At 64.5% G+C, this 115,343-nt stretch carries 101 protein-coding genes and 3 pseudogenes (1 of these 104 running past the window's edge); 40 read left to right on the top strand and 64 right to left on the bottom strand.

The genetic code is table 11. The features are described 5' to 3' along the window. Positions 1-942, top strand: partial view of a lytic transglycosylase domain-containing protein gene (locus AX729_RS31715; RefSeq protein ID WP_061028111.1) — the 3' portion only. Its footprint begins 1,248 nt before the window's first position; 942 of the gene's 2,190 nt are visible here — the last part of the coding sequence; its start codon lies off the left edge, out of view; it ends in the stop codon at positions 940-942. Between the two features lie 75 nt (positions 943-1,017). On the opposite strand, the gene AX729_RS31710 is transcribed toward AX729_RS31715, so the two are convergent. The 3 genes from AX729_RS31710 to AX729_RS39135 form a co-directional block, all read right to left on the bottom strand. Continuing rightward, positions 1,018-1,380, bottom strand: coding sequence for a hypothetical protein (locus tag AX729_RS31710; protein WP_061028110.1), 363 nt, complete (start codon positions 1,378-1,380; stop codon positions 1,018-1,020). Beyond that, the gene (locus AX729_RS31705; protein ID WP_061028109.1) at positions 1,377-1,565 is read right to left on the bottom strand and encodes a hypothetical protein; all 189 of its coding nucleotides are present in this window, start codon (positions 1,563-1,565) and stop codon (positions 1,377-1,379) included. The genes AX729_RS31710 and AX729_RS31705 overlap by 4 nt, the downstream gene beginning before the upstream one ends. Positions 1,566-2,005: 440 nt before the next feature. After that, complete coding sequence (locus tag AX729_RS39135) at positions 2,006-2,302, bottom strand: hypothetical protein (protein WP_245325479.1); 297 nt, start codon at positions 2,300-2,302, stop codon at positions 2,006-2,008. A 365-nt stretch (positions 2,303-2,667) separates the two neighbouring features. Here AX729_RS39135 and AX729_RS31700 point away from each other — a divergent pair, with 365 nt between their 5' ends. The 3 genes from AX729_RS31700 (at position 2,668) to AX729_RS31690 (ending at position 5,806) form a co-directional block, all read left to right on the top strand. Further along, entirely contained in the window at positions 2,668-4,653 is a 1,986-nt protein-coding gene (locus tag AX729_RS31700; RefSeq protein WP_061028108.1) for a PAS domain S-box protein, read from the top strand. Further along, a complete protein-coding gene (locus AX729_RS31695) occupies positions 4,650-5,324 on the top strand; it encodes a response regulator transcription factor (protein WP_061028107.1) in 675 nt (224 codons plus the stop codon). Before AX729_RS31700 ends, AX729_RS31695 begins: the two co-directional genes overlap by 4 nt. Positions 5,325-5,419: 95 nt before the next feature. Next, positions 5,420-5,806 (top strand): response regulator transcription factor, encoded by a 387-nt coding sequence (locus AX729_RS31690; protein ID WP_061028106.1) that lies wholly within the window; start codon positions 5,420-5,422, stop codon positions 5,804-5,806. 131 nt (positions 5,807-5,937) lie between these two features. Here AX729_RS31690 and AX729_RS31685 read toward each other — a convergent pair whose 3' ends face one another. The 12 genes from AX729_RS31685 to AX729_RS31630 form a co-directional block, all read right to left on the bottom strand. Then, complete coding sequence (locus AX729_RS31685; RefSeq protein WP_061028105.1) at positions 5,938-6,909, bottom strand: tripartite tricarboxylate transporter substrate binding protein BugD; 972 nt, start codon at positions 6,907-6,909, stop codon at positions 5,938-5,940. 179 nt (positions 6,910-7,088) lie between these two features. Continuing rightward, positions 7,089-8,330 carry a threonine synthase gene (locus AX729_RS31680; RefSeq protein ID WP_061028104.1) on the bottom strand — a complete coding sequence of 414 codons (1,242 nt, stop codon included), beginning with the start codon at positions 8,328-8,330 and terminating at the stop codon, positions 7,089-7,091. A 51-nt stretch (positions 8,331-8,381) separates the two neighbouring features. Continuing rightward, a complete protein-coding gene (lpdA, locus tag AX729_RS31675) occupies positions 8,382-9,803 on the bottom strand; it encodes a dihydrolipoyl dehydrogenase (protein ID WP_061028103.1) in 1,422 nt (473 codons plus the stop codon). Positions 9,804-9,820: 17 nt separating this feature from the next. Further along, positions 9,821-10,054, bottom strand: a complete 234-nt coding sequence (locus AX729_RS31670; protein WP_061028102.1) for a hypothetical protein — start codon at positions 10,052-10,054, stop codon at positions 9,821-9,823. 22 nt (positions 10,055-10,076) lie between these two features. Continuing rightward, positions 10,077-11,423: a pyruvate dehydrogenase complex dihydrolipoamide acetyltransferase gene (locus AX729_RS31665; protein ID WP_061028101.1), complete on the bottom strand. Its 1,347-nt coding sequence runs from the start codon at positions 11,421-11,423 to the stop codon at positions 10,077-10,079. A 60-nt stretch (positions 11,424-11,483) separates the two neighbouring features. Next, positions 11,484-11,936, bottom strand: a complete 453-nt coding sequence (locus AX729_RS31660) for a nucleoside deaminase (RefSeq protein ID WP_061028100.1) — start codon at positions 11,934-11,936, stop codon at positions 11,484-11,486. 2 nt (positions 11,937-11,938) lie between these two features. After that, positions 11,939-12,241 (bottom strand): DUF5076 domain-containing protein, encoded by a 303-nt coding sequence (locus tag AX729_RS31655; protein ID WP_061028099.1) that lies wholly within the window; start codon positions 12,239-12,241, stop codon positions 11,939-11,941. Positions 12,242-12,244: 3 nt separating this feature from the next. Next, on the bottom strand, positions 12,245-13,633 hold the full coding sequence (locus AX729_RS31650) for a pyruvate dehydrogenase complex E1 component subunit beta (protein ID WP_061028098.1): 1,389 nt from the start codon (positions 13,631-13,633) through the stop codon (positions 12,245-12,247). Positions 13,634-13,662: 29 nt separating this feature from the next. Then, the gene (gene pdhA / locus AX729_RS31645; protein ID WP_061028097.1) at positions 13,663-14,685 is read right to left on the bottom strand and encodes a pyruvate dehydrogenase (acetyl-transferring) E1 component subunit alpha; all 1,023 of its coding nucleotides are present in this window, start codon (positions 14,683-14,685) and stop codon (positions 13,663-13,665) included. A gap of 230 nt (positions 14,686-14,915) precedes the next feature. After that, positions 14,916-16,433: an aldehyde dehydrogenase gene (gene adh / locus AX729_RS31640; protein ID WP_061028096.1), complete on the bottom strand. Its 1,518-nt coding sequence runs from the start codon at positions 16,431-16,433 to the stop codon at positions 14,916-14,918. Positions 16,434-16,711: 278 nt separating this feature from the next. Continuing rightward, positions 16,712-17,671: a GAF domain-containing protein gene (locus AX729_RS31635; RefSeq protein WP_061028095.1), complete on the bottom strand. Its 960-nt coding sequence runs from the start codon at positions 17,669-17,671 to the stop codon at positions 16,712-16,714. Between the two features lie 206 nt (positions 17,672-17,877). Then, the gene (locus AX729_RS31630; RefSeq protein ID WP_061028094.1) at positions 17,878-18,195 is read right to left on the bottom strand and encodes an FtsB family cell division protein; all 318 of its coding nucleotides are present in this window, start codon (positions 18,193-18,195) and stop codon (positions 17,878-17,880) included. Between the two features lie 289 nt (positions 18,196-18,484). On the opposite strand from AX729_RS31630, the gene AX729_RS31625 reads away from it, so the two are divergent. Together AX729_RS31625 and AX729_RS31620 are read left to right on the top strand one after the other, a co-directional pair. Continuing rightward, entirely contained in the window at positions 18,485-19,903 is a 1,419-nt protein-coding gene (locus tag AX729_RS31625; protein ID WP_061028093.1) for an NtaA/DmoA family FMN-dependent monooxygenase, read from the top strand. 8 nt (positions 19,904-19,911) lie between these two features. After that, positions 19,912-20,442, top strand: a complete 531-nt coding sequence (locus tag AX729_RS31620; protein ID WP_061028092.1) for a flavin reductase family protein — start codon at positions 19,912-19,914, stop codon at positions 20,440-20,442. Here the strand turns inward: AX729_RS31620 and AX729_RS31615 are convergent, their stop codons facing one another. Then, positions 20,443-21,441: a helix-turn-helix domain-containing protein gene (locus tag AX729_RS31615; RefSeq protein WP_061028091.1), complete on the bottom strand. Its 999-nt coding sequence runs from the start codon at positions 21,439-21,441 to the stop codon at positions 20,443-20,445. Between the two features lie 173 nt (positions 21,442-21,614). Beyond that, positions 21,615-22,613, bottom strand: coding sequence for a helix-turn-helix domain-containing protein (locus tag AX729_RS31610; protein WP_061028090.1), 999 nt, complete (start codon positions 22,611-22,613; stop codon positions 21,615-21,617). Between the two features lie 208 nt (positions 22,614-22,821). Here AX729_RS31610 and AX729_RS31605 point away from each other — a divergent pair, with 208 nt between their 5' ends. Then, positions 22,822-24,087, top strand: coding sequence for an acyl-CoA dehydrogenase family protein (locus tag AX729_RS31605; RefSeq protein ID WP_061028126.1), 1,266 nt, complete (start codon positions 22,822-22,824; stop codon positions 24,085-24,087). A gap of 317 nt (positions 24,088-24,404) precedes the next feature. Here the strand turns inward: AX729_RS31605 and AX729_RS31600 are convergent, their stop codons facing one another. The 3 genes from AX729_RS31600 to eno all read right to left on the bottom strand — a co-directional run bounded on the left by AX729_RS31600 (position 24,405) and on the right by eno (position 27,611). Continuing rightward, positions 24,405-24,956 (bottom strand): NADPH-dependent FMN reductase, encoded by a 552-nt coding sequence (locus tag AX729_RS31600; RefSeq protein ID WP_061028089.1) that lies wholly within the window; start codon positions 24,954-24,956, stop codon positions 24,405-24,407. Positions 24,957-25,144: 188 nt separating this feature from the next. Next, positions 25,145-26,284 carry a zinc-binding dehydrogenase gene (locus AX729_RS31595; RefSeq protein WP_061028088.1) on the bottom strand — a complete coding sequence of 380 codons (1,140 nt, stop codon included), beginning with the start codon at positions 26,282-26,284 and terminating at the stop codon, positions 25,145-25,147. Positions 26,285-26,327: 43 nt separating this feature from the next. Next, complete coding sequence (gene eno, locus AX729_RS31590) at positions 26,328-27,611, bottom strand: phosphopyruvate hydratase (protein WP_061028087.1); 1,284 nt, start codon at positions 27,609-27,611, stop codon at positions 26,328-26,330. Positions 27,612-27,737: 126 nt separating this feature from the next. Between eno and queF the strand changes: the two genes are divergently transcribed. Then, on the top strand, positions 27,738-28,226 hold the full coding sequence (gene queF, locus AX729_RS31585; RefSeq protein ID WP_061028086.1) for a preQ(1) synthase: 489 nt from the start codon (positions 27,738-27,740) through the stop codon (positions 28,224-28,226). 155 nt (positions 28,227-28,381) lie between these two features. Here queF and glsA read toward each other — a convergent pair whose 3' ends face one another. From glsA to tpiA, 7 genes are all read right to left on the bottom strand, one after another. Then, positions 28,382-30,226 (bottom strand): glutaminase A, encoded by a 1,845-nt coding sequence (gene glsA, locus AX729_RS31580; protein WP_061028085.1) that lies wholly within the window; start codon positions 30,224-30,226, stop codon positions 28,382-28,384. 90 nt (positions 30,227-30,316) lie between these two features. Beyond that, entirely contained in the window at positions 30,317-31,540 is a 1,224-nt protein-coding gene (locus AX729_RS31575) for an MFS transporter (RefSeq protein ID WP_061028084.1), read from the bottom strand. After that, positions 31,540-32,388, bottom strand: a complete 849-nt coding sequence (gene kdsA / locus AX729_RS31570; protein WP_061028083.1) for a 3-deoxy-8-phosphooctulonate synthase — start codon at positions 32,386-32,388, stop codon at positions 31,540-31,542. The genes AX729_RS31575 and kdsA overlap by 1 nt, the downstream gene beginning before the upstream one ends. Positions 32,389-32,505: 117 nt before the next feature. Next, a complete protein-coding gene (locus AX729_RS31565; RefSeq protein WP_061028082.1) occupies positions 32,506-32,832 on the bottom strand; it encodes an NIPSNAP family protein in 327 nt (108 codons plus the stop codon). An 86-nt stretch (positions 32,833-32,918) separates the two neighbouring features. Next, positions 32,919-34,550: a CTP synthase gene (gene pyrG, locus AX729_RS31560; protein ID WP_061028081.1), complete on the bottom strand. Its 1,632-nt coding sequence runs from the start codon at positions 34,548-34,550 to the stop codon at positions 32,919-32,921. Between the two features lie 166 nt (positions 34,551-34,716). After that, entirely contained in the window at positions 34,717-35,103 is a 387-nt protein-coding gene (secG, locus tag AX729_RS31555; protein ID WP_061028080.1) for a preprotein translocase subunit SecG, read from the bottom strand. A gap of 153 nt (positions 35,104-35,256) precedes the next feature. Continuing rightward, the gene (gene tpiA, locus AX729_RS31550; RefSeq protein WP_061028079.1) at positions 35,257-36,015 is read right to left on the bottom strand and encodes a triose-phosphate isomerase; all 759 of its coding nucleotides are present in this window, start codon (positions 36,013-36,015) and stop codon (positions 35,257-35,259) included. 223 nt (positions 36,016-36,238) lie between these two features. Between tpiA and AX729_RS31540 the strand changes: the two genes are divergently transcribed. From AX729_RS31540 to AX729_RS31520, 5 genes are all read left to right on the top strand, one after another. Then, positions 36,239-38,137, top strand: coding sequence for a SurA N-terminal domain-containing protein (locus tag AX729_RS31540; protein ID WP_061028077.1), 1,899 nt, complete (start codon positions 36,239-36,241; stop codon positions 38,135-38,137). Between the two features lie 14 nt (positions 38,138-38,151). Further along, positions 38,152-39,165, top strand: coding sequence for an anthranilate phosphoribosyltransferase (trpD, locus tag AX729_RS31535; protein WP_061028076.1), 1,014 nt, complete (start codon positions 38,152-38,154; stop codon positions 39,163-39,165). A gap of 7 nt (positions 39,166-39,172) precedes the next feature. Further along, complete coding sequence (gene trpC, locus AX729_RS31530; protein ID WP_061028075.1) at positions 39,173-39,994, top strand: indole-3-glycerol phosphate synthase TrpC; 822 nt, start codon at positions 39,173-39,175, stop codon at positions 39,992-39,994. A 1-nt stretch (position 39,995) separates the two neighbouring features. Further along, positions 39,996-40,514 (top strand): cyclic pyranopterin monophosphate synthase MoaC, encoded by a 519-nt coding sequence (gene moaC / locus AX729_RS31525; RefSeq protein WP_061028074.1) that lies wholly within the window; start codon positions 39,996-39,998, stop codon positions 40,512-40,514. 164 nt (positions 40,515-40,678) lie between these two features. After that, the gene (locus AX729_RS31520) at positions 40,679-43,399 is read left to right on the top strand and encodes a bifunctional diguanylate cyclase/phosphodiesterase (RefSeq protein WP_061028073.1); all 2,721 of its coding nucleotides are present in this window, start codon (positions 40,679-40,681) and stop codon (positions 43,397-43,399) included. 113 nt (positions 43,400-43,512) lie between these two features. Here the strand turns inward: AX729_RS31520 and AX729_RS31515 are convergent, their stop codons facing one another. After that, a complete protein-coding gene (locus AX729_RS31515; protein WP_061028072.1) occupies positions 43,513-44,850 on the bottom strand; it encodes a S41 family peptidase in 1,338 nt (445 codons plus the stop codon). Between the two features lie 306 nt (positions 44,851-45,156). Here AX729_RS31515 and AX729_RS31510 point away from each other — a divergent pair, with 306 nt between their 5' ends. The 6 genes from AX729_RS31510 (at position 45,157) to AX729_RS40765 (ending at position 50,490) form a co-directional block, all read left to right on the top strand. Next, positions 45,157-46,290 (top strand): alpha-hydroxy acid oxidase, encoded by a 1,134-nt coding sequence (locus tag AX729_RS31510; protein ID WP_061028071.1) that lies wholly within the window; start codon positions 45,157-45,159, stop codon positions 46,288-46,290. A gap of 15 nt (positions 46,291-46,305) precedes the next feature. After that, positions 46,306-46,929 (top strand): HAD family hydrolase, encoded by a 624-nt coding sequence (locus AX729_RS31505; protein WP_061028070.1) that lies wholly within the window; start codon positions 46,306-46,308, stop codon positions 46,927-46,929. A gap of 155 nt (positions 46,930-47,084) precedes the next feature. Beyond that, positions 47,085-47,279, top strand: coding sequence for a hypothetical protein (locus AX729_RS39130; protein ID WP_082770589.1), 195 nt, complete (start codon positions 47,085-47,087; stop codon positions 47,277-47,279). Between the two features lie 229 nt (positions 47,280-47,508). Next, on the top strand, positions 47,509-48,720 hold the full coding sequence (locus tag AX729_RS31495) for a molybdopterin molybdotransferase MoeA (protein WP_061028068.1): 1,212 nt from the start codon (positions 47,509-47,511) through the stop codon (positions 48,718-48,720). 176 nt (positions 48,721-48,896) lie between these two features. Beyond that, positions 48,897-49,598 (top strand): transcriptional repressor LexA, encoded by a 702-nt coding sequence (gene lexA, locus AX729_RS31490; protein WP_060737749.1) that lies wholly within the window; start codon positions 48,897-48,899, stop codon positions 49,596-49,598. 457 nt (positions 49,599-50,055) lie between these two features. Then, entirely contained in the window at positions 50,056-50,490 is a 435-nt protein-coding gene (locus tag AX729_RS40765) for a hypothetical protein (RefSeq protein WP_061028125.1), read from the top strand. A gap of 119 nt (positions 50,491-50,609) precedes the next feature. Here the strand turns inward: AX729_RS40765 and AX729_RS31480 are convergent, their stop codons facing one another. From AX729_RS31480 to AX729_RS31465, 4 genes are all read right to left on the bottom strand, one after another. Then, positions 50,610-52,889, bottom strand: coding sequence for a ComEC/Rec2 family competence protein (locus tag AX729_RS31480; RefSeq protein WP_061028067.1), 2,280 nt, complete (start codon positions 52,887-52,889; stop codon positions 50,610-50,612). Between the two features lie 96 nt (positions 52,890-52,985). Further along, positions 52,986-53,219, bottom strand: coding sequence for a DUF2171 domain-containing protein (locus tag AX729_RS31475; RefSeq protein ID WP_061028066.1), 234 nt, complete (start codon positions 53,217-53,219; stop codon positions 52,986-52,988). An 89-nt stretch (positions 53,220-53,308) separates the two neighbouring features. Then, positions 53,309-53,695 carry a YybH family protein gene (locus tag AX729_RS31470; RefSeq protein ID WP_061028065.1) on the bottom strand — a complete coding sequence of 129 codons (387 nt, stop codon included), beginning with the start codon at positions 53,693-53,695 and terminating at the stop codon, positions 53,309-53,311. A gap of 6 nt (positions 53,696-53,701) precedes the next feature. Further along, positions 53,702-55,378 carry a glutamine--tRNA ligase/YqeY domain fusion protein gene (locus tag AX729_RS31465; protein ID WP_061028064.1) on the bottom strand — a complete coding sequence of 559 codons (1,677 nt, stop codon included), beginning with the start codon at positions 55,376-55,378 and terminating at the stop codon, positions 53,702-53,704. Between the two features lie 143 nt (positions 55,379-55,521). Here AX729_RS31465 and gltX point away from each other — a divergent pair, with 143 nt between their 5' ends. The 10 genes from gltX to AX729_RS31415 all read left to right on the top strand — a co-directional run bounded on the left by gltX (position 55,522) and on the right by AX729_RS31415 (position 66,093). Further along, positions 55,522-56,949 carry a glutamate--tRNA ligase gene (gene gltX, locus AX729_RS31460; RefSeq protein WP_061028063.1) on the top strand — a complete coding sequence of 476 codons (1,428 nt, stop codon included), beginning with the start codon at positions 55,522-55,524 and terminating at the stop codon, positions 56,947-56,949. Positions 56,950-57,093: 144 nt separating this feature from the next. Next, complete coding sequence (gene gltA, locus AX729_RS31455; RefSeq protein ID WP_061028062.1) at positions 57,094-58,398, top strand: citrate synthase; 1,305 nt, start codon at positions 57,094-57,096, stop codon at positions 58,396-58,398. Positions 58,399-58,621: 223 nt separating this feature from the next. Next, on the top strand, positions 58,622-59,800 hold the full coding sequence (locus AX729_RS31450) for an ROK family transcriptional regulator (protein ID WP_197433723.1): 1,179 nt from the start codon (positions 58,622-58,624) through the stop codon (positions 59,798-59,800). 50 nt (positions 59,801-59,850) lie between these two features. Next, positions 59,851-61,137: an ABC transporter substrate-binding protein gene (locus tag AX729_RS31445; protein ID WP_061028061.1), complete on the top strand. Its 1,287-nt coding sequence runs from the start codon at positions 59,851-59,853 to the stop codon at positions 61,135-61,137. A 14-nt stretch (positions 61,138-61,151) separates the two neighbouring features. After that, positions 61,152-62,057 carry a carbohydrate ABC transporter permease gene (locus tag AX729_RS31440; protein WP_061028060.1) on the top strand — a complete coding sequence of 302 codons (906 nt, stop codon included), beginning with the start codon at positions 61,152-61,154 and terminating at the stop codon, positions 62,055-62,057. Beyond that, entirely contained in the window at positions 62,050-62,907 is an 858-nt protein-coding gene (locus AX729_RS31435; protein WP_061028123.1) for a carbohydrate ABC transporter permease, read from the top strand. Before AX729_RS31440 ends, AX729_RS31435 begins: the two co-directional genes overlap by 8 nt. Before the next feature lie 10 nt (positions 62,908-62,917). Continuing rightward, positions 62,918-64,027, top strand: a complete 1,110-nt coding sequence (locus AX729_RS31430) for an ABC transporter ATP-binding protein (RefSeq protein WP_061028059.1) — start codon at positions 62,918-62,920, stop codon at positions 64,025-64,027. Continuing rightward, positions 64,024-64,791, top strand: coding sequence for an SDR family NAD(P)-dependent oxidoreductase (locus tag AX729_RS31425; RefSeq protein WP_061028058.1), 768 nt, complete (start codon positions 64,024-64,026; stop codon positions 64,789-64,791). The genes AX729_RS31430 and AX729_RS31425 overlap by 4 nt, the downstream gene beginning before the upstream one ends. Before the next feature lie 143 nt (positions 64,792-64,934). Further along, on the top strand, positions 64,935-65,114 hold the full coding sequence (locus tag AX729_RS31420; RefSeq protein ID WP_061028057.1) for a hypothetical protein: 180 nt from the start codon (positions 64,935-64,937) through the stop codon (positions 65,112-65,114). 208 nt (positions 65,115-65,322) lie between these two features. Further along, a complete protein-coding gene (locus tag AX729_RS31415) occupies positions 65,323-66,093 on the top strand; it encodes an outer membrane protein (protein WP_061028056.1) in 771 nt (256 codons plus the stop codon). 143 nt (positions 66,094-66,236) lie between these two features. On the opposite strand, the gene lpxB is transcribed toward AX729_RS31415, so the two are convergent. Genes lpxB through lpxA form a run of 3 tightly spaced genes read right to left on the bottom strand, consistent with a single transcriptional unit; the run spans position 66,237 to position 69,086 of the window. Then, positions 66,237-67,421, bottom strand: a complete 1,185-nt coding sequence (gene lpxB / locus AX729_RS31410) for a lipid-A-disaccharide synthase (protein ID WP_156457307.1) — start codon at positions 67,419-67,421, stop codon at positions 66,237-66,239. After that, positions 67,418-68,275 (bottom strand): LpxI family protein, encoded by an 858-nt coding sequence (locus AX729_RS31405; RefSeq protein ID WP_061028122.1) that lies wholly within the window; start codon positions 68,273-68,275, stop codon positions 67,418-67,420. The genes lpxB and AX729_RS31405 overlap by 4 nt, the downstream gene beginning before the upstream one ends. A gap of 19 nt (positions 68,276-68,294) precedes the next feature. Further along, positions 68,295-69,086, bottom strand: a complete 792-nt coding sequence (lpxA, locus tag AX729_RS31400; protein WP_061028054.1) for an acyl-ACP--UDP-N-acetylglucosamine O-acyltransferase — start codon at positions 69,084-69,086, stop codon at positions 68,295-68,297. Between the two features lie 177 nt (positions 69,087-69,263). On the opposite strand from lpxA, the gene AX729_RS31395 reads away from it, so the two are divergent. Then, on the top strand, positions 69,264-69,587 hold the full coding sequence (locus AX729_RS31395; RefSeq protein ID WP_061028121.1) for a KTSC domain-containing protein: 324 nt from the start codon (positions 69,264-69,266) through the stop codon (positions 69,585-69,587). A gap of 5 nt (positions 69,588-69,592) precedes the next feature. Here the strand turns inward: AX729_RS31395 and fabZ are convergent, their stop codons facing one another. The 16 genes and pseudogenes from fabZ to AX729_RS31315 form a co-directional block, all read right to left on the bottom strand. Next, a complete protein-coding gene (fabZ, locus tag AX729_RS31390) occupies positions 69,593-70,054 on the bottom strand; it encodes a 3-hydroxyacyl-ACP dehydratase FabZ (protein ID WP_024341283.1) in 462 nt (153 codons plus the stop codon). Next, positions 70,051-71,115, bottom strand: coding sequence for a UDP-3-O-(3-hydroxymyristoyl)glucosamine N-acyltransferase (gene lpxD, locus AX729_RS31385; protein ID WP_061028053.1), 1,065 nt, complete (start codon positions 71,113-71,115; stop codon positions 70,051-70,053). Before lpxD ends, fabZ begins: the two co-directional genes overlap by 4 nt. Positions 71,116-71,240: 125 nt before the next feature. After that, a complete protein-coding gene (gene bamA / locus AX729_RS31380; RefSeq protein WP_061028052.1) occupies positions 71,241-73,769 on the bottom strand; it encodes an outer membrane protein assembly factor BamA in 2,529 nt (842 codons plus the stop codon). A 175-nt stretch (positions 73,770-73,944) separates the two neighbouring features. Continuing rightward, entirely contained in the window at positions 73,945-75,096 is a 1,152-nt protein-coding gene (gene rseP, locus AX729_RS31375) for an RIP metalloprotease RseP (RefSeq protein ID WP_061028051.1), read from the bottom strand. 43 nt (positions 75,097-75,139) lie between these two features. Further along, on the bottom strand, positions 75,140-76,363 hold the full coding sequence (gene dxr, locus AX729_RS31370) for a 1-deoxy-D-xylulose-5-phosphate reductoisomerase (RefSeq protein WP_061028050.1): 1,224 nt from the start codon (positions 76,361-76,363) through the stop codon (positions 75,140-75,142). Between the two features lie 4 nt (positions 76,364-76,367). Beyond that, entirely contained in the window at positions 76,368-77,210 is an 843-nt protein-coding gene (locus tag AX729_RS31365; protein ID WP_061028049.1) for a phosphatidate cytidylyltransferase, read from the bottom strand. Continuing rightward, positions 77,207-77,965 carry an isoprenyl transferase gene (locus AX729_RS31360; RefSeq protein WP_061028048.1) on the bottom strand — a complete coding sequence of 253 codons (759 nt, stop codon included), beginning with the start codon at positions 77,963-77,965 and terminating at the stop codon, positions 77,207-77,209. The genes AX729_RS31365 and AX729_RS31360 overlap by 4 nt, the downstream gene beginning before the upstream one ends. Before the next feature lie 99 nt (positions 77,966-78,064). Beyond that, positions 78,065-78,628, bottom strand: coding sequence for a ribosome recycling factor (gene frr, locus AX729_RS31355; RefSeq protein ID WP_061028047.1), 564 nt, complete (start codon positions 78,626-78,628; stop codon positions 78,065-78,067). Positions 78,629-78,694: 66 nt separating this feature from the next. Continuing rightward, positions 78,695-79,411, bottom strand: coding sequence for a UMP kinase (pyrH, locus tag AX729_RS31350; RefSeq protein WP_061028120.1), 717 nt, complete (start codon positions 79,409-79,411; stop codon positions 78,695-78,697). Between the two features lie 60 nt (positions 79,412-79,471). Next, a complete protein-coding gene (gene tsf, locus AX729_RS31345; protein WP_061028046.1) occupies positions 79,472-80,395 on the bottom strand; it encodes a translation elongation factor Ts in 924 nt (307 codons plus the stop codon). A gap of 133 nt (positions 80,396-80,528) precedes the next feature. After that, positions 80,529-81,524: a 30S ribosomal protein S2 gene (locus AX729_RS31340; RefSeq protein ID WP_061028045.1), complete on the bottom strand. Its 996-nt coding sequence runs from the start codon at positions 81,522-81,524 to the stop codon at positions 80,529-80,531. Between the two features lie 311 nt (positions 81,525-81,835). Further along, a pseudogene (locus AX729_RS31335) lies at positions 81,836-84,275 on the bottom strand (caspase family protein). Positions 84,276-84,455: 180 nt separating this feature from the next. Then, complete coding sequence (locus AX729_RS31330; RefSeq protein WP_061028044.1) at positions 84,456-84,977, bottom strand: hypothetical protein; 522 nt, start codon at positions 84,975-84,977, stop codon at positions 84,456-84,458. Between the two features lie 148 nt (positions 84,978-85,125). After that, positions 85,126-85,869, bottom strand: coding sequence for a carbonic anhydrase (locus AX729_RS31325; RefSeq protein WP_061028043.1), 744 nt, complete (start codon positions 85,867-85,869; stop codon positions 85,126-85,128). Between the two features lie 130 nt (positions 85,870-85,999). Further along, on the bottom strand, positions 86,000-89,503 hold the full coding sequence (gene dnaE, locus AX729_RS31320) for a DNA polymerase III subunit alpha (protein WP_061028042.1): 3,504 nt from the start codon (positions 89,501-89,503) through the stop codon (positions 86,000-86,002). Between the two features lie 474 nt (positions 89,504-89,977). Beyond that, complete coding sequence (locus AX729_RS31315) at positions 89,978-90,703, bottom strand: outer membrane protein (protein WP_061028041.1); 726 nt, start codon at positions 90,701-90,703, stop codon at positions 89,978-89,980. 253 nt (positions 90,704-90,956) lie between these two features. Between AX729_RS31315 and AX729_RS31310 the strand changes: the two genes are divergently transcribed. Continuing rightward, the gene (locus tag AX729_RS31310; RefSeq protein WP_061028040.1) at positions 90,957-91,265 is read left to right on the top strand and encodes a DUF3551 domain-containing protein; all 309 of its coding nucleotides are present in this window, start codon (positions 90,957-90,959) and stop codon (positions 91,263-91,265) included. 1 nt (position 91,266) lies between these two features. Beyond that, the gene (locus AX729_RS31305; protein WP_061028039.1) at positions 91,267-91,515 is read left to right on the top strand and encodes a DUF3551 domain-containing protein; all 249 of its coding nucleotides are present in this window, start codon (positions 91,267-91,269) and stop codon (positions 91,513-91,515) included. A 52-nt stretch (positions 91,516-91,567) separates the two neighbouring features. On the opposite strand, the gene AX729_RS31300 is transcribed toward AX729_RS31305, so the two are convergent. After that, complete coding sequence (locus AX729_RS31300; RefSeq protein ID WP_061028038.1) at positions 91,568-94,717, bottom strand: GAF domain-containing protein; 3,150 nt, start codon at positions 94,715-94,717, stop codon at positions 91,568-91,570. 245 nt (positions 94,718-94,962) lie between these two features. On the opposite strand from AX729_RS31300, the gene AX729_RS31295 reads away from it, so the two are divergent. Both AX729_RS31295 and AX729_RS40155 read left to right on the top strand, forming a co-directional pair. Next, positions 94,963-96,291, top strand: coding sequence for a hypothetical protein (locus AX729_RS31295; protein ID WP_061028037.1), 1,329 nt, complete (start codon positions 94,963-94,965; stop codon positions 96,289-96,291). A 16-nt stretch (positions 96,292-96,307) separates the two neighbouring features. Beyond that, positions 96,308-96,475: pseudogene (locus AX729_RS40155) on the top strand (alcohol dehydrogenase); the annotation flags it as partial. Positions 96,476-96,569: 94 nt separating this feature from the next. Here AX729_RS40155 and AX729_RS31290 read toward each other — a convergent pair. The 8 genes from AX729_RS31290 to AX729_RS31255 all read right to left on the bottom strand — a co-directional run bounded on the left by AX729_RS31290 (position 96,570) and on the right by AX729_RS31255 (position 105,307). Then, entirely contained in the window at positions 96,570-97,271 is a 702-nt protein-coding gene (locus tag AX729_RS31290) for an ABC transporter ATP-binding protein (RefSeq protein WP_061028036.1), read from the bottom strand. A gap of 7 nt (positions 97,272-97,278) precedes the next feature. After that, the gene (locus AX729_RS31285) at positions 97,279-98,559 is read right to left on the bottom strand and encodes a lipoprotein-releasing ABC transporter permease subunit (RefSeq protein ID WP_061028035.1); all 1,281 of its coding nucleotides are present in this window, start codon (positions 98,557-98,559) and stop codon (positions 97,279-97,281) included. Positions 98,560-98,646: 87 nt separating this feature from the next. Further along, entirely contained in the window at positions 98,647-99,969 is a 1,323-nt protein-coding gene (proS, locus tag AX729_RS31280) for a proline--tRNA ligase (protein ID WP_061028034.1), read from the bottom strand. Between the two features lie 165 nt (positions 99,970-100,134). Continuing rightward, positions 100,135-100,677, bottom strand: a complete 543-nt coding sequence (locus AX729_RS31275; RefSeq protein ID WP_061028033.1) for a copper chaperone PCu(A)C — start codon at positions 100,675-100,677, stop codon at positions 100,135-100,137. Positions 100,678-100,705: 28 nt separating this feature from the next. Beyond that, positions 100,706-101,203, bottom strand: coding sequence for a TlpA family protein disulfide reductase (locus AX729_RS31270; RefSeq protein ID WP_061028032.1), 498 nt, complete (start codon positions 101,201-101,203; stop codon positions 100,706-100,708). Next, positions 101,200-102,411, bottom strand: a complete 1,212-nt coding sequence (locus tag AX729_RS31265) for a sialidase family protein (protein ID WP_061028119.1) — start codon at positions 102,409-102,411, stop codon at positions 101,200-101,202. The genes AX729_RS31270 and AX729_RS31265 overlap by 4 nt, the downstream gene beginning before the upstream one ends. Positions 102,412-102,437: 26 nt before the next feature. Next, positions 102,438-104,837 carry a TonB-dependent receptor family protein gene (locus AX729_RS31260; protein ID WP_061028031.1) on the bottom strand — a complete coding sequence of 800 codons (2,400 nt, stop codon included), beginning with the start codon at positions 104,835-104,837 and terminating at the stop codon, positions 102,438-102,440. 95 nt (positions 104,838-104,932) lie between these two features. Then, positions 104,933-105,307 (bottom strand): DUF2946 family protein, encoded by a 375-nt coding sequence (locus tag AX729_RS31255; RefSeq protein WP_197433722.1) that lies wholly within the window; start codon positions 105,305-105,307, stop codon positions 104,933-104,935. Positions 105,308-105,789: 482 nt separating this feature from the next. Between AX729_RS31255 and AX729_RS31250 the strand changes: the two genes are divergently transcribed. The 4 genes from AX729_RS31250 to AX729_RS31235 all read left to right on the top strand — a co-directional run bounded on the left by AX729_RS31250 (position 105,790) and on the right by AX729_RS31235 (position 109,917). Then, entirely contained in the window at positions 105,790-106,194 is a 405-nt protein-coding gene (locus tag AX729_RS31250) for a globin (protein WP_061028029.1), read from the top strand. Positions 106,195-106,333: 139 nt separating this feature from the next. Next, positions 106,334-107,356 carry a sugar ABC transporter substrate-binding protein gene (locus tag AX729_RS31245; RefSeq protein ID WP_061028028.1) on the top strand — a complete coding sequence of 341 codons (1,023 nt, stop codon included), beginning with the start codon at positions 106,334-106,336 and terminating at the stop codon, positions 107,354-107,356. A gap of 21 nt (positions 107,357-107,377) precedes the next feature. Further along, complete coding sequence (locus AX729_RS31240) at positions 107,378-108,880, top strand: sugar ABC transporter ATP-binding protein (RefSeq protein WP_061028027.1); 1,503 nt, start codon at positions 107,378-107,380, stop codon at positions 108,878-108,880. 11 nt (positions 108,881-108,891) lie between these two features. Further along, the gene (locus AX729_RS31235) at positions 108,892-109,917 is read left to right on the top strand and encodes an ABC transporter permease (RefSeq protein WP_061028118.1); all 1,026 of its coding nucleotides are present in this window, start codon (positions 108,892-108,894) and stop codon (positions 109,915-109,917) included. A gap of 205 nt (positions 109,918-110,122) precedes the next feature. Here the strand turns inward: AX729_RS31235 and mtnK are convergent, their stop codons facing one another. Together mtnK and AX729_RS31225 are read right to left on the bottom strand one after the other, a co-directional pair. Further along, the gene (mtnK, locus tag AX729_RS31230; RefSeq protein ID WP_156457304.1) at positions 110,123-111,442 is read right to left on the bottom strand and encodes an S-methyl-5-thioribose kinase; all 1,320 of its coding nucleotides are present in this window, start codon (positions 111,440-111,442) and stop codon (positions 110,123-110,125) included. 124 nt (positions 111,443-111,566) lie between these two features. Beyond that, positions 111,567-112,190, bottom strand: coding sequence for a class I SAM-dependent DNA methyltransferase (locus tag AX729_RS31225; protein WP_061028025.1), 624 nt, complete (start codon positions 112,188-112,190; stop codon positions 111,567-111,569). A 227-nt stretch (positions 112,191-112,417) separates the two neighbouring features. On the opposite strand from AX729_RS31225, the gene AX729_RS31220 reads away from it, so the two are divergent. After that, a complete protein-coding gene (locus AX729_RS31220) occupies positions 112,418-112,885 on the top strand; it encodes a YidB family protein (RefSeq protein WP_061028024.1) in 468 nt (155 codons plus the stop codon). Between the two features lie 31 nt (positions 112,886-112,916). Further along, positions 112,917-113,180 carry a GlsB/YeaQ/YmgE family stress response membrane protein gene (locus AX729_RS31215; RefSeq protein WP_061028023.1) on the top strand — a complete coding sequence of 88 codons (264 nt, stop codon included), beginning with the start codon at positions 112,917-112,919 and terminating at the stop codon, positions 113,178-113,180. Positions 113,181-113,270: 90 nt separating this feature from the next. Here the strand turns inward: AX729_RS31215 and AX729_RS31210 are convergent, their stop codons facing one another. Further along, positions 113,271-113,618 carry a hypothetical protein gene (locus AX729_RS31210; RefSeq protein WP_061028022.1) on the bottom strand — a complete coding sequence of 116 codons (348 nt, stop codon included), beginning with the start codon at positions 113,616-113,618 and terminating at the stop codon, positions 113,271-113,273. A 174-nt stretch (positions 113,619-113,792) separates the two neighbouring features. Beyond that, a pseudogene (locus tag AX729_RS31205) lies at positions 113,793-115,343 on the bottom strand (hypothetical protein); the annotation flags it as partial.

The raw sequence follows: 115,343 nt of genomic DNA, 5'->3' as shown, positions 1-115,343 counted from the left end.
GCCGCCGAAGCCATGGGCGCCATGGCCGATGCGCGCATCAGCTACAAGGCCGCGGCGCGCTATCCGACCGCCTATTACGGCCAGCTCGCCCGCGCCAAGCTCGGCCTCGACGGGATCGAGCTGCGTCCGCCCTCGCCCATGCTGGCCTCGGCCGGCACGCCCCCCACGGACGAGCGCGTGCGCGCGGCCGACATGCTCTACGGCATCGGCGAGCGCGACATGGTGTTCTACTACGCCGAGGACTTCGCCAAGGAGAGCGCCGACGTCCCGGCGCTCGAAGCGCTCGCCGAGCTCGCCGGACGGCGCAACGATGCGCGCGTGATGCTGGCGATCGGCAAGTCGGCGCTGGCGCGCGGGCTCTCGCTCGACCATTACGCCTTCCCGACCATCGGGATTCCCGAGCACAAGCAGGTGGCGCCCGCGATCGAGACCAGCGTGATCTATTCGGTGGCACGCACCGAAAGCTCGTTCGACCAGCGCGACAAGTCTCACGCCAACGCGGTCGGGCTGATGCAGGTGACGCCGGAAGCGGGCCGCGACACCGCCAAACGCTTCGGCCTGACCTACGACTGGGACAGGATGGTCTCCGACCCCGTCTACAACACGCAGATGGGCGCAGCTGAGCTCAGCGCGCTCTTGTCGGAATATCGCGGCAACCAGATCATGACCTTCGCCGGCTACAATGCCGGGCGCGGCCGGGTGCGCGAATGGGTGCAGAAGCGCGGCGATCCCAGGGATCCCAATGTCGATCCGGTCGACTGGGTCGAGCGCATCCCGCTGTCGGAGACGCGCAACTACGTCCAGCGCGTGATCGAGAACGTGCTGGTCTACCGCACGAGGTTCGAGGACAGCGGCATGGTCGCCGGCAAGAGCGACCAGCGCGTCGTCACGCAGGAGGCCGGCGCAACGGCACCCGTGGCGGCCGCAGCGCCCGCTCCCTAGGCGACGTCGCCGGGGCTGGACACGGCGCCTGCCAGGTTGCGTCGCTGCGGCTTCCACGCGCGCGCCGTCGCGTAGCTAGGTGTCACCTCCTTCCATCGTGATCGGATCGCGACCGTCCAAATATGCGCCGGTCAAGGTTCTTGCGAAGGTCCAGGCGTGGATCGTGCAGCTCCAGCAGAAGACGGCGCTCAGGACCGCAAACATCTCGATCGCGTTGCGAGCGGCAATCTCGACGTTCCCGAAGGCCGGCTCGTTGCGCCCAGGGGCCGACCATTGCATCAGCAGCGTCGCGAGTTCACCGCGCCGGTAGCAGTCGTAGTCACAGTAGCGGCGCTGCGTCCGCACATGCCGGACATAGCCGGACCGGATCGACCGCGAGCAGGCGCTGCACGTGGCCGCGCACAACGGGGGCTCGTGATTGACCACGATGAATTTCATGAAGCCGCCCTCATGCGATCTTTCGCAAGCGCCTCGCAGAACAGCGCGTAGCACTGATGATCACAGTAAGGCAGACGGGTAGCGATCTCGCGGAGATAGCTGCCGCTGATCGACTCGCAGCACTGCATGCACAAGGCCTGCCGGAACGGGGTCCGGTCGTTCACCAGCACGAACGCAAATCTCATGTGGCACCTCCCAAAGCGAAGCAGTAGACGCTATCCAACGGTGACAGTGCGGGCGGCGGAGCGCAAAGATGGTTTCGGCCGTCCGGATTATCCCTGTTTCGCTCCACCTTTTGCGGCGGGATCAGAATGTATCTCCCATCCTCCCTGCGCCGCGCATAGATCTGGTCGTCGATGTATTTGATGTCGGTCGGATAGCAGTCAGAACTGTTGCAACAACTGACGCTCGGATTATCCGGCATGTGCCAGGTCGAATAGAATTTCTCGTGCAGCGCCTGGTCCTGGGGTGGGTGCCGGCGATGTACGGCATCGTGTCCCGTCTCCTGTGCCCGGACCGTCGCAGTGGAGCCGAGGAGAACCATCGAGCACAACAGCTTGCATGAACGGTTCAACGTAAGCTCCCGGATCAGACCCTCGGACGATGTCAGCTCTCTAATTCGGCCTCACGCGGCCTGAACCCGAAACAACCACCGATGATCGCGCTCGCGGCGTGTGCGGAAGCGATCGACACACTTTTTGGAGCAGAGCGCGGTGCGCCAGGAGTAGTAGCGGATCAGACCAAACTTGCCGCCACACACCGCACAGCCATTGACTGAAGAGCAACATTCGGACTCGGATCGGTCGCGCTCAGGAAGCACCGATGTCACGCACATTGTCGCCTTCCCCTCTTGTTCGCGCTTTGCCCGTTCGTTTCCTTCGACCTCATGCGGGTCGTGGATTGCCGCAAATTGCAGCGGCATCGTCCCTGGTCTTTGCCTGCCGGCAAGACGCCGCCGCCGCAAGCTTCAGACCGGTTCTCGTGCGCTCGATGCGATTGGCTGCAACACTCCCGATAGGTCATGAGGCTATGCCCCAGGGCACGAGACGCTCAATTGTACGGAGGTAAGTGACCGATATGACTAGGAATGGAGGAGCTATACCTAGGTTTGTCCGTACTCGCCCGGGGCTCCCCCGCCGGCTCACGTGCAACGAGACGGCGCACGATGCTCCGGCCGCACGGTCACCGTGAAACTCTTGCCGGCATGGCGTACTTTGGCGGGAATTGCTCGTCTCGCTGCAACGTGCTCTACTCGGATTTACGCAGAGAGCGCCGGGAGCGTCTGCGATGAAGCCGGGCCGAGCAGCGACATTCGGGAAGTCAGCCGCGCAATTCCTCGCCGGCTGCGTAAGGCAAACCGTCGCCGCCAAGCCGCGCAAAGAGCCCGATGGCGACGACTTGCTCGAGGCTGTCAAGCAGTGGCAGCAAGTCTTCGAGCACACCCCGGTCATGTACTTCATGGTCGATCCAGCCGGAACCGTGATCAACGTGAACACGTTCGGCGCCGAGCAACTGGGCTATGCCGCCGCGGAGCTGATCGGCCGATCGGTGCTGGATGTCTTCTTTGAGGAGGATCGCGACTTCGTCCGCGCGTGTGTCACGCTGTGCCTCGAGACCGTCGATCAGTCCCACACCTGGGAGATCCGGAAGATACGCAAGGACGGCTCGGTGCTGTGGGTGCGCGAGAATGCCAAGACCATGCTGCGAGGCGATGGCGGACCAATCGTCCTGGTCGCCTGCGAGAACATCACCGAGCGCAAGGAAGCCGAGAACGCGCTGCGACAGAGCGAGGCTTATCTCGCCCAGGCGCAGGAACTGAGCCACACCGGCAGTTTCGGATGGAAGGCCGCAACCCGCGAGATCACCTGGTCCAAGGAGACCTATCGCATCTTCCAGTGCGACGAGGGAACCAGGCCGAAGATCCCGTTCATGCTCCAGCGCATCCATCCGGACGACCGGATCGCGGTGCAACAGACAACGGCTCGGGCCGCGCGAGAGGGAAAGGATTACGATCACGAATACCGGCTCGTGATGCCCGACGGTTCCATCAAGTACGTCCGAGCGGTGGCCCGCGCGATGCGAGATTCAAACGGGTGCGTGGAGTTCGTGGGATCGGTGACCGACATCACGGCGACCAAAGAGGCAGAGCGCAGACTGCGTGCGAGCGAGCAGCGCTTCCGCGACTATGCTGAAACCGCCTCTGACTGGTTCTGGGAAACAGGGCCAGACCATCGCGTGACCCAAGTATTGGAACACTCCGATACCATCACCGCCCCCGCCGGCCTGATCGGACTCACGCGTTGGGATATCGCTCCTGATGCCGATCTCGAACCCGAGAAATGGCAACAGCACCGGGCGGCGCTCGATGCCCACGTCCCCTTCCGCGACCTAGTGTATCGCAGCAAGGATCGCAGCGGGCAACCAATCTACGTCCGGACCAGCGGCAAGCCGTTCTTCGACACCGACGGCACTTTTCTGGGCTATCGTGGCGTCTGCACAGACGTAACCGCGGCCATCCGGGCCAATCAGGCCGAAGACGCACTGCGCAAGGCCCAGGCCGAGCTCGCCCATGTGACGCGTGTCACGACTCTGGGTGAGCTGACCGCTTCCATTGCCCACGAAATCAATCAGCCGCTCGCCGCTGTGATCGCAAACGCCGACGCCTGCCTCGCCTGGCTGCAGCGCAGTCCGCCCGACCTCAAAGCGGCCGGCCGCTCCGTCGAGTGGATCATCGAGGACGCCACGCGTGCCAGCGACGTGATCCGTCGCGTTCGAGCGCTCGCCAAGCGCTCCGACATCGACATGGCTCCGCTCGACGCCAATGTCGTCGTACGTGAGTCGGTGGCGCTCGTTCAGCGTGAGATGGCCAGCCACGCCGTGTCGGTCCGAATGGAGCTGTCGTCGGCACTGCCGAGAACATTCGGCGATCGAATCCAACTGCAACAGGTCCTGATCAACCTGATCATGAACGGGATCGAGGCCATGGAAAACGTCCATGATCGCCCGCGCGAATTGGCCATCCGTTCAGCGGCGAGCGGCGATGGCGCGGTGTTGGTGAGCGTTTCCGACTGCGGCGTCGGCATCAGTGACGAGGCGATAGACCGCCTGTTCACCCCGTTCTTTACCACGAAGTCCACCGGCATGGGCATGGGGCTGTCGATCTGTCGATCCATCATCGAGGCGCATGGTGGACGGCTTTTCGCTGCACCCAACCAGGAGTACGGCGCGACTTTTCAGATCACCTTGCCCCTCCATCGAGAGGAAATTTCGTGACCGAGCCCGGGGAACCGCCGCCGCCGCAGGAGGAGGACGGCGATCAGCCAATTGTCTTCATCGTCGACGACGACGCGTCCATGCGCCGTGCGCTCACCAATCTATTCGAGTCGGTCGGCCTCAAGGTCGAAGCATTCGGCTCGGCACCACAACTCCTCCACGCCAAGCCGCCGGAAGTCCCCAGTTGCCTCGTGCTCGACATCCGCCTTCCTGGAGCCAGCGGCCTTGACCTTCAATCCGATCTTGCCAAGGCGAATATCCACACGCCTATCATCTTCATTACCGGCTACGGCGATATTCCCATGACGGTTAGGGCCATGAAGAGCGGCGCGATCGACTTCTTGACCAAGCCGGTCCGCGACCAGGACATCCTGGATGCAGTCCAGGCCGCGATCGAGAGAGACCGCAAGCGCCGCGACCTCAACAAGACGGTCTCGACCGTGAGATCACGCTTCGAGTCACTGTCCCCGCGGGAGCGAGACGTATTGTCCCTGGTGACGGCCGGCCTGATGAACAAGCAAGTGGCCGCCCAGCTCGGATTGGCGGAAATCACCGTGAAGATCTATCGCGGCCAGATCATGCGGAAAATGGGCGCGAAATCGCTGGCCGATCTGGTGAGAATGAGCGAGGCGCTCGGGATAGGGTCCAACAAGCCCGACGCACAAACCTAAGTATGAGTTTCCAATCGTGACGGACAGGTCCACCTTATCGGTTTATGTGTAGCCGTGGCGACGGCAAGCGTGATACCGGGTGAGGAGCGGACGTCTTGTCAGCGGCTTCGGTCATTTCGGTGCTTGACGACGACCCTTACGTGCGGGCCGCTATCAACAATCTCCTGGAATCGCGCGGGTACGTCGTCCACACATTCGCCTCAGCCGAGGAATTTTTGAGGTCGCCCAATTCGAATGACACCTCGTGCGTGATCACCGACGTGCAGATGCCGCTGATGACGGGAATCGATCTGTTGACGCGGATGCGCGCGCATGGTTCGCCGACGCCTTTCATCTTCATCACAGCCTTCCCGGATGAGAGCGTACGGATGCGTGCCCTCAAAGCCGGGGCAATCTGTTTTCTCGGCAAGCCATTCGTCGCCTCGGATCTGATGCAGTGCCTGGACCGTGCGCTGGCAGCAGGTCACGAGACCTCGCAGTGAGCGCCCGGCGGCCAGCAGACGCGACGGTGACGGCGATCGGGATCAATCCCGCATCTCGCGAGGGCTTCCCGCGAGATGGCCCGCGCGCTCGCAGAACCTCACGGACATACCGCGAGGCATGCGTTGCCCCATCAGTCCACCTTGATGTTCGCCGCCTTGATCATCGGCCACCATTTGGCGATCTCGGCCTTCTGACGGTTTCCAAGCGCTTCCGGCGTGAGCTGATCCTTGGGCGTCATCTCCAGGCCCTGGCTTTCGAGCTGCTTCCTCACAGCAGGATCGTTCAGCGCCTCGACGGCCGCGGCGTTGAGCCTGGCGACGATCTCCTTCGGCGTGCCCTTCGGCACCCACATGCCCGACCACAGCGTCATGTTGAAGCCTTTCAGGCCCGCCTCCTCCGCGGTCGGAATCTCCGGCGCCGATGGCAGGCGCTTGTCATCGGTGACGGCGTAGGCGCGGATGGTGCCGGCCCGGACCTGGCCGATGGAGTTGGAGGTCTGGTCGACGATGAGATCGATCTGGCCGGCGATGAGATCGTTCAACGCGGGCGCGGTGCCGCGATACGGCACGTATTGCAGCTTGATGCCGGAGACGCTCTCGAGATAGACGCCAGCGATATGGCTGCCGGAACCCGCACCGGCCGTGCCTGCGGTCGGCGCCGAAGGCCGCGACTTGAGCCAGTCGATGAGCTCCTTCAGCGAGGTCGCGGGCACCGCGTTCTTGCTCACCACGATCATCGGGTTGCTCGGCAGCAGCACCACGGGTTCGAGGTCGGCGACGAGATCGTATTTGAGCTTGTAGACGGCCCCGTTGGCGACGTGGGTGCCGAGATGACCGAAGGAAATGGTGTAGCCGTCCGGCGGCGATTGCACGGCGCGAGCGACGCCGATCGAACCGCCCGCGCCGGTGACGTTCTCGATCACGACGGGCTGGCCCAGCGGCACCCGCATCCGCTCGGCAAGGACCCGCGCCATTGCATCGGACGGCCCGCCGGCCGCGAAGGGCACGATGATGGTGATGGGCCGCGTGGGAAAATCCTGGGCGCGCGCTGCGCCCGTGAACGCGAGAATACCAATCAGCGCAGCCAAGACGGCCTTCGTCATTGTTCTCTCCCCAGCGATGTCATTTTTGTTTTTTCTTTACCTCGCCCCGCTTGCGGGGAGAGGTCGAATTGCGCAGCAATTCGGGTGAGGGGGTACGGATCTCACGAATATCTCATTCGCGGAGAGAGGCCCCTCACCCCAACCCTCTCCCCGTAAGAACGGGGCGAGGGAGAAGCAAGTCAGAACTGCGAATAGTCGATCGGCTTGTGGCGGTCGAGCGTGCGGTTGACCGGCGGCAGCGGGTATTTCAGGCCGGTCGCGCAGTTGAACAGCATCACGCGGTCACCCTTCGAGACGCGGCCATCGGCGAGGCTCTGCTTGTAGGCGGCGTAGGTGGCGGCGCCCTCGGGGCAGAGCAGCAGCCCCTCCTCGCGCGCGACCTCGTTCAGCGCCGACGAGATCTTGTCGTCGTCGACGGCGATCGCAAAACCCTTGCTTTCGCGCACCGCGCGCAGGATCAGGAAATCGCCGATCGCCTGCGGCACGCGGATGCCCGACGCGATGGTGTGGGCGTCCTCCCAGCGCGTCGCATGCTCGGTCCCGGCCTCGTAGGCGCGCACCATCGGCGCGCAGCCCGACGCCTGCACCGCAACCATGCGCGGGCGCTTGCTTCCGATGAAGCCGATCTTCTCCAGCTCGTCGAACGCCTTCCACATGCCGATCAGGCCGGTGCCGCCGCCGGTCGGATAGAAGATCACGTCGGGCACGTCCCAGCCCAGCTGCTCGGCGAGCTCCAGGCCCATCGTCTTCTTGCCCTCGATGCGATAAGGCTCCTTCAGCGTCGACGTGTCGAACCAGCCGACCTTCGCCTTGCCCTCGCCGACGATCTTGCCGCAATCGTCGATATAGCCGTTGACGCGATAGACGGTCGCGCCTTGCAGCTCGATCTCGCTGACGTTCACCTCGGGCGTGTCGGCGGGACAGAAGATCGTGGTCTTGATGCCGCACGACGTGGCGTAGGCCGCCAGCGCCGCGCCGGCATTGCCGTTGGTCGGCATCGCCATGTGCTTGATGCCGAGCGCCTTGCCCATCGACACCGCCATCACGAGGCCGCGCGCCTTGAACGAGCCGGTCGGCAGGCGCCCCTCGTCCTTCACGATGATCTCGCCGCCGCCGAGCTTTGCACCCAGCTTTGGCAGCCGGATCAGCGGCGTCGTGACTTCGCCGAGCGAGACGATGTCCTTGCATTTGCGCACCGGCAGCAGCTCGCGGTAGCGCCACATGTCCCCGGGGCGCTGGGCGAGCGCATCCTTGGTCAGCGCCTTCTTCACGCCCGCGAGGTCGTAGCGCACCAGCAGCGGCTTGCCGGCCTTGGAGAGGTTGTGGACCTGGTCGGCGGCGTAGTGGTCGCCCTCCATCGCGCATTCCAGATGCGTGACGAAGGTCGGGCGTTCGATGGTGAGGTTGTCGTTGTCGTGCATGGGGTGATTTCCTTCTTATTTTGCAAACGGCGCTCGCAATGACGGCAGTGGTCAAATATTCAGCACCCTTCCATAAGCATCCAGCACGGCTTCCTTCATCATCTCCGACAGGGTCGGATGCGGGAAGACTGTGTGCATCAGCTCTTCTTCCGTGGTTTCCAGGTTCATCGCAACGACGTAGCCCTGGATCAGCTCGGTGACCTCCGCGCCGACCATGTGGGCGCCGAGCAGCTGGCCGGTCTTCTTGTCGAAGATGACCTTCACGAGGCCCTGATCCTCGCCGAGCGCGATCGCCTTGCCGTTGCCGACGAAGGGGAAGCGGCCGACGCGGATCTCGCGGCCGCCTTCCTTGGCCTTGGCTTCGGTGAGCCCGACGGAGGCGACCTGCGGATTGCAATAGGTGCAGCCGGGGATCAGCAGCTTGTCCATGGGATGCGGATTGAGGCCCTTGATGGCCTCGATGCAGACCACGCCTTCGTGCTCGGCCTTGTGCGCGAGCATCGGCGGACCGGCAACGTCGCCGATGGCGTAGATGCCGGGAACGTTGGTCTTGCCGTAGCCGTCGATCACGATGCAGCCGCGGTCGGTCTTCACCCCGAGCTTCTCGAGACCGAGATTCTCGATATTGCCGACGACGCCGACCGCCGAGATCACGCGCTCGAACTCGGTGGTCACAGGCTTGCCCTTGCCATCGTCGATGGTGGCGACAACGCTGTCGGCCTTCTTCTCCAGTTTTGTGACTTTGGTCGAGGACATGATCTTGATGCCCTGCTTCTCGAGACGCTTGCGGGCAATGCCCGCAATCTCGGCATCCTCGACGGGCAGGATCTGCGGCAACACCTCGACCACGGTCACGTCGGAGCCCATGGTCTTGAAGAACGAGGCGAACTCGATTCCGATTGCACCGGAGCCGACCACCAGCAGCGACTTCGGCATCCTCTCCGGCACCATCGCCTCGAAATAGGTCCAGATCAGCTTCTTGTCGGGCTCGAGCCCGGGCAGCACGCGCGGCCGTGCGCCGGTCGCGACGATGATGTGCTTGGCCTGATAGGTGCCCTCGCCGAGCGCCCCCTTGGGCGCCTCGACGTCGGACTTCTTCACGGCGACCTTGCCGGGCGCCTCGATCGAGGCGGCGCCCCAGATCACGCTCACCTTGTTCTTCTTCATCAGGAAGCCGACGCCGTCGTTCAACCGCTTGGAGACGCCGCGCGAGCGCTGCACCACGGCCTTGGGATCGAACGACACGTTCTCCGCCGACAGGCCGTAATCCTTGGCGTGCTGCATGTAGTGATAGATCTCGGCGGAGCGCAGCAGCGCCTTGGTCGGGATGCAGCCCCAGTTCAGACAAATGCCGCCGAGATAGGATTTTTCGACGATCGCGGTCTTGAAGCCGAGCTGGGCGGCGCGGATCGCGGTGACGTAGCCGCCGGGACCGGAGCCGATGATGATGACGTCGAAGGATGTATCGGCCATGGCGGCTCCCGTTCAACTCAAGACGCGCCGCGGGCGCGGCGCCTGAAGACAACAAACCTGACCAGCCACTCGATGATCCCGATCAGAACCAGGATGGCCAGCCCGCTGAATACGATCGGTTGAGCAATGTTCCGCGACAGCTGCTCTCCCGACAGAAAGGCAGAGTGAAGAAAATCGAGCCCGATCGGGTTGAGCGCGACGACGGCTCCGAGCAGCAGCGATATCCATGGCCAGCGGGTCCGGACATGCAAGGTTGCCCCCTCTGCCGCCGCCTCAGACCATCATCATGACGGGGTTTTCGATCAGCTGCTTGAAGGCGCCGATCAGCTCGGCGCCGAGCGCCCCGTCGATGGCGCGGTGATCGCAGGACAAGGTCACGCTCATCATGTGCGCGATCTCGATCTTGCCGCCGCGCACCACGGGACGTTCCTCGCTGGTGCCGACCGCGAGGATCGTCGCATGCGGCGGGTTGATCACGGCGGTGAAGTGGCTGATGCCGTACATACCGAGGTTGGAGACGGCGGTGGTGCCGCCCTGGTATTCCTCGGGCTTCAGCTTACGCGAGCGGGCGCGCGCGGCGAAGTCCTTCATCTCGTTGGAGATGGTCGAGAGCGTCTTGGTCTCTGCTTTCCGGATGATCGGCGTGATCAGGCCGCCGGGCATCGCGACGGCAACGCCGACGTCGGAATGGTGATGCTTGACCATGCCGCTTTCGGTCCAGCTGACGTTGCAGTTCGGGATCCTCTGCAGCGCGACCGCCATCGCCTTGATGACGAAGTCGTTGACCGAGATCTTGTAGAGCGGCTTCTTCTCCTTGTCCTTCGGCGCGGCAGCGTTGATCTCCTCGCGCGCAGCGAGCAGCTTGCCGATGTCGCAGTCGATGGTGAGGTAGAAGTGCGGAACGTTCTGGATCGACGCGGTCAGGCGCTGCGCGATGGTACGGCGCATGCCGTCATGCGGGACGATGTCGTAGGAGCCCGGCTCGAACAGCGACAGGATCTGCTTGTCCGACATCGTCGGCGCGATCGAAGGCGCGGGAGACGGAGCAGCAGCCGGGGCCTTGAGGCCCTTGCCCGATTTTGCCTGCTCGACGTCGCGGGCGACCACCCGGCCGTGCGGGCCGGTGCCGGTGACCATGCCGACATCGATTCCGGCTTCCTTGGCGAGACGGCGCGCCAGCGGCGATGAGAACACGCGGCCGCCATGACCATTGGCCTGCGCGGCCGGAGCCGCGGGCTGCGGCGCGGGAGCGGAAGGCGGCGCAGCAGCCTTGGGCGCAGCGGGCGCGGGAGCCGGCGCAGCGACAGGAGCTTCAGCGGCCTTTGGAGGTGCGGCAGAGGCGCTTGGCTTGGCGGCACTTGCCGCCTTGACGTCCTCGCCCTCGCCGGCGAGCACGGCGATCACGTCGTTGACAGGAACATCCTGCGTGCCCTCGGGCACGAGGATCCTGGCAATCGTGCCCTCGTCGATCGCCTCGACCTCCATGGTCGCCTTGTCGGTCTCGATCTCGGCGATGACGTCGCCGGACTTGACCTTGTCGCCTTCCTTCTTCAGCCACTTGGCGAGGTTGCCCTTCTCCATCGTCGGCGAAAGAGCGGGCATCAGGATGTTGATGGGCATGCTGACCTCAAGAAGAGCTTTGCAAACGTCGTCTCCGACAGCGAAGACGAACAGACCAGTTTAGTTGCCGATGTCGCCTTGCCAGAGGCGCTCATTGGCAGGGACGGAACGCCAATTCTTCATCATGGTGATGGAGCGGTCGTCGGCAAGGTCGATCCAGGGGATCCCGAACTTGTCGAGAATATCCTTGGAGCCCTCGAAGGTGACGGACTCTCCGATCACCACGAGCTTGACCTTGAACAGCGCGAGCGCACCGGCACACATCGCGCAGGGCGACAGCGTGGTGTACATGACGGTGTCGTGGAACGAGATCGCACCGGCCTCGCGCAGGCAGCTCATCTCACCGTGCAGGATCGGGTTATTCTCCTGGACGCGATTGTTGTGACCGCGGGCGATGATCTCGTTGTCGCGCGTGAGCACGGCACCGATCGGCAGACCGCCTTGCGCGATCGAGGCTTCCGCCTCGCGGATCGCCTCGAGCATGAAATCGAAGTGATAGGATTCAATCGCCACAGTCAGTGCCCCTTCCCGCGCGGCGTCGTGGTCCCGGTGTCGGTGGGACGCTCGATCTCGGCCTGGAACATCTCCAGGATCCGATTCAGCGCGTCCTCCTCGGTATAGTCGCTCTCGCGCGCATAGGCGCGCGCGGCATGGCGGGCGAGATCGACGAGCAAGAGGCCCCACATGTCGGGCTCCTCGAAGGCGCGCTGGAACGCCATCGACAGCCCGCCGTCCAGCACGAACACGCGCAGGATCTCGACCGCGTCGTCGCGGGTCATGACGTCGGGCGGCAGTGGCTGCTCCTTCGGGCCCGCCATGGTCTACCTGTAGCAGACGGCTTTGGCGGCCTCGACGACTTCCGCCGCCGAGGGCAGCGCGAGCTTCTCCAGGTTTGCGGCATAGGGCATCGGCACGTCCTTGCCGGAGACGCGCGCAACCGGCGCATCCAGATAGTCGAACGCGTTCTCCATGATGCGCGCGGCGATCTCGGCACCGACGCCGCTCTGCGCCCAGCCCTCTTCCACCGTGACCGCGCGACCGGTCTTCTTGACGGAGTTGATGATGGTCTCGGTGTCCATCGGGCGCAGCGTGCGCAGGTCGATCACCTCGGCCTCGATGCCGTCCTTGGCGAGTTCGTCGGCGGCCTTGAGCGCATAGGTCATGCCGTTCGACCAGGAGACGATGGTGACGTGGCTGCCGGCGCGCACGATGCGCGCCTTTCCAATCGGGATGATGAAGTCGTCGAGCTTGGGCACTTCGCCGGTATGACCGTAGAGCACTTCGTTCTCGAGGAAGATCACCGGATTGGGATCGCGGATCGCGGCCTTGAGCAGTCCCTTGGCGTCGGCCGCCGAATACGGCGCGACCACCTTCAGGCCCGGAATGTGCGAGTACCAGGACGAGTAATCCTGGCTGTGCTGGGCGGCGACGCGCGCGGCCGCACCATTCGGCCCGCGGAACACGATCGAGCAGCCCATCTGGCCGCCGGACATGTAGAGAGTCTTGGCCGCGGAGTTGATGATCTGGTCGATCGCCTGCATGGCGAAGTTGAACGTCATGAACTCGACGATCGGCTTCAGGCCCGTCATCGCGGCGCCGACGCCGACGCCGGCAAAGCCGTGCTCGGTGATCGGGGTGTCGATGACGCGCTTGGGTCCGAACTCCTGGAGCAGGCCCTGCGTCACCTTGTAGGCGCCCTGGTACTCGGCGACTTCCTCGCCCATCACGAAGACGTCGGCATCGCGCCGCATCTCCTCGGCCATGGCATCGCGCAAGGCTTCGCGGATGGTCTGCGTCACCATCTCGGTGCCTTCAGGCACTTCCGGATCGGGTTCAGCGGCGGCTTGCGGCGCCGGAGCAGCCTTCGGTGCCGGCACTTCGGCCTTTGCAGCGGCAGGCGGAGCGGACTCGGCAGCCTTCTCCTGCTTCGCGGGCGCAGGCGCCTTGGCGAGATCAGCTGCGCTCTCGCCGTCGGCGAGAATGGTCGCGATCGGCGTGTTGACGGCGACGTCGGCGGTGCCCTCGGGGATCAGGATCTTGCCGAGCGTCCCCTCATCGGTCGCCTCGACCTCCATCGTCGCCTTGTCGGTCTCGATCTCGGCGATGACGTCGCCCGACTTGATCGTCTCGCCCTCTTTCTTCAGCCATTTGGCGAGGTTGCCCTTCTCCATCGTGGGCGACAACGCGGGCATCAGCACTTGAATTGGCATATCGACTCCAAAGGAAAGCTTGCGCGCGTTCAGCGGTAAACGTCGGTCCAGAGCTCGGCGGCATCCGGCTCGGGATCATGCTGGGCGAAATCGGCGGATGCGTTGACGATGTCGCGCACCTCGGCGTCGATCGCCTTCAGCTCCTGCTCGCTGACCTTGGCCGCCAGCAGGCGGTTGCGCACCTGCTCGATCGGGTCCTGGTCGTGACGGACCTTCTCGACCTCCTCGCGCGTGCGATATTTTGCAGGGTCGGACATCGAGTGGCCGCGGTAGCGGTAGGTCTGCATCTCCAGGATGTAGGGGCCCTTGCCGGCCCGGCACCAGGCCGCCGCCTCTTCGCCCGCAGCCTTCACGGCGCGCACGTCCATACCGTCGACCTGCTTGCCGGGGATGTTGAAGGAGATGCCGCGCCTGGAGAAATCCTGCTGCGCCGAGGCGCGCGAGACCGAGGTGCCCATGGCGTAGCGGTTGTTCTCGATGACGTAGATCACCGGCAGCTTCCAGAGCTCCGCCATGTTGAAGCTCTCATAGACCTGGCCCTGATTGGCCGCGCCGTCGCCGAAATAGGTGACGCTGACGTTGTCGTTGCCGCGGTAGTGATTGGCAAAGGCGAGACCGGTGCCGAGCGACACCTGGGCGCCGACGATGCCGTGGCCGCCGTAAAAGTGCTTCTCCTTGCTGAACATGTGCATGGAGCCGCCCTTGCCCTTGGAATAGCCGCCGCGGCGTCCCGTGAGCTCGGCCATGACGCCGTTGGCGTCCATGCCGGTGGCGAGCATGTGACCATGATCGCGATAGCCGGTGATGACCTGATCGCCCGGCTTCAGGGCCATCTGCATGCCGACCACCACGGCCTCCTGGCCGATATAGAGGTGGCAGAAGCCGCCGATCGCACCCATGCCGTAGAGCTGGCCCGCCTTCTCCTCGAACCGCCGGATCAGGAGCATGTCGCGGAATGCCTTGAGCTCCTGCTCCCTCGTGAATTCCGGAGGCGAACCGCCGTCGGTCTTGTCCTGTGGAGGGCTTGCGGCGGCTTTCTTGGGTGCGGCCATGGGAATTCCGGGTCAGAGAAAACTTCGCCCTCTCTAACCCAAGTCAAACACCGTTGGAAAGCACCGCGGCGGCATGGCACGACATTCATTATGCCGCACTGCAACCTGATCGTAATTTTGGAAAATCTTTGCCGCCGATTGGGCAACAAATCTTTGCTCGCCGTGGCGCGCGCAGATTCGCGACCGGATCGGAGCGGACGGCGATGGCGCCGCCCGCTCCGGCCACCCGATCAGAAGAAACCGAGCTTCTTCGGGCTGTAGCTGACCAGGAGATTCTTGGTCTGCTGGTAGTGATCGAGCATCATCTTGTGGGTCTCGCGCCCGACGCCCGACTGCTTGTAGCCGCCGAAGGCCGCATGCGCGGGATAGGCGTGGTAGCAGTTGGTCCAGACCCGGCCCGCCTGGATCGCCCGGCCGAAGCGGTAGCAGCGATTGGCATCGCGGCTCCAGACGCCGGCCCCGAGACCGTAGAGCGTGTCGTTGGCGATCGCGAGCGCCTCGTCGTCGGACCTGAAGGTCGTGACCGAGACGACGGGGCCGAAGATCTCCTCCTGGAAGATTCGCATCTTGTTGTGGCCCTCGAACACGGTCGGCTGGACGTAGAAGCCGCCGGCGAGATCGCCCGCGAGCTCGGCGCGGCCGCCGCCCGCGAGCACCTTGGCGCCCTCCTGCTTGCCGATGTCGATATAGGAGAGGATCTTGGACAGCTGCTCACCAGATGCCTGTGCGCCGATCATCGTCGTGGGATCGCGCGGATCGCCCTGCTTGATCGCGGCGACGCGCTTCAGCGCCCGCTCCATGAAGCGATCATAGATGTCGGCGTGCACCAGCGCCCGGCTCGGACAGGTACAGACCTCGCCCTGGTTCAGCGCGAACATCACGAAGCCTTCGATCGCCTTGTCGAAGAAATCGTCGTCTTCGGCGATGACGTCCTTGAAGAAGATGTTCGGCGACTTGCCGCCGAGCTCCAAGGTGACCGGAATGAGGTTCTGGCTGGCGTACTGCATGATCAGCCGCCCCGTCGACGTCTCGCCGGTGAAGGCGATCTTGGCGATGCGCGGGCTGGACGCGAGCGGCTTGCCGGCTTCGAGACCAAAGCCGTTCACGATGTTGAGAACACCGGGCGGCAGGATGTCGGCAATGATCTCGGCCCACACCATGATCGAGGCCGGGGTCTGCTCGGCCGGCTTGAGCACCACGCAATTGCCCGCGGCGAGCGCGGGGGCGAGCTTCCAGCAGGCCATCAGCAGCGGGAAGTTCCAGGGGATGATCTGGCCGACCACGCCGAGCGGCTCGTGGAAATGATAGGCGATGGTGTCGTGATCGATCTCGCCGATCGAGCCTTCCTGCGCGCGCACGACTCCGGCGAAGTAGCGGAAATGATCGATCGCGAGCGGCAGGTCGGCAGCACGCGTCTCGCGGATCGGCTTGCCGTTGTCCCAGGTCTCGGCGATGGCGAGGCGCTCGAGATTGTCTTCCATCCGGTCGGCGATCCGGTTCAGGATCGCGGCACGCTCGGCAACGCTGGTGCGGCCCCAGGCGGCCTTGGCGGCATGCGCCGCGTCGAGCGCCGCCTCGACGTCCTGCGCGTCGGACCGCGCGATCTTGCAGACGACTTGGCCAGTCACCGGCGAGGCATTGTCGAAATACTTGCCGGAGATCGGCGCGACGAATTTACCGCCGATGAAATTGTCGTAGCGTTCGGCGAAGGGAACCTTGGTGACGCTGAGGAATTCCACCTTGTTCATTGCTCACTCCCGATGTTTGCGTTTGTCGTCGTGTGTTCACGACTTGCGCCGACGATGATGCGGGAGGTGATTTCTGTCAGCCCGGCCAGGAGCGATGGTGGAGCGGACCTGTCGCAGTTCTGCGACAGTTGCGCAGGAGGCAGTACGAGATTTTGGCGGTCGCAGCTTCCTCACGTCATTGCGAGCGCAGCGAAGCAATCCAGAAACTCTCCTCGAAACGATTCTGGATTGCTTCGTCGCTTCGCTCCTCGCAATGACGGCCGAGGGGCAGGCCCGGCTCAGTGCTTGATCTCGAACCGCCTGAGCTTCCTGTGCAGCGTCGCGCGGCTGACGCCGAGGGCCTTGGCGGCTGCCGAGACGTTGCCGCCGGCGCGCAGCAGCGCGCGTTGCAGCACCGCGCGCTGGCCGCCGGCCAGGTGATCGCGTTCGGCATCGCCGCCGAGGAGGTCGGCGGCAGGCACCGGCTGCAAGGTCCGGCCGGGCGCGATTCCGAGCGCCATCCGGGCGGAGCGGGTCGCGCCGATCACGAGATCGTCGGCGTCGACCGCAACGAGGCCGCCGCAACTTCCGTCCGCGGCTTGCGTCAGGACGATGCGGGCATGGGTGAACGCCTTTCGAAACAGGTCGGCCTCGATACGTCTGGCCGCCTCGCCCGCCGCGAGCGCGATCAGGCTGGCAAAGGCGTCGGTGCGGTCGGCACGGCAGGAGGAGACGTCGAGCACGCCCGCGAGCGCCGCCTCGTGGTCGTAGATCGGAACGGCGGTGCAACTCAGAAAGGTGTTGCGGGCAAAGAAATGCTGGTCACGATCGATCGTCAGCGGTCGTTGCTCGACGAGGCAGGTGCCGATGCCGTTGGTGCCCTCGTGCGCCTCGCTCCAAAGGGCGCCGGTCCACAATCCCCAGGACTGAAACGTCGCGTCATCCGCCACCGTGCCGCGGCGATCGACCGGCACGCCATCGCCGTCGGCGAGCAGCACGCAGCAGCCCGCGGCGCCGACGGCCTGATACAGCCGGTCCATCGCGCCTTGCGCCGCGGCCAGAAGCGGCGCGACACGTTCGCGCGCCTGGTGCAGTTCGGCTTCTGTCAGCCGCATCGGCGCGGCGCGGCCGCCGGGATCAAGATGATGCAATCTGGAGGAACGACGCCATGAGGCCACGAGCGCGGACCTAGCCGCCTGGCCTGACGCAATGGCGGCCTCGACGCGGGCCGCGTGATGCCGGGGCGTTGACCCATTCATCACTGTTTCCTCCGGATGGCAGTCTAGAAAGTGCCGGCGTTGCCCGGTTGATCTGCGTCAACAAGGGCACGGAAGCCATGAGCCCGTTACGGCGCGGCCGTCAAGCCGACCGTCCGGTTCCACGCCTACGACTTTCGCTGGAATTGAGACACGCATGTCGGTCTCGGCAGCGGCTTGCGGTGCCGCTTTCGAAAGCTGCGGATGCGCTAGCGCGCCGGGACCATCCGAACGAGATCGCGCGGATTGACGTAGTCGAGCTGGAAGCGCGCCCGCTCGTCCAGCATATCGGGATCGATCTTCTCGGATCGCAGCAGCGATACCCGCTGCTCGCTCCTGGCGCGCTCACGCTTGAGCTGGGCCAGCTCGCTGGTCAGCGCGATGATCTCCTGGTCGAGTTCCTGGCGGGCGTTGAGGCCGTATTTGCCGGTGTAGGCGTTGACGCCGAAATAGCCGACGATGGCCGCCGCCATCGCATAGAGGGCAAGACCGGTCAGGATCGATTTCAGGCGCGCGCGCGAGACCATCTTGGGAAGATGGGACAGGTTGGTTAAGGGAGTGCTAACCCCCCCATTCCCAGGCTCCCCATTGTCATTCCGGACTTGTGCCGAGCACCAGGCAAAGCGGGCGCATCGAAAAAGACGACCTGAACGACGGTGCTGAGAGCGACTCTCTCAAGCTGGGCCTCGAAGCCCCCTCGATTGTTCCTTCTGAGACAAATTGCTGGCCCCTGGCAAGCAAGAACCGATGCAGCTCCGCAGATAGCCTCTCATGCCGTCACGTCCCCCGGACGTACTCGCAATCATGGGAGATAACATGAGAAAACGTCTCATTTTCAATTGCTTCTCGATGAACGTGGTATCCCACATTTACCACGGCCTGTGGCGTCATCCCGACAGCACGCAGATGCATTTTGACAAGCTGGAGACCTGGAAAGAGCTCACGGCCCTACTCGAGAAAGGCAAATTCGACGCGCTGTTCTTGGCCGACGTCATCGGCATCGACCCAGCGTACAAAGGGTCCTGGGACACCTACATCAAGGAGGGTCTTCAGATCCCCTGCAACGACTCGGGCGCGCTCTGCGCCGCGCTTGTCGGCGTTACCGAGAACCTCGGCCTGACCTTCACCAGCTCGATCATGTCGGAGCATCCGTTCAGTTTTGCGCGCCGCCTGTCAACGCTCGACCATCTCAGCAACGGACGCATCGGCTGGAATATCGTCACCAGCGTCAGCCATAACGCGGCGCAGAACTTCGGCTTCAATGAAATCGTCCCGCACGACGACCGCTACAAGTGGGCCGACGAGTACATGGACGTCGTCTACAAGCTCTGGGAGGGCTCTTGGGACGAGGGCGCGGTCCTGGGTGACCGGCTGAACGGCGTCTATGCCGACGCCGAGAAGATTCATCGCATTTATCACTCGGGCGAGCGGTATCGCGTACTTGGTCCGCACCTGTGCTCACCGTCCGCGCAGCGAACGCCCGTGCTCTACCAGGCGGGATCCTCCCCGGTGGGCCAGTCTTTCGCAGCCCGCAATGCCGAGGGTACGTTCATTCTCTATCCGACGATCGAAGGCGCCCGCAAGGGCATCGCGTCAACGCGCGCCATTGCTCAAACCCACGGCCGCAATCCGGACGATCTGAAGTTCATTCAGGGTTTCTCGTTCGTGGTCGGCAGCACGGAAGAGGAAGCATGGCGCAAATCGGAAGAAATCGACCAGGGCGTCAGCTACGATGGACTCGCGGCGCATATCAGTCGGGACCTCAGCATCGATCTCGGCGCGATGGATAAGGAAATGCCGATCGAAGAGGCTCAGGTCGACGGTCTACGCGGCTTCATTACCATGTTCGAAGCAAGCAACCCCGGCAAGAAGGCCCGCGTAAAAGACCTCGCATACGCGCTTTCATACAACAGCCGCATGGTGGGCACCCCCGAAAGCATCGCAGACCAGCTCGAAGCCTGGCAAGACGCGGGTATCGATGGCGTCAACATGATCTGCCAATATTTCCCCGGCTCTTACCGGGAGTTCATCGAGCACGTCATGCCGGTCCTGCAGAAGCGCGGTTTGGCCCAAAAGGAATATGCCCCCGGATCGCTTCGCGAAAAGATGTTCCCAGGCAGCGGAGGCCGGCTCAACGAACGGCATCCCGCGTCCAGGTACCGCGGCGCCTTCAAACGCGCCGCCGAGACCAGCTCGGGTGGTACCGGCGTGGCCTGGGCCAAGGAAAGGGTCTAGGTGCAACAATGACGACGGGTAACTCACCGGCGGTGACGAATGTCACCGCCCCCTGCGAGGCTGAACAATTCAAAGCGGGAATGCGTAGATTTGCTTCGGGTGTCACGCTGATCACGAGCGTCTTTGAAGGCAAGCGGGCCGGTCTCATTGCGACTGCCGTCAGCTCGGTCAGCACGACGCCGCCGACACTTCTCATTTGCGTAAACCGCTCGGCATCGGCCCACGACGTCATCGACGGGTCCGGCAGCTTTGCGGTGAACCTCATTGCCGCCAGCGACCTCCACCTCGTCGACGTGTTCAGCAAAACGGCGCTGCGCGAACAGCGCTTCAAGGCCGGTGACTGGACGACGCTTGTTTCAGGTACCCCTATCCTCGCCACGTCGCTTGCTTCGTTCGATTGCAAGATCGTGCACCGATTGGCCTATGAAAGCCACACCATCTTTCTCGGCGAGGTGAATATGGTGCGGATCGCCGACGGTCATGACGACGCTCTGCTCTATATGGACAGTACTTTCCGGCGACTCGTTCGAGCCGCCTGATCAAGCTGGCCGTTGGCCGGCAGATTGCTTTTGAAACGTGGGCTCAGGTCGCAAGTTCTGGGCCCCTTCGTTTCGGTAGGTCCTCGGGCTTTTGCCGAATCTCTGCCGGAATGTGCGACTGAAGTGCGAGAGATCATTGAACCCCCAACGCATGGCGATCTCGGTTATGGGTGTGTCGCTTGTCGTCAATCCTTTCGCGCATCGATCGAGCCGCCCTTCCAGGACGAGACGACCAAAAGACCGCCCGCCTTCCTCGAGGACCTTGTGTAGATACCGGGACGAGATCCCGAAATGCGCAGCTACCGTGGCTGGACCGAGCTCGGGGTCGGCGATGTTGCCCTCCACGTACTTGATGAGCGACGCGCATAGCGCCTGTCGTGCCGTCCCCCTCCCCCGTTCGTTCGCTGCAAGGTTACCGCCGATAGCAAGTGCGACGAGTTCGACCATGCTTGTGCTCAGCGTCGTTCCCGTTTGGGACAGGTTATCAACGTGTCGCGCGATCGATGTGAGGTATTCGATGGTCACACTTTCGATACCGCCGTTGCTGCCGAACGCGACCGCGGTGGCTCGGTCAGGCTCTTTAAGCAACGGCCGCAGAAGATGGCGTGGGATGCGGAAGGAGTGTTGCTCCCAGTCGTCACTGCAGTAATCATTGAGATATGGCTCGGTCGAGTCGACGAGCGCAAACTCTCCGGCATTCAGCAGAGCGGCACGCCCCTTCTGCTGCATGCGGCATTGCCCTCGAACTTGAAGATTCAGGAAATACACCTCGAGGGGCATACGACTGATCTCGGCCCGGCCTCGGTAGATCTTCTGACGCTCTGAAGCGATAGTGGTGACGTTAATGCCCGAAATCGGTTGCGCTTTCACATGGCCAATGAATCCACCGGCGGTAACAGTTCGGACTGGATTCAAAGCGACATATGCCTCGCACAGAACTTCGCGCCAGTAGCTGAACTGGTCTCTTTCGGGGAGGTTGGTCGTTGTCCAGGTCTCCATGCGCGTCCCCTGAGTGGCTGCGGAATATCCAAGCATTTCTCATGCCAGCCCTCTCGCGCCCGAGCTCAAGGTTCATGCACAAGGTACCAGACAGGGTCGAATTGATGCGGACTGATCAGGAGCTGGATCAGTCATTCCTGCGATGGCACCGGACATGATTGCTTAGCGCATGATCAACCGTCTGCCGGATGACCTCCGCGGGCCAGCGTCGGCTCCCGATATTGAGTGAAGCGATATTCCCGGGGCGAAACACCGAACTGCTTTCGGAAGCAGTGGTTGAAATGCGAAATGTCACCGAAACCGCATGAAAGCGCGATCTCCGCAATCGAGCCATTTGACCGACGCGTCAATTCTTCAGCACATCGCCCCAGCCTTTCCTTACGGACATACTCGCCGAAACTCGCGCCCGTTTTCTCGAACATTCTGTGCAAGTAGCGCGGAGACACGCCAAAGCGACTACACACGGTTTGAACCGAAAGATCGGAATTGTGTAGGCTGGCGTCTACAAACCGCAGGATAGAATTGAGCAACGCCGTCTGAGCGGAAGCGCGCAGATCGACCATGTCCTTCGCGGCCGTGTCATCACTGCGGAACGACAAGGCGACCATTTCCGCGATCATGCTGGCAACTGACTTGCCGGCCGCTCTTGGAATGGCATCGGATTGCGTTACAACCGACTGCAGATAATCGACGGCGAGGCAGCCCATCGGGGTCTCTCGCGAGACCCGCTTCGTCGTGACCAACGAAGGATCGCCGATGAGCGGATCGAGCATTCTCTTGGGTATTCTGAACGAGTACGTTCTCGGCGCGCCGCGGTAGTCGAGATCATAGGGCTCAGTCGAATCCACGATGTAAAACTCATTTGGACCAATGAGCACCGATCGGCCGCGCTGTTCTGCCAAGACCTCGCCGTCGATCTGCATGTTTACGAAGTAATATTCGAGCGGCCGCTTTCTGATTTCCGCTGGACCACGACGAATGAGGTGCGCTTCATGCCGCAGACTTGTGACGTTCACCTCTGAGATCAGGTTCGCCGACACGCTGCCCACGAATCCCGGCCCAATCTCCCATGGGCGTCTTGGATCAAGCGTAATGAACGCCTCGCACAAGACTTCTCGCCAATAGGTGAACTGTTCCTTTGTCGGAAGACGTTCGGTTGTCCAGAAGGGCATGACATGGTCCTCCCATGAACGCGATGAAGCCGAGGGCTGCGGCAGATCAGGTTGATTGTCCTTCCCAGAAAGCGGCAAAAAATGTGCCAGCCTCTTCGGGGGCTGACAACATGCAATGCACTCCAGACCAATCATTTTGTCCCGTCTGCCCAAGATTGTGAGCGCTGCCGGTGGCAGCTTTCCGAACTCCGCAACACAGGAGATTCCGATGGGTATCGACTTCAATCTGAGTGCAGAGCAGACAGCCCTAAGAGAGGGAGCGCGGGAGTTTGCCAAACATGTCCTGAAGGACGTTCGGCCGACTATCCGAAAATTCGCCACCCCCGAGGAGCGCTTTTACGCAATCCGGCCGTTCGTCCAAAAAGCGGCTGATGCCGGATTCATAAAGGGCCTCATTCCCAAGGACCACGGCGGCACCGACATCCCCGCGCTCGATTTTGCTCTCGCGGCCGAGGAACTGGCGGCGGTCGATATCAACGTGCCTACGGCCGTCCTCGCCAACGGTCTCGGTCTCAAGCCGCTTGCGATGTTCGGAACCGAAGAGCAAAAGCGACGGTTCTTTCCCGACTTCGTCGAAGACGGCACGCGACTAGCCGCCTTTGCCTATACGGAAGTCACGGGAGGAGCAAACTACGACAACCCCGATCCCCGATTTGGCGTGCGAACATTCGCGATCCGCGACGGCGACGAGTGGGTCATCAATGGCGAGAAACACTACACCACCAATGGATCCGGATGGGACGGCAGAAATTGCCATCTCCTGGCAACCGTATGCCGAACCGACCCAAACAAGAGTCCCCAGGAATCGCTGGCCGTCATCATGGTGCCGGGCAACACGCCGGGCGTGAAGATGACGGGAGTGCTGGATACGATCGGGCATCGGGCGACGATCTCACCCCGGATGAAGTTCGAGAATGTGCGCGTTCCGGCAAGCAATATTATCGGCAAGCCAGGGGACGGCTTGAAGATCGTTTCCACCAACTTTGCCTGGACTGCCGCACTGATCGGCGCCGCCTGCGTGGGGGTCATGCGGGCCGCCTTCGACCATGCGCTTCAGTTCGCCAAAACGGACGCCCGCTCGGGTCCGCACCCCATCATCGAATATCCAACCGTCGGCTATATGTTTGCCGACATGAAGATGCGGATCGAGGCTTGTCGGTACTTGACGTGGAAGGCGTGCCAGCAATTTGACACATCGGGCGGGAGTGAACACGAACTGGCTGTGATGACGAAGGTCTTCTGCTCTGAGACCTGCGTCGACGTCGTTTACGATGCGATGCGAACTGTTGGAGTCGATAGTTATACAGATATGCATCCGTTGGCGGAACTGATGAACGATGCCATGTGTTTCCCCCTCTATGACGGCGGGAACATGGGCGCGCGCCGACGGCAATTGCACAGCATTCTCAAGAACCCGAAGTACGACCCGCACTTTGCTCCTTACGGCCGGTCGACGACTGAGGACAGGGCTTGAACGGCGAGGTTGGCCCGCCTGTCCGCTGGGGCTGACGTGCTAACGCGGCGGTCCTCGACACTGATCAAACCTTGGGCTCTCCTGACAGTTGAAAACTCGCGGCCCGCCTGCCTTTAGGGTAAAGGACGCGGCGGGCCTCGATCCAGCAGGTCAAGCGCCTCGGGCGGCGAGATACCCAAACCTCTTTGGAGGCAAGCTCAAAAATTCACGCTTAAGCGCCGCCGGACAGCGAAGCTCGTGGCATCCAGGACGATATCGAAGGCGCTCATCTGTTGGACAAGGCCCCCCGCACGCCATGGACATTCGGATGCCGCGCTTCAGCCCTGATGTTTCGCCACATGCGCAGCGAAGGCGTCGATGTACTGCTGCAACACCGTCTTGAGGGAGTCCTTGGTCAGATTGCCGTCCGCGTCGAAGGCGTCGCCGACGCCACTGAGGTAGATTTCCGGCTGCTGGAGAACCGGACCGGAAATGCCCGGCAGGACGTTCTGCAGATGCTTGGCCGCGCTGACGCCCCCGAGCAGCCCCGGCGAGTTGGAGATGATGCCGACCGGCTTGCCAAGGAACGAGCTCTTGCCATACGGCCGCGAGGCGACGTCGATGGCGTTCTTGAGAACGCCCGGGATCGAACGGTTGTATTCAGGGGTGACGAACAGGACGCCGTTCGACTTCTGGAGCTTTTCGCGGAAGGCAAGCCAGTCCGCGGGCGGCGCGCCCTCGAGATCCTGGTTGAAGAACGAGATGCCCACGGGCGTAATCACGTCGAGCTTGAGCGAGGCCGGCGCGAGCTTCGCCAGAGCATTGGCGATCTTGAGCGAGAAACTGTCCTTGCGCAGGCTGCCGGCGATCGTGACGATGTTGTAGGCCATTGGCGTGTCCTTGAGGGCTTGAGCGAGAGTGCCTGGCGGCACTTAAGCGATCCGGATCGATGGATGCAAGTGCATGAACCGGTCCGGTTTGGAAACGCTGCGTTTCTCGAAAGTGGCCTGCAGCCGGATTGCGCTGCACGCCACGGGGCGATTGCGAACGAGCGCCCCTGCCCGCGGGGCACGCGCGATCAGGACGACTTGTTCGGGTTGATGAGGAATTTTTCGCCGGTGGCGCGTTTGGCGTAGACCGCGATGTTGGCGGGATCGAGCGCCTCGGCAAGCGAAACGACCTTGGTGTAATGGCTGGCGAAGGTGGTCTTCAGCTCGGACGCGACGCGCTGGCGCAGGCGGCCGATTTCGGCCGGGCCGATCTTCTGGAGGAACGGCGTGAGCAGCCAGCCGCCGACGCCCCAGCTCAGGCCGAAGGAGCGGCTCAGCTCGGTCGGGTGCGTGTCGAGGCTGCCATAGATGTAGACCTGCTTGTACACGTTGGACCCGTAGCGGCTGTATTCCTTCGCATTCTTGTTGGCCGCGATCTCCATGGCCGTGAGGATCTGGCCCGCCAGCTTGCCGCCGCCGATGGCATCGAAGGCGATGGTGGCGCCGGTCTCGACAAGCGCATTGGTGAGGTCGTCCATGAAATCAGGCGCGCTGGAATCCACGACGTGCTTGGCGCCGATCTTGTGAAGGATGTCGGCCTGCTCCTTGCTGCGGACGATGTTGACGAGGCCAATGCCGTCCTTGATGCAGATCTTGTTGAGCATCTGGCCGAGATTGGAGGCGGCGGCCGTGTGCACCAGCGCCTTGTGGTTCTCCCGCCGCATCGTCTCGGTCATGCCGAGCGCGGTGAGCGGATTGACGAACCAGGAGGCGCCGTCGGCGGCCGTGGTGCCCGCCGGCAGCTCCATGACGTCGCGGACCTTCAGCACGCGATACTGCGTGTACATGGCGCCGCCGATCATCGACACCGTCTTGCCCATCAGCGCCTTCGCTGCATCCGACGATCCGGTTCCGATCACCGTGCCGGCGCCCTCGTTGCCGACCGGCAGCGACTGATCGAACCTCGCCGCCATCATCCGCATCGCCGCCTCGGGCATTTTGGCGGTGATGACCGGCATCTCCTTGGTGCCGGAGGCCTGCGCCGCCGACATGTCGGCGGCCCCGATCAGGAGCCCGAGGTCGGACGGATTGATCGGGCTCGCCTCGACGCGAACCACGACCTCGTCGTCGGCGGGCTCGGGCGTTGGGACATTCACGAGGGACAATTCCAGCTCGCCGCTCTTCTTCAGCAGCGAACGCAGTTGCAGTCCGGTCTTGCCGTCGCTCATGTCGATCCTCCCTGTCCGCCTCTTCGCGGGTCGAAGCGCCGGCTTATGCCAGCGCCTTCAGTGCCGCCTTGCCGCCGTAGAGCGCCTGCTTGCCGAGCTGCTGCTCGATGCGCAGGAGCTGGTTGTATTTGGCGGTTCGATCGGAACGCGCAAGGGAGCCGGTCTTGATCTGGCCGCAATTGGTGGCGACCGCGAGGTCGGCGATGGTGGAGTCCTCGGTCTCGCCGGAGCGGTGCGACATCACCGAGGTGTAGCCGGCCTTGTGCGCCATTTCGACGGCGGCGAGCGTCTCGGTCAGCGTGCCGATCTGGTTGACCTTGATCAGGATCGAGTTGGCCCGGCCCGCCTTGATGCCTTCGGCGAGGCGCTTGACGTTGGTGACGAAGAGGTCGTCGCCAACCAGCTGGCACTTCTTGCCGATCAGGTCGGTGAGCTCCTTCCAACCGTCCATGTCGTCCTCCGACATGCCGTCCTCGATGGTGACGATCGGATAGCGCGAGACCAGGTCTGCAAGATACTTGGCCTGCTCGGAGATCGAGCGGGTCTTGCCCTCACCTTCATAGACGTATTTGCCGTCCTTGAAGAACTCGGTCGAAGCGCAGTCGAGGCCCAGCACGATGTCGGAGCCGGCCTTGAAGCCGGCCTTGCCGATCGCGTTCATGACGAAGTCGAGCGCGGCGTCCGCCGACGGCAGGTTTGGGGCGAAGCCACCCTCGTCGCCGACATTGGTGTTGTGGCCGGCCTTCTTCAATTCGGACTTCAGCGTGTGGAAGACTTCCGCACCATAGCGCAGGCCCTCGGCAAAGCTCGACGCGCCCACGGGCAGGATCATGAACTCCTGGAAGTCGATCGGGTTGTCGGCATGCACGCCGCCGTTGATGATGTTCATCATCGGCACCGGCAACAGGCGCGCCGAGGTGCCGCCGACGTAACGGTAGAGCGGCATGTCGAGCGAGTTCGCGGCAGCCTTTGCGCAGGCCAGCGAGACGCCGAGGATGGCGTTGGCGCCCAGCCGACTCTTGTTCGGCGTGCCGTCGAGGTCGATCATGATCTGGTCGATCTGGGCCTGCTGCTCGACGTCGAGGCCGCTCAGGGCCTCGAAGATCTCGCCATTGACGGCGCCGACCGCCTTGGTGACGCCCTTGCCGAGATAGCGGGCCTTGTCGCCGTCGCGCAGTTCCACCGCCTCATGGGCGCCGGTGGAGGCGCCGGACGGCACCGCGGCGCGGCCGAGCGCGCCGTCCTCCAGCACGACATCGACCTCGACGGTGGGATTGCCCCGGCTATCGAGAATTTCGCGGCCGATGATGTCGATGATGGCGGTCATGAGAGCCTCTTTTCGGGAAACAAAGGGGGCGGTTGGCGGTGCTTCTACCGCAATGCATCGAAGTGGAAAAGGCCGGGTGACGGCTGCCCGATGATTGGCTAAGAGGTCCGCCCCGGAGGCGGCCTGATGTCGAAAAAACCCAGCAAATCGAACAACTCACCTGCGAACTCACCCTCTTTGCAGCTTGGCCGCGCCGTGGAATGGCCGGATACGCCGGAGAAGGCCCGCCTCGACCGCGTTCCCAATCCGCAGAAGGGCACCGACTATCTGGTGCGCTTCACCGTGCCGGAATTCACCTCGCTGTGCCCGGTCACGGGGCAGCCCGATTTCGCGCATCTGATGATCGACTACGCGCCGGGCCCGTGGCTGCTGGAGTCGAAATCGCTGAAACTCTACATCGCGAGCTTCCGCAACCACGGCGCCTTCCACGAGGACTGCACCGTGATGATCGGCAAGCGCATCGCCAGCGAGATCAAACCGAAATGGCTGCGCATCGGCGGCTATTGGTATCCGCGCGGCGGCATCCCGATCGACGTGTTCTGGCAGACCGGCAAGGTGCCGAAAGGCCTGTGGGTCCCGGAACAAGGCGTGGCATCCTATCGCGGGCGGGGCTGAGCCTCGCTTCGTGTCCCCCACCGGGCGCAGCCTGGAACGGTGGTCCGCCGAGCGGGACCCAGCACGTCGATGGCACCTGGACGAGCAGCGGCACCACGCGGCGAAGTGCGGCGCTGCGCTGCATCCGGGGAACAGGCATCGGCATCGATGGCCGATCAATAGGCGCTCAGCAAATCCACCTTCGCATTCGCCAACACCAGCCTGCGTGCCAGGATCGCGGCGAGATTGCGCATGATCTTCAATGCCGTTTCCGGGTGCAGGCTGCGGTAATCGGCAAAGCTGTCCAGCGGCAGTTCGAGGCAGGCGACGGGCGTGTCGGCGATAACATCAGCGCTGCGGCGTCCCTCCAGAATCGCCATCTCGCCGAACTCCATGCCGGGGCCGAGGGAAGCGAGCCTCACACCGCTCGGCAGTTTCACGCTGACCATGCCGCTTTCGAGGAAGAACAGCGAATTTGCGGGCTCCCCGGCCGCGATGATGCGCTGGCCGGCCGCGTAACGCCGCGCGGTCGAGAGCTTGACGATGGCGGCGATCTCGTCGCTGTCGAGCTCGGCGAGCAGCGCCTGCTCGTGAAGATGCGTACTCTCCTTCACGTCGGTGAAGCCGCCAAAGCGATAGATCACCTGGTCCTCGGCCCATTCGATGGCGTCGTCGAGCAGCGTGAATCGCCGCAGCCGGCGCGAATCCGCGGCGCGGGCGGAGATCGCGCGCCAGACCGCGGAGGTCTCCTCGAGGCCCGACAGAATCGTAAAGACGCCGCTATGACCGAGTGCGGTCAGCGTCTCGCCGAGCAGTTCGGCACCCGCCGCGGTGATGTCGGGCACGCGGCGGAAATCGATGATCAGAAGCGGCGCGTCCGGCGGATCGCCGTTGAGCTTTCGCGTCACATAATCGATGGTGGCGAAATTCATCGCGCCGACCAGTTCGAGCACACGGACGTCGCTGTGGCGGTCGTCGAGAATCTGCTGCTCGTGTGGCTGGCGGCTGCGGCGCGAGGAGATCCCGTAGATGTCGTAGTCCGCCATGATGCTGGTACGAACGTCGGCGTTGCGGTTCAGCATGTGCAGATCGTAGCGCGCCGACAACGCTTCGCAGACCTTCAGGCCACGCACGCTGTTGAAATGATCGTCGAGCAGCGGCGAGAAGGTGCCGAGCCCGAGCTGCGAGGGCAGCGCCGCGGGAATGCCCACGCGATAGGTCCACTCGCCGGCATAGTCGTACATGCCCGAGCTCGTCATCACCGACAGCGTGCGCGCGACGATGTGCGGCGTGATCACCTGCACGCCCGTCACCGGATTGATGCCGCGGTTGGCGAGCGTCGCCGCCATCACCGCCAGATCGCGCGCGGTGACGAGGATGGCGCATTGGCGGAAATAGACGTCGAGCACGGCGTCGACGTCATCAGGCAGCACCGCGTAATTCCGGAGCAGCCAGGCAATGGCGCGGTTGCGATTGCCGGTCGCCGTCTCCGAGGCATGAACGGCATCATCGACGCCGAGCTGGCGGCCAGCGAACTCGCTGAGCTTGGCGCGGACGCGCTCGAAGGCGCCCTTCCCGTCCATTTCGTAAATCAGGCCCGAGCAGGCGATCGCGCCGGCATTGACCATGGGGTTGAAGGGTCGGTTGTCGTTGGTGAGCCGGATCGAATTGAACGCTTCGCCGCTCGGTTCGACGCCGATGGTGGCCGCGACACGCTCTTCGCCGACCATCTCCAGCGCCAGTGCGAAGACGAACGCCTTCGACACCGACTGGATCGTGAACGGTACCGCGCTGTCGCCAACCTCGTAGACATGGCCGTCGATGGTGACGAGCGCGATACCGAAATGATCGGGGTTGGCGCGCTTCAGCTCGGGGATGTAGTCGGCGAGCACGCCGGAATGATCAAGCCTGAACTCTTCGTGGCAATCGGTCAGGAAGCGGCGAAGCGGAGGCCTGGTGGGATACCCGGTCGATCCAGGCGTGCCTGTTGGGCTGGGCAAACGGTCGGGCTGCGCATCCACGGTCTCACACCTCGATTTGCCCAGATTAAAAGCAATTCGTGTGCCATTGCATACGCGACCGGCGGTGTCATGGTGGGGGCGACGCCCCGTTCAAGGACTGTCTGGGCCTCCGCGCGCATCCGCCGGCGCGCGCTGCTTGAGCAGCCTGGCGCAGGCAAGGCCCAGCACCACCATGATCCCCGCGCTTGCGAACAGTGTCGGCATCTTGCCGGCGTGCTGGAGCCCGAAGCCATAGGCGAGCGGCCCCACCGTCTGCCCCATGAAGAAGAAGAACGAATGCAGCGACAGAGCAGTCGCACGCGCCTCGACCGAAAGCTCGCTGGCGAAGACCTGGAGACAACCATGGGCGATATAGAAGCCCCAGCCCATGACGATGAGATTGAACGCCTGGACTTCCCAGCGCGGACCGAAGGCCACCGCGACGAGCTGCGAGGCCACCAACGTCATGCCTGCGATCATCATCCCGTTGACGCCAAGTCGCGGCAGCAAGCGCGACACCGTTGCGGTGTAGAACAGACCGCCGACCGCAAAGCCCGCGATGACGATGCCGGCGATCGACAGCGAGGTCTGGCCGAGCTCGAACAGGAACGAAGCGATGTAGGGAAACAGGCCGAGGACGCAGCAGCCTTCGATGAACACCGCCGAATAGCAGACATAGGCGTTCGGATTGGTGAAGATGGTGCGATAGCCGGCCTTCAGCGCCGACAGGCTCGTCTTCGGCGGATGCTTGACCTTGGCGCCGTGGAAGCCGGCGGCAACGGCGATCGAGGCGACGATCACGAGCGCGCCGAGCACCGCCAGCACGCCACGCCAGCCGAGGAAATCGCCGATCAGGCCGGAGGCCGAGGCGCCGAGCAGATTGCCGGTCATGGCGCCGGCGAGCGTGCGGCTGATCGCGACCTGGCGTTTGTCGGGCCCGACGAGATCGCTGGTGAGGCTCAGCGCCACCGGAAACACGCCGCCGGAGCCGATGCCGGCGAGAATGCGGGTCGCGAACAAAACCGAGAACGAGGATGACAGCGCGCCCAGAATGTTGGCAAGGCCGAGCAGCGCGAGGCAGCCGATCATCAGCCGCGTCTTGCCGAACAAATCGGCGGCGGCGCCGATAATCGGCTGGATGATCGAGAAGGTAAAAGCGAACACCGCGGCAAAGCCCGCGGCGGTGGCAATGCTGACGCCAAAATCCTCGGCGACGTGCGGCAGCACCGGATCGAGCGCGCGTGCCGAGAGTGCAGCGGCGAAGCTCGCGCCTGATATGACGTAGAGCGCTGCCGGCAAGCCGTGATCGTGCGGCCGCGCCTCGCCCTGCTGCATCAGCGCGGATTCTTTGCGAGCGCGTCGAAGGCCATCAGTCTGGCGATCAGCGCCTCGAACTCGCGCAACGGCACCATGTTGGGTCCGTCCGAGGGTGCGCGATCGGGATCAGGATGGGTCTCGATGAAGACGCCGGCAACGCCAACCGCAACGGCTGCGCGTGCGAGCACCGGCACGAATTCGCGCTCGCCGCCGGAGGACGTCCCCTTCCCGCCCGGCTGCTGCACCGAATGGGTGGCGTCGAAGATCACCGGCGCGCCGGTGGTGCGCGCCAGGATCGGCAGCGCGCGCATGTCGGAGACGAGCGTGTTGTAACCGAAGGACACACCGCGTTCGGTGACGAGCACGTTGGGGTTGTTGGCGCCGGTGATCTTGCTCACGACATTGGCCATGTCCCAGGGCGCCAGGAACTGGCCCTTCTTGACGTTGACCACCTTGCCGGTCGCGGCCGCGGCCAGAAGGAGATCGGTCTGGCGGCACAGGAACGCGGGGATCTGCAAGACATCCACGGCCTGCGCCACCTCGGCGCATTGCGTGGCCTCGTGCACATCGGTCAGCACCGGCAGGCCGAGCGAGGATCGGATTTCCGCGAAGATCGGCAGCGACTGCGCAAGCCCAAGGCCGCGCGCAGCCGACGCGCTGGTGCGATTGGCCTTGTCGAACGAGGTCTTGTAGACGAGGCCGATGTTCAGCCGCGCCGCGATCTCCTTCAGTGCGGAGGCCACCTCCAGCGCATGCTGGCGGCTCTCGAGCTGGCAGGGCCCGGCAATGATCGAGATCGGCAGATCATTGCCGAATTTGGCCTTGCCGATGGTGACGACCGGCGCCGCTGACGTCGTAGAGCTCAAGGCAAATCCCTCGTTTCGGCGCGACCATAGCCGTGATGAGGGTCGGATCAACCCTCTTCCGCCCGGGCCGTTCGAATATCAGGGTTGCGCCAGGGTTCCCCGCTACGACAGGCAGCGCTACTTCACCGAGGAGAATGCGGTCGGCGCCAGAATCTGGCTGACGATGTTGGCGACGATCTGGCCGTCCGCTTCCGATTTGGCACGCGCCTCGATCCATTCCGGATCGGCCATGAACGCGCCCCACTTCTTCTCGCGCTCGGCGAGCGAGTCCCAGGCCAGGAAATAGGTCAGCTCCTGGTTCGATTCACCAATCAGCGTGGTAAAGAAGCCGGCCTGCTTGATGCCGTGCCTCTCCCAGATCTTCAGCGTGGCGGTTTCAAACCGCTTCAAGAGCGCCGGCAGCCGGCCTGGCACGCAGCGATAGACGCGCATTTCGTAGATCATCGGAGCTCACTCCCTGCATTGTTGTTCTTGCGGCAGGTTTTGTCGCAACAAAAGGCGCGATCGTCAAAGGTCCAGAGCACAGCACACTACACGAGCCGGCTCTGCTTCGCCGCTGCCTCGATGAACGAGGCGAACAGCGGATGCGGCTCGAACGGCCGCGACTTCAGCTCGGGGTGAAACTGGACGCCGATGAACCAGGGATGATCCTCGTACTCGACGATTTCAGGCAGCACACCGTCGGGCGAGAGCCCCGAGAATTTCAAGCCGTGCTGCTCGAGGCGATCCTTGTAGGCGGTATTGACCTCGTAGCGATGCCGGTGGCGCTCGGAAATCTCGGTCGCGCCGCCATAGACCTTGGAGACGCGGCTGCCGCGATTGAGCGTTGCGGGATAGGCGCCCAACCGCATCGTGCCGCCGAGGTCGCCGGCCTGCGAGCGCTTCTCGAGCTCGTTGCCGCGCAGCCATTCCGTCATCAGGCCGACCAGCGGCTCCTTGGTCGGACCGAACTCGGTGGAGTTGGCGTCCTCGATGCCGACGAGGTTTCGCGCGGCCTCGATCACCGCCATCTGCATGCCGAAGCAGATGCCGAAATACGGCACGTCGCGCTCCCGCGCGAACTGCGCCGCCTTGATCTTTCCTTCGGCGCCGCGCTGACCGAAGCCGCCGGGCACCAGGATGCCGTTGACGTGCTCGAGGAACGGCGCGGGATCTTCCTTCTCGAAGATCTCGCTTTCGATCCAGTCGAGATTGACCTTCACCTTGTTGGCGATGCCGCCATGCGAGAGCGCCTCGATCAGCGACTTATACGCATCCTTCATGCCGGTGTACTTGCCGACGATGGCGATGGTGACGTTGCCCTCGGGATTGCGGATGCGCTCGTTGATTTGCTGCCAGCTCTGGAGTACCGGCGGAATCCGCGAGCCGATGCCGAAGGCGGCGAGCACCTCGTCGTCGAGGCCCGCATTGTGATAGGCCTCGGGCACGGCGTAGATGTTATCGACGTCGCGCGCCTCGATCACGGCGCTTTCGCGCACGTTGCAGAACAGCCCGAGCTTGCGGCGCTCCTCCTTCGGAATCTCCCGGTCGGTGCGGCAGAGCAGGATGTCCGGCTGGATGCCGATCGAACGCAACTCCTTCACCGAGTGCTGCGTCGGCTTCGTCTTCAATTCGCCGGCGCTCGGAATGTACGGCAGCAGCGTGAGATGGATGTAGACGGCGTGATCGCGCGGCAACTCGTTCTTGAGCTGGCGGATCGCCTCGAAGAACGGCAGGCCCTCGATGTCGCCGACGGTGCCGCCGATCTCGACCAGCACGAAATCGAAATCGTCATTGCCGTCGAGGACGAATTCCTTGATGGCGTTGGTGACGTGCGGAACCACCTGGATGGTCGCGCCGAGATAATCGCCGCGTCGCTCCTTGGAGATGATGTCCTGGTAGATGCGCCCGGTGGTGATGTTGTCGGCCTTGGTCGCCGGCCTGCCGGTGAAGCGCTCGTAGTGACCGAGATCGAGATCGGTCTCCGCGCCGTCATCGGTCACGAACACTTCGCCGTGCTGATACGGCGACATCGTTCCGGGATCGAGGTTGAGATAGGGGTCGAGCTTGCGGAGGCGGACCTTGTAGCCTCGGGCCTGCAACAGGGCACCCAGTGCCGCCGAAGCCAGACCCTTGCCGAGCGAAGAAACCACGCCGCCGGTGATGAATATGTACCGCGCCATGGGACTTAACCTCTAATCCCCTAAACTCGATTCGCCAAAGCGATTCGTGTTCCGCCCCAAAGATTCTGCGGGCCTGTGGGTGAGCCAAAACTAAGAGTGGTGACAGTGGCTTGATGGGGATTGTTGATGCAGGACGGTAGACGCCGCCCTGCATGGCCCCCCTGCTTTATTGCGAACGCGGCACCTGCGGACCTGACGGCGCCTGGTTCTGCTGCTGCTCGTCGGCCTTCTTCAGCGAATCCAGAATGCCGCCCGAGGTCGGCGGCGCGATCGGCGAACCGCCAGCCGGCTGGGTCTGCGACGCAGGCGTGCCGATGATCGACGAGGGCTTGCGGTCGTAGCCGGCGTACCAGGACAGGAACAGGCTGGTGAGGAAGAAGCCCACGGCCAGGATCGCGGTGGTTCGCGTCAACAGGTTCGCAGTGCCACGGCTCGACATGAAACCCGCGCCGCCGCCCATGCCGAGGCCGCCGCCCTCCGACTTCTGGAGCAGGACGGCGCCGATCATGACGGCGACGATCATGAGGTGGATGACGATGACAACGGTCTGCATAGTGTCCTTCCGTCACAAGCGGACAGCGCCGAGACGGCGGCCGATCGCGCTTCGCGGGTTTTCCTGAAGTTGCGCGGTGTTACACGATCGGATGGGCCATTGCCACCCCCGATCGGGTCCGGGCCACCGGTTTGAATGAGCCAGGGGCACCCCTTAGTTAGGACAGCCCTTGGCGATCGCAAGGAAATCGGCCGCTTTCAGGCTGGCGCCGCCAACCAGGGCGCCGTTGACGTTTGTCACGGCCATCAACTCGGCCGCGTTGGACGGCTTGACAGAGCCGCCATAGAGGATGCGCATCCTGGCGCCGTCGGCCTTGAACCGGGACGTCAGGAGCTCCCGGATAAAGCCATGAATCTGCTCGACATCCTTGGCCGTTGGGGTCAGGCCGGTGCCGATCGCCCAGACCGGCTCATAGGCCACCACCAGATTCGCGGCGGTGGAGCCGTCCGGCAGTGAGCCGTCGAGCTGGCCGCGCAGGACGTCCAGGGTCTGCCCGGCATCGCGCTGGCCTTGCGTCTCGCCGATGCAGACGATCGCGGTGACGCCAGCACGCCAGGCAGCCTCGGCCTTCTGCCGGATCAGCGCGTCCCCCTCGCCATGGTCTGCGCGGCGCTCGGAATGGCCGACGATGATGGCGCTCGCGCCGGCATCGGCCAGCATCTCAGCGGCGATATCGCCGGTATGGGCGCCGGAGGCCTTGGGGTGGCAGTCCTGGGCCCCTACAGCGACCTTCTTGCCGCGCGCCTTCTCGGCGAAGGCCGCAATCAGTGTCGCCGGCGGGCACACCAGCAGATCGGCCTTGCCAGCCACGTCTGCCGCGCCGTTGAGCATGGCGTCGAATTCGGCAGCCTGGGCTTTCAGGCCGTTCATTTTCCAATTGCCGGCGATCAGCGGTCGGATGGCGTCGGTCATGTCAATGTCCAGCGGAATGAGGTTTGTGCATGCGCTAGCAGAGGAGCCGCGGCAGTTCCAGAGACCAGAGGCCTTTAACCGCAGCCTCCAGCGGTCGCGTGAGGCGAGGTTGCGGGGGGAAAGCCACCACTTTATGATGATTGATCAATTTGGTGACGCGCTTTTGCGGAATCTGCATTAAGACGCGCTCCGTTCCCCTTCCTGACCAAACAAGTTGGACCCAATGCTTCGAGGAATGCGCAAGGCCTCATCAAACTGGCTCGGCAAGATCATTATGGCCGTGGTGATGGGCGTGTTGATCATCAGTTTCGGCGTTTGGGGCATCGCCGACATCTTCAAGGGCTTTGGGCAGTCCACGGTGGCCAAGATCGGCAGCACGGAGATTTCGCTCAACGAGTTCCGCCAGATCTACACGGACCGCCTGCAACAGATCAGCCGCCAGTTCGGCCGTCCGCTGACGCCCGATCAGGCACGTGCCTTCGGCCTCGATCGCCAGGTGCTGCAGCAGACGATCGCGGAAGCCGCCCTCGACGAAGAGGCGCGCCGGCTGGGGCTCGGCCAGTCCGACGAGCAGATCCGCCAGGTCATCATGAACGATCCCAACTTCAAGGGCGTCGGCGGCAGTTTCGACGCGAACCGCTTCCAGGCCGTGATCCGCAATTTCGGCTACACCGAGCAGCGCTACGTCGCCGAGCAGCGCAAGGTGTCGCTGCGCCGCCAGATCACCGGCACGATCGGCGCCGGCGTGGAGCCGCCGAAGGCGATGATCGACGTGCTGACGCGCTTCCAGAACGAGCAGCGCGCGATCGAATTCGTCAAGCTCGACGCCGCGCAGGCGGGCACCATCGACGCGCCCTCGCCCGAGGCCCTCGCCACCTATTTCGAGGATCACAAGGTCCAGTTCCGCGCGCCCGAATACCGCAAGATCTCCTTCGTCGTGGTCTCGCCGGAAGAGATCGGCAAATGGAGCGAGGTCTCCGATGAGGACGCCAAGAAGCTCTTCGATCAGCGCAAGGACCGGCTCGGCACGCCCGAGAGGCGCCAGATACATCAGATCGTGTTCCCCAATGCGGCGGAGGCGCAGGCCGCGCGCGATCGGCTCGCCGGCGGAATGTCGTTCGAGGACCTCGGCAAGGAGCGCGGGCTGACTGCCTCCGACGTCGACCTTGGCCTCGTGACCAAGTCTTCGCTCGATCCGGCGGTGGGCGATGCAGCCTTCAAGCTTCCCGTCGGTGAGATCAGCCAGCCGATCCAGGGCGCTCTCGGCACCTCCATCGTCAGAGTCGAAAAGATCGAGCCGGGCAAGGAGGCCGACTACGCCAGCCTCGCGGGTGACATCAAGCGCGAGATCGCGACCGAGCGCGCGCGCGTCAAGGTCAACGATCTCCGCGACAAGATGGAAGACGAGCGCGGCGGCGGCTCCAGCGTGATCGACGCGGCGCAGAAGCTCGGCCTCACGGCCGTGACCATCGACGCCGTCGACCGCTCCGGCCGCGCCCCGAACGGCCAGCCGGTTGCCAACATCCCGCAGGGCCTCGACGTGGTGTCGCAGGCCTTCAACACCGATGTCGGCGTCGACAACGACGCGATCTCGTTCAAGGGCGGCTATGTCTGGTACGACGTGCTCGCCATCACGCCCTCGCGTGACCGCAGTCTCGACGAGGTCCGCGATCAGGTCGAGGCACGCTGGCGCCAGGACCAGATCGCGGCCAGGCTGAAGGCCAAGGCGACCGAGATGGTGCAGAAGCTCGAAGCGGGCGCCAAGCTCGCTGACGAGGCCGCCGCGGTCGGCGCAAAGGTCGAGACCGCGACCGGCTTCAAGCGCGACGATTCGCCTGCCGGCGTGCCCGGCACCGTCGTGTCGGCCGCCTTCCGCACCGCCAAGGACGGCGTCGGACAGACGGCCGTGAGCGGCGGCAGCGAAGTGGTCGTCTTCCGCGTCACCGACATCGTCGATCCCGCGGTCGACGTCACCTCCGACGCGGCCAAGAAGCTGAAGGACAGCCTCGATCGTGGCCTGATCGAGGAGCAGGTCGCCTCCTACGTCAGCAAGCTCGAGACCGACATCGGAACCACCATCAATCAGGCCGCCTTCGCGCAGGTGACCGGCGCGAACCAGTGAGTTGAAAGCACGCGATGGACGACCTGAAATCGATCATTGGAAAAGTGGCGACCGGTGCCAGCCTGTCGCGTGACGAGGCCGCTTCCGCTTTCGACGCCATGATGTCGGGCGAAGCCACCCCCTCGCAGATGGGCGGCCTGCTGATGGCGTTGCGGGTACGCGGCGAGACCGTGGACGAGATCACCGGCGCGGTCGCGGCGATGCGCTCCAAGATGCTGACCGTGACGGCACCGCCCGATGCCGTCGACATCGTCGGCACCGGCGGCGACGGCTCCGGCTCGGTCAACGTCTCGACCTGCGCCTCCTTCATCGTCGCGGGCGCCGGCGTGCCGGTGGCCAAGCACGGCAACCGCGCGCTGTCGTCGCGCTCGGGTGCCGCCGACGTGCTGGCATCGCTCGGGGTGAAGATCGATCTGAAGCCGGAACAGGTCGGGCGCTGCGTGCGAGAATGCGGCATCGGCTTCATGTTCGCCCCGGCCCACCACCCCGCCATGAAGAACGTCGGCCCGACCCGAGTCGAGCTTGCGACGCGCACGATTTTCAACCTGCTCGGTCCCTTGTCAAATCCGGCCGGCGTGAAGCGGCAGATGGTCGGCGTGTTCTCCAGGCAATGGGTGCAGCCGCTGGCGCAGGTGCTGAAGAACCTCGGCTCGGAATCTGCCTGGGTCGTGCATGGCTCCGACGGTCTCGACGAGATCACCCTCACCGGCCCGACCTTCGTCTCCGCGCTCCAGAATGGCGAGATCCGGAATTTCGAGGTGACGCCGGAGGAAGCCGGACTGCCGCGTTGCGAGGCCGGTGCGCTGAGGGGCGGCGACGCCGACGCCAATGCGATCGCGCTGCAAAGCGTGCTCAACGGCAAGCCAAGCCCCTATCGCGACGTGGCGCTGATCAACGCCGCCGCCGCGCTCGTCGTGGCCGGCCGCGCCAAGGACCTCAAGGAGGGCGTCGCGATCGGCGTCCGCTCGATCGACAGCGGCGCGGCCAGCGCAAAGCTGAAGCACCTGATCACGGTCTCCAACAGCTGAATTGCGCATGTCCGACATCCTGACCAAGATCGAGACCTACAAACGCGAGGAGATCGCGGCAGCGAAGCGGTCGCATCCACTCTCCGCCGTGGAGGCGCAAGCCAGGACCGCCTCCGCGCCGCGAGGTTTCCTCCGGGCGATCAGGAGCAAGCTTGCCCATGGTGATTACGCGCTGATCGCCGAGATCAAGAAGGCCTCGCCCTCCAAGGGTCTCATTCGGGCCGACTTCGACCCGCCGGCACTCGCAAAAGCCTATGAGGCGGGCGGCGCAGCCTGTCTCTCGGTACTGACCGACACGCCGTCGTTCCAGGGCCATCTCGACTTCATGGTGGCGGCGCGCGCGGCAACGTCATTGCCGGTGCTGCGCAAGGATTTCATGTTCGACACCTATCAGGTGGTCGAGGCGCGCGCGCACGGCGCCGACTGCATCCTGATCATCATGGCGGCGCTCGACGATGCCACCGCCAGGGACCTCGAAGACGCCGCCATCGCCTGCGGCATGGACGTGCTGATCGAGATCCACGACCGCGCCGAGCTCGAGCGCGCGCTGAAGCTGCGCTCGCCGATGATCGGCGTCAACAACCGCAATCTGCGCACCTTCGAGACCACGCTCGCGACCAGCGAGACGCTGGCGCCGCTGATTCCTGGAGATCGGCTGATGGTCGGCGAGAGCGGTATCTTTACGGCCGAAGATCTCGCCCGGCTCGAGCGCGTCGGCATGTCGACGTTCCTGGTCGGCGAGAGCCTGATGCGGCAGGCCGACGTGACCGCGGCAACGCGGGCGCTGCTCGCGCGCAAGACGACGACGCGCGCGACGGGCACGCGCTGACATGCCGCGCAAAACAGCCAGCACGAGGACGGCCAGATCCAAGGCCGGCCCCGCCCTCACCCATATCGGCGCCTCCGGCGAGGCGCGGATGGTCGACGTCTCGGACAAGCCCGCGACGGAGCGGCTTGCGGTCGCGGAAGGCCGCGTCGTCATGAGCAAGGCAACGCTCGACCTGATCGTGTCCGGCAACGCCAAGAAGGGCGACGTGCTCGGCACCGCGCGCATCGCCGGCATCATGGCCGCCAAGCGCACCTCCGAACTGATCCCGCTCTGTCATCCGCTTGCACTGTCGAAGGTGACGGTCGACATCGAGCCCGACGTGAAATTGCCGGGCTGCCTCGTTCGGGCCAGCGTGAAGGTGACGGGCCCGACCGGCGTCGAGATGGAGGCCCTCACGGCCGTCTCGGTCGCCTGCCTCACCATCTACGACATGATCAAGGCGGTGGAGCGCGGCGTGCGCATCGAGGGCATTCATCTGGTCGAGAAGCTCGGCGGCAAATCCGGCCATTATCGCGCCTGAAGCGGCTCTCTTCAGCGGCGCCGCGCGCATCGACCGCTTTTGTGTGCGGCCATTGACGTTGCGTTAACCCGTCTTGCTAACTTTGCCTCCACACCGTTCCCGTAAACCAACGGGTGTTTTCGGGCCAAGAATTGATCCTGGCGTGTGTACGGCAATGACCCAGCATGATGACGAGATTCGGCAGTCGCCTCTTTGACCACGCCTTCTTGCGCAGCGGACCGATCCGCTGGCTGGTCGTAGGCGGCACGCTGCTGATCGCAGCCATCGCCATAGGCTCGGTTCTGATGGCGCAGAATTTCCGGGAACGGACGCTGCGCAACTCCGGCCGCGAGCTGGAAAACACCGTGCTGCTGCTCGCTCACCATTTCGATCAGCAGTTGCAGGACTTCGCGGTCATCCAGAAGGATTTCGTCGATCACGTCCGCGCCAACGGGATCGCGACCGGAGAAGACTATCGCAATCGCCTCTCGGGCGAGGACGTCCACCGGATGCTGCGCTCGAAGATCGAGGCGCTGCCCTACATCGGCGGCGTCAACGTCATCGATGCCGACGGCAATCTGATCAATTCGTCGACGGCATGGCCGGCTCCCAAAGTGAACGTGGCCGATCGCGCCTACTTCCGCACCTTCAAGTACGATCCCTTTTCGCCTGATGTCCTGATCGAGCCGCTGCATAGCCGCGTCTCCGGCACATGGACCATTCTGGTCGCCCGGAAGATCGTCGGGCCAGGCGGCGAGTTCCTCGGTGTCGTTGGACGCGGGATCGAGCCCGCCAATTTCGAGAAATTCTTCGCCTCCGTCGTGCTCGGCGATGGTGCGACGATCTCGATGCTGCATCGGGACGGCACGCTGCTCGCCCGTTATCCCCATTCCAGCGAGTTGATGGGGCGAAATTTCAAGACCGGTTCTTTCGCGCAGCAGAGGGTTTTCGGGCTCGATCACTTCGCCGGCCGCTTCACGAGCCCCGTCGACGGCGAGGACCGGCTGATCTCCGCGCGTGCCCTGCCCCACTTCCCGATCCTGATCATGGCCACGACGACGCGCGCGGCGGCCCTGACGGATTGGCGCGAGCAGATCGGCATCCTGGTCTCGGTCGCCGCCTCCTCCGCGCTCGCCATCGCAGGCGTGCTGATCGCGGTCGTGCGCAAGCTGCTGGAGCAGCACCGCCTCTCGCGCGAACGGCTGACGCTGGAAAAGCAGCGGCTCGACCGCGCCGTCAACAACATGACGCAAGGCCTTCTGTTGTTCGACGCCGAGCAGCGGCTCGTGGTCTGCAACCAGCGCTACATCGAGATGTACGGATTGTCGGCCGAGTTCGTGAGGCCCGGCTCCAGCTTCCACGACATCATCGCCCATCGCAAGGCGACCGGCTCATTCACAGGCGACGTCGACGCTTACGTCGCGCTGGTGCTGAAGAGCATCCATATACGCAATTCCATGGTGGTCGATACCTCCGATGGCCGCTCGATCCACATCCTCAACGAACCGCTCGCGGATGGCGGCTGGGTCGCGACCCACGAGGACATCACGGAGCGCCGTCGCATCGAGGAACGCATCACTCACCTCGCCCATTACGACGCGCTGACCGACCTGCCCAATCGCGCCAAGTTCCACGAGCATCTGCGCCAGGAGCTGGCCGCGGTCGCCGACGGCGAACGGATCGCCGTGCATTACATCGACATCGACGAGTTCAAAGGCGTCAACGACGCGCTCGGCCATCTCGTCGGCGACGAGCTGTTGAAATCGGTTGCGCAGAGCCTTCGCCGCTGTGCGGGCCCGGCGGACTTCGTGGCGAGGCTGGGCGGGGACGAATTCGCCATCGTACAGAGCCAGGTGACGTCGCTGGACCGGGTCGACGAACTCGTCGCGCGGGTCTTCGAAGCCATCCGGACGCCGTTCGACTGCATGGGACATCATCTCACCACCGATGCCAGCATCGGCATTGCGCTCGCGCCGGACCACGGCACGGCGCTGGACCAGATCCTGAAGAACGCGGACATGGCGATGTACGCGGCCAAATCCGCCGGACGCCACACCTACCGCTTCTTCGAACCGGAGATGGACGCCAGGGTTCGTGAGCGCCGCCAGCTCGAGAGCGACCTGTGCCACGCCATCGCCAATGGCGGGCTCGAGGTCTATTACCAGCCCTGCCTCGGCCTGAAGGACGACCGCATCACCGGATGCGAAGCGCTGGTGCGCTGGCGCCATCCCGAGCGCGGCATGGTTTCGCCGGCCGAGTTCATTCCGATCGCCGAAGACACCGGCCTGATCAACGAGATCGGCGAATGGGTGCTGGCGACCGCGTGCCGGGACGCGGCAAGCTGGCCCGACGACATCCGCCTCGCCGTCAACGTCTCGCCGGTGCAATTCAAGAGCGGCACGCTGGCGCTGAAGATCATGGCGGCGCTCGCCGCCTCGAACCTGCCGGCGAGCCGACTGGAGCTCGAGATCACCGAGGCGGTCCTGATCCGCGACGACGACGCGGCGCTCGCGATCCTGCACCAGCTCCGTGCCATCGGCGTGCACATCGCGCTCGACGATTTCGGCACCGGCTACTCATCCCTGAGCTATCTGCACCGCTTCCCCTTCGACAAGATCAAGATCGACCGCTGCTTCGTCGACGACATCGCCCGCCCCGACGGCTCGGCCAGCATCGTTCAGGCCGTGGTCAATCTGGCGACCGCCCGCCGCATGACCACCACGGCCGAGGGCGTCGAGACGGAAGAGCAGCGGCGCCTGCTCCGCGCGCTCGGCTGCTCCGAGATGCAGGGCTATCTGTTCAGTGCCGCAAAGCCGGCCAACAAGATGCTGGAGCTGTTCGCGCTGCATCGCAGCCGGCTCGCCCGGCGCGAAGGCAGCGAGCGCCGCCGGCGCGAGGCCGGTTAGGCCTCCGCTGCCAATGGCAGGGAGCGACTCCGAGCCGAGGACAACATCCCGAAGTATTTCGCCCGGGAGCGGTCACGTGCTCCCGGGGGATCGTCGGCTGTAGATCGCAAGATTCAGTTCGGCACAGAGGCCTTCGGTGCCGGCTTCGCCGCCGCTGCATTCACGGTGACGCCATGCAGGAAGTCGTAAGCCGCATGCAGGGCCTTGTCGTCCTTCGCCTCCGGCGGGACATAGGATTGCGACCCGGTCTGCTCGGATCCGTCGGCGGCCTGCAGATGCCCGCGCATCTGGGACTCCGCCATGGTATCCATCCGGCCCTTGAGCTCGGGCGGCACGTCCTGGAGGATCTCGATGTCGGGCGCGATGCCCTGAGCCTGGATCGAGCGACCCGACGGCGTGTAGTAGCGCGCTGTGGTCAGCGCCAGCGCGCCATTGCCAGAGCCGAGCGGAATGATCGTCTGCACCGAGCCCTTGCCGAAGGAGCGCGTGCCGATCAGGGTCGCGCGCTTGTGGTCATGCAGCGCGCCGGCGACGATCTCAGACGCCGAAGCCGAGCCGCCGTTGATCAGCACCACCAGCGGCTTGCCCTTGGTGAGATCGCCGCCATGCGCGGTGAAGCGCTGGGTCTCTTCCGGAGTGCGCCCGCGGGTCGAGACGACCTCGCCACGCTGGAGGAAGGCGCTCGACACCGACACCGCCTGGTCGAGCAGGCCGCCCGGATTGTTGCGCAGGTCCACCACATAGCCCGCGAGCTTCTCCGCGGGGATCTGCTTGGTGATCGAAGCGATCGCCTTCTTCAGCCCATCGGTGGTCTGCTCGTTGAAGGAGGTAATGCGGATATAGCCGATGTCGCCGTTCTCGACCTGGAATCGCACCGGGCGCACATGGATGATCTCGCGGGTGATCGCGACGTCGAGGGGCGCGTCGGCGCCCTTGCGCACGATGGTGAGCTTGGTCTTGGTGTTGACCGGGCCCTTCATCTTGTTGACCGCCTGCTCGAGCGTCATGCCCTGCACGGCCTCGCCGTCGATCTTGCTGATGAGGTCGCCGGACATGATGCCGGCCTTCGAAGCCGGCGTGTCGTCGATCGGCGAGACGACCTTGACGAGGCCATCCTCCATCGTGACCTCGATGCCGAGCCCGCCGAACTCACCGGAGGTGGTCTCCTGCATCTCGGTCCAGGCCTTGGCGTTCATGTAGCGGGAGTGCGGATCGAGCGAGGTCACCATGCCGGTGATCGCGCCCTCGATCAGCTTGGCATTGTCGGGCTTCTCGACGTAGCTGGCCTTGACCCGTTCGAACACTGCGCCGAACAGGTTGAGCTGGGAATAGGCGTCATCCGCGTTCGCTGCCGCCCGTGCCGCCCATACTCCGCCGTGCGGGCTGGCTGCCAGAAGGGTCAGACACGCTCCGGTGAGCGCGCCCAGGGGAAACAGCAGGGTTTTCCGCATCGATGAGGTCGCCTTTTTGCTTGGCAGTTCTCTTGGGATCAGGAGACGCCACGCAAATGGCGATCCAGCCCGCTTCTCACAATACCATTCCGGTTTCTTCAAGGCCGGGATGCCACGTCAGCGGGTGCGCTGAAGAAATCCCTTCGCCTTGGCCTGAACATTTGGCAACGTTCCGAGACTGTTTCGTGCAAAGCGGAAAGCGGTCGTGCCGCCTACCCCTCGCAGCTATGCGATTTTAGGATGGTTTTGGAGGGCCGGACGCGATAGGCGATGGCGAAAGCACTTCAAATTCTCGGGAGGACGACAATGAACGAAGCGCCCCGCATCCGGCCGGAACGGAACGTCGAACTCGGCGCCAGCAACGAGCCGTTCCAGAATCTGCACGAGTTCGTCCGGAAGGCGCGCGCCAACCTCAACCAGAATGCCTGGGACTACATCGTCGGCGCCGCCGAGACCGAGACCACGATGCGCCGCAACCGGATGGCGCTGGACGAGATCGCCTTCCGCCCGCGCGTGCTCCGCGACGTCCGCCAGGTCGACGGCGGGGTCGATCAATTCGGCCGCAAGATGCGCCTGCCGGTGGTCCTCGCCCCGGTCGGTGCCCTCGAGATTTTCGATCCGGATGGCGCGGCAAGCGTGGCACGCGCCGCCGGCACTTTTGGTGCGGCGCACATGCTGAGCTCGGTGTCCGAACCCGGCCTCGAGAAGACCGCCGAGGCCGCGCCGGACGCGCTGCGGCTCTATCAGCTCTATGTCCGCGGCGACGATGCCTTCGTGGCCGATGTCGTCAGCCGCGCCGAGAAGAACGCCTACGCGGCCTTCTGCCTGACCGTCGACACCGCCCATTACAGCCGTCGCGAGCGTGACATCGCCAAGCGCTATGTTCGCGAAAGCCGGCTGCGCGCCACCGGCGGCGATTACCAGAAGGGCCTGGAGTGGCGGACCGTGAAGATGGTCAAGGACAAGTTCAAGATCCCGCTGATCCTCAAGGGCATCGCCACCGCAGAAGACGCCGAGATCGCGGTCGATCACGGCGTCGAATGGATCTACGTCTCCAACCATGGCGGCCGCCAGCTCGATCACGGCCTCGGCGCCATGCATGTACTTCCCGAGATCGTCGCAGCCGTGAAGGGCCGGTCCAAGATCATGGTCGACGGGGGCTTCTGCCGCGGCACCGACATCGTCAAGGCGATCGCAGCGGGCGCCGACATCGTCGGCATCGGCCGGCTGCAATGCTGGGCGTTGGCTGCGGCGGGCGAAGCCGGCGTGGTGCGGATGCTGGAACTGCTGGAGGACGAAGTGCTGCGCTGCCTCGGCCTCCTGGGTGCCACCTCGTTCGCCGAGGTCAATCCATCCTGCCTGCATCCGGCGACCGCCACCAACCCGCCGAGCGTGTTCAGCGCGTTCCCGCTGTTCGACCACGAGCCTTATCGATACTGAAGTGAAAAGGACACGATGACCTCCCTCTCTCCCGGCAGCGCGGACGCGCTTCTGTTCGACCTCGGGCGCGTGGTGCTCGATATCGATTTCTCCAAGGCGATCGCCTGCTGGGCAGGATATGCCGGCTGCGAGCCGGAAGCCATCGTCGCGCGCTATGTGCGTGACGAGGCCTACCGGCTGCACGAGGTCGGCAAGATCAGCGACGAGGAATACTTCGCCTCGCTGCGTGCCTCACTCGGCATCGGCATCTCGGATGCGCAGTTCCTGGAGGGCTGGAACGCGATCTTTGCGGGCGAGATGCCTGACATCGCAGAACTGTTGCCGCGCGCGGCAAAGCAGTTGCCGCTCTACGCCTTCTCCAACACCAATCGGCCGCATGTGGACTATTTCTCGAAGGAGTACGCCGATCTGCTGAGCCATTTCCGCGAGGTCTACCTGTCGTCCAGCATCGGTCTGCGCAAACCTGATGCGGAGGCCTTCGACCATGTCGTGGCGGCGATCGGCGTCCCCGCGGAGCGCATCGTGTTCTTCGACGATCTGGCCGAGAACGTCGAAGGCGCACGAGCGCGCGGATTGACCGCCGTGCATGTGACCTCGCCGCGAGACGTCGGCAACGCGTTACTGTCGCTGGGAATTTGACCGCTCGGATTCTAGCTAGGATCGGTTCCCGGAACTAAATTGGCTCCAGATAAGGAACCAAATGACTTTGTGCATTTTTGTACGAAGTTCCGGGAACGGAATACCTCTTCCGGACTCTATGAGTCGGTTGGGTCTTCTACATCGGACTTATTCTCGTGCTTGGCAAATCCTACCTCACTAAACAAGCCTCTCTGCTTCTCGAATTCGCCAGAACCACGTCGGATTCGCGCCTCTCCGCCAAACTGATCAGCAAGGCCGCCGACCTGAAATCCCAGGCCGATCCTCTTCCGGACAAAGATCAGAGCCCCAAAGCTCCCGACGTCACTCCGGGCGAGCAGACGCGGAGTTGACCTGACCAATGCTGGCCGTGGCGTTCATTTTCCTCATGCTCGCCATGGCCATCCTCGTGCCAGTCTGTCTCGCGTTCCGGATCGTGCCGCGGATTTGAACTGCATCTCCATTCAACGATCAGGAGGCAGGATGAATCATCCTGCCTCGGCGCGTTTTGCCTCTGCGCCGGCACTCGGCTAGAACTCCCGCTGCCAATTTGCCCGAGCCAGCCAGCAGGAGATTTCATCTTTGGCCCTGATGCCCGTTTCCGACGCGCTTGCAGCGGTGCTGGCGGGTGCCGAGCCGCTGCCAGAAGAGATGGTTTCCCTCAATGAGGCCTACCATCGCGTGCTTGCGCGCGACGTCGCGGCGCGACGCACGCAGCCGCCGCAGGCGATGTCGGCGATGGACGGCTATGCCGTGCGCGCGGCCGATGCGGCGAGGATCGATTCCCGGCTGACGGTCATCGGCGAGATTGCGGCAGGCCGGCCATTTGCGGGATCGGTCGGTGCCGGCGAGGCTGTGCGGATCTTCACCGGCGGCGTCGTTCCCGCCGGCGCGGACGCCGTCGTGATCCAGGAGGACACGGTCGCCGAGGGCAAGCGCATCACGATCAAGGAAGCCGCGATTTTGGGCCGGCACATCCGCCCCGCCGGCGTCGACTTCCGCGAGGGCGACGTGCTCCTGCGCAAAGGAACCCGCCTCACCGAGCGCGATCTTGCGCTTGCGGCCGCCATGAACCACCCTGAGCTTGCCGTCTGCCGCCGCCCGAAGGTCGGGATCCTCGCCACCGGCGACGAATTGGTGATGCCGGGCACCGCGCCAAGCCACGGCCAGATCGTCTACTCCAACGGCTACGCCCTGCACGCGCTCGCCCGCAGCGAGGGCGCAGAGACCATCGACCTCGGCATTGCCGCCGATACGCTGGAGGCCACCACGGCCGGCATCCGCCGCGCCCGCGAGAGCGGCGCCGACATCCTGGTCACGACTGGCGGCGCCTCGGTCGGCGACCATGATCTGGTCCAGCAGGCGCTGAGGGACGAAGGCATCGCGATGGCGTTCTGGAAGATCGCGATGCGGCCGGGCAAGCCGATGATGCACGGACGGCTCGGCGCGATGCGCGTGATCGGCCTGCCCGGCAATCCCGTGTCATCCTACGTGTGCGCCTTCCTGTTCATGGTGCCGCTGATTCGCGCGCTGTCGGACCGTTCGGCGATTCATCATCAGCGCGAGCGCGCCGTGCTGGGCACCGATCTCGGCGCCAACGACCAGCGCGAGGATTATCTGCGTGCGCGCCTCGAGCCGCGCGGCGACGGCACGCTGGTCGCGATTCCCGTCAGCCATCAGGACTCCTCACTGCTTGCGAATCTGGCTGCGGCACAGGTACTTCTCGTGCGCGCACCGTTCGCGCCAAGGGCCGACGCCGGCACGGCCTGTGAGGTGCTGCGCCTGCCCGTCTGAGCTGCACGGCCACACGCATCGCGCGAGTCTCGCTCTGTTCACCATAAATTAAGCAGTTGCGGAACACATATCGAACATATAGTGTCCGTTCATGATTTGTTTCGAACGTGTAGCAGCTTATCGCTGAACTCCTCGTCTCGGAATCGAACGACATCAACCGGGGGACTTTGGTCGAGATGTTGACGCGCAAACAATACGAGCTTCTGCGGTTCATCAGCGAACGTCTGAAGGAGAGCGGCGTGCCGCCGTCCTTCGATGAGATGAAGGATGCGCTCGACCTGCGCTCCAAGTCGGGCATCCATCGCCTGATCACTGCGCTCGAGGAGCGCGGCTTCATCCGCCGCCTGCCCAACCGCGCGCGCGCCATCGAAGTCATCAAGCTGCCCGAGCTCCAGGCGGCCGCCGGCAATCGCCGCGGCTTCACGCCGAGCGTCATCGAGGGCAATCTCGGCAAGATACGCGCGAGCTCCAGCCCGCCCGCTGACGAGGGCGAGCGTCCCGTCGCGGTGCCCGTGATGGGCCGCATCGCGGCCGGCACGCCGATCGAGGCGTTGCAGACCCGCAGCCATACCATCAGCGTGCCCCCCGACATGCTCGGCTCGGGCGAGCACTACGCACTCGAAGTGCGCGGCGACTCGATGGTGGAGGCCGGAATCCTCGACGGCGACATGGCGCTGATCCAGCGCAACGAGAGCGCCGATACCGGAGACATCGTGGTGGCGCTGATCGACGACGAGGAGGCCACGCTCAAGCGCTTCCGCCGGCGCGGCGCCTCCATCGCGCTCGAGCCCGCCAATGCAGCCTATGAAGTCCGTATTCTTCCGCCGAACCGGGTGAAGATTCAGGGCAAGCTGATCGGGCTTTACCGGAAGTACTGAGCGGATTTAGCCGCTCAACTGCTTTGGAGCGGATGTGTGTCCGCTCCGGCCGGATGGTTTTTCTGGTTCTGCACAGATTATCCGGCCCCTGTTCCGGCGCGACATTCTCGGCACACCGCTCGAAGCAGCATCGCTTTGCGGCCTTCGCGTTCGAGAAATGACCGCGCGCCAAGTCGCGGCATCAGCGTCGCATACCGCTACCGAACGAATGTGTCGTTACGCTGCAAGGCTACTGATGTCGCCGGAGGCGCCCAGCTAGCTCGCTAGAATGCGGCTCCCGAACACACGGAAGCGAGCTTTGTTCCTATTGGATGCGGGAAAGATAATGTGATCGCGGCTTGCAGACGCAGCCGCAGATTTGCCCATAACCAAGCAGAGCGTCGCGTGCTTCCACCTGATAGAGGCCTGCGCCTCAGAAAGAGGTGCGGGTCCTCATCTTCGCATGAAGGAGCACCCGATGTGTGACTACAGCCTGCATGCCGTCGCGACGCGCCCCGCTGAGGTGGGCGAGACCATCGTCACGACAACCTTCCGCGGCACCTCGACACGCGGCTTCGCCTCCGAAGCCGATCTCTCGGTCGCGGTCTGCCTGCTGCCGGGAACGGAGCTCGCCTTCGCCGACAACGTTCGTTACGACAACCGCTGGATCTGGACGCGCACCGTCAACTCCCGTGTCGGCAAGTTCGGCAAGATCGACCCGCACATTCCCGATCGCCATCATGACGCGATCGAATTCCCCGACGGCAAATACGTGCTCGTGACACAGCTCGTCGAAGGCCAGCGCGCGACCGTGCTGCAATTGCCGGTGACCCAGCCGGTGGGCGAACGCGAGCACAAGCCGCAGATCGTTGCCGGCGCCCGGCCGACGATCACGCGCCTGCCGATCGGCTGAGTCGACGCCCCGGCCCATCGGTCGAGGGCCAGGATCGAAATGCCATCGCCGGCCGAGGCCGGCGAGATGGTATGATTTGCGTCCTGCGATGTCCCATCGGACCGCTTCCGCATCCGTTCTCAATCGTCAGCCTGCAAGTCCGCCTCCGACGGGGTTGCGTCCCGGTTGCGCGACACCGCCGTCCTCGGCGCAAGGCTGCCGCCGAAATCCCCCTCGCCGGCACCGGCCGGCAGCCAGGGGCGGCTCGCGCCCCGCGCCCTCACCGCCTTGACCGAGAAGCCGTCGCCGTTCCGCGTCAGAGCCAGCGCGCCCTGACTGGCGAGACGCAGCCGATCGACCACCATCGCCGCGCAATCGGGCGGCGCGGGCCAAGCCGTCACCACCAGCGCGGCGCGGCTGCAATCGTCCGCCAGCGCATCGATCCGCAAGGACAGCGCGACCAGCCGCCCGTCTGCGAGCGGCGTGACGCAGCCGGACTCGTCACACGACACACCGCTCGCCAACGAGGCATTGGCGGCATCGCGCGGATCGGCGTCGGCAGCCAGCCACTCCTTCAGCAGGAAGCCATCCTTGCTCGCGCGGATCACGTGCAGGCGCCCATCCCCACCCCGCACCGCCACGCTCTGGCCATCCCCGGCAATCAGGATATCGGGCTGCCGCACCGACAGCCCCCAGAGGACCGCTGCCAGCAGCACCAGGGCCCCGCCCCAGCGCAAGGGTGTGCGCAACAGACCCATCGCGATGATACCGAGGCTGGCCGCGATCAGCGGCGCGATCCCGAAGGCCGGAATGCGGCCGACTGCACCCGGCAGAGCCGCCACCCAGCGCGAGACCGCAACCATCCACTCGATGCCGATGCCCATCAGCCACCAGAACACGCCGTCGAGCCCGAAGGGCGCCGCGAGCAGTCCCAGCAGACCCGCCGGCATCACCAGCGCCGAGACCACCGGCATCGCGCCGAGATTGGCGAGCACGCCGTATGGCGTGACGCGGTGGAAATGGAAGGCAGCGTATGGCGTGGTCGCAAGCCCCGCGATCAACGAGGCCAGGAACAGTATCGCGATCTCCCGGCCGCCCCACAGCGCGACCCGCGCCGTTGCGGAGTGATCGGGCGATGCGAGCAGGTTCGGCATGCCGATCTGCACCAGCGCCACCAACCCGAGCGTCGCCGCAAACGACATCTGAAAACTCGGGTGAACCAGCGCTTCGGGCGCGACCGCAAGCACGATCAGCGCGGCCACCGCCAGCGTGCGGAAGGTGATGGCACGGCGGTCCACCATCACGGCGATCAGCACCACCGCGGTCATGAAGAACGATCTCTGCGTGGCGACCTCCGCGCCTGACAGAAGCAGGTAGAACGCAGCCGCCACCAGCGCCGCAGCCGCCGACCACTTTTTGATGGCAAAGCCGGCCGCCAGTCCGGGGATCAACGCCAGCAGCGCGCGCACCGCGAAGAACACGACGCCGGCGACGACCGCCATGTGATAGCCGGAAATCGACAGCACATGGCCGAGCCCCGAGACGAACATGGCATCGTTGACGGGCGCCGAGATGGCATCGCGCCGTCCGGTGAGCAGCACCGTCGCGATCGCGCGATTGTCGCCCTCGAGCGTCGCACGGATGCGCGCGTCGATCGCATCGCGCAGCCCCTGCATGAACGCGGCGTAGCGCAGCCGCAGGACCGCGGCATCCGGCGGCGCGGAGGCCGTGATCGCCCCCATCACGAAGCCGGAAGCGCCGATGCCCTGGAAGAACATGTCGCGCGAGAAATCATAGCTGCCGGGGCGCACAGGCGAGATCGGGGGCAGCAGCCGTGCCTTCAATTGCACGAAGCTGCCGACCTCCGGTGCGGTCCCCTTGCGCACCGAAAGCCGTACGCGCTCGAGCCTGACGTCGCTGCGCTGCGCCTCCATGGTACTGACGCGCAGCACGAAACGATCCGTGCGTTCGCGGATGTCGCGCGCTTCCACGTAGCCCGACAGCGACACCGCATAGAGCGGCTTGGCCAGCACCGGATGGGCGATGCGCGCCGTCTTCCAGGTCGCCACGGCAAACCCGGCTGCGACGGCCGCGATCATGATCGCCGGAGCAAACAGCCAGCTGCGCCGCAACAGCACGGCGCCGAGCGCGAGCACGGCCGCCGTCGCGGCGACGACCCACAGCACCGGCTCATGATCGGCAGCGAAATAGAGCGCGATACCACCGCCGAACGCGACCGGCACCCAGGGCAACAGCCGGCCAGGCCCGGCCTCGGCGCGGGCCCATTGTCGGAGCGTTTCCGCGATTGCCGGCCAAACGCCGGAGCCCGCCGAGGCAAAGCCGCCTGCGGGTGCGGCCCGGCCGACCGGCCACGTCCCGGCAACTCCCTGGGAGCGAGCTGGCCGCCCCGACTCCGCCATTCCCCTGCACCTTACGATACGCGACGGGGGCGGAGGCTACCGGAACGTGCGACTGCGCGAATAGCGGTACAGATCGGGAACAGGCAGCGCGGCGCCCTACTTTTCCTCTTCCATGGTCACCGCGACCGAGGCCTTGGCCGACAGCCGGACCTTGTTGCCCTCGACGTCGGCAACGAGGCTCTTGTCGATGAAATGATGGTGACCCTTGTGGCTGCCTTCGCCGCTGTCCTTCTTGGTCAGCTTGATGCGATTGCCCTCGACACGATCGACGGTACCGACATGAACGCCGTCGGCGCCGATGACTTCCATATGCTCTGCGATGTTCTGCATGGCGGGATCCTTTGTTGACTCCCAGCCAACGCACCAATCCCTCGTTCGTTTCCCCCGTCCGATGACGATGCCGTGCGCAGCCAAGCGCGTCAGATCAGCGGTGCCTGCGACGAGGCGTGATGATTGACGATCTTCCACTCGCCGTCCTCGCGGATGAGGACCCAGCTCATCTTGACGACGAGATCGGGACGCTCGCCTGCAAGGTCGAACGTGATGGTTGCAGCCATATTGATCAGGTCAGGACCTGCATGCGCGGCGTTCACCTCCGAGAACGTCGCGCTCGGCCTGCGCCATCGCTGCAGCCCGTTGAAATAGTCGGCGCCCCCGTCCCTGCCCCGATAGAGTTTCGGGTTGGAGCCGAAGAAGAACGCGTTCTTCGCATAGAGCGAAGACAGCGCGGCCGCATCGAGCTTCGCGAAGCCGGCGCACCATTTCGCGATGACGGCGGAAACGACGGCGTCGGCTTCGCTGCTCATTGCGCATCAACCCTTCGCGACTTCCTTGGCGAACGTATCGCGCAGGCCGATTGTGCGCGAGAACACCGGCTTGCCCGGCGTCGAGTCCTTGTCACGCACGAAATAACCCTGGCGCTCGAACTGCATCGGCTCGGTGGAATTGCTCTCCGCGACCGACGCCTCGACCCGCGCATCGGACAGGATCTCCAGCGAGTTCGGATTGAGGTCGGCCGCGAAGTTCGAGGCATCCGGGCTCGGATTTGAGAACAGCTGGTTGTAGATGCGGATCTCCGCCGGCTTGGATGCCGCCGCCGGCAGCCAGTGCATGGTCGCCTTGACCTTGCGGCCGTCGGGGGCGTTGCCGCCCTTGGTCGCGGGATCGTAGGTGCAGCGCAGCTCCACCACCTCGCCCTTGTCATTCTTGATCACGCCGGTGCACTTGACGAAATAGGCATAGCGCAGCCGCACCTCGTTGCCCGGCGACAGGCGGAAGAACTTCTTCGGCGGGTTCTCCATGAAGTCGTCCTGCTCGATGTAGAGCTCGCGGCCGAACGTGATCTTCCGGGTGCCGGCCGAGGGATCGTCGGGGTGGTTGATCGCCTCGAGCTCCTCGGTCTGCCCTTCCGGATAATTCTCGATCACCACTTTCAGCGGCTTCAGCACCGCCATGCGGCGCTGCGCGGTGCGGTTCAGCTCCTCGCGGATGCAGAACTCGAGCATGCCGACATCGACCACGCTGTTGGCCTTGGCAACACCGATGCGCTTGACGAATTCGCGAAGGGCAGCCGGCGGCACGCCGCGGCGGCGCATCCCCGCCATGGTCGGCATGCGCGGATCGTCCCAGCCCGCGACATGTCCGTCCCGGACGAGCTGGGTCAGCACGCGCTTGGACAGCAGCGTGTAGGTCAGGTTGAGCCGCGCGAACTCATACTGGTGCGGCTTGGACGGCACCGGCAGCTTCTCGATGAACCAGTCATAGAGCGGCCGGTGGTCCTCGAACTCCAGCGTGCAGATCGAATGCGTGATGCCCTCGATCGCGTCCGACTGCCCATGCGCATAGTCGTAGCTCGGATAGATGCTCCATTTGGTGCCGGTGCGCGGATGGTGCGCATGCAGGATGCGGTACAGCACGGGGTCGCGCAGATTGATATTGCCCGCGGCCATGTCGATCTTGGCCCGCAGCACGCGCGCGCCGTTCGGGAATTCACCGGCCTTCATGCGGCGGAACAGGTCGAGATTCTCCTCCACGCTGCGGTCGCGGAACGGCGAGTTCTTGCCGGGTTCGGTCAGCGTGCCGCGCGTGAGGCGGATCTCCTCCTGGGTCTGGTCGTCGACATAGGCGAGCCCGTCGCGGATCAGCTGCTCCGCCCATTCGTACAGGCGGTCGAAATAGTCCGAGGCGAAGAACAGGTTCTTGCCCCAGTCGAAGCCGAGCCAGCGCACGTCGGCCTGGATGGAATCGATGTATTCCTGCTCTTCCTTGACCGGGTTGGTGTCGTCGAAGCGGAGATGGCAGCGGCCCGGAAACTCCTGGGCGATGCCGAAGTTGAGTGCGATCGACTTGGCGTGGCCGATGTGCAAATAGCCGTTCGGCTCCGGCGGGAACCGGGTCACGACCTCCTTGTACTTGCCCTGATCGAGGTCGGCCTGGATGATGTCACGAATGAAATCGCGCCCAACCTCAGTCGCCACCGGTTCTGTCATCACGAAAATCCTGTAGGGAAATCAGCGGTCCTTCTGCCAAATTCGCTGGGCCGCGCCAAGCCTTAGCATGTCCGCCGTCGGGCTTTAGTTATGCTCCGGTCCTGATATATACCACCGCCTCCAATGCATAGGCCCTGCCAAGAATGTCCGATTCCGTCGTCACGCGCTTCGCTCCCTCGCCGACCGGCTTCCTCCATATCGGGGGTGCCCGCACGGCGCTGTTCAACTGGCTCTATGCGAAGAAGCACGGCGGCAAGATGCTGCTGCGGATCGAGGACACCGACCGCGAGCGCTCCACCGAGGCCGCCATCGCTGCCATTCTCGACGGCCTGAAATGGCTGGAGCTCGGCTGGGATGGCGAGGTCATCTACCAGTTCGCCCGCGCCGCCCGACACCGCGAGGTTGCCGAGCAGCTGCTGGCCGACGGCAAGGCCTATCGCTGCTACGCCACCGCCGAGGAGCTTGCCGCCATGCGCGAGAAGGCGCGCGCGGAGGGACGCACCCGCCTCTATGACGGCATGTGGCGCGACCGCGATCCGGCCACGGCTCCGGGCGACGTCAAGCCCACCATCCGCCTGCGCGCTCCGCAGACCGGAGAGACCGTGATCGAGGATCAGGTCCAGGGCCGCGTGGTCTGGCAGAACGAGAACCTGGACGATCTCGTCCTGCTGCGCGGCGATGGCAACCCGACCTACATGCTCGCGGTGGTGGTCGACGACCACGACATGGGCGTCACCCACGTGATCCGCGGCGACGACCATCTGATCAACGCCGCGCGCCAGAAGCAGATCTACGACGCGATGGGCTGGGCCCTGCCGAGCATGTCCCACATCCCGCTGATCCACGGCCCGGACGGCTCGAAGCTGTCCAAGCGCCACGGCGCGCTGGGCGTCGATGCCTACCGCGCCATGGGCTACCTCCCGGCCGCGCTGCGCAACTACCTGGTGCGCCTCGGCTGGAGCCATGGCGATCAGGAAATTTTCTCGACCGAGGAGATGATCGCGGCATTCGACCTCGCCAGCGTCGGCCGCGCCGCCGCCCGCTTCGATTTCGCCAAGCTGGAAAACCTCAACGGCCACTACATCCGCCACGCCGACGATCAATCACTCGTGAAGATGTTCGAGGATGTGCTCGATCACGTGGTGCCCAGCCGCGACGAGCTTAAGGCCAAGTTAAACGACGCCACGCGCGCGCAGCTCCTGAAGGCCATGCCGGCCCTGAAGGAGCGCGCCAAGACGCTGATCGAGCTGATCGACGGCGCCTATTTCATCTTCGCCGACCGGCCGCTGCAGCTTGATCCCAAGGCGCAAGCGCTGCTGACGCCCGAGAACCGCAAGCTCATCGGCCAGCTTCATTCCGCGCTGGAGAAAGTCGAGACGTGGAGCGGCGCCAGCACCGAAGCCGCGCTGCGCAGCTTTGCCGAGGAAAATGGTCTCAAGCTCGGCGCGGTCGCCCAGCCGCTCAGGGCGGCGCTCACCGGGCGGACGACGTCGCCTGGAATATTTGAGGTTCTGGACGTCCTGGGACGCCAGGAAAGCCTGGGCCGGCTTAAGGATCAATCTACGACGTAAGTCGACCATGCGCGCGGCGATCTTGCAGCGCACACAGCAATAATATACCCATCTCCCTGTACATTCTGGAACTTCCGGCCTGCCCCATTAACTCCTGAGGGGCCTCCGGCTCCGGCCCGTTTCACCACACATCGGGGACCTACGATGGACGCAAAACCAAGCAACAAGACCGCCACGCTGACGGTCGGAAACAAGAATTACGATCTTCCGATCCTCAGCGGCAGCGTCGGGCCTGATGTCATCGATATCGGCAAGCTGTACGGCCAGTCCGGCCTGTTCACCTACGATCCCGGCTTCACCTCGACCGCGAGCTGCCAGTCCAAGATCACCTATATCGACGGCGACGCGGGCGTTCTGGAATACCGCGGTTACCCGATCGAGCAGCTCGCCGAGCACGGCGACTTCCTGGAGACCTGCTATCTCCTGCTCTACGGGAACCTGCCGACCGCGGAGCAGAAGAAGGATTTCGATCATCGCGTGACCCATCACACGATGGTGCACGAGCAGATGGCTCGCTTCTTCCAGGGCTTCCGCCGCGATGCCCATCCGATGGCGATCATGGTTGCGGCCGTCGGCGCGCTCGCCGCATTCTATCACGATTCGACCGACATCAACGATCCGAAGCAGCGCATGATCGCCTCCATGCGCATGATCGCGAAGATCCCGACGCTGGCGGCAATGGCCTACAAATACACCGTCGGCCAGCCCTTCATCTATCCGAAGAACTCGCTCGGCTTCGCCGAGAACTTCCTCAACATGTGCTTCGCGGTGCCCTGCGAGGACTACAAGGTCAGCCCCGTGCTCGCCGACGCGCTGGAGAAGATCTTCATCCTCCACGCCGACCACGAGCAGAACGCCTCGACCTCGACGGTGCGCATCGCCGGCTCCTCCGGCGCCAACCCGTTCGCCTGCATCGCGGCGGGCATCGCCTGCCTCTGGGGTCCTGCGCATGGCGGCGCCAACGAAGCCGCGCTCAACATGCTCTATGACATCGGCACGGTCGACAAGATCCCCGAATTCATCGCCAAGGTGAAGGACAAGAACTCCGAAGTGCGCCTGATGGGCTTCGGTCACCGCGTCTACAAGAACTACGATCCGCGCGCCAAGATCATGCAGAAGATGTGTCACGCCGTGCTCAAGGAGACCGGCCATGGCGACGATCCGATGCTGAAGGTGGCGATGGAGCTCGAGCGGATCGCGCTCAGCGACCAGTACTTCATCGACCGCAAGCTCTATCCGAACGTCGACTTCTATTCGGGCATCACGCTGAAGGCGATGGGCTTCCCGGTCTCGATGTTCACCGTGCTGTTCGCGGTCGCCCGCACCGTCGGCTGGATCAGCCAGTGGAGCGAGATGATCGAGGATCCCCAGCAGAAGATCGGCCGTCCGCGCCAGCTCTACACCGGCGTCACCAAGCGCGACTACGTGCCGATCAAGGATCGCAAGTAAGTCCTGAGCCAACGACTTTCGACACGGCGCCATCTTTCGATGGCGCCGTTTTCGTTTTGGGGTTCAGGCGAACTCGCTGCGGTTTGCACACCTGACGCCCCAATCGGCGCACTCTGCTTGCTGCCGCGCACAACAACAAGTTCGGCGCATCGCGCCAGCGGACACTTGACAGTCGAAACGCTTCGCGCGCAAATTCTTACACTAAGTAAGAATGACGACAGGGATGGAAATGCCGGAGCAGCCGAGAAGTCGGCGGCAGACGCGCGCTGCCATTTTGACTCATTTGCTGCAGTCGGGCGGTTCGTTTCGGCCGCCTCTGGCCAAGGCTGTGCGCCTGTCCGAGGCGAGCCTGTCGCGCATCCTGTTCGATCTCAAGGCCGAAGGTTTGATCGAGGAAGTGCGGCGCCCTGCCCCTTACGTCGGCGGCCCGACCGGTCTCGTTTCGCTCGACGGCTCGGTGGCACTCGCGGCCGTCGAGCTGACCGCGCAATGGCTGAGCGTCGGGGTTGGCGGCCTCTCGGGCGAACTGCACTACAACGAGCGTCTGCCGTTGCCGAAGGCGCCCACGGTCGAAACGGTGGGCCGCGTGTTCCACGAGGCGATGACATTGCTGCGCGATTGGACACGCCGCCGCCGCATCACGCTCGCCCAGATGGGAGTCTCCATTCCGGGTCTTGGCCGGTTGACCGTATCGGGCAATCCGATCATTCCCTGTGACGTCGAGCGTATCCGTGGTCTGATCGGCGAGATGTTTGCCGATGTGCCGCTGGAATTCACCAATTCGGTCGTCGCGCACGCCACCTTTCACCGCTGTCGTACGCAAAACTATCCGTTCAGCGACACGCATCTGTTCGTCCTCGTCAGCCACGGCGTTGCCGGTGCCTGGATGGATGATCCGGTCGAGGCCGATGCCCTGCAACCGATCGAACTCGGACACATGGTGTTCGGCCCCCAGGGACCGCGCTGCCGGTGCGGCCATCACGGCTGCGTCGAGGCCTATACCTCGCTTCCCGCTTTGGCCGATCTCCTCGGTGTCTCCGGCGCCGAGTTGCTCCAGCTCGGCAACGAATGGGTGCACGCGATCCCGCTGTCGGCGCGGGTGCGTCAGGAGTTGCGACGGCGGTTGTTCCGGCTCGGCCTCGCGATCGGCAACACCCTGAACGTCAAGCCGTGCGGCGGCGTCGCGATCAGCGGCTGGCCGTCGCTTCTCTCTGAAGAGGATCGCAAGGCAGTGGTCGACGGGATCGACGCCTGCCTGTTGGGGGGACGCAAGCTGGCGCAAGTATCCATCGCCTTCGTGCCGCCCTCGACCGGCAACGATCCGCAGGCCGCACTCGCTTTCGCCGCCTTTTGTCTCGCCAGCCGTGGCGGGATGCCCGTCGCCTCGACGGAGGCGGCCTGAGGCGGCCTGCACGGCTCGCGCGAAGAACTTTCACACCGGGAGGAAATGCCATGCCGATCACGACAACAAGGCGCCGTCTGCTCGCTGGATCTGCGGCCACGCTCGCACTGCCGGCATTCGCCCGGGCGCAAGGCGCGGCCAAGCCGCGCCTGACCGCGATCTCGCAATGGTCAGCGGGCAGCGACGGGGCGGCCATCACCGCGCTCGGCAAGAAATTCGAGGAGAAAGGAGGCGTTTGGCAGCACTCGCCCGTCCCCGGCTTCACAACCGAAATGATGAACAAGCTGCGCGCTCAGATCATGGCCGGCGATCCACCGGCCTGCTCGCAGCTCAAGGGTCCCGAGATCGCAGCCTGGTCGAAGATTGCTCCGACCGTCGATCTCGACGCCGTCGTCGCTGCCGCCGGTTACGAGAAGGTCGTCGCACCAGACCTTGCGAAGTTGCACAAGCCGGCAGGCAAATGGATTGCACTGCCGCTGCAGATCTACAGCACCAACATGCTGTTCCTGTCCAAACGCGCGATGGACAAGGCCAAGGCCGACAAGATCCCAGTCACCTGGGCGGACTTCAATGACTTGGCCGAAAAGATGAAATCAGGCGGCGTCAACCATCCCGTCGCCAACGGCGGTACCCGGCCGGGCGACGGGCAGAAGTTCGAGGCTGCCCTGGCGGGCATCAGTCCCGCCGCGTATCGCGCCGCGATCATGACTCTCGACAAGAAGGCTCTGGAGGGCCCCGAGATCAAGGCCGCGTTCGCACAGGTGCGCAGGATCGCCGACTGGATGGACCCCAACGTCGGCGCCCAGCACTTCTCGACCAACCTGAAGCGCTTCATCGACGGCGACATGGGCATGATGATCATGGGCGGATGGGCGCAGGGCGTTTTGCGCAACGCCGGTTTCAAGTTCGAGGACTTCATCATTGCGCCGGGTCCCAGCGACAACGGCAAGCCGGTCTTTCTGTTGAACGCCGATGCGTTCATCTTCTGGCAGCGCAAGGAGCCGGACCTGCAAGCCGGCCAGACGCTGATGGCCCAGCTCGTCATGGATCCGGCGATCCAGACGATGTACTCGCAGATTACGGGATCGATCCCCGTGCGCACCGATGTCGATCTTTCCGGTGAAGGCTGGTCGGACGGTCAGCGGCGGACCGCAGCAGCCCTGAAAGACGCTATCGCCAGCAATCAGGCCGTCCTGAGCCTTGCGCACAACATGGCGCAGGAGAATGGAATGACGGCGGCGATGATCGACGTGATCACGGAGTACGTGAAGAACAAGACGATCAAGCCGGAGCAGGCAGTCACCCGCCTCGCCGAGGCCGTCGAGGGCGCACGTTGACCAATGTTGCCGCGATGAGACCGGGCCGGCCGGCGGTTCCTGAATGGGTGCGCCGGCTGCCCGAATATCTGACGATCTGGGTCCCGCTGCTGCTGTCCGCCGCGCACCTCGTGTCGTTCTCGCTATGGACGATCTGGATCTCGTTCACGCCCTCCACGCTCGTCCCGGTCTCGGGCTGGGTCGGCTTGCGCAACTACACGGCGGTCGCGGCATCGCGGAACTGGCAGATCGCCTTCGACAATCTGCTGCTGTTTGGCAGCGCTTTCGTGGTGCTGAGCGCAGCGACCGGCCTCGCTCTTGCGATCCTGCTCGATCAGCGCATTCGCGGCGAGAACGTGCTGAGATCCATCTTCCTCTATCCCCTCGCAGTGTCGTTCGTGGTCACCGGCACGGTCTGGAGCTGGCTCCTCAATCCCGGCCTCGGGATCCAGAAGCTGGTTCACGACCTCGGCTGGACCTCCTTCAAGTTCGACTGGCTGATCGACCGCGACATGGCGATCTGGACCATCGTCATCGCTGCGATCTGGCAATCCTCCGGCTTCGCCATGGCGCTCTTCCTTGCCGGCCTTCGGTCCGTCGACGCCGACATCATCAAGGCCGCGCAGATCGACGGCGCGGGGCCGGTCCGACTCTACCGGCGCATCATTCTGCCGTCGCTTTGGCCGATCACCATCACCGTCGTCGTGATCCAGTTGCAGTTCGCGATTTCGACGTTCGACCTCGTCCGCGCGCTCACCAATGGCGGGCCGGGAATTGCGACCCAGCTGCCGGCACTCGTCGTCTACGACCTGATGTTCCAGCGCAGCCTGCTCGGCCGAGGCGCAGCCGCGGCGGTCCTCATGTTGCTCATTCTTCTAGCGGTGCTGCTGCCGTATGCGGCGTGGCGATATGTCCAGCGACGGCGAGCCGCCCATGCCTGACCGCAGCTTCACGCCAAGCCGGATTTTGATCTATCTCGCGGTTTCGCTGATCGCCGCGGCCTGGCTCGCGCCGCTGGTCGTCGTGGTGCTGAACTCGCTCCGCAGCAACGAGGAGATCGCGCAGGCCTCGATGATCGGCTGGCCGCAGCAATGGGCCTGGAGCAATTACGCGGTCGCCTGGAGCGGCTTCTGCGTCGCCGAGACCTGCGCCGGCATCCGGCCGTACATGCTGAACTCCGCGCTCGTCACGATTCCCGCAACGATTTTCTCGACGTTGCTCGGTGCGATCGCCGGTTACGCCGTGTCGCTCTGGCGCTTTCGCGGCGATAACTGGATCTACGGCATCGTGACCCTTGGCCTTTTCCTTCCCCAGCAGATGCGCCTGCTGCCCTGGACCATCGTGCTGCGGGACATCGGTCTCATCAACACACTGACGGGACTCGTGCTGATCCACACCATCCAGGGGCTCTCCTTCACCACGCTGTTCTGCCGAAACTACTATGTCGCCATTCCCCATGAACTGATCAGGGCCGCGCGCATCGACGGCGCCGGGTTCTTTCGCATCTTCTGGCGCATCATCCTGCCGCTCTCGGCTCCCATCCTGATCGTCACGGTGATCTGGCAGTTCACGCATATCTGGAACGAGTTCCTCTATGGCGTGACATTCACGAACGGCCAGCAGCAGCCCGTCACGGCAGCTCTCATCGCGCTATCCGCGGCCGTCGCGGATATCCCGCAGCATGGCGTGCAGAGCGCAGCGGTCATCATCGCAGCCCTGCCCACTCTGTTGATCTATCTCCTCGGCGGAAAATACTTCGTCCGCGGCCTGACAGCCGGGGCCGTAAAATGATGGATTTGTCATGGCAGCCCTGAGCATTCGCGCCCTGTCCAAGCGCTACGCCACTCTGGAGGTGCTGAAGGGCATCGATCTCGACATCGAGAGCGGCGAGTTCACGGTACTGGTCGGACCGTCCGGCTGCGGCAAGTCCACGCTGCTCAACATCATCGCCGGACTCGATCGCGCGAGCGCGGGGACGATCGAGATCGGCGGCCGCGTCGTCAACGACATCCCGCCCAAGGACCGCGACATCGCCATGGTGTTCCAGTCCTACGCGCTCTATCCCTCGATGACGGTGCGCCAGAACATCACCTTCGGCATGGAATGCCGTCATGTGCCGAAGGCCGAGCAGGAGAAGGCGGTCGCGAACGTGGCGAAGCTGCTCCAGATTGAGCCGCTGCTCGGCCGCAAGCCGTCGCAATTGTCCGGCGGCCAGCGACAACGCGTGGCGATGGGGCGTGCGCTGGTGCGCGATCCCCTGCTCTTCCTGTTCGACGAGCCGCTGTCCAATCTCGATGCCAAGCTGCGCGTCGAGATGCGGATGGAGATCAAGCGGCTGCATCAGCGTATCGGCGCCACCATCGTCTACGTGACGCACGACCAGATCGAGGCAATGACGATGGCGACGCGCATCGCCGTGATGCATCAGGGCAGCGTGCAGCAATTCGCCGATCCTGACACCGTGTACCGCTACCCGGCCAACCTGTTCGTCGCGCGCTTCATGGGCTCGCCGCCGATGAACACCATGCCGGCACGGCTCGAGCCCGGGGATGACGGGCCGGTGGTGGTCATCGGCGGAGGGCGGCCCGAAGAGGTTCGCTTGCGCCTCAAGGGATATGACGCAGCAGCGCCCTTCCTCGGCCGCGACGTGGTGTTCGGAATCCGGCCGGAATGCATCGCCGAGGGCAGCCGCGCCTTTTCCGGCGATGCGCCCGTCCTCGTCAACGCGCCGGTTGAGATGGTCGAGCCGACCGGCGCGGAGACGATGGTGTTGCTGCGGCTCGGGGGCGAGCCCGCGATGGCGCGCATCTCGCCCGACCTCCGCCCCGCGCCCGGGGCATCCGCCTCCTTCGCCCTCGACACCCGCCGCGTTTGCCTGTTCGACCCCGAGACGGAGCGACTGATCGCATGACGAAGACGACTTATTCAGGCCTAGCCGGCCGCGTGGTGTTGATCACCGGTGGCGCCAGCGGCATTGGCGCCGCCTTCGTGCGGGCCTTCGCGACCCAGGGGGCCCGGGTCGCCTTCCTCGACATCGACACGGAGGCCGGCGAAACGCTGGTGCGGGAGGTCGCGGCCGCAGGCGGGACCACAGCGCTGTTCGTGCCCTGCGATCTCCTCGACATCGAGGCCTTGCGCACCGCGATGACGGAGGTCCGCCGCACGCTCGGCGATGCCTGCGTACTCGTCAACAACGCCGCCAACGACCAACGGCAGGTTCTGTCCGAGGTGACGCCGGCCGAGTTCGACTGGACGATCGGCGTCAATCTCAAGCACGTCTTCTTCGCGGCGCAGGCGGTGGTGCCGCAGATGCAGGCGCGTGGCGGCGGCTCGATCATCAACATGTCGTCGATCGCCTGGATGCGCGGCGCGCCGGCGCTGCCGGTCTATGCCGCTGCGAAGGCCGCCATCGTCGGCTTCACAAATTCGCTGGCACGGTCGGTCGGCCCCGACCGCATTCGCGTCAACGCGATCGCGCCGGGCATGGTGATCACCGAGCGCCAGCGCCGACTGTGGTATCCGGACGAGCAGATCATCGCCGAGGTACGGGCGCGCCAGGCCGTTCCCGATGCAGTGACGCCCGAGGACGTCGCCAACATGGCGCTATTCCTGGCCTCCGACGAGAGCCAGCGCATCACTGGACAGTGCTTTCGTGTCGATGCGGGCCTCGCCTAAACTTTAGCTGGCTGGCAGCAAGTCCCGGGCAATCAAAACAGCAGCTGAGCGTCTACTCGCAACCTGCTCGCTTGCTGCCGTCGCAGGCTGGATGTGATCCAAGACCAGGTTCCTCTCGTATCGGGTACGGAGGGAGCTTTCTTATGAACCGAACGCTTGCGAGGATTTGCCAGGAAATGGCCGGCCGAGTGCTCGAACTTCAGCGCGGACTCAACACCCCGGAGCGGCGGTTGGAATTGGCCGACGAGCTTCAGGCAACGGTCGAGAAGTATCTCGCCTTTGAGAAGCGAAAGAACCAGTTTTCTCTTCGGAAAGATCGGTAACGCGGCCCCAGCAAAATCGGGTTCCCGAAATTCTTGCACCGTCGCAACGGTCGTTCGTTGATTTTCTTATGCTTTTCTACCTGGACGCTCAAAACCGAAGGGAACTCGTTTTGCCGAACGTCCGGCATGCCCGTGTTTCCGCAGGTACAGCTAAGTATCGCTGAATGATGTCTACTTGCTTCGATATTTCAGCCGAAGGGGACGACATATGAGAAAGAGAATTCTTGCCGGCGCCGCGGTGGCGGCATTGGCGATGAGCACCAATGCTTACGCCGCCGACATGGCAGCCCGCCCTTACGTTAAGGCGCCGCCGCCGGCAGTCGCATCGGTCTACGATTGGAGCGGCTTCTACATTGGCGGCAACGGTGGATACGGTACAAGCCGCAATTGCTGGGACTTCGTAAGCTTCGCTGGCGCTCCTTTCACGGCAGCCGAGGGATGCCACGACGCAGATGGCGCTGTCGCGGGCGGTCAGATCGGATACCGCTGGCAGTCGGCCGCCTGGGTGTTTGGATTGGAGGCGCAGGGTAACTGGGCCGATCTGAACGGCTCCCGAGTCTCGTCGCCCGCCTTCGTGGTCGCGCCGGGTGACCTCACCATCAATTCCCAGGTGCGCGCCTTCGGTCTGTTTACCGGCCAGGTCGGTTGGGCTTGGAACAACGCGCTGTTGTACGTAAAGGGCGGCGCGGCCGTGGTTGATAGTCGCTACTCCCACACCTTCACAGCGACCAACGCGCTCATCAACACGAGCAGCGATACGCGATGGGGCGCGACCGTGGGGGTCGGTATGGAATACGGCTTCGCTCCCAACTGGTCGGTCGGCGTGGAATACGATCACATTTTCCTGGATCGCAGGACGCTGGGCTTCGCGGCCGCGCCTGGAGGCGTTGCCACGAGCAACAGCATTGGCCAGGACGTGGATATCCTGACCGCACGTATCAACTATCGCTTCGGCGGGCCGGGTCTGACGCGCTACTGAGTGCGAGCCCCGGCTCGGCCGCGGGTTTTAAGTGATTGTTGTGGTGCCATATCACAACGATACAATAAGGCAGAGAGAGACGACCGATGCGAATCGGTCGTCCATCTCCCAGCCATGTAAGCAGGCGCTTATGAGGACACTCCCTAGCCTGTCCTCTTGCCCTTCCGCATCGTGGCGAGCACGATGTCAGTCGCGAGCACGCTCGGCGATTTGTTGCCGGTCGACATGATCTGATCGAGACGGGCGAACGCCTCCACCTGCGCACGTCGCAGCGGCGAATCCGTCAGCAACTCAGCGAGCGCCGGGGCCAACTTCTCGGGCGTGCAGTCCTCTTGCAAATACTCGGGAATGACGTCCTTGCCGATTACCAGATTGGCGAGAATCACCGAGGAGACGCGGATCGCGCGACGCAGGATGAAGGCCTCGATCGCGCCGACGCGATAAGCCGTCACCATCGGAATGCCCGACAGCGCGAGCTCGAGCGTCACCGTGCCGGACTTGGCCAGCGCGGCGTGGGCAATGCGGAAGGCAGCGCGCCTCTCGTTCTCGCCAGTCACGATTCGAGGCTTGACCGGCCAGTTCGCGATGCCCTCGCGAATGGTGGCTTCGAGATGCGGCATGGTCGGGAGCATCAGATCGAACGCGCGCCCCTGCGCCTGCAACCGGCCGAGTGCCGCACCGAACACGCCGAGGTGATGCCGGATCTCGCTGCGGCGGCTGCCGGGCAGCACCAGCAACACCGGCGGCTCGCCGTCGCGGCGAGCCTGCTCCTCAGCATTCGGCCGCAGCGAGGACAATTGCTCGATCAAGGGATGGCCGACATAGCTGCAGGGCGGGCCGCCGAGCTTGCGGTATTCCTCGGGCTCGAAGGGCAACAGGCCGAGCACGTGATCGACATAGCCGAGCATGGTCCGCGCCCGTCCCGGCCGCCATGCCCAGAGCTGGGGCGAGACGTAATCGACGATCGGGATCGACGGACTGCGCGAACGCACGCGGCGGGCGACGCGGTGGGTGAAATCGGGGCTGTCGATGATGACGAGGGCGTCGGGCGCGGCCTCGGTCACCGCGTCGGCGGTCTCGCGGATCAGCCGCAGGATCTTCGGCAATTGCTGCACCACCGCGGCGAAGCCGACGATGGAGAGCTCCTCGATCGGAAACAAGGTCTCGAGCCCCTCGCGCGCCATGGTGCGGCCGCCGACGCCGACGAACTGCACGCCGTCGCCGAGGCGCTGGCGCAGCACCTTCATCAAGGCACTGCCGAGCCTGTCGCCGGATTCCTCCGTGGCGATCAGGAAGATCTTCCGCTCGGGATCGCGATCGTGCATCACGCCGGCAGGCCGATGATGAAGAGATATTTCGCGTCGGCGAGCGCGATCATCGCCTGCGGCTCGGCGGCGATGGTGTTGCCGGCGATGACGGCGATGCCCGCAAGGCCGGCCGCCGCGACGCCCTCGATGGTGCGCGGGCCGATCGTCGGCAGATCGAAGCGCAGATCCTGGCCGCTCTTCGGCACCTTCACCAGCACGCCGCGTCCCGTCGCCGTGCGAATGCGGCCCTCCTCGCGCAGCCGCGCGACGCGCGCGAGCAGCGCGTCGGTACCCTCGATGTCCTCGACCGCGACCACATGGCCATCGATCACCACCGCCGCCTGGCCGATGTCGAACGGACCCAGCGCGGTCAGCGCCGCGCGGCCGCGCTCGATGTCCGTCTTGGCGTTGTCATTCGGCCAGGCGCGGCTGATGCAGCCCTCGGGCATCAGCAGATCGGGCGCGACATCCTTGATGCCGACCATGCGGAAGCCGTCCTGCTCGAGGAGGCGGCCGACACCTGACAGCAGATGGTCGTCGCCGCCGCGGAAGGCGCGGATGACATTGCCGAGCAGGCGCAGTGTCTTGATGTCGAAACGGATCTCGGACAGCGAAGGCCGGACCAACGTGCCGATGAAGATCAGGTCGCGGCAGCCTTCCTCGCGGAACAGCCGCATCGCGCGGCCGAGCTGGCCGACCGAGATCCAGCGATGACGGAATTTCTCCACCCGCGCCGGATCGCAGGCTCCGCGCAGCGGAAACAGCACCGGCGTGATTCCGCGCGCGGCGAGCGAGTCGGCAACCGCGAACGGCATCGCGCCGCCGCCGGCGACCACGCCGACCGGCGATGAAATCTCCGAAGCCGCCGATGTCATGCCCGCGGCCATTCGGAAATCACTTTGCGATGGCGGGAAGGCAAAGCGGGCGCTTGCCCTTGCCGATGAAGTCGAGGATCTCGGCAATCGCCGGGTCTTCGCCCGCGAGCGGCCTGGACGCCTCCAGCCGCTCGGCGAAGGTGCCGGGGCCATGGAAGAGCTTCTGGTAGAATGCGCGCACGGTCGCAAGCCGCTGCTTGGTGAACTTGCGCCGCTTCATCCCGATCAGGTTGAGACCTTCCAGCACCGCATATTGGCCGTTGACGAGGCCGAACGGGATGATGTCGTCGCGCACGCCGCACACTCCGCCGACCATGACCTGCGGCCCGATGCGGGTAAACTGGTGCACCGCGGACAGACCGCCGATGAAGACGAAGTCGCCGATCTCGCAATGACCGCCGAGCGTTGCCGAGGTCGCGAAGATCACGTCATTGCCGACGTGGCAGTCGTGGCCGACGTGGCTGCAATTCATGAAATAGCCGCGGTCGCCCACCGTCGTGATGCCGCCGCCGGCGACAGTGCCGGCGTTCATTGTCACGGATTCGCGAATGGTGCAGCTAGAGCCGATCCTGAGCTGCGTCAGCTCGCCGCGATAGCCGAGCGATTGCGGCGGTGTGCCGAGCGAGGCGAAAGGGTAGATGGTGCAATCGTCACCGATCGTGGTCTGCGCGGTGACATGCACGTGCCCGATCAGCTTGCAGTTCGTGCCGATCACCACGTTCGGGCCGATGATGCAATAGGGTCCGATCTCGGTGCCCTCGCCGATCACGGCGCCGTCCGCGACCCGTGCGGTGGGATCAATCTTGCTCATCAAGCCAATCTTACTCGTCAAGAAGGTCTGGTTATGTATTGAAGTCGCTTGGTTTTCGGGTGGTTAGCGCGACTATGCCCGATCTGTCCAGTGACGTATCATCTCGGCGTGTTTCAGGTACCGGATGAGGCGGCCCTTCCGGGCCTTCAACGTGTTCATGCGAAGCTCGAGGTTATCGTGGTCAGAACCCTGGCACTTCTGCTCGCACAGCTCGCGGCGGCTCCTGTCGTCTCCGAGACGGTCGAGACCCGGGCGCGGCACTTCGTCGATCTCGGAACGTTCGAGTGCCGCGACATCACGCGGAGCACGGTGGTTCAGCGGGTCTGCTACGATCGTGCGCGGCAGGACCTCGTCGTCGCAACGAACGGCGCCTATGACCGCTATTGCGGCGTGACGCCTGACACGGTCGAACGCCTCCTGGGCGCGCCGTCCATGGGCCAGTTCTTCAACCGGGCCATCGGGCGCGCCGCCGCGGGCCGCCGCTACGATTGCGGCGCGTAAGCCGCTCAGTCCGTCAACATCGCGCCGACATCGGCTTCCGCGACGACCTGCCCGTTGACCTTGGCATCGCCGTGAAACCACCACATGGCCTTGCGGCGGCCGAGCGAGCGCATGTGATATTCGATGGTATCGCCGGGCAGCACCGGCTTGCGGAACTTGCACTTGTCGATGGTGAGGAAATAGACCGCCCGCGGCTTCTCGGTGCCTTCGACCGACTTGATGCCGATCACGCCCGCGGTCTGCGCCATCGCCTCGATCATCATGACGCCGGGATAGACCGGACGCTCGGGGAAGTGCCCCTGGAAGGCCGGCTCGTTGAAGGTGACGTTCTTGATGCCGATGCCGCTGTAATCGGCGCGGATGTTGATCACGCGATCGATCAGCAGCATTGGAAAGCGGTGCGGCAGGGTCTGGAGGATCGCGTTGATATCCACCAGCTCGAACTTAACAGGTGATTCCGCCGTCATTCCCGTCCCTCGTCCTTATCGGCCTTGCTGTCGCGTACCAGCCGCTCCACCGCGATGATTTCCTTGAACCACTGCTTGGTCGGCTTGGCAAAAAAGCCGCCCCAGCGACCGTTCGCCGGGATGTCGTCCTTGACGCCGCTCATCGCGGTGACCTGGGCCCCGTCGCCGATCTTGAGGTGATTGTTGATCCCAACCTTTGCTCCCAGCGCCACGTTGTCGCCGATGGTCAGGCTGCCGGCGAGGCCGATCTGGGCCGCCAGCAGGCAGTGCCGGCCGATCGTCACATTGTGGCCGATCTGGACCTGATTGTCGATTTTGGTCCCCTCGCCGATCACGGTGTCGCGCAGGGATCCGCGGTCGATCGTGGTGTTGGCGCCGACCTCGACGTCGTTCTGGATCAGCACCCGACCGGTCTGCGGCACCTTCAGATGGCCCTCGGGACCGAAGAAGATGAAGCCGTAGCCGTCCTGGCCGATCGAGCAGCCCGGATGGATCAGCACGTTGTTGCCGATCAGGGCGCACTGGATCGCCGTGCGGGCGCCGACATTGCAGTCCCGACCGATCTTGACGCCGGGGCCGATCACCGCCCCGACGCCGATCACTGTGCCGCTGCCGATCTCGACGTCCGCGCCGATCACAGCCAGGGGGTCTACGATCACGCCGTCCTCTAGCCGCGCCGTGGGATCGATGATGGCCGACGGCGCGATGCCCTCATTGCCGACCCAGGACTGCGGCCTGAGCGCGTCGCCGTGCCACTCCCGCGCGATCCTGACGAAGGCGCGGAATGGCTGCGCCACCCGCAGCACCGCCACGTGCGCGGGCACCTCGGCCTCGAAACGCGGACTGACCAGACAGGCACCCGCCCTGGTCGCCCTGAGCTGATCGACATATTTGAGGTTGTCGAAGAATGCCAGATGCGCCGGGCCCGCTTCGTCCAGCGACGCCAGACCCGTGATGATTTGGCCGCCCCTCGCGGGGTCGACCAGCTGCGCCTTTGTCAGCGTGGCAATTTCGGCCAGCGCTGTGGCAGGCGGCTTTGTGAAGAAGGTCGGCTGCGCCATTCCACCCCGTCGCGGTCCGGCTTCGGCATGAAGCGGTCAGGCCGCATCATGCCTCATGTCTTGGATTGGCACGATCCCTTTCGGAAACCGGCTCCAGCGATCCGGATCGTGCCGTGCTGATCGACTTAGAACGTGGTGCCGCCGCCGAACCGGAACTCCTGCGTGCGGTCGTACTTGCCCTTGCTGAGCGGCACAGCGTAGTCGAAGCGCAGCGGTCCGAACGGCGACTGCCAGATCAGGCCAACACCGACCGACGAGCGAATGACCTTGCTGTCGTCATACACGAGGCCGGTGCAGGTCCCCGTGGACGTCGGATTGATCGTTGACGGGATACAGCCGGGAGCGTTGACCTCGTTGGTTGCGGTCCAGCTCGTCGGTCCCTTGTAATCATAGAGACCGCCGGCGTCCGCATAGACCGCGCCCTTCAGACCCACTTCCTTCGGCAGGAACCAGAACGGCATCTGCAGCTCGAGCGAAGCGCCCCAGTACTTGGTGCCGCCGAGCGCGTCCTGCGTCCCGAAGGGGTTCAAGTCGCGCGGGCCGATGCCGTTCGGGGCAAAGCCTCGGACGAGGTTCGGGCCCATCTGGAAGTGGTCGAGCATGCGCAGATCGCTGCCGATCTTGTTCAGCATGCCGCTCTGCAGGCGTACGAGGCCAACGATGTCGGACACCAGCGGAGTGTAGTACTTCGCATCGATGACCGACTTCAGGTAGGAGACGTCGCCGCCGACGCCAGCGAAATCCTGCCGGAAGTCGACGAGCAGACCGTCGGTCGGGTTCTTGTTGTTGTCCAGCGTGTTGTAGGTCAGCGTATAGCCGATCGCCGAGGTCAGGGTCTTGCCGTTGGCAAGCTCCTTGCGTACCGGCAGCGAGGCTTCACCGTCGCTGTAGCAGCCGAGGCCATTGGTCGAGGTCAGGTCGATCGGCGGCGTCTGCGACGCAGCGAAGGCCGGGCTCGGGTTGAATGCCGATGTGCCCAGATTGTTGTTACAGTTCGCCAGGTAGTACGGCAGCGTGATTTCCTGACGGTAGATCGAGTAGCGTACCTGGAGGGCCAGATCCTCGCGCAGGGAGAAGCCGAGGCGCGGCGAGAAGCCGAGCGTCTTGGTGCCGTAGGAGATGTAGCTGTTGGCCAGCTGCTCACGCTGGTAGAGATCCAGGCCGAGCGCGACGCGGTAGTCGAGCAGATACGGCTCGACGAACGACAGCGAGTAGCCGCGTGCGTACTGGCCGTAGGTCACCGAGGCCTTGGCGAACAGGCCGCGCCCGAGCAGATTTCGCTCGGAGACCGAGACTTCGGCCAGCGCGCCGTCGGTCGTGGAGTAGCCGCCCGAGATCGAGAAGTCGCCGGTCGATTTCTCTTCCATGTCGACGACCAGGATGACGCGGTCGCTCGACGAGCCGGGCTCGGTCGTGATCTTCACGCTCTTGAAGTAGTCGAGGTTCTTCAGGCGCCGCTCGGCACGATCGACGAGCGCGCGGTTGTAGGCATCTCCTTCCGAGATGTCGAACTCGCGGCGGATCACGTAGTCGCGCGTGCGGGTGTTGCCGCGCAGGTTGATACGCTCGATATAGGTGCGAGGGCCCTCGTCGATGTTGAAAACGACCGACACCGTGTGGGCTTCGAAGTTGCGGTCGCCGCCGGGCCGGACCACGGCGAAGGCATAGCCGCGGCGCGAGGCCTCGATCTGCATCTCCTCGACCGACTTCTCGACCGATTCGACATTGTAGAGCGAGCCGACATGGACGCGCGAATAGGTGCGCATCGACGATGGATCGAAGTTCGGAATGCTGGAGCGGAAATCGACCGCGCCGACGCGATACTGCGCGCCTTCCTCGATCTTGAAGGTAACGTTGAAGCCCTTCTTTTCCGGATCGTATTCGGTCAGCGCAGCCACCACCTGGACGTCGGCGAAACCGTTCTTGAGATAGAAGCGGCGAATCAGGTCGCGGTCGGCTTCGACGCGATCGGGATCGTAGATGTCGCCGGTAGCGAGGAAGCTCAAGAGGTTCGATTCGCGCGTCTTGATGACGTCGCGGAGGCGGTAGGACGAGAACGCGTTGTTGCCGACGAACTCGATCGACTTGACGCCGGTCTTGGCGCCCTCCTCGATGGTGAAGATCAGGTCGACGCGATTGTTCGGCTGCTCGATGATTTCGGGCGTGACGCGCACATCATAGCGGCCGGAGCGGCGATAGATTTCGGCGATTCGCAGCGTATCGGACTGCACCATGGCGCGCGAGAAGGTGCCGCGCGCCTTGGACTGGACTTCAGTGGTGAGCTGCTCGTCCTTGATCTTCTTGTTGCCCTCGAAGGCGACGCGCCCGATCACCGGGTTTTCCACCACGGAGACGATGAGCTGGCCGCCCGCGCCGCGGTTGATCCTGACGTCCTGGAACAGGCCAGTCTCGATCAACGCCTTGAGGCCGTCGTCGATGGCACCCTGATCCAGGCGGCCGCCCGGACCCGGCTTGAAATAGGAGCGGATCGTCTCCACCTCGACGCGGCGATTTCCTTCGACGGTAATCGACTGAACGGTCTGAGCGAGCGCAGGCGAAGACACGAAAACGGCCCCAACCGGGGCAACCATCGGCGCGCCGAACATGATCAGGGTTGCGAGCAAGCCCCCCCGGAGTCGCAGTCCAAACTTCATCGCGCAACGCGCCCTTATCATTCCGTGCCAGACCAACCCCAACGCCGGTCCGGAGATTCCCCAAGTTCAGGCCGCTTGTAGCCAATTTCGTCGACGCCGCAAACGGCCGAAAGCGCCGTAATTTCAATTTCATTCCAAGACGTTGCTGAACAGCAACGCCACAAAAAAGCCCCTATCAGGAAGCGGCCATCCGCAGGATGTCGTTGTAGGTCGCGAACACCATCAGCATCAGCACCAGGCCGAGCCCGATTCGGAACCCCATCTCCTGGGTTCGCTCGGACAAGGGCCGGCCACGGACCACCTCGGCCGCATAGAACATCAGGTGGCCACCATCGAGCAGCGGGATCGGGAACAGGTTCAACAGGCCGATCGAGACCGACAGCACCGCGCAGAGATTGATCACGAACTGGAACCCGGCGCTGGCCGCCTGCCCGGACATCTTCGCGATTCCCAGGACGCCGCTGACCTCGTTCGGGTTGCCATGTCCGACGAACAGCGAGCCTAGGAACTTGAACGTGCTGGTGATGATGAACCAGACCTGCTCGACCCCGATCTTGAGCGCCTCACCGACCCCGACCGGCGCGGTCGAGGCCTCCCCGGCCTGCGACTTGTGCTCGATACCGAGCACGCCGAGACGGTGGCTGTTGCCGAATGGATCCTTGCGCTCGAGCAGCGCCGGGGTCGCGGTCAGCGAGACGATGGCGCCGTCGCGCTTCACCTGGAAGGTAAGCGTCGAACCGGCGTTCATCGCAACGATTCGCTGCATGTCGGCAAAGCTCTCGATCGGCTTGCCGTCGATCTGGACGACGACGTCCCCGATCTTGAAGCCCGCCGCAGCCGCCGCCCCATCGGCGACGACACCGTCGACGCGCGCGATGGTGCTCGGTTTGCCGTAATAGAGGGCCATGCCGGCGAAGATCAGCGCACCCAAGATGAAATTGGCGATCGGTCCGGCCGCGACGATGGCCGCACGCGGGCCGACCTTCTTGTGGTGGAAGCTGCCGGCGCGCTCTTCGGCCGTCATGGCCGCGAGCGTCTGAGTCGAGGGGGTCGAGGCCTCGCTCTCGTCGCCGAAGAACTTGACGTAGCCGCCGAGCGGGATTGCCGAGATCTTCCAGCGGGTGCCATGGCGGTCGTTGAAACCAATCAGCTCAGGTCCGAACCCGAGCGAAAAGGTCAGCACCCGAACGCCCGCCCAGCGCGCGACCAGGAAATGGCCGAGCTCGTGGAAGAACACGACGATGGTCAGGACGAAAAGAAAGGGAACCGCGTAGCCGAGGAGCCCATGGCTCAAAGTATTGAAACTATGGACAAAAAAGTCGATCATCGATTTCCCTTACCCAGCGCCGCAAGGCCCTGGCCCGAACCAACTAGGATGCCTTTAAGGCAATTTGAGGCAATAGGGCGGCAGCTCTATTTCGAGCAACATGGTCAACAGAGATTGCATCGTCGGCGGACGTCAGGGGCGCCTGGTTACCGCCTTTGGCCCAATCGTCGAGGGTCGCCTCGACCAGCCGGGCGATGGCGCCGAACCGGATCTTGCCGGCGATGAAGGCGGCGACCGCGACCTCGTTGGCGGCGTTGTAGACGGTGGTCGCCCCCTTCCCGGTCCGCAGCGACTCGTAGGCCAGCCGAAGTCCGGGGAAGCGCTCGAAGTCCGGCGCCTCGAAAGTCAGCTGGCCGATCTTGGCGAGGTCCAGCTTGGCCGCCGGCCCCTTGATGCGATCGGGCCAGCCGAGGCAATGCGCGATCGGCGTGCGCATGTCGGGCGCGCCGAGCTGGGCCACCACCGAGCGGTCGGAAAACTCGACCATGCCGTGGATGATCGACTGCGGATGAACGAGCACGTCGATCTCGTCCGGCGTGAGCGCGAACAGATAGGACGCCTCGATCACCTCAAGCCCCTTGTTCATCATCGAGGCGGAATCGATCGTGATCTTCTGGCCCATGCTCCAGTTCGGATGCTTCAGGGCCTGTTCGAGCGTCGCCTGCTCGATGTCGGCGGGCTTCCAGGTCCGGAACGGGCCACCGGAGGCGGTGATGATCACGCGGACGAGCTCGTCGCGATTGCCTGAGCTCAGCGCCTGGAACAGCGCATTGTGCTCGGAATCGGCCGGAAGGATGCAGGCGCCCGCTTTTGCCGCACGCTGCATGAAGAAATCGCCGGCGCAGACCAGACACTCCTTGTTGGCGAGCGCGACATGGGCGCCCCGATCGACCGCCGCCAGGGCCGGCTTCAATCCGGCCGCGCCGCTCACGGCCGCCATCACCCAGTCGGCGGGGCGCGCGCCGGCCTCGATCACCGCGCTTTCGCCCGCGCCGCATTCGGTGCTGGTGCCCGCTAGAGCGGCCTTGAGCTCGGCGAGCTTGGAGGTATCGGCGATCGCCACAAAGCGCGCGGAGAATTCCCTGGCGAGCTTGGCCAGCGCTGCGACATTGCCGTTCGCCGTCAGTGCCTCGACGCGATAGCGCTCGGGCGAGGCGCGCAGCAGGTCCATCGTGCTGTCGCCGATCGAGCCGGTGGCGCCGAGAACCGTGACGCTGCGGACGTCGGACGCCGCAAGCCTGTTGTTACGCAATGGGACCGCGCTCATATCCTCACCAAACCATAAGACCGCTTCCGGCGCTATGCACACCATGGCGGAGAAAGCCGATAATCCAGGCCGCCAGGATGGCGGCGACAAAACCGTCCAGACGGTCCATTAGCCCGCCATGGCCTGGAATTAAGTGACTGGAATCCTTGACGCCGAAGCGCCGCTTCACTGCGGATTCGAACAGATCGCCCAAGGCCGATACCACCGACAGGACGGCGCTGACGAGCAGCAACGGTGCCAGCTTTCCAAAGCCGCAGGCCGCAAAGCCCACCGCAACCAGAAGGCTTGCGACAAAGCCGCCGAGTGCACCCGCCCAGGTCTTCTTCGGGCTCACGCGCGGCCACAGCTTCGGTCCGCCGATGCTGCGGCCGGCGAAATAGCCGCCGATATCGGTCGCCCACACCACCAGCAGCACGAACATCAGTGCGGAGAAACCGTTGACGAGATCCTTCCGCACCAGGATCGCCGCCAGCAGCGCCGCCGCCGCGTAGGCGAAGCCGGTCGCTGCCCACAAGAACTTGCCCCGCGCGATCAGCGTCACGATCGCGCCGCCGATGAGGCCCGTGATGACGGACGTCTTGAGCGCGCCAAAAGCGACGGCGGCCCCCATCATGGCGATGACGACCGTCCCTGCCCCGGTCAGCGCGGCCGATCCCGCGCCCACCACCATCAGCCATTCCGCGAACAGCCCGATCGAGACCAGCGTGACGAGAAGCGCCCACAGCCAACCGCCGACATAGGCGATCGCGATGGTAAGCGGCGCCAGCACCAGCGCTGCGATGACTCGCAGCATGAGATTGCTCGGGGCAGGCTGCGAGCCCGCCGGTGCGGCATCGGGGTCGCTCACGAGGCGGTTTTCGCGACCAAGCCGCCGAAACGACGCTCGCGCCTGGCAAATTCGGCGATCGCGCTTTCCAGCGCCGCCTTGTCGAAGTCGGGCCAGTGGATCGGCACGAACACGAGTTCGCTATAGGCGGCCTGCCACATCAGGAAGTTGGACAGACGCTGCTCGCCGCTGGTGCGGATGATGAGATCGGGGTCGGGAATGTCGGGCGCGTCGAGATACGTGCCAAGCGTCTCGGCGTCGATCGTGGCAGGATCCCGCCTGCCCTCCGCGACCTCGCGGGCGAGCTTCTGCGCCGCTTTCGCGATCTCCTGCCGCGAGCCGTAGTTGAAGGCGACGACGAGCGTCAGGCGCGTGTTGTCGCGTGTCAGCTCCTCGGCCTCGTTGAGGAGCGTGCAGATGTCGTTCTCGAGCCCCTCGCGCTCGCCGATGATGCGAACCTTGACGCCGTCACGATGCAGGCTCGCCAGATCGTTGCGGATGAAGCGCCGCAGCAGGCCGAACAGGTCGCCGATCTCGCTCGCCGGGCGCGACCAGTTCTCCGAAGAGAACGAGAAGATGGTGAGATAGCGGATGCCGAGCTCGTGCGAGGCGCGCACCACGCGGCGCAGCGCGTCCACACCGCGGCGGTGTCCTTCCGCACGCGGCAAGCCGCGCGCGGCCGCCCAACGCCCGTTGCCATCCATGATGATGGCGACATGCGCAGGCGCCTCGGACCGGTCTGGCCCTTCCGTTGCTGGCGCGGCGGCGTTGGACATTATGGCGGCCTCAAAGCATGATCCGGAAAAGTGCGAAGCGGTTTTCCGAAAAGATCATGCGCAAACAATAACCTAAGCGCGATGACCATTCATCGCGCTTTAGACGGTGAGGATTTCTTTTTCCTTGGCGGCCAGCAGCTGGTCGATCTCGGCGATGGTACCGTCGGTCGCCTTCTGCACCTCGTCGGCGTGACGCTTCTGATCGTCCTCCGACATCTCGTGATTCTTCTCGAGCTTCTTGAGCACGTCGAGACCGTCGCGGCGGACGTGGCGCGCGGCGACCTTGGCGGCTTCGGCGTATTTGTGCGCGACCTTCACCAGCTCCTTGCGACGCTCCTCGTTGAGCTCGGGGATGCGCAGGCGCAGCACCTGGCCCTCGGTCGCCGGCGACAGGCCGAGATTGGAATCGACGATCGCCTTCTCGACGGCCTTGACCATCGACTTGTCCCAGACCTGCACCGAGATCAGGCGCGGCTCCGGCACGCTGACGGTGGCGAGCTGGTTGAGGGGCATGTGGCTGCCATAGGCCTCGACCTGCACGGGATCGAGCATGGAGGCTGAGGCGCGGCCGGTGCGCAGGCCGCCGAGCTCGTGCTTGAGGGACTGGACGGCGCCCTGCATGCGGCGCTTCAGTTCGTTCAGGTCGAAATTACCCGTGGCCATCACGTTCCTCCTTCAAAATCCCGGCGACCGCTCCGCGCCCTTCCCTCGGGCAAGCCGAACGAGCCGTCAGCCGGCGACGATGGTTCCGTGGCCGACGCCACGCAGAATCGCGCCGATCGACCCCGGCTCCGCGATCGAGAATACGATGATAGGCAGCGACGTCTCGCGGGCAAGCGCGAAGGCGGTCGCATCCATCACCTTGTAGCCGCCCTCGATCGCCTGCGAATGCGACAGGCGGTCGAACCGCGTGGCGGTCGGATCCTTCTTCGGATCTGCCGAGTAGACTCCGTCGACATTGGTCGCCTTCAGGACGGCCTGGGCGCCGATCTCGGCGGCGCGGAGCACCGCGGTCGTATCAGTGGTGAAGAACGGATTGCCGGTTCCGCCGCCGAGCAGCACGATCCGGCCTTCGGCCAGATATTTGTGTGCCGCGGTGCGGGTGAACAGCTCGGAAATCTCGGGCATGACGAAGGCCGACAGCGTCCGTGCCGGCGTGCCCTTGCGCTCGATCGCCGCTTCCAGCGCGAGGCAGTTCATCATGGTGGCGAGCATGCCCATGGTGTCGCCGGTGGTCCGCGACACCCCGCGGGAGGAGACCTCGACGCCGCGGACCATGTTGCCGCCGCCGATCACGACCGCGACCTCGGCACCGAGATGGCGGGCGGCGATCAGATCGTCCGCAACCCGGTCGACGGTCGGCTGATCGATGCCAAAGCCCTGCTGTCCCGCGAGATATTCGCCGGAAAGCTTGATCACGACGCGACGATAGACCGGATCAGTCATGAGCACCTTCCTTGTCCGGGCGCCGCTTCCGGCGGCAAGCCGGAAGGAACGTTCCGGCGCTTACTTCTTGCCGCTGGCCGCGGCGACCTCGGCCGCGAAGTCGCTTTCCTGCTTCTCGATTCCCTCGCCGAGAGCATAGCGCACAAAGCCCGCGATCTTCACGGCGCCGCCGACCTTGCCCTCGGCCTCTTTCACCGCCTGCGCCACCGACTTGCCGGTGTCGTGGATGAAGGCCTGCTCGAGCAGGCAGACTTCCTTGTAGTAGGTCTTGAGGCCGGACTCGACGATCTTCTCGATCACGTTCTCGGGCTTGCCCTGCTGACGGTACTTGTCGGCGAGCACGTCCTTTTCGCGCTTGACCACGGCCGGATCGAGACCGGAGGGATCGAGCGCCAGCGGGTTGGTGGCCGCGACATGCATCGCGATCTGGCGGCCGAGCGCGGCGAGCTCGTCGGCCTTGCCCGGCGATTCCAGCGCCACGAGCACGCCCATCTTGCCAGCGCCGTCGACGACGGCCCCGTGGACGTAATGCGAGACCACGCCCTGGCTCACTTCGAGCTGGGCGGCACGGCGCAGCGTCATGTTCTCGCCGATGGTGGCGATCGCATCATTGATGGCGGTTTCGATCGTGACGTCGCCGGCCTTGGCAGCCTTGATCTTCTCGACGTCGGCGCCGACATCGAAGGCGACCTGGGCGATCATCTTGACCAGCCCCTGGAACTGGCCGTTGCGCGCGACGAAGTCGGTCTCGGAGTTGACCTCGACCACGACACCCTTGGTACCCTTGGTGAGCGCGCCGATCAGACCCTCGGCCGCGACGCGGCCCGACTTCTTGGCGGCCTTGGACAAACCCTTCTTGCGCAGCCAGTCCTGCGCGGCTTCCATGTTGCCGTCGTTTTCCGTGAGCGCGGCCTTGCAGTCCATCATGCCTGCGCCGGTCGACTCGCGCAGATCCTTGACCATCGCAGCTGTGATCGTTGCCATCGTTGAAAATCCTTTGTGCCTGCCGGTTTGCCGCGGCGTGGCATCCAATCGCCCCGCCGCGGTCCATCTCAGGAATTCGCGTCAACTGAAATGGTGGCCGGATCCTATCCGGCCAACCCGTCGCTCTTTTTGACTATTCCGCTTCCGCGGTCAGCGCCTTGGCCTTGGCCACCCAGGCGTCCGCGCGGCTCGGCAGACCGACTTCTTCGCCGATCGTGTGCGCGGTGTCGTGGTCGAGCTCGGCGAGCTGCCAATAGTGGAAGATGCCGAGGTCGTTGAACTTCTTCTCGATCGCGCCCGACACGCCCGGGAGCTTCTTGAGGTCGTCGGCGGTGCCGCGCGGACCTGCGAGGCCCTGGAAGCCGCTCGACGAGGGCGCCGGCAACTCTTCGACGACCGGCTGGGCAGAGGCACCGACGTCGATGCCCGAATCGCCCTGGGCGCGCGAGATGCCGTCGATCGCCGCACGCGCGATGAGATCGCAGTACAGCGAAATGGCGCGGCCGGCATCGTCATTGCCCGGCACCACATAGGTGATGCCCTTCGGGTCCGAATTGGTGTCGACGATCGCGGCGACCGGGATGTTGAGCCGCTGGGCTTCCTGGATCGCGATGTCTTCCTTGTTGGTGTCGATCACGAAGATCAGGTCGGGCAGACCGCCCATGTCCTTGATGCCGCCGAGCGAGCGATCGAGCTTGTCGCGCTCGCGCTGCAGAGTCAGGCGCTCCTTCTTCGTGTAGGAATTGGCTTCGCCGCTCGAGAGCACGTCGTCGAGGTGACGCAGGCGCTTGATCGAGGCCGAGATCGTCTTCCAGTTGGTCAGCGTGCCGCCGAGCCAGCGCGAATTGACGAAGTACTGCGCGCAGCGCTTGGCAGCGTCCGCGACTCCGTCCTGCGCCTGGCGCTTGGTGCCGACGAACAGGATGCGGCCGCCCTTGGCCACCGTGTCGCTGACGGCCTGGAGGGCCTGGTGCAGCATCGGCACGGTCTGGGCGAGGTCGACGATGTGGATGTTGTTGCGGGTGCCGAAAATGAACGGAGCCATTTTCGGATTCCAGCGGTGAGACTGGTGACCAAAGTGCACGCCAGCTTCGAGCAGCTGACGCATGGTGAAATCGGGTAGCGCCATCGTTCTAATTCTCCGGTTGGTTCCTCCGGAAACGTGTGAGCAAAACGGAGCGTTCTCGCCCCGGCTGCCACCGGACGGCCTTGTGAGCCATGTTTCCGTGTGAGATGGCGCGCTATATAGCGCCATTTCGGCCAGAAGCAAGGAAATAAGGGGGGCGTTTGGGACGCTCGCAAGCTCCCGTCGCTTCCAGACCTCCCTGCCCTGAGCCTCCTAGAGCCTTTCCCGTTCCGGTAGAATCGGAACGGGCTCTAGTCTTTTGTTTTGACGCGTTTTCTTGACGCGAACCGGTGTCCACTTAGCTCGAAAACGCTCTAACACCTCGGCTGGCCGGGCGGGCAGGTCTTTGGCGGCGGGCCCGCCGGCCGCGCTGGCGGAGGCGGCGCCGCACGCGGCGGCGCGGCCGCCATGGGAGGCGGCGCAGGCCGCGCGACAGGAGGTGGCGGCGGCGCAGGCCGCGCCATCGGAGGCGGAGGTGGCGCCGGCCGCGCAACCGGCGGCGGTGGTGCGGGGCGAGCCACGGCCACGGGCGGAGGCGCAGCTCGCGGCGGCGGAGGCGGTGCAACCCGGGGCGGAGGCGGCGGCGTCGGTCTCGCCAGGGCCTGAGGAGGCGGTGGCGGTGCGGCGGGCCTTGCGGCCTGCGGTGGAGGCGGCGGTGGCCGGTGATCCCGAACTCCGGAGGGCACCCGCGCCGCCACTGGCGGCGACGGAGGCGTTGCGGGTTTGGCCGTGGGCGGGACCGCCACAGGTTTGCTGGTGGCTGCGCTCGGGGGCGGCAAAACGCCGGGCTGGGCGCCGGCCGGCCTACCGCGCGGGTCAGTCGCGGACGGAGCCGATGCGCCGGGCCTGGGCAACGCCGCGGACGGGGGCGTCGAAACTCCGGACGCGGGCGGAGCCGTGGCGGTCCCCGCGTTCGGCTGCGCCGGCGGAACGTTGCCCGTGGGCGCCGCGGCAGCTGCAGCGGGTTTGCCATGAGACGGGGCGGCCCCGGGCGTTCCCCCTGCCCCGGCCGGAGGCGGCGGTCCGCCAGGCGTTCCGGGCATCGGCAGCGTGTTAGCCTGCGGCGGCGTATTGGCCTGCGGCAGCTTGGCCGCGGCCGGCGGCGGGGTCGTGGCAGGAGCAACATTGGCCGGACCCGGCGCCGGGATACCCGGCCTCACCGTCGGCTGGATCGTTGCGCTCGGCGGCATTGGTGCCTTGCCCTGCTGGATCAGGGCGGCGCGCGGGACCTGCCGTCGTGGCACGGCCGGCAACTGCCGGCGCCAGATTGCCAGGTCCGGGCGCCGGCCCGGCGGCCGGTGGCGGCGGGCGGTTGATCACGGTGTTGATGACCGTCGTATTGTGGATGTTCCGGTAGATGATGTTGTTCGGCGGCGGCGCGACATAGATTGGCGGCCTGACGAACACCGGGATCGGCACGAACACCGGCTGCGGCAACACGAACAAGCCTATGACCGGCAGCGGCGGCGGCAGCACGACGAAATCCGGCGGCGGCGGCGGCAGATAATACACTGGCGGCGGCGGTGGCGGCGCGAAGCCGAAATCAGGATCGCTGAAATACAGCACCGGGCGATCGACATAGATCACCTCCTCCGGCGGCGGCGGCGGAACGTCGTAGTCGATCATCGCGAAGCTCGGCGGCGGCTCGGCCGGCGCGGTCAGGATCGCGAGGCGCCGCCGCGCATCCGCCGCGTGCGGACCGCGCGGATAGCGGCGCAGATACGACCAATAGGCCTCCGGCGTGTCGGTCCGGTAGGTCCGCCGCCAAGTGAGGGCTTCGCGGCGCGCGGCGACGATTGCCAGGACACGCTTCGACAGCGGATCGCTCGGATAGGCCGCGAGAAACTCCTCATAGGCTGCCAGCGTGTCGCGCTCGAGCGCGGCGGCATAGGCATCCTGCACGCCGAGATCACGGATGGGCTTGTTGCGGATCGCGGCGACCTGATCGGGCGCAGTCTCCGGCGGCGGCGCGTCGGGCCCGCGCTCGAAGAACGAGAACTGCGCCGATATCTTCTGCTCGTTCCAGGGCACCTGTGCGCCCTTGCTGGCCTCGTTGACGCGCAGGCGAACCCGGTCGAACACCTCGGGCAGCGGCAGTCCGCCCGTGCGGATCATTTCCGCCAGCGACTGTGCATAGATGCCGTAAGGCCCCGGCTCGACAGGGGCCACCGTGCCGGGCGCCGCGTTTAAGGCGATCAGCATGTTCGCCTCGGGTTCCACCAGCGCCAGACCGCTCGCGATCGGCTGACCGCCCTCGATGAAGGGCTGCGCGCGGGCCGCGTCGAGCACGACGATGCTGGCCTTGAGTGGAATGGATGCGAGCTGGCGCACATAGTCACCGATGCGCAGGGCCTCGGTCGGTATGTCGGTGTCGCGGGTGATGCTGGAATCGACCGGGATGAAATAGTTCTCGCCGGCAAGCTGCACGCCATAGCCGGCGAGATAGATCATCGCGACGGTGCCCGGTCCCGAGGCCTGGGCCTTCTGGATGAAATCGCGCAAGCTCTTGCGCAGCGTGTCGCCGTCGAGATCGCGCGCGCCGACCACGTCGAAGCCGGCCGCCTGGAGCGTCTGCGCGATCAGGCCGGCATCATTGGCCGTCGTTGCCAGCGGCGATTTGGAATAGGCCCCGTTGCCGACCACGAGCGCGATGCGCTTCTCCGGCTGCTGCGCGCGCGCCTGGTCCGGCGCGACGACGGCAAGGGCCACGATCGGCAGCAGAAGGCGGATGAAGGCTCTGAGCGTTTCACGCATGGCTTGCTTGCCCGCTATTGCAGTTGAGGTGCCACCAGGCATGAGGCGCGCGGCCGGCTGAACGGCAGTTGAACGAAAGGCTTGAACAACGAAAGCTTGGATTGGGGCGGTGGCATGGCCGCCCCATCGCCGGCGTCAGCCTCGCTGCAACGATATCGCGACGCGTCCGCTCGCCCCGGATCACTCGGCCAGTTTCAGTTCGGCGACGGTCGTCCGCGCGGCCGCCTCGTCAACGGGCGAGAAATCGACCGGCCCCGGATTCTTGTACGCCGCCGTCATCGCCAGGGTGAGCCCGTATCCCAGCAGTCCGGTGCTCGCATTGGCGATCACCGCATTCTTGCGGTCGCTGTTGCGGGCCAGATAGAAATAGGTTCGACCGGATTGGACCGAGATGTCCTGACGCGTCTCGCCGGGAAAACCGGGCTCTGCCGCGAAAAACTGATGCGGGCCGGCCGGCCGATCGACGTAGAGGTAAGTGCCGGTCTTCAACCCCTTGAGCACCGCGCCATCCAACGCAAACTCCCAGCCTGCGTCGGCCACGCCCCCGAATCCCTTCTCGCGAAACACCACGATGCGCGCATGCCCCGCCTTCGGCGGTCCGATCCTCTGCATCGCGGTCGCGTAATCCAGCCCCCTCCGCTCTGTCTGACAGCCACACAGCGCAGCCGCCGCGATGAGCAGCGCAACCCCACGCAAAACCATCGACGCCCCCCGGCACCCTATCCAAGGGTGAGGCTAGCGCAAGACAGCCAGTGATTGCAACACGGCCGGCATCGTTGCCTGTGCCGACCTTGCGGCCGGCCTCCGGAGAGAAGAGGCGCGACCGCCAGGCTTCGATGCTCGGTCGGGCTCAGCCCTGGGCGATCAACTCGACGCTGCCTGTGCTCAGCCGATAGATGCCGCCGACCACCTTGAGCTTGCCCTGCTCGACCGCTGCGTTGAGGATCGGGGCCGCCGATTTCAGCTTGGCAACGTTGTCGAGGACATTCTGGCGAATGGCGTTGTCGAGCGCGTTTCCGCTCTGCTGGGCCGCCGTCTTCACCGCCGGCGCGATCGCGGCGACGAGCGAGGGGATGTGCCCTGGCAACGGCTTGTCGTCCTTCAGCGACTTGATGGTCGCATCGACTGCGCCGCAATTGTCGTGGCCGAGCACCAGGATCAGGGGCGTGCCGAGCACGGCGACGGTGTATTCCATGCTCGCAACGGTCTCATCGCCGGCGAAATTGCCGGCGACGCGGCACACGAACAGGTCTCCGCGTCCGCTGTCGAAGGCATATTCGGGCGCGATGCGCGAATCCGCGCAGCTCAAAACGGCAGCGTAAGGATTCTGACCGCCGACCAATGCCTCGCGCTCGTGCTTGAAATCGTGGCGGCGCGACACGCCCGACACGTAGCGTGTATTGCCTTCCATCAGCCGCTTCAGCGCCGCATCGGGCGACAGCACGTTCTGCGGCTTCGGGGGCGCCTTCGCCTCCTTCGCGAACGCGGACCCGCCAAACGCCGTCGCCGCGAGTGCCGAGCCGGCAAGGAGCATCATGGAGCGCCGGGAGGGAGCAACAGGTTGATGCAGATTTTCGGAGCATTTGTCGCACATGGTTGTTGTTCTTCCTTGTTTCCCGCGGAACGAGATTGTCCAGACAACAACTGATAGCTGCGCGCGGGCGACTTCGAAACCACGTGCGGGCCGGATAGTTAAGCTTTGGTTTGCGGCGCCGCAGGCAACGTCAGAGCTGCTGCACGTCCACGACGCCCGCGACCGCCTTGATCGCGCCGGCGATCTGCGGCGAGACCTTGAAGCGGCCGGGCAGCTTCATCTCCACCTCGGTCTCGAGGTCGAGCATCATCACCAGCGAGACCTCGCCGTCGCCGTTGGAGCGCGGCGCGATGCCGGGACTGCCGACCTTCGGCGCGCCACCGTTGGAGGCGGCCATGTCGGGTCCCGCGAGACGCTTGGCGATCGAGTCCAGCGGCTTGGTGTCGCGCAGGAAGATGCGCAGGCCCTTCTGCGTCTTGGCCGCGGCGTCGTCGAGCGGCTCGGCGTGCAGCACGCGGGCACGGACGTCCTCGCCCTGCAGCTCGGCGCCGAGCTGGAGCAGCACGGCCGCGCCCGGCTCCAGCACGTCGCGATATTGCGCAAGGCCTTCAGAGAACAGCACCGCCTCGAAATGCCCGGTCGGATCGGACAGGCCCATGATGCCCATCTTGTTGCCGGTCTTGGTGCGCCGCTCCATGCGCGAGACCACGGTCGCCGCAACCTTCCCGGCGGTCGCGCCGGTCTTGACCGCGCGCGAGAACTCGGCCCAGCTCTGCACCCGCAGCCGCTTGAGCACGGTCGCGTAGTCGTCGAGCGGATGGCCGGACAGGAAGAATCCGATCGCGTCGTATTCGCGGCGCAGCCGCTCGGCCGGCAGCCACGGCTCGACCTGCGGCAGCATGATGGTCGGTGCATCCGCCGAGCTGCCGAACATGTCGTTCTGGCCGATGGTCGCCGCCTCGTGCGCGCGCTGGCACGCGGCGAGGATCGCATCGGCACCGGCAAAGACGCGCGCCCGGTTCGGCTCCAGCGTATCGAACGCTCCGGCGGCGGCGAGACTTTCGATGATGCGCTTGTTGATCGCGCGCGGCGAGACCCGGGCGGCGAAATCGGCGAGCGAGGTGAAGAGGCCATTCTTCGTCCGCTCCGCGATGATCTGCTCGATCGCCTGGATGCCGACGCCCTTGAGCGCGGCGAGCGCGTAGTAGATCGTGTTCTCGCCGACCTCGAAGGTCGCGCCCGAGCGGTTGATGTTGGGCGGCTCCACCTTGATGCCGAGGCGCTGCGCCTCGGAGCGGAATTCGGAGAGCTTGTCGGTGTTGTTGAGATCGAGCGTCATCGACGCGGCGATGAACTCCACCGGATAATGCGCCTTCATGTAGGCGGTGTGGTAGGACACCAGCGCGTAAGCCGCCGCGTGGCTCTTGTTGAAGCCGTAGTCGGCGAACTTCGCCAAGAGTTCGAAGATGGTCTCGGCCTGTCCCTTCGGCACGCCGTTCTTCACCGCGCCCGCGACGAAGATGTCGCGCTGCTTGTCCATCTCGGCGCGGATCTTCTTGCCCATGGCGCGGCGCAACAGGTCGGCGTCGCCGAGCGAATAGCCCGACATCACCTGGGCGATCTGCATCACCTGTTCCTGGTAGATGATGACGCCGAAGGTCTCCTTGAGGATCGGCTCCAGCACGGGATGCAGATATTCCGGCTCCTCGTCGCCGTGCTTGCGCGCGCAATAGGTCGGAATGTTCGCCATCGGGCCCGGTCGATAGAGCGCGACCAGCGCGATGATGTCCTCGAAACGGTCGGGGCGCATGTCGATCAGCGCCCGCCGCATGCCCTGGCTTTCAACCTGGAACACGCCGACCACATCGCCGCGTGCCAGCATCTGGTAGCTCTCGGCGTCATCGATCGGCAGTGTCGCGAGATCGACATGGATGCCGCGCGGCTTGAGCAGCTTGCAGGCGACGTCGAGCACGGTCAGCGTCTTCAGGCCGAGGAAGTCGAACTTGACGAGGCCGGCCGGCTCGACCCATTTCATGTTGAACTGGGTCACCGGCATGTCGGATTTGGGATCGCGGTAGAGCGGCACGAGCTCGCTCAAGGGGCGATCGCCGATCACGATGCCGGCCGCATGCGTCGAGGCGTGGCGCGTCAGGCCTTCGAGGCGCTGCGCGATGTCGAAGGCGCGCGCCACCACCGGGTCCTCGTCGCGGAACGCCTGGAGCTTCGGCTCGCTCTCGATCGCGGCGGCCAGTGTCACCGGTGCAGCAGGATTCTGCGGCACCAGTTTCGTGAGCTTGTCGACCTGGCCATAGGGCATCTGGAGGACGCGGCCGACGTCGCGCAGCACGCCTCGCGCCTGCAGCGTACCGAAGGTGATGATCTGCGCGACCTGATCGCGGCCGTAGCGCTGCTGCACGTATTGGATCACCTCGCCGCGGCGGTCCTGGCAGAAGTCGATGTCGAAATCCGGCATCGACACGCGTTCGGGATTGAGGAAGCGCTCGAACAGCAGGCCGAACTTGATCGGATCGAGATCGGTGATCGTCAGCGCCCAGGCGACCAGCGAGCCGGCGCCGGAGCCGCGGCCGGGCCCGACCGGAATGCCTTGCGACTTCGCCCATTTGATGAAGTCGGAGACGATCAGGAAGTAGCCCGCATATTTCATGCGGGTGATGACGTCGAGCTCGAAGGCGAGCCGCTTGGCGTAAGTCTCCTCCGTCGTGCCTTGCGAGAGGCCGTGGACGCGCAGGCGGTTGGCGAGCCCCTCCTCCGCCTGCCGCTTCAGTTCGGCGGCCTCGACCGCGGCCGCATCCGAGCTCGATGCGGCGCCGACGGTGAAGAACGGCAGAATAGGCTTGCGCGTCATCGGCCGGAACGAGCAGCGCTCGGCGATCTCCACCGTGGAAGCCAGCGCCTCCGGAATGTCGGCGAACAGCACCGCCATCTCGGCGCGCGTCTTGAAGCGATGATCCGGCGTCAGCTGCTCGCGCTCGGTCTCGGCGATCAGCCGGCCGCCGGCGATGCACAGCAGCGCATCATGGGCTTCGTAATCGTCGGTCGTCGCGAAATACGGCTCGTTGGTTGCAACCAGCGGCAGGCCCTTGGCGTAGGCGATGTCGATCAGGCCGCTTTCGACGCGCCGCTCCTTTTCGGCGTTGTGGCGCTGCAATTCGATGTAGAGGCGGTCGCCGAACAGGCCGGCCAGACGCTCGCAGCGCAGCGCGGCGAGCTCGGCATGGCCGCCGGCGAGCGCGAGCGAGACCGGCCCGTCCGGTCCGCCCGTCAGCGCGATCAGGCCCTCGGTCTCGCCCTCGAGCCAGTCGAACCTGATGAACGGAGCATGGCTGTCCGGCGATTCGAGGAACGCGCGCGAGTTCAGCCGCATCAGGCTGCGATAGCCGCGCTCCTGCGCCGCCAGCAGCACCACCCGCGACGGCGCCATCGCGTTGCGCGCATTCGGATCCTGATCGCCGAAATCGATCGCGAGCTCACAGCCGACGATCGGCTGGATGCCGGAGCCCGCCATCTTGTCGGAGAACTCCAGCGCACCGAACAGATTGTCGGTGTCGGTCAGCGCCAGCGCGGGCTGGTGGTCCTTCTTCGCAAGCTCGGCGAGCTTGGCGATCTTGATCGAGCCCTTGAGCAGCGAATAGGCCGAGTGAACGTGAAGGTGGACAAATCCGGCGCTCGGCATGATCGCGTGACGGCCTCTTGCAGATGAGATGGAGCGGTCGCCGGCGCCAGGGGATGTCAGGGAGACCACGAGAGCATCCCGCACCGCCCGGCCGACTCGCCTCACAATGGTGGGGCGTCACTGCTCCAGAGTCCACGCCGGAGCGGCCGATCGGACACGTCATCCCGGTTTTCCCCAAACGGCCGCGGCAAGCTCACCGTCTAGAGCTGTGGAATCACCTGAGCCCAGATCGCGATCATCCCGACGAACAGCGTGATGGACGCCAGCGCGGCGGCTTCTTCCACGAAAACCCTGAACATGGCCTGCTCCCTTTGTTGGAACGTATGCAGAACATTGTTCTTTCTTTGTTCTCGGGAGTCAAGCTGTCCCGCGCCTTCCAAACGGGAATGGTTAACTCGTTGATTTGACGTAATAAAAAAGCCCCGGCGCGAAGCCGGGGCTTTTCGACGAACGCTTCCTGAGAAGCGGTTCGTCTCAGTAGCGGGTCAGCATCGGGCCGCCGAACTTGTAGTTCAGGCGGACGAGGCCCATGTCGACGTCCTGACGGACGCGATCGGTCGCCGGGATGAGCGCGAACGACACGTCCTTGTCCTGCAGGAAGATGTGGTTGTACTCGACGCCAACCGACCAGTTCGGCGCAAAGCCGAACTCGAGGCCGGCACCGACCGTGCCACCCCAACGCGTCTGGTCGTTCGAGGCCAGCAGCGCACCGGAAGCCGTGCTGTAGACGTCGTACTTGGCGCCGACGACAGCCGCACCGCCCTTGACGTAGAGCAGCACGTTGTTCCAGGCGTAGCCGACCTGACCGGTGATCAGACCGAACGAGTCGATGCGCGAGCGGTTGCGAGTCGCAAACAGCGCGCTGACATTGTCGCCCGAGAAGTCAGCCCAGTTGCCCTGACCTTCGAGGCCGAACACGAACTGGCCGGACTGAAAGCGATAGCCGATCTGACCGCCGACGGTGCCGCCGGTTGCGTCATGCGAGCCTTCGCGGCCGCCGCCGACGACGTCCCAGGTGCTGCGAGCCGAACCGCCACCGCCGTTGACGCCGATGTAAAAGCCGCTCCAGTCGTAGACGGCGGCGATCGCCGCAGGCGGAGCTTTGGTGTAGGGCCGCGCCGCGAGGTCAGCAGCCAGCGCCGGCGCAGCCGCGCTGAGCGCGACGAGGCTGACAGCGGCGAGCAAAACATTCTTCTTCATTCTATTCCCGTTCCAGTTTCTTCAGTAGGCCCCCGGGCCGTTGCGTCGTGATAACAGCGATCGACGGAATTGCTGTAGCCGCGACGCAACAGTCATAGTCAAAGGGCCGCGCTTCATTAACGAACGTTTAGCAGCGCGCGCTGGAAACCCTTTGAAACAAGTGTTTTCATGACTTCCAATGTCGACTACAGGACACAAGCCGCGTGCGCGCGTACGAGCGTCGCATGCACATTCGCGTGATTGGAGAATCGAGATGCGCGGCCGAGTTACTCTTCCCATTGTCGCCACATTTTCGCTCGCTTTCGTCACATTCGTACTCGCATCGAGTGCCAGCACGCCGGCGCGCGCATTCGGCAAGAATCATCCCTTCTGCCTGACCGGTGATGAATGGCCAGGACTGAGCAACTGCAGATTCGATACTTACGCGCAGTGTCAGGCGAGCGCGTCCGGCCGCCCGCTGACCTGCATCGCCAATCCGTATTTCGCTGGACGGAGCGACGATCCATACGCGTATCAGAATCGTCCGCGCGCGTTGACGCCGGGCTACTTCCTGCCGCGCTGAAATGCGCGGCGCCAGCCTCGCGCTGATCGCGATCGCCGCACTCTCAAACGGCGGACGCGCTGACGCGCAGACCTATGATCCGGACTATCCGGTCTGCATGCAGATCTACGGCCCCGTCGGCTATTTCGACTGCCGCTACGGCTCGCTCGAACAGTGCCGATATCTCGCCGTCGGGCGCTCTGCGAGTTGCGTCGTGAACCCGTACTTCGTACGGGAGAAATCCGCCCGCGGGGCGAAGCGCAACCGATAAGCTCAGCCGAGCCGACATCCAGCTCGAGCCAGCCCCCAAAACGACGAAGTGCTCAACTCTCATCGAGCAGATTGCGGACCTTGGCGGCCAGATCCTCGATCGCAAAGGGCTTGGAAAGCAGGTGCTTGCCGGCATCGAGCATGCCGTTGTGAACGATTGCGTTTCGCGTGTAGCCGGTGGTGAACAGCACCTTCAGATCCGGGTGTCGTTTCGACAGCTCGGCAGCAAGTTCAGCGCCGGTCATGTCGGGCATGACGACGTCGGTGAACAGCAGATCGGGAACGAAGCCGTTGTCGATCGTCCGGATCGCGTCCTTGGCGCTCGCGGCTTCGATCACGGTATAGCCGAGCTCGCGCAGGCTCTCGGATGAGATGCTGCGGACGCGCTCATCGTCCTCCACGACGAGAATGGTCTCGTGCTGATGGATTGCACCGGGATGCGTGGCTCCTTGCGGCGCGGCCTGGACGGCCTCCTCGCCCGCGAAGCGCGGCAGATAGATCTTCACGGTCGTGCCGACGTCGACCTCCGAATAGATTTTGACGTGGCCGCCCGACTGCCGCACGAAGCCGTAGACCTGACTGAGACCGAGGCCGGTGCCCTTCCCCACGATCTTGGTCGTGAAAAACGGGTCGAAGACCTTTCCGAGAACATCGGCAGGGATTCCCGTGCCGTTGTCCGTCACGGCAATGAGAACATACTGCCCGGGCGACAGGGCGTACTCGCGTGCATATTTCGGATCGATCGAGGCGTTGCTGGTTTCTATCGTCAGCCTGCCGCCTTTTGGCATGGCATCGCGCGCATTGACTGCGAGGTTGATGACAGCGCTCTCCAGTTGGGCGGGGTCCGCCTTGACGCGCCAGAGGCCGGCCGCCAGGACCGTCTCGAGGCGAATGAGCTCACCGAGCGATCGCTCGAGCAGTTCGCTCATCCCGCCGACCATCTTGTTGATGTCGACGATTTCGGGCGCGAGGGGCTGTTGGCGCGAGAACGCGAGCAGCCTTTGCGTCAAAGTGGCGGCGCGGTTTGCGCCGTCGATGGCGCCCTCGATGAAGCGGTCGATGTTGACCTCTCCCTTGCCGATCCGCCGTTTGGCCAGATTCAGGCTGCCGAGAATCACGGCCAGCATATTGTTGAAATCGTGCGCGATCCCTCCGGTCAATTGCCCGACGGCCTCCATCTTCTGGGATTGCCGCAATTGCTCCTCGGCTTTCATGCGCTCGGCAATCTCGTCGGCGACACGTTGCTCCAGCTCGGCATTGAGCGCCTCGAGCCGGGTGAGAAGCCGCGCGTTGTCGATCGCCGTCGCAGCATGGCCGGCAATGCCGAGCAGTGCGCCCTCATGCTCCGCCTGGAATTTGGCTGTCTCGGCATGACCGAAGAAGAGACCGCCGAGAACCTCGCCCGTTCGCGAGATCACGGGGACCGCCAGATAGGATCGGACCGGAAGATGGCCCTCGGGCATGCCTTTCCGCGGCGCGTTCTTGCCATAGCGCGGGTCCGCGAGAATGTCGTCGGACCTCACCACGCCCGTGCCCTTGAACGTCGGCTCGAACAAGGCGGTGCTGCGGGGCATCGGGAAGTTTTCAAAGGCCGACCGAGGCGCACCGGACAGCGAGTAGAGCATATAGCTGTCACCATCCGGCGAGAGGACGTTGTAGAAGAACGCGCCGAACTGGGCCCCCGCGAGCTCGACGCCGGCGTCCGTCACGATCTGGACGATCTTCTCGAGGTCGCGCTCGCGCGCGACCGATGCCCCGGTATCGTTCAGTATTCTGAGATGACGCTCGGTCTTCTTTTGTGCGGAGATATCCAGCACCGTCCCGATGAATCGAACGGCCTGGCCATTGGAGAAGATGGCCTGACCGGTCGCGGCGATCCAGCGCTCGATACCATCCTCTATTCCGACGGTTCGATATTCGATGTTGTAGTTCGTCGGAGAATGGGGCGACAGGGATGCCGATACCGCCTCGTGGGCACGCTGCCTGTCATCGGGATGAATTCCCTTCAGGAAGGCCCCTTCATAGCTGACCTCGGCGTCCGGCGATAAGCCGAACACCTCCTTGCAGCGGTTGTCCCATCGGAGAACGTCGTTGACGGGATCGTAGTCCCAAGTGCCGATGCCGGCCGCCTTGTTCGCGAGGACCAGCCGTTCGGCAGCCTCCCATGCGGCCTGGTCCGATCGAACGCGCTCGATATGGGCCCAGGATCGTTCTGTGACCTCTGCGAGCAAAGCGAGTTCGCGCGGCGTCCACCGATGCGGGCCCTGATGGTGGATCGCCATCAAGGCCGTGAGTTGCCCCTCTTTGACCAGGGGCATGCAGAGGGTCGAGCCTATCCCGATCTTCTGGAACGCGGCGGCTTCCTCGGGCGCGATCTCCTTCAGATTGTCGTTGATGATGAGGGGTCTGCCGGCGCTCAGTTCTCGCACCGCCTTCTTGCCGAAGTCGGCCAGGCTGTAGTGGCCGAGAATGTGCATCGCACCGGCTGCCGCCCAATCGCCGCGTACGGTGAAACCGTCCTGGTCGGCGTCCATGTCGGCATAAGCGCAGTTGGAAGCGCCCAGATGCTCACCAAGCATCCTTGTTGTGACGGCCATGATGCCGTCCGCATCGCGGGTCCTGGCGGTCTCCCTGTTGAGCGTGTCCAGGAACAGCAGACGGGCTTCGTTCTCCCGCACCGCCATCTCGGCGCGGCGACGTTCGACCGCCGTGCGCGTGCGCTCGGCCACGTCCCGAATGAGCTCGAGCTCTTCGGCGCTCCATTCTCGGGGCTTGGCGTTGTTGAGGTACAACAGGGCCACGACGCCGTCCGGCTCGGAAATCGGCATGTTGACCAGCGCGCGCGCAGAGATGGCCTCGAGCGCCTGAGCGCGGTCGCCGACGCGAGGGTCCTTTTCCGCATCGGCACAGACGACCGTCTCGCCTCGCTTCAGGTCCTCGATGTAGCTGCCGTAGTCGCGGAATCGCAGCACCCCTGCCAGGCTCGAGATGCCTGGCGCGTTCCAGTCGCGGGCGATGGTGATGGTCTCCGCCGCCGGATCGACCGTGCCGTACCCTGCCCGGCTGACGTTCAGGCTGCGGCCAAGCAGCTCCGCCGCCGCATAGGCGAGATCGTCCGGATTGCCGATCTCCCGAATGTAGTCGCCGAGGGTGGCCAAGACGGCGTTACGGTCGACCGAGGGCGCCCCGCTCGCCGTCGTCATCGGTCTCCCCCCGGACAATTCCCTCTCTCCACCAAACGCACTGATGAACCGGTAACCCCAGGGCGGCATATAGGTTCCCGGCCGCGAGGACTGGCTAAAACATGCTTCCGCCACCTCTTGCCAACGGCATCAGCGGATGCAGGCGCTACGACAGGCCGTGCTCGGACGCGCTACCAAAGATTGAGGCATCGCTCGTTGTCGTGTAGCCTCGCACCTGGTCTCACCGTGCGCGGCCTCCTCGCTTCATGCTTGCCCGTATTCTGATTCTTGTTGCCTCGCTGTCGATGTCCGGCACGTTGCATGCCCAGGGCACGCCGGCCGAAAAAGCCGGATTTGCCTCCAGGCTGACGATCTATCTTGCCAAGGGCGCACCCGACGCCTGCGGGCCGGGCTGCGACCGCTGGATCGCCATCGAGGGCGAGATCGATCGGGACTCCGCCCCGCGCGTTCGCCGCTTCCTCGCCGGCGTCAAGGACACGCAGCGCCCGATCTACCTCCATTCGCCCGGCGGCAACGTGGAGCAATCCTACCTGATCGGGCGGTTGCTGCGCGGCCGCAAGGCGATCGCCAGGGTTGGCCGGACGATCGCGAGCGCGTGCGCCGGAGGGACGCAGGCGGATGCCGCCTGCCTGAAGATCAAGAACGCAGGTGGCGAGGTCGAGGCCGAGCTGACCACTTACCGCGCGATGTGCAACTCGGCTTGCGGTTACCTGTTTCTCGGAGCGACGTCGCGCGAGGTCGCCCCCGACGCGGTGCTGGCGGTCCATAGCTCCCGGCTGGTCCTCGCCTTCCGTGGGAATCCACCACCGGAGGCGGTCGCGGAATACAGGCAGCGCCGGATGCTGGCGGCTGATCGCGATCGCGCCGCGTTCATCGCAGCGATGGGCATCAGCCGCGAACTCGATGCTCTGATCCGGACCGTGAAGTTCGAGAACCTGCACGTGCTCAAGCGATCCGAGCTCTATCGTTTCGGCATCGACACGCGACCGCTCGCCGAGACGACGTGGACGCTGGGGAAGGAGGCCCGGCCATTCATCCGCAAGGTCGCGATGCTGAAGACGGAGAACGGCACCTCATTCCGCACAATGGAGTGGCGCCTGTCCTGCGAAAGCACCAAGGGCGTGCCGCTTACGTTCTTTGCGGAGGCCGAGGAGACGACCGCCGGCAAGAGCACGATCGTGATGACCGCCGACGCCGACGCGGACCAGAAGGCTGGAGGGTCTCCGTTGCGGTCCGGCAAGTACGAGGTCTGGCGCGGCAGCATCGACGCCGGCATGATCAAGGCGATACTGGCGTCCCGCACCCTGCATGTCCGCGAAACCACCCCGCTGCCGGACGACAAGACCGACATCACGAATTTCGACATCGACCTGAGAGGCCTGGCCTCGGTGTGGACCCAGCTCAAATCATCCTGTGCCTCGTCGACGCTCAGCCCGATCAGCCCCTGGCCGACGATGCTTCAGCAGGCGGCTCCGTGGCAGGCGAATGGATGGCCCGCGAGTCCCTGGACAGCAACTACGTCCCTCGGCGCAACGCCTGCGGCTGCGCCGTTGCAAGCACAAGGGGAGCAATGAGCAGATTTGTTGATCGATGTACCCGCCGGACGCCGCCAGCCGTCTGATCGCGCTGGTGCGCGCGGGAGTGCTGCGTCTCGACGAGTATGAGACGACGGCCTTCGACCTCGAGCATGCCAACGAGGCGGTCGAGCACGCCGCGGCCAATTGCGGGCCGTTCAGAATGACGGTGATCAGGCCTTGAGCCCTAGGGGCGCGGAAAAGCGCCGTCGCCGTTTCTTTTCGCCAGTCCCGCCAAGCACTTGGCTACTGTGCATGGGGTTGTTTTTGCAGTTTTGCTAATCGAGCTCGATCACCTGGCCGTTCGACAGCGAGACGCGCCGGTCCATGCGGCCGGCGAGCTCCATGTTGTGGGTCGCGATCAGCATCGAGACCCGCGTCGCCTTGACGAGCTGCATCAAGGCCTGGAACACGTGCTCGGCAGTGCCGGGGTCGAGATTGCCGGTCGGCTCGTCCGCAAACAGCACGCGAGGCGCGTTCGCAACGGCGCGTGCGATCGCGACGCGCTGCTGCTCGCCGCCAGACAGTTCGGCGGGGCGGTGGGTGATGCGATCACCGAGGCCGAGATAGCCGAGGATCTCCTGGGCGCGCTTGACGGTCTCGGACTTCTTCAGGCCGCGGATCATCTGCGGCAGCATGACGTTCTCCAGCGCTGAGAATTCCGGCAGCAGCCGGTGCGACTGGTAGACGAAGCCGATATCGGTGCGGCGCAGCTGGGTGCGCTCGATGTCGGGCAATTGCGAGGTCGGCGCGCCGTTGACATAGACCTCGCCGGAATCGGGCGCTTCCAGCAGCCCCGCGATGTGCAGCAGCGTCGACTTGCCGGAGCCCGAGGGCGCCACCAGCGCGACCGACTGGCCGGCCCACAGCGCCAGCTTGGCGCCGTCGAGGATGGTCAGCGGCACCTCGCCCTGCAGATACTGGCGCTTTATCTCGTGGAGATAAATCACCGGTACGTCTTCCGCCCCCTGGCTCTCCATCAGCCCCTCACTCGTACCGGAGCGCTTCGACGGGATCGAGGCGCGCGGCGCGCCAGGACGGATAGAGCGTGGCGAGGAACGACAGCGTCAGCGCCATGATGACGACCGCTGTGGTCTCGCCGACGTCGATCTCGGCGGGCAGCTTCGACAGGAAGTAGAGCTCCGGCGAGAACAGCTCGGTGCTGGTCAGCCAGGACAGGAATTGCCTGATCGATTCGATGTTGAGGCAGATCACGAGGCCGACGCAGAATCCGACCAGCGTGCCGACCACGCCGATCGAGGCGCCCGTGATCAGGAAGATGCGCATGATCGAGCCCTGCGAGGCGCCCATCGTGCGCAGGATCGCGATGTCGCTGCCCTTGTCCTTCACCAGCATGATCAGGCCGGAGACGATGTTGAGCGCCGCGACCAGCACGATCATGGTCAGGATCAGGAACATCACGTTGCGCTCGACCTGGAGCGCGTTGAAGAAGGTCGAGTTGCGCTGCCGCCAGTCGACCAGGAACACCGGCCGGCCCGCCGCCTCCGTCACCGCCTTTCGGAAGGCGTCGATCCTGTCGGGGTTGGTGGTGAACACCTCGATGGAGGTCACGTCGTTGCTGCGGTTGAAATAGGCCTGCGCTTCGGCGAGCGGCATGAACACGAAGCCGAGGTCGTATTCGGACATGCCGATCTCGAACACTGCGACGATCTTGTACGGCTTGATCCGCGGCGTCGTGCCCATCGGCGTCACCGCGCCCTTCGGCGCCACCAGCGTCACGCTGTCGCCGGCATGCAGCGACAGCTGGTCGGCGAGGCGTCGTCCGATCGCCACGCCCTGCCCCTCGTCAAAGCCCTCGAGCGAGCCCTGCTTGATGTTCTTCGCGATCGAGGTGAGGTTGTTGAGGTCGTCGGAGCGGATGCCGCGCACCAGGACGCCCGAGGCGTTCCACGGCGACGATGCCAGCGCCTGGCCGTCCACCACCGGGGCCGCGAGGCGGATGCCCTCGACCTGGCTGAGGCGATCGGCGACGTCCTTCCAGTCGGTCAGCGGCGATTCCAGCGGCTGGACCAGGATATGGCCGTTGAGGCCGAGGATCTTGTCGAGCAGCTCCTTGCGGAAGCCGTTCATCACGGCCATGACGATGATCAGCGTTGCGACGCCCAGCATGATGCCGAGAAAGGAGAACCCGGCGATGACCGAGATGAATCCCTCCTTGCGGCGCGCCCGCAAATAGCGCGCCGACAGCATCCATTCGAAGGGCGCAAAAGGCGCGGTTTGCACGGTTTCGGTCATGGTCTCATCCATCGCTCGATAATCCCATGATTCGGGGTCAATTGTGGCCGGATTGGCGGCCGCGATATCGCGCGATGAACAATATTCAGCCGACCAGCCTTATCGGCCAACAAGTCTTGCGACCGCATCGGCAGGCAACATGGTCTCGCGGGCGCCGTCGCTGCGCCGCTTGATCTCGACCTTGCCGTCGGCAAGCCCCTTGGGCCCGATCATGATCTGCCAGGGGATGCCAATCAGGTCGGCGGCCGCGAACTTCGCACCTGCGCGCTGGTCGGTGTCGTCGTAGAGCACGTCGACGCCCTTGGCGGTGAGCTCTGCATAGAGCTTCTCGCAGGCCGCATCGACCGCGGCATCGCCCTGCTTGAGGTTGAGAATCGACACGCGGAACGGCGCAACGGCTTCCGGCCATTTGATGCCGGCATCGTCGTGACAAGCCTCGATGATGGCACCTAACAGGCGCGAGACGCCGACACCATAGGAGCCGCCATGGATCGGAACGTCGACGCCATCAGGCCCGGCCACGAGCGCCTTCATCGGCTCGGAATATTTCGTGCCGAAATAGAAGATCTGGCCGACCTCGATGCCACGGGTGTTCACCCGCTTGTCCACGGGCACCTCCTGCTCGAACCGGGCGGCGTCATGGACGTCCTCGGTCGCGGCATAGAGCGAGGTCCACTGCTTGATGATCGGCGTCAGGTCGCCCTCGTAGTCGACGTCCTCGCCCGGCACCGGCAGGTCCAGCACGTCGCGATTGATGAACACGCCGGATTCGCCGGTCTCTGCCAGCACGATGAACTCGTGGCTGAGATCGCCGCCGATCGGGCCGGTCTCGGCGCGCATCGGGATGGCCTTCAGGCCCATCCGCGCGAACGTGCGCAAATAGGCGACGAACATCTTGTTGTAGGCGACCCGCGCCGCAGCCTCGTTGAGGTCGAACGAATAGGCGTCCTTCATCAGGAACTCGCGGCCGCGCATCACGCCGAACCGCGGACGCTGCTCGTCGCGGAATTTCCATTGGATGTGATAGAGATTCAGCGGCAGGCTCTTGTACGACTTCACGTAGGCACGAAAGATCTCGGTGATCATTTCCTCGTTGGTCGGCCCGTACAGGAGCTCGCGCTTGTGGCGGTCGGCGATGCGCAGCATCTCCGGACCATAGGCGTCGTAACGGCCGCTCTCGCGCCAGAGGTCGGCAAGCTGCAAGGTCGGCATCAAGACCTCGATCGCACCGGACCGGTCCTGCTCCTCGCGCACGATCTGCTCGATCTTCTTGAGCACGCGAAAGCCCAGCGGCAGCCAGGCATAGATGCCGGCCGCCTCCTGCCGGATCATGCCCGCGCGCAGCATCAGCCGATGCGAGACGATCTCCGCCTCTTTCGGGTTTTCCTTCAGGATGGGCAGAAAGAACCGCGACAACCGCATGGCAATACTCTGGGAATCACTGATCGCTTGCAGTGAAACCGGATTGGGAGCGAAAACACAAGACCGGGAATGAGGAAAAGCCGCTAACGCGGCGAAATTCCTCATCATTTTTCCGTCGGCTTAAGGTTCAGCTCGAGGTGTGCTTACGGCAATGTGACGTGACGATCAGTCTCGCTTCAATTTCATTCCCGAATGATCCGGCATTTTCTTCATGTCCATATGACCGGAATGCCCGGCATCGCCCGGCGCCTGCGCACCGACGCCCTGGACGTCGAGGGAGACGGCGACCTTGCCGGCCTTCTCGAATTGCAGCGTCACCGGCACCTTGTCGCCCTGCTTGAACGGGCCCTTCAGCTCCTGGAGCATCAGGTGATAGCCGCCCGGTGCGAGCTTCACCGTCTTGCCGGGGTCCACCGCGAGGCCCTTGTCGAGCGCGCGCATCTTCATGACGCCATTGTCCATGGCCATCTCGTGGATCTCGGACTTCCCGGCTATGTCGGCAGATACGCTCACCAACCTGTCCGGCGCCGTCCCCTTGTTCTCGATGACGAGATAGCCGCCGGCAACCTTTGCGCCGCCCGGTGTCGCACGGCTCCACGCCTGTGATATGACGAGATCGCCGGCCTTGACGTCCTCGGCGGCGGCCGGTGCCGCGCAAAGTGCAAGGGCAAACGCAGCAAGCAGCACACCGTTCAACTTGGTCTTCATATCGTTGCTTCCTTTTGCAGACTGAACGTCAGTTTCTTGAGAGTTGGTGCGCCGACCATTTTTCCAGATCGGAAATTTCGGCGGAGCCTTCGATCGTCGTGATGATCCCGTCCCGGGAAATCAGCATCGTCCTGGGGATGTCGCCCTGCCAGGCCGGATCGATCTCGAACCGCAAGCGCTCGACAAAGCCGTCGTTGAAGATGAAGTTTTCGGCCGACGACAGCCCCGCCTTGTCGAGCATCGATTGCGTCGCGGCCGGCAGGTTCGGCACGAGATCGGCGCTGATCGTGACGACATCGATCTCCGGATGGTCCTTGGCAAACTTCCCAAGCAGCGGCAGCTCGACCTTGCACGGTCCGCAGGTCACGCCCCAGAAGTGCACCAGCGTCGGGCGGTCGGCATGCCCCTTGAGCAAGCTTTGCCAGGTGCCTCGTTGGAATGGCTTGAGCGCCGGAGGGGCCCCGAGCGCAGATGCCGATGCGATCAGGATAGCCAGACCCAGAATGGCTGCAAATCGACGTCTCATGGTTGGTCCTCGATCGCTGTGAGACGATAGCCATCCGCCTTCGTCATCCATGACAGGTAGACCTGTTTGCCATTGGAGACGAGCATAGGATGGTCGGAAGTATCGGTCGTGCTCGATATCGCCTTCGGCCGCGACCAGGTCTCGCCATCGTCATGAGAGATCATCATCTGGACCGCCGTCTTCTCGCCATCGAACTCCTTCCACACCATCACCGTTCCCGCCGGGCCGGCGAGCACGAAGGGACGCGTCGGATTGCGATCCGGCCGTCCAAGCGCCATCGGCGCAGAGAACGTACGGCCCTCGTCGCGCGAGTGGGCGTAGAACAATCCCTTCCGCGCCTTCCCGTTCGTGTACCAGGCGACGTGATACGTTCCGTTCGGCCCGATGGTGAGGCTGGGCCCGTGGTGTGGGCAGGCATTGATCTGCCAATCATCGTTGCTGACCCGACGGATTTCGCCCGGTGTCGAGACTGCGGCGAAGGTCATGACCGCGTGATCGCGCACGCCGCCTTCGAAGATGTTCCTGAAGATCACGGCCGGCCGCCCCGGCGCCGCGAATGCCAGTCCCAACCGGCAGCACTCGCAGGTGCCCTCCCGCGCAAGACGGGCCTCGGTGTAGGTGGCACCGCCATCGCCGGACGCAGCAAAGAACAGCGCTGCTCCCTCGTACTTCCGTCCGGCCTCCCTTGCAGGCACACGATTGCGCTTGTCGAGCCATGCCGCGAAGACCGTTCCGTCCTGATCGAGAGCCAGCGCTTCAAAACGCTGGCTCTCATTGCTTGCGGTGATGGGCTTCAGCTCCGCGAAGCTTTTCCCGCGATCGGCCGAACGCGTGTAAAGCACCTGGCCATTGAAGGCTTCGTCCCTGAAGATCGAGAACGCGACGGCAATGTCGCCGTTGCGATCGACGACGATCTTCGGCCGCGCATCTGGTCCCCAATCGAGGTTCAGCCGCTTCGTCGTGAGCTGGACGGGGACCGAGAAATTGCGGCCCGCATCCTGCGAACTCGCGACCGAGACCTGCCCGCCCGCCATCCAGACTAGCCACAGCGTTCCGTCCGGAGCGAATGCGGGCGTCGCCTTGGTCGCACAGCGCAGCGTGGGCTCCTCACACGCCGCTTCGGACGCATGCGGAGCGCGCATCTGTCCGAGCGCCGCACCTTGCAGCAATGCGAGAGTGACGATCCCGAGCAGGCCACTTCGGATCATGGCCATGCTCCCTTCAAAAGCCCGGATCATTTGAACGCCACCTTCATACCCGCAACGAAGGTGCGCGGCGAGCCCGCATAGATCGCCCCCGTCGTGTTTGCGAGCACGCTCGCGGGATTTTGAAGGCCCGCCGCGGTCACCGTGTTGGTGATGTTGTTGGCCGAGGCGACATAGGTGCGGTCGAAGACATTTCTGACTTCGAGAAACAGGTTCAACGATCTGAAGGTGTCCGACACCAGATCGGTCTTGTAGTGCACGTTCAGATTGACCAGCTCATAGCCGGGTGCCTTCAGCAGATTCGCATTGTCCATGTAGAAGGAGTCCTTCCACTGCAGTTCGACAAAGCCGCCGAGACCTGCCAGCGGCCCGGCGAACTCGTCATATCCAATTCGCGCCGTCAGCTCGTTGGGGGAGATGCCGGGAATCTTGTTGCCGGCACGGTTGAAGCTGAACACCGCGCCATTGGTGATGTTCTCGACATACTCGGTGTAGACCTCGTCCAGATAGGTATAGGCCGCCGTGAACCGCCAGCCCGGATAGAACTTCCAGTCCGCGGCAAGCTCGATGCCGCGGTGCTCCGACCGCGGTGCGTTGAATGTATAGGATATGCCGGCAATCGGAGTCGCCTGACTGACGATCTCGTTGCGGAAGAACTCGTAGAAGCCGGTCGCGCTGAGCTTGAGCGTGTTGTTCGGCGTCCAATCGAAACCGAGGTCGTAACCTAGATTCTTCTGGGTTTGGAGCTGGGTATTGTTGCCCGACAAGCCCGTCGGAAGGACGAAGAGGTTCGAAACCTGCGGAGTGCCGTATCCCGTGGCAACTCGTCCGCGGAAGAGCCATTCGTTGTTGAGATTGTAGAGGAGCGCCAACTCTGGCGCAGCATTTTGAAACTGCCGGTCCGCGGTCGTCAGGGTTGTTGTGGTGATGCCGGTGGGACCCGCATACGCATACGCGGTGTTTGTCCCCTTCAGTAGGGTGGTCTCCCAACCAATGCCGGCGACCGCCGTCAGCGAGGTCGTCAGCCTGAGCTCTTCCCTGGCACGCACCCCATAATTGGTCGTTTCGCTGAAGAGATTGCTCGAGAGCCTGCCGAGCGTGGCATTGCCCCCCGGCATCACATTTCGCGTGTCACTCGACGCCGTCAGGGTATTGTAGAAGGCGCCGAAGAACGCGGTCGACTCCATCCCGAAGATCTCGCCGCGCTTGGTGAGATCGCTCATGTAGTTGTACGACGGAAAATCTCCGATCGAACTCGTCGCGCCGGTCGGCTGGCTGATGTTCCTGTCGTCGAACACGAACTGATTACGCCACGTCATGGTGCTGTCGAAATCGTGCTCCCACCGGCCGCCGACGATGGTCCGCCGGTCGTTGCGGCCGAGGCCGGCCTGCAGGGCCGTTTCCGTGTCGGTTCCGGCAGTTGCGTTGAAGCCGTTGTTGAACAGCCTGACCGTCCCGCATCCAGGCGCGGCGGTGGTACCGGTGGCACATCCCTGCTGGAACGGGTTGAGGTAATACTGGTTCAGCGACTGCCGGATCGGCAATCGCGTGCTGAGATCGTTATTGATGATCTTGACCGTGAAACGATCGTCCGGCGTCGCCTTCAGCGTGCCGAGGAAGTTGACGGTCTGCGTATTGAACCAGCTGTTGCCGATATAGCCATCGCCCCGCACATCGCTTGCGAACAGCGAGCCCTCGAAATTCCCGACCTTCTTGCCGGCCGCCATATAGTTGTTGAGGTAGCCGTAGCTGCCGCCGTCGACGCCGTATTCGACGCCGTCGATGGTGCCGCCCGGCCGCGTCCGGAAATTCAGCGCACCGCCGGTCGCATAGTTGCCGTAGAGCGCCGACGACGGGCCGCGGATCACGTCGATCGCGCCATAGGCGTGGGGATCGATCAGGTCGCTCCGCGACAGACCGTCCGGCTGCGTCACCGGGAAGCCGTCGTCGAAGATCACGAGATTGCGGATAGCGAAACCATTACGGGCGTTCGACCCGCGAATCGAGATGCCGAAATCACGGGGGCCATTGCCCTGCTTGATCGAAATGCCCGGGCTGTCGCGCAGGACGTCGCTGACCGAAAAGGCCGGGCGGTTCTCGAACCGGCTGCGATCGATGGTCGTCGCGGTCTGGCCGGCCGGGGCCCGATTGAGTCCGTCTCGCGCCGTGGCGGCGGTCGCGGCCCTGTCTTGGGTCGCTGCGCTGACGATGCCGCTCGGCGCAACGGGTCTCACCGTGCGGTCCGCCGAAGCGGCGCGCGGTTTCGATGGCCGGGTTGTCGGTTTGGGCCGGGTAGCCTGCGGCGCCTCGACGGTCACCGCGGGAAGTGCTTCCGAGGCGCCTTGGGCCAGCACGTCTGAGCCGATCGAGGACACCAGCCCGCAAAGCACGGGCAAGCTCGCGCGGCTGATCGCACGAATGCGTAACATCTCTTGAATTCCTGACATCCGGCACCTCGGCCGGTCCATTGCACACGCCACCGGCACGGCAACGGCGCGCGCCAATGGTTCGGTTTGTCGCTACGTCAGGAAAATTGAGGGGGTGCGCGAGCCTGCGCGCTCGAGCCCTTGTAAGGGGCGATAGCGGACGCAGGCGTCGGACGCCACACCACGCGCTGGGCGTGACGGACGGGAATTGCGAGTGCCGCATAGGTCGGCGGATCAAGGGATGCGTTGGCCTGGGCCAGGCAACACAGGGCGCACGCGCCGGCCTGCGCGGCCGGCGTGCCGGTTCGGTCGTTCAGGCCGCCCTGCTCGCTCCCGCTGTGGCAGATGACGGCGGCGGACAACGGGTCGGCCGCGGCCTGGCTGGCCGCCAGACAGGCGGCAATCGGCGCCAGCACCTGCATCGCCAAGGCGAGCAGGACCAGGGGTAAGAATTTTTGTAGCCGCGCGCGCATCCGCCGAACCATTCGTTCGTGCACCAACTAAACACTGCGCCGGGCCCGAGTCGAGGTCAGTTCCGCCGCCTTCTTGGTCCAGCTCAAATTTCGCGGAAACTGTGGTCCTGCCGCCCCACCGGGAAGGGGTGTCCGGCATTTGAGGCAGTCGGGCAATCCTCCCTTACGCACAGATTTCTTTTATTTGTCATACGGTTATACGGTGAACAGCCCGAACATTTCGTCCATTGCTCGAATTTTGAACATTCGTTGCCGAAAATGATGACAAGTGAGAAAAGTTGATCTAGCATCCTCTTGCTCAGGCGCTGACCGCAAGGTCGCAGTCTGGTGGTCCAAGTCTCGGGAGGAGCCCCTGGCGCGCAAAACGCAGCGTCGCCCCGTCAATCAAGATCAAATCTTAAGATCGGGGATAATAGGGTCGACACAATTTTCGAGCGGGGCCATGGCCCCGCTCTTTTTTTATCCGCGCGGCTGAACTGCCGATGAACGCGCCCTTTCATCCAATCGAAGACAGCTTTGAACGCGCGGCCTCGCGTTGCGCCGATCTGACGCCGCTGGTCTATCAACGTCTGTTCGAGCTGCATCCGGACACGCGGGCGATGTTCCGCTCGGACGGCAGCGACCTCGTGAAGGGATCGATGCTTGCGCTAACGATCGAGGCCATTCTCGATTTCGCCGGCGAGCGCCGTGGGCATTTCCGGCTGATCGCCTGCGAGCTCGCCTCGCACGATGCTTACGGCACGCCGCGCGAGCTGTTCACCGCCTTCTTCACCGTCATCAGAGACGCGCTGCGCGATCTGCTCGGCGACGAATGGTCGGCCGAGATCGCGCAGGCCTGGGATACATTGCTCGTGGATATCGCCGCGTTCGCCGCCGCTCCGGACTGACGCTTTGCGCTGCACCAACACAGGTGCGGCGATCTCGCGGTCGATTGCAGATTGAGTGGCAACAACTCTTGTGAGAGACTTTCGGACATCGGTTGCGCAAGCAATGACGCGCCGACGACAAAATACATGGGAGCGAGCGATGTCCGGGACGAAAGATTTCTCGACGACGAGGCGCGATCTTCTTCAGGCGGCAGCGACCGCCGGCGCCGCGACTGCCATCCTCGGCAGCATGGGCATAACCCCCGCACTGGCAGCCGCGGTCGGACGCAGCGAGAAGCCGCTGAAGGCGGCCTTCTCCAACGCGGGCCTCCAGGCCACCTGGTGCGCGCAAGGCAAGCAAGCCGCAGAATTCTGGGGCAAGCTGTTCAACGTCGAGGTGACCTGGTTCGATGGTCAGCTCGATGCGGTGAAGCAACGCGCGGCGATCGACAACATGGCTTCGCAGAAATGGGATTTCGTGGCGATCCAGGCGTTCGGCATCGGCACCCTCACCCAGCCCGTGCAGAAGATGATCGACGCCGGCACGCCCGTGATCGACATGGACACGCTGATCGCGCCGCTCGACCAGATCAACGTCCACTCCTTCCTCGCCCCCGACAACGAGTTCATGGGCGCTTCGGTGACGCAGGCGCTGTGCAATGCGATGGGCGGCAAAGGCAAGATCATCATGACGCAAGGCGCGCTCGGGCATACCGGCGCGCAAGGACGGGCCAAGGGCTTCAATTCGGTGGTCAAGCAATTCCCCGGCATCGAGGTTCTCGACACTCAGCCGGCCGACTGGGACGTGTCGAAGACCGCCCGGCTCTGGGAAACGTACCTCACGAAGTATCCCCAGATCGACGCGGCGTTCTTCCACAATGACGACATGGCGCTCGCCGCCGCCAACATCATGAAGGCCCGCGGCCGCACCAACATCCTGATCGGCGGCGTCGATGCCATGCCACCGGCGATCCAGGCCGTGAGCGAAGGCCGCATGTTCGCGACCGTTCGCAATCCTTCCTGCCGCATCCATGGCGGCGCCATCATTGCAGGCGTAGCGGCCGTGGTCGGCGGCGAGAAGAGCGGACAGGGAATCCCGAAGAACGTCGTCACCGACGGCCCGGTCGTGACCAAGGCGAATGCCGCCGGGATGCAATGGATGCAGGATCACTTCCTGATCTGAGTCTCCAAGACCTGAACTTTCATGACTGCGGGACAACGGCCCATCCTGGAACTCCAGGGCATCACGAAGAGCTTCGGCGGCGTCGAAGCGCTTCGTGGTGTCGACTTCGCGCTTCATCCCGGCGAGATCCACGGTCTCGTTGGCGAGAACGGCGCCGGAAAAAGCACGCTGATGAAGATCATCGCCGGCGTGCACACCGAGTATTCCGGCCGCTTCCTGCTGGGCGGCCAGGAGGTGCATTTCCGCTCGGCGCGGGATGCGCACACCGCCGGCATCGCCATGGTGCACCAGGAGCTCAGCGTTGCGCCCGACCTGACCGTCGCGGAGAACGTCTTCCTGGGCAATCAGCCGACCAATCGCCTCGGCCTCGTGCAATGGCGGCGGATGGCGCGCGAGGCGGGCGAGCAGCTCGCCCGCTTCGGCATCGACGTCGATCCGATGGCGCGGCTTGGCGACCTCCCGATCGGGCTGCAGCAGCTGATCGAGATCGCGCGCGTGCTGTTTTCCGGCGCGCGCATCGTCATCCTGGACGAGCCGACCTCCGCCCTCTCCCCGCCCGAGGTCGAGCGGCTGTTCGCGACGCTGCGGCGGCTGCGCGAGCAAGACACTGCGATCGTCTTCATCTCGCATTTCATCGAGGACATCCTTCGCGTCTCCGATACCGTGACCGTGTTCCGCAACGGTCGGAAGGTCGCGGAGACGGCGAGCGCCGCGACCAGCAAGGGCGCGCTGATCGAGGCCATGATCGGCCGCGGCGGCGAGGCGCTCGAGCATAGCTACACCGACGATCTGATGCTGCCGCAGCCGAGCGACAGCGCAGTGATCCTGAAGGTGGATCAGCTATCCCTCGCCCGCAGCCTGAAGGACGTCTCCTTCGAAGCGCGCGCCGGCGAAGTGCTCGGCATCTACGGCTTCATGGGCTGCGGCCAGCAGGAGCTGTCGCGCATCCTGTTCGGCAAGCTGAAGCCGGACGGCGGCACGCTCGCCGTCGAGGGCACGCCGAAGAGTTTCGCCAGCACGGCGGCGGCGCGACGCGCCGGCGTGGCGCTGGTGCCCGAGAGCCGGCGCGACATGCTGTTTCACCAGGAGCCGGTCTACAAGAACATCTCGATCAGCATTCTGGACCGCATCTCGGCGCTGCTGCTCAAGCCGGCGCGGGAGCGCGACATCGCCAAGCGCCAGGTCGAGCAATTGCAGATCCGGCCGCCGGTGGTCGGTCTCGATCTCGGCATGCTCTCGGGCGGCAACCAGCAGAAGGTCGCGCTGGCGAAATGGCTGACCTATCCGCCGAAGCTGCTGGTGCTTTGCGAGCCGACCCGCGGCATGGACGTGGGGGCCAAGAACGACGTCATCAACATCGTCCGCGACCTCCGCGCCAGGGGGCTCGCCATCATCGTGCTGTCGACCGAGCCGGAAACGGTGCTGTCGCTGGCCGACCGCATCCTCGTGCTCAAGCGCGGCACGTTGGTGCGGGAGTTCAGGAACGAGCCGGTCAGCAAGGACCGCCTGCTGGAAGCGGCGTGACGGAGAAGCACATGAGCAGCGAGACGGCTTTGGCGACAGGACAGCGGGCGCGGGGCCTTGCACCGTTCCTGCGCTCGCAGATGCGCAACATCGCCCCCTTCCTGACGCTGATCTTCCTGACCGCCTTCTTCGCCTTTGCCAGCCCCTCCTTCGCGACGCTCGACAATCTCGGCAACATCCTGACCCAGGTGTCGGTCACGGGGATCATCGCCGTCGGCCTCACCTTCGTGATCCTCTGCGCCGAAATCGACCTGTCGATCGCGAGCATCGCCAACGTCACGGGCATTGCGGTCGCCTATTTCACGCTGCAGGAATCCTACGTCAACATCGCCAACGTCCCCCTGCCCGGCGCGGTCGCGATCATCCTGTCGATCCTGCTCTGCGCCCTGCTCGGCCTCGTCAATGCGCTTGGCCTGACCGTGATCGGCATCCCCTCCTTCATCATGACGCTCGCGATGATGCAGATCGCGGCCGGCATCTCGGCGCTCCTGGTGCGCGGCCAGATCGCCTACAAGGTGCCGAGCCTGATCACGACGCTCGGCTCCGGCTCGATCGGGGGCATCCCCTGGATCGTCATCGTCGCCGCCATCATGCTGCTCGGCGGGCATCTGGTGCTGACCTACACGCGCTTCGGCCGCTACGTCTACATGGTCGGGGGCAATCGCGAGGCGGCCGAGTATTCCGGCCTCAACGTCAAGCTCATCCTGGGCGCAGTGATGGTGATCTCCGCGGTCTGCTCCGGCATCGGCGGCATGCTCGGCGTCGCCCATTTCGGCAGCGCGCAGCAGAACGAGTTCGACACCTATCTGCTCGACTCCATCGCCGCCGTCGTCGTCGGCGGCACCAGCCTGTTCGGCGGCCGCGGCGGCATCGGCAACACCATCGTCGGCCTGTTCGTCCTCGGCGTCCTCAACAACGGCCTCGACCACGTCAACATCGACAGCTTCCTGAAGATCCTGATCCGCGGCCTGATCCTCCTGGCGGCGCTGGTCATCAACGTCTACGCGCAGCGCTTGAGGGAAAAAGCGGCGGAATAGACGGCGTTCAAAACAAAAACCGCGAAAACAACCCCATGCACAGTAGAAACAGGCAGGAGTTTCAATCGCTTATCAACTCGCAACTGCGCGAGCGCAACCGCGCCCGGATTTGACTCGTCGGGCAAAACAGGAGCACGATATCAGCATGGCCGCGATCGTCGCCTAGGCAGAGCCTCACGGTACCCAATGTCCATCGCGCCGCGCTTCAAGCGACGGCCCCGGCCAGCTCCGGTTGCCAATCCCGCAGTTTTCGCGCGGCGCCGGTGACGTCAGGGATCGTCCGAAACGCCCCAGTCTCCACCATCATCGCCCTTGCCAGCCGTACCGCACGCGCCTCGCTGGTTGCCCGTCTTCGCGGATCCTCGATCAGCTCGAAGTCGATGTTGTGCGCAAGGCCGAAGATGCGGCGGATGATTTTTGCGGCGGCGAAGCCGACCGTGTCGGCGAAGAGGCGCGGCATGTAGGCATGGCGCTCGGCCTCGAGACGTGCGGCGCCCCGCTCACCGGGGAAAAGGGAGACGGGATAGGCATCGCCAGCGGCTCTACTGCGCCAGAGGTGGAGGAATTTGCGGGCGAACTGGTTCCAAACCTGCTCGACCGTCTCCAGCAGCCAGACCTCGAACGCAGCCCGCTCGCCCGACGCGCGCTCGTGGCCGGCGGAGGCGAAATAAGCCATCAGCAGATTGGCCAGCACCGCACCGACGTCAAATCCCATCGGGCCGTAGAAGGCGAACTCCGGGTCGATCACCCGCGTCTGGCTCTCCGTCACCATGATCGATCCGGTGTGGAGGTCGCCGTGGAGCAGCGCTTCGGGGCTCGCCATGAACTTCAGCTTCAGCCGGGAGATCGCGACGTGCAGGTCCATGTCGTCGCGCAACTCCGCAGCCAGGCCGTCGAGATATGGCGTGGTCCAGCGGTTCTGCTCGGCGATGCGGTAGGGATCCGTGAAGATCAGATCCTCTGTGATCTTGCACAGCGCGTGGTTGCCGGCAAAGGCCGCGATGCCGTCTTTCTTCTCGGCGGCGGAGAGCGCGAGGTCGGAGGTGAAGAACAAGGTCCTTGCCATGAACGTGGTGATGTCGTCCACGAAGCCCGGATATTGCGTTCCAGCGACAAGCCCCTTGCGCATGATGATGTGCGGCTCGAGCAGCTCCATCACCGTCAACGCCAGCGTCTCGTTGTGATGCAGCACGGCCGGCACGAGGCCGGGCGCGAGTTCAGCCTGCCGTATCAGCGCCAGGTATTCGTAATGAGCCCGTGACAGCGGCAGCGGCCAGCTTTCACCGACGAGGCGGACATAGGGCAGCGCCTGCTTCACCGCGATGCCGCCCCGCGCACCCTTCACGATGAAGACGAGATTGAGATTGCCGTCGCCAACCTCGGTGATCGCCCAGGACGCCGGCTCGCCGCCCAGTCGGGCGGCGACATCGACCACTCTTGCGATGTAATCCCGCAAATCGGCTTCATGGAGAATTCGATAATCCTGCCCCCGCGGATCGGCCAACGTTCGAGGCGCTGAACTCATTCCGGTCTCCCCCCTCTGCCGGCGGGAGCAGTTGTTCACTCCCATGTCAGGATTTGAGCCGGCCTTCTTTTCGGGGCATCATAGCCACAAAGAACGCTGGCGCCTATCGCGACGATCGTTCGACTTACCCCAGCGTCTCGATGCGCTGCGCAAGCCAGATCGTGTGGCCACCGCAATCGGGATCGTCGGCGACATGCGACACGACGCTGAAGCCGTTCCGTCCCAGGAGCGACCGATATTCGCTTGCATCCAGGCTCGCATGATACAGCGGCTCGCCGCCGAATTGTCCGATCGCCTCGCCATGCGCGGGACCGCTCGTGAACATCAGCACCGCACCTGGCGCGGCGTGCTCGCGAAAGATCGGGAACATGCGGCGCTGGTCCTCGTAGGACAGATGAAAGAAGCTGTCCCAGGCAAGGATGCCGCAAAACCGTCGCCCCAAAGCAAGCTGGCGCATGTCGCCGACGATCCATTCATGCTGCGGGAAATGACGTCGGCACTCTGCGATCATCGCCGGGGCGGAATCCACGCCAGCGACGGGGTGACCAAGACCGATCAGATATCCGGCGATCGGCGTGGCCGAGCCACAGCCCAGATCGAGGACCGGGCCGGCGGGGGGCAGCAGCGCTTGAAAGCGGTCGAGCCAGGCTCGTTCAAACAGCCCGCTTTGGGCGCGACTCTCGATCCAGTCCGATGCCTGGCGCTGGTAGAGATCGATGATCCGGTCGGCGGCTTCCGATGATGTCATGTCCGTTCTCGCGCGGCGCTTGGTCCTGAGATCGTCCGGCTCCGGCCAAGTTGAGCCGAGAAGGGATTTTACTACCTGCTGGCGCTGTCCCCGGCCAGCCCGTCCCACCCCGTCGTTGCTTCCCCCCTGGCGACCGAGACGCTTCGCCGCGAGCGATGATTTGCAATTTCGGGAACTCAAGCGTGTCGAGACAGTTTCGCTCTTCTCGGATCCTCAAGGAGACGCCAATGGCCCGCGGAACGCCTTCCATGACTGCCCTTCTGGCGATGCTGGCCATAGCTGGCTATCAAAACCGCGATAAGCTGGCCGAACTGCTCAAAGGTTCAGGCGCAGGGTCTGCTGGCGGAGCGCCAGCCGGCGGGAGTGCTCAGGAGCCGCTCGGGGGATTGCTTGGCAACCTGGGCGGCATGCTCGGCGCAGGTGGAATCGGGGGTCTGCTCAATGGAGGAATTGGCGAGCTCCTGGAAAGGTTTAACCAGAATGGCCAGGGCGAGATAGCCGATTCCTGGGTGAAGCCCGGCCCCAACAAAGAGATTTCGCCGCCTGAGCTGAAAACTGCCGTCGGCGCCGACGTGCTCGAGAAGCTCGAACAGCAGACGGGGCTCTCTCAAGACGAGATCCTCGCGAGGCTGACCCGGGAATTACCCTCGGCAGTCGACAAGTACACGCCGGACGGACGCCTGCCGCAGGCTTAACTTCCGCTGCATAATGTGAAGAGGTTTGGAAATGAGCATTCTCTGGACGATCATCATCGGCTTCGTCGCCGGCGTCATAGCCAAGTTCATCATGCCCGGCGACAACGAGCCGTCCGGCTTCATCCTGACGACCATCCTCGGGATCGTGGGCGCTTTCGTTGCGACCTACCTCGGCCAGGCCCTCGGCTGGTATCGTCCCGGAGAAGGGGCAGGATTGATCGGCGCGGTCGTTGGCGCGATCGTCGTGCTGTTCGTCTACGGGATGATCGCGGGCCGGCAAAGCCGAGCCGTCTGATAGTCGTGCGTGAAAAGCTCGTCGGGGGTCCGCACTCGCGTCAAGAGATGTGCAGGCCTTCGCCGAGTCACGCCCGGCACCGCCGAACGATTATTCCCGCTCCAGGAAGCTCGACCCGATCTCCGCCTTTCGCTTGATCGGGTCGTAATCGCAATAGACACTGTCTGCCACCAGCGTGTAGCTGGCGCTGACGTTGTATTTGTCGAGCTTCACCGAGTTCAGGCCAATCACCGCAGTGCTCTTGCCCCCGTTCCACCTGAACGGCGTCGAGCTCTTGGACTGCTCGCAGGCCAGCACGGCTTCATTGAAGACATAGCCCTCGACGAACGCCTTCAGCGTGCGCACCTGCACGGCCATTTTCCATTCGATATAGCCAATGGCACCGAGGCCGGCGACGATCAGCACCAGAAGCGCGACGACGATACGCTGAAAAGTCATTCGATGTCCCCCGGGACGCACGCCAGATAACGGATGCTTTGAAAAGCACAAAAGCGTAGCAGAAATCCAGCCTCCCGCCAGACCGCTGCGCAAGGGAGACGAATCACAGGGGGCACGCCGACACGGCGTGCCCCCTGGCTGGACGGCACCGGGGCACGAGGCCCCTCTGTCCACTTACGCCACGTGCGGGAGGGATAGTTGAGGCTGGGCCTGATCCAAAGGATTGGTGATGATCGAGCCACCGTGGCCATCTGCGGCGAGCGCGAAATCCGCGGCACTGTACTGGCCGAGCAATTGAAGCGAGGCGCTATGGTTGCCGTCGGTAATCGTGAGCGTGCCCCCAGTGTTGCCTTCGTTCGCCGTGTAGGCGAGTGAGGTCGCCTCGCCGAAGGCGATGTCGCCGAGATCGAGCTCCACGCCATCCTGCCATCCCGAGATGGTCCCGCTGAACGCCGACGACTGGTCGAGCACGAGCTTGGCGGACGCACCGCCGAACGTCACGTCGGTGAGCGTGCCACCCGCGTGGACGTATTCGAGCCCTTGCGCACCGATCGTGGTGCGAACCGCGCTGGCCCCTGCACCGACGTGCTGTATGCCGGACACGATGGTGGTGTCGCTCGCCGCGCCCCATACATACTGCCCGCCGCTGCCGATCACGGTCAGGTCGGCGGTGCCGTCATAAACGATCTGCTTCCCACCCAGGATCGAGGTGCCGGCAACAGTCCCGCCGGTGTAGATGTCCTGCTCGCCGCCGGCCACAATCGTGGTCGTTGCGGCGGTGCCGCCGTTGCCGATCACCTGGAGACCAGCGATCACGGAGCCGCTGGCGGTACCGTAGACGTAGTCCGAAGCGCCGCTCGCCACGGTGCTGCCCTGCTCTGTCCCCCAGTTGATCTGCGCGCTACCGGCCTCGAGCGTGATGTCGACGACCGTGCCGCCAGCGTAGACCTGCATGTGCGCGCCACTTCCGATGACGTAGTCCGACGCCGTCCCGTAGACGTATTGATGACTGCCGGCGCCAAACGTCCGCCCTTCCGCCGCCCCGTACACGTAGTTCGACACGCCGGTATTGCCCGCGGCATCTGCCACCACGAGATCGAAGGCGGTGTTGAACTGCTCCCAGGACAGGCTGGCGCTCCAGGCCCCGCCGGCGCCGACCGTCGTCGTCGAAACCCAGCCATTTGCTGACGTGCCGTCGCGCAGCGTGAGGGTCTGCCCGGCCGTATCGACGTCCACCGATCCGGCGATCATTGCGGTCCAGGGGTCCGCCGCCGACACGGAAGACAAGACCGGCGTCGGCTTCACTGTATCGACGGCAAAGACCTGCGCCTTGACCTCAGCTCCGCTGGCATCCTGCCAGGTCACGACGAAGCGACCGTCGGCATAACCGGCGATCGAGGGATGCGACTGATCGGAGGCCGTGCTGGTGTTGACCAGCAGTTCGCTTCCGACTCTCTGCCCGTCCGCGGTGAACACCTGCAGCTTGATGCTGCTGCCGCTGGTGTCCCCGCCCGTGCCGCTCCAGTCCTGCCAGGCAATGGCGAAATCGCCGTTGCTGAGCGCGGTGACCGTCGGCGTGAACTGCGAGTTGGCGGTCGTGGTGTTGACAAGGAATTCCCCCCCGACCCTGCTGCCGTCGGCGGCGTAAATCTGCGCCTTGATGGCGCTGCCACTGCCGTCGCCGCCCGCCTGACTGAAATCGTACCAGGTCACGACGAAGCCGCC

This window comes from Bradyrhizobium sp. CCH5-F6, from assembly GCF_001556045.1.
GTDB lineage: Bacteria > Pseudomonadota > Alphaproteobacteria > Rhizobiales > Xanthobacteraceae > Bradyrhizobium.
This window is presented reverse-complemented; position numbering and strand designations above follow the sequence as displayed.

Bases quoted from the DNA above. Each gene is read 5' to 3' on its own strand.
- AX729_RS31220 (WP_061028024.1), top strand. From the start codon at position 112,418: ATGGCCCGCGGAACGCCTTCCATGACTGCCCTTCTGGCGATGCTGGCC.
- AX729_RS31435 (WP_061028123.1), top strand. From the start codon at position 62,050: ATGCCTGACCGCAGCTTCACGCCAAGCCGGATTTTGATCTATCTCGCG.
- AX729_RS31430 (WP_061028059.1), top strand. From the start codon at position 62,918: ATGGCAGCCCTGAGCATTCGCGCCCTGTCCAAGCGCTACGCCACTCTG.
- dnaE (WP_061028042.1), bottom strand. From the start codon at position 89,503: ATGCCGAGCGCCGGATTTGTCCACCTTCACGTTCACTCGGCCTATTCG.
- AX729_RS31605 (WP_061028126.1), top strand. From the start codon at position 22,822: ATGGGTATCGACTTCAATCTGAGTGCAGAGCAGACAGCCCTAAGAGAG.
- AX729_RS31465 (WP_061028064.1), bottom strand. From the start codon at position 55,378: ATGACAGAACCGGTGGCGACTGAGGTTGGGCGCGATTTCATTCGTGAC.
- AX729_RS31360 (WP_061028048.1), bottom strand. From the start codon at position 77,965: ATGTCCAACGCCGCCGCGCCAGCAACGGAAGGGCCAGACCGGTCCGAG.
- AX729_RS31630 (WP_061028094.1), bottom strand. From the start codon at position 18,195: ATGGTCTCGCGCGCGCGCCTGAAATCGATCCTGACCGGTCTTGCCCTC.
- AX729_RS31325 (WP_061028043.1), bottom strand. From the start codon at position 85,869: ATGTGCGACAAATGCTCCGAAAATCTGCATCAACCTGTTGCTCCCTCC.
- AX729_RS31540 (WP_061028077.1), top strand. From the start codon at position 36,239: ATGCTTCGAGGAATGCGCAAGGCCTCATCAAACTGGCTCGGCAAGATC.
- AX729_RS31655 (WP_061028099.1), bottom strand. From the start codon at position 12,241: ATGGCGGGCCCGAAGGAGCAGCCACTGCCGCCCGACGTCATGACCCGC.
- AX729_RS31625 (WP_061028093.1), top strand. From the start codon at position 18,485: ATGAGAAAACGTCTCATTTTCAATTGCTTCTCGATGAACGTGGTATCC.
- AX729_RS31600 (WP_061028089.1), bottom strand. From the start codon at position 24,956: ATGGCCTACAACATCGTCACGATCGCCGGCAGCCTGCGCAAGGACAGT.
- AX729_RS31255 (WP_197433722.1), bottom strand. From the start codon at position 105,307: ATGCGCGCGCGGCTACAAAAATTCTTACCCCTGGTCCTGCTCGCCTTG.
- AX729_RS31635 (WP_061028095.1), bottom strand. From the start codon at position 17,671: ATGAATGGGTCAACGCCCCGGCATCACGCGGCCCGCGTCGAGGCCGCC.
- AX729_RS31650 (WP_061028098.1), bottom strand. From the start codon at position 13,633: ATGCCAATTCAAGTGCTGATGCCCGCGTTGTCGCCCACGATGGAGAAG.
- AX729_RS31575 (WP_061028084.1), bottom strand. From the start codon at position 31,540: ATGCAGCAGGGCGAGGCGCGGCCGCACGATCACGGCTTGCCGGCAGCG.
- AX729_RS31290 (WP_061028036.1), bottom strand. From the start codon at position 97,271: ATGGAGAGCCAGGGGGCGGAAGACGTACCGGTGATTTATCTCCACGAG.
- secG (WP_061028080.1), bottom strand. From the start codon at position 35,103: ATGCAGACCGTTGTCATCGTCATCCACCTCATGATCGTCGCCGTCATG.
- AX729_RS31450 (WP_197433723.1), top strand. From the start codon at position 58,622: ATGGAAATGCCGGAGCAGCCGAGAAGTCGGCGGCAGACGCGCGCTGCC.
- AX729_RS31305 (WP_061028039.1), top strand. From the start codon at position 91,267: ATGCGCGGCGCCAGCCTCGCGCTGATCGCGATCGCCGCACTCTCAAAC.
- lpxA (WP_061028054.1), bottom strand. From the start codon at position 69,086: ATGAGCAAGATTGATCCCACCGCACGGGTCGCGGACGGCGCCGTGATC.
- AX729_RS31340 (WP_061028045.1), bottom strand. From the start codon at position 81,524: ATGGCGCTACCCGATTTCACCATGCGTCAGCTGCTCGAAGCTGGCGTG.
- queF (WP_061028086.1), top strand. From the start codon at position 27,738: ATGTCGAAAAAACCCAGCAAATCGAACAACTCACCTGCGAACTCACCC.
- AX729_RS31250 (WP_061028029.1), top strand. From the start codon at position 105,790: ATGAACGCGCCCTTTCATCCAATCGAAGACAGCTTTGAACGCGCGGCC.
- adh (WP_061028096.1), bottom strand. From the start codon at position 16,433: ATGAACAAGGTGGAATTCCTCAGCGTCACCAAGGTTCCCTTCGCCGAA.
- AX729_RS31225 (WP_061028025.1), bottom strand. From the start codon at position 112,190: ATGACATCATCGGAAGCCGCCGACCGGATCATCGATCTCTACCAGCGC.
- AX729_RS31665 (WP_061028101.1), bottom strand. From the start codon at position 11,423: ATGCCCATCAACATCCTGATGCCCGCTCTTTCGCCGACGATGGAGAAG.
- AX729_RS31310 (WP_061028040.1), top strand. From the start codon at position 90,957: ATGCGCGGCCGAGTTACTCTTCCCATTGTCGCCACATTTTCGCTCGCT.
- AX729_RS31700 (WP_061028108.1), top strand. From the start codon at position 2,668: ATGAAGCCGGGCCGAGCAGCGACATTCGGGAAGTCAGCCGCGCAATTC.
- lpxD (WP_061028053.1), bottom strand. From the start codon at position 71,115: ATGGCGCAGCCGACCTTCTTCACAAAGCCGCCTGCCACAGCGCTGGCC.
- AX729_RS31330 (WP_061028044.1), bottom strand. From the start codon at position 84,977: ATGGTTTTGCGTGGGGTTGCGCTGCTCATCGCGGCGGCTGCGCTGTGT.
- AX729_RS31510 (WP_061028071.1), top strand. From the start codon at position 45,157: ATGAACGAAGCGCCCCGCATCCGGCCGGAACGGAACGTCGAACTCGGC.
- AX729_RS31480 (WP_061028067.1), bottom strand. From the start codon at position 52,889: ATGGCGGAGTCGGGGCGGCCAGCTCGCTCCCAGGGAGTTGCCGGGACG.
- AX729_RS31620 (WP_061028092.1), top strand. From the start codon at position 19,912: ATGACGACGGGTAACTCACCGGCGGTGACGAATGTCACCGCCCCCTGC.
- AX729_RS31685 (WP_061028105.1), bottom strand. From the start codon at position 6,909: ATGACGAAGGCCGTCTTGGCTGCGCTGATTGGTATTCTCGCGTTCACG.
- AX729_RS40765 (WP_061028125.1), top strand. From the start codon at position 50,056: ATGTGTGACTACAGCCTGCATGCCGTCGCGACGCGCCCCGCTGAGGTG.
- AX729_RS31595 (WP_061028088.1), bottom strand. From the start codon at position 26,284: ATGAGCGACGGCAAGACCGGACTGCAACTGCGTTCGCTGCTGAAGAAG.
- AX729_RS31515 (WP_061028072.1), bottom strand. From the start codon at position 44,850: ATGCGGAAAACCCTGCTGTTTCCCCTGGGCGCGCTCACCGGAGCGTGT.
- rseP (WP_061028051.1), bottom strand. From the start codon at position 75,096: ATGATCGACTTTTTTGTCCATAGTTTCAATACTTTGAGCCATGGGCTC.
- AX729_RS31265 (WP_061028119.1), bottom strand. From the start codon at position 102,411: ATGATCCGAAGTGGCCTGCTCGGGATCGTCACTCTCGCATTGCTGCAA.
- AX729_RS31475 (WP_061028066.1), bottom strand. From the start codon at position 53,219: ATGCAGAACATCGCAGAGCATATGGAAGTCATCGGCGCCGACGGCGTT.
- AX729_RS31445 (WP_061028061.1), top strand. From the start codon at position 59,851: ATGCCGATCACGACAACAAGGCGCCGTCTGCTCGCTGGATCTGCGGCC.
- mtnK (WP_156457304.1), bottom strand. From the start codon at position 111,442: ATGAGTTCAGCGCCTCGAACGTTGGCCGATCCGCGGGGGCAGGATTAT.
- gltA (WP_061028062.1), top strand. From the start codon at position 57,094: ATGGACGCAAAACCAAGCAACAAGACCGCCACGCTGACGGTCGGAAAC.
- AX729_RS31235 (WP_061028118.1), top strand. From the start codon at position 108,892: ATGAGCAGCGAGACGGCTTTGGCGACAGGACAGCGGGCGCGGGGCCTT.
- fabZ (WP_024341283.1), bottom strand. From the start codon at position 70,054: ATGACGGCGGAATCACCTGTTAAGTTCGAGCTGGTGGATATCAACGCG.
- AX729_RS31240 (WP_061028027.1), top strand. From the start codon at position 107,378: ATGACTGCGGGACAACGGCCCATCCTGGAACTCCAGGGCATCACGAAG.
- pyrG (WP_061028081.1), bottom strand. From the start codon at position 34,550: ATGGCGCGGTACATATTCATCACCGGCGGCGTGGTTTCTTCGCTCGGC.
- moaC (WP_061028074.1), top strand. From the start codon at position 39,996: ATGCCGCGCAAAACAGCCAGCACGAGGACGGCCAGATCCAAGGCCGGC.
- AX729_RS31245 (WP_061028028.1), top strand. From the start codon at position 106,334: ATGTCCGGGACGAAAGATTTCTCGACGACGAGGCGCGATCTTCTTCAG.
- frr (WP_061028047.1), bottom strand. From the start codon at position 78,628: ATGGCCACGGGTAATTTCGACCTGAACGAACTGAAGCGCCGCATGCAG.
- pyrH (WP_061028120.1), bottom strand. From the start codon at position 79,411: ATGACTGATCCGGTCTATCGTCGCGTCGTGATCAAGCTTTCCGGCGAA.
- gltX (WP_061028063.1), top strand. From the start codon at position 55,522: ATGTCCGATTCCGTCGTCACGCGCTTCGCTCCCTCGCCGACCGGCTTC.
- AX729_RS31680 (WP_061028104.1), bottom strand. From the start codon at position 8,330: ATGCACGACAACGACAACCTCACCATCGAACGCCCGACCTTCGTCACG.
- AX729_RS31405 (WP_061028122.1), bottom strand. From the start codon at position 68,275: ATGACATCGGCGGCTTCGGAGATTTCATCGCCGGTCGGCGTGGTCGCC.
- tsf (WP_061028046.1), bottom strand. From the start codon at position 80,395: ATGGCAACGATCACAGCTGCGATGGTCAAGGATCTGCGCGAGTCGACC.
- AX729_RS31210 (WP_061028022.1), bottom strand. From the start codon at position 113,618: ATGACTTTTCAGCGTATCGTCGTCGCGCTTCTGGTGCTGATCGTCGCC.
- bamA (WP_061028052.1), bottom strand. From the start codon at position 73,769: ATGAAGTTTGGACTGCGACTCCGGGGGGGCTTGCTCGCAACCCTGATC.
- AX729_RS39135 (WP_245325479.1), bottom strand. From the start codon at position 2,302: ATGCCGCTGCAATTTGCGGCAATCCACGACCCGCATGAGGTCGAAGGA.
- AX729_RS31270 (WP_061028032.1), bottom strand. From the start codon at position 101,203: ATGAGACGTCGATTTGCAGCCATTCTGGGTCTGGCTATCCTGATCGCA.
- AX729_RS31505 (WP_061028070.1), top strand. From the start codon at position 46,306: ATGACCTCCCTCTCTCCCGGCAGCGCGGACGCGCTTCTGTTCGACCTC.
- AX729_RS31705 (WP_061028109.1), bottom strand. From the start codon at position 1,565: ATGAGATTTGCGTTCGTGCTGGTGAACGACCGGACCCCGTTCCGGCAG.
- AX729_RS31415 (WP_061028056.1), top strand. From the start codon at position 65,323: ATGAGAAAGAGAATTCTTGCCGGCGCCGCGGTGGCGGCATTGGCGATG.
- pdhA (WP_061028097.1), bottom strand. From the start codon at position 14,685: ATGGCCGCACCCAAGAAAGCCGCCGCAAGCCCTCCACAGGACAAGACC.
- AX729_RS31470 (WP_061028065.1), bottom strand. From the start codon at position 53,695: ATGAGCAGCGAAGCCGACGCCGTCGTTTCCGCCGTCATCGCGAAATGG.
- AX729_RS31710 (WP_061028110.1), bottom strand. From the start codon at position 1,380: ATGAAATTCATCGTGGTCAATCACGAGCCCCCGTTGTGCGCGGCCACG.
- dxr (WP_061028050.1), bottom strand. From the start codon at position 76,363: ATGAGCGCGGTCCCATTGCGTAACAACAGGCTTGCGGCGTCCGACGTC.
- AX729_RS31615 (WP_061028091.1), bottom strand. From the start codon at position 21,441: ATGGAGACCTGGACAACGACCAACCTCCCCGAAAGAGACCAGTTCAGC.
- trpC (WP_061028075.1), top strand. From the start codon at position 39,173: ATGTCCGACATCCTGACCAAGATCGAGACCTACAAACGCGAGGAGATC.
- tpiA (WP_061028079.1), bottom strand. From the start codon at position 36,015: ATGACCGACGCCATCCGACCGCTGATCGCCGGCAATTGGAAAATGAAC.
- AX729_RS31260 (WP_061028031.1), bottom strand. From the start codon at position 104,837: ATGTTACGCATTCGTGCGATCAGCCGCGCGAGCTTGCCCGTGCTTTGC.
- lpdA (WP_061028103.1), bottom strand. From the start codon at position 9,803: ATGGCCGATACATCCTTCGACGTCATCATCATCGGCTCCGGTCCCGGC.
- AX729_RS31295 (WP_061028037.1), top strand. From the start codon at position 94,963: ATGCTTGCCCGTATTCTGATTCTTGTTGCCTCGCTGTCGATGTCCGGC.
- AX729_RS31215 (WP_061028023.1), top strand. From the start codon at position 112,917: ATGAGCATTCTCTGGACGATCATCATCGGCTTCGTCGCCGGCGTCATA.
- trpD (WP_061028076.1), top strand. From the start codon at position 38,152: ATGGACGACCTGAAATCGATCATTGGAAAAGTGGCGACCGGTGCCAGC.
- AX729_RS31300 (WP_061028038.1), bottom strand. From the start codon at position 94,717: ATGACGACGGCGAGCGGGGCGCCCTCGGTCGACCGTAACGCCGTCTTG.
- AX729_RS31420 (WP_061028057.1), top strand. From the start codon at position 64,935: ATGAACCGAACGCTTGCGAGGATTTGCCAGGAAATGGCCGGCCGAGTG.
- AX729_RS31610 (WP_061028090.1), bottom strand. From the start codon at position 22,613: ATGCCCTTCTGGACAACCGAACGTCTTCCGACAAAGGAACAGTTCACC.
- AX729_RS31565 (WP_061028082.1), bottom strand. From the start codon at position 32,832: ATGATCTACGAAATGCGCGTCTATCGCTGCGTGCCAGGCCGGCTGCCG.
- AX729_RS31275 (WP_061028033.1), bottom strand. From the start codon at position 100,677: ATGAAGACCAAGTTGAACGGTGTGCTGCTTGCTGCGTTTGCCCTTGCA.
- AX729_RS31285 (WP_061028035.1), bottom strand. From the start codon at position 98,559: ATGGATGAGACCATGACCGAAACCGTGCAAACCGCGCCTTTTGCGCCC.
- AX729_RS31440 (WP_061028060.1), top strand. From the start codon at position 61,152: ATGAGACCGGGCCGGCCGGCGGTTCCTGAATGGGTGCGCCGGCTGCCC.
- lexA (WP_060737749.1), top strand. From the start codon at position 48,897: ATGTTGACGCGCAAACAATACGAGCTTCTGCGGTTCATCAGCGAACGT.
- proS (WP_061028034.1), bottom strand. From the start codon at position 99,969: ATGCGGTTGTCGCGGTTCTTTCTGCCCATCCTGAAGGAAAACCCGAAA.
- AX729_RS31315 (WP_061028041.1), bottom strand. From the start codon at position 90,703: ATGAAGAAGAATGTTTTGCTCGCCGCTGTCAGCCTCGTCGCGCTCAGC.
- AX729_RS31520 (WP_061028073.1), top strand. From the start codon at position 40,679: ATGATGACGAGATTCGGCAGTCGCCTCTTTGACCACGCCTTCTTGCGC.
- AX729_RS31425 (WP_061028058.1), top strand. From the start codon at position 64,024: ATGACGAAGACGACTTATTCAGGCCTAGCCGGCCGCGTGGTGTTGATC.
- eno (WP_061028087.1), bottom strand. From the start codon at position 27,611: ATGACCGCCATCATCGACATCATCGGCCGCGAAATTCTCGATAGCCGG.